This is a genomic window from Paenibacillus sp. GCM10027626, from assembly GCF_042676285.1.
Lineage (GTDB): Bacteria > Bacillota > Bacilli > Paenibacillales > Paenibacillaceae > Paenibacillus_Z.
In genome coordinates this window covers 1-112,604 of the sequence record NZ_JBHTHC010000002.1, presented here as the reverse complement: position 1 = coordinate 112,604, position 112,604 = coordinate 1, and the positions used below count along the sequence as shown (strand labels likewise).

Genomic DNA, 112,604 nt, shown 5'->3' with positions numbered 1-112,604 from the left:
TAAAAAACAACCATATATAATTTACCATTATGCCGTCTCCTCTCCTCCAAACAAGGTGGTCAGCACAAGTTTCATTACTGTAACAAAAGGCAGGCTTTCCGGCTGCTGCCCGCTGCTTTCATGGCGAACAATCGCTGCCTGCGCCTTTGTCTGCGCTTTTGCCTGTGGCTTGGCGGGGGCCGCTTTTTCGTTTACAGGCGTAACCCCTATTTTATTATCTCCGATATACCACTCAATCGTGCCGCGCTCGCCAAGTTTGTAATCCATTGAACGAGTCTTCGTTAAAATAAGCTTGGAACGAAGCTGTTCCTTTTCACCTTTTGCCAGCGGATATCGCAGCGTGCGGGAAATTTCCAGCGGATGGCCGTTAATTGCTTGACCTTTTTGAGCCACCTCTTGCAGCGGGAAATTTTCAAAGCCCCAGTCGAGCATCCGCTTATGATCGGCCCAGTCATCGCCGTCATTGATCGTTACCGCAGCCAGCTGCTGTCCGTCACGGGTAGCGGAGCTAACGAGGCAGCGCAAGGCCAGTTTTGTATAGCCGGTCTTTACTCCATCCGCGCCATCGTACATTTGCAGCATTCTATTTTTGTTTGTCCATTCATAATCCCACGGCTCGTGAGGATTAGGCGCTTTTTTCACTTTTGTTTTGACAATTTCCTTAAAAGTGGGATTGTGCAGAGCATACGCCGTCATCTTTGCCAAGTCGTTAGCTGAAGAATAATGACCTTTTGCATCCAAGCCGTGCGGATTCATAAAATGGCTGTTCGTCAAGCCCAGTTCTTTTGCCTTTTCATTCATCAAGTAGACGAATCCTTCCTCCGAGCCCCCTACATGCTCCGCAATAGCAGTAGCTGCATCGTTGCCTGAACGCAGCATCAGCCCGTACAGCATCGTCTCCAATTCCATCTCTTCTCCAAGCTTTAAAAAAATTGATGAACCTTCTTTGGCGAATGCCCGTTTGCTCGTTTTCACTTTATCTGTCAGCTTGCCGTGCTCAATTGCGACGATCGCCGTCATAATTTTCGTTAAGCTGGCAATGCGCATTGGCGTGTCTCCTTCCTTACTATAGAGCAACCTACCCGATTCGACATCGATCAATGCTGCCGCTTTTGCATGATTGGGCACATCATTCGGCACTTCAGCCGCTACATGCGCGTTTGGCAATAAAAGTGCGATTACTATGCCCAGGAGCCAACTGTTTTTCCGGATTACTCTCATTGCTGCATTTCCTCCTTATAAAATCGGGCGCCCGCGGAGTGCGCCGGGTCTTGTACATTATATGAAAACAAATTAAAGTTATGTCCGGGGCAGTTCCGAACTACTCACATACCTGGAAAACGCCCGAAAATGTCCGAGTTTTTTGAGAAGAAACGGCTGACGCCGTCCTTGGCGCGAGGCAAGTTCTTCCCCTGAAATTTTATACAATTTATCGAGTGAAACTTATAAATTACAATCAAGAAAAAGAAAAACCGCTCTTTAAGCGAGCAGTTTCTCTTTGCTTCTTAGGTTAGCTGATTACTAGAATGATAATCTTAATGATTCTGACCCAACTACACTGAAGTTTGCCCTGATGTCTGAGTCTGTTGTTGGCTTGGTCTGCATGCTTCCTGAATCATATCCATTGCTCTAGGCATATAATCAATCACACGGTCAATGAGATGTGTTTGATTATCTAATGGAACGACTTTAGTCCCATGGGAGCCAACCACAAGGAATGCGATAGGTGTAATTGTAACACCGCCGCCAGAACCTCCACCAAATGGGAGAGATACTGTAGCATTTTCTTTTTTTTGATTGTCCATTCCATAATCACTGCCACCAGCAGCAAAACCAAAAGAAACTTTTGATATTGGCATAATCACGTCACCATCAGGGGTTTGGACAGGATCGCCAATAATCGTATTAACGTCAATCATTTCTTTAAGGTTTTCCATTGATGTTTTCATGAGTCCTTGAATCGGATGATCTGCCATCGGTACTTTTTCCTCCTTTAATTGCTCGCAATGTATGGCCTTCTGTATCATTCCCCTGCATCCTAAGCATTATGTAGCCAGCGATTTCAAGGTGCGGCGAACACTTTCTAAGGAAAATAGCGCGCGAACGCCGCTTGTCCGCACAATGCGGTACAGCAGAAAAATAATGGCAGCTGTCGCAATGCCAAATCGCATCGTCGCTTTTGTATGCAGCTCGGATTCAAAATGATTTTGATTATAAACAGGATGAACTGCGATCTGCGGCTCCGCCTGTAAACGAACCAATTGCGACAGCACGCCGAGGAAGGCCCCTTTAATTGACCACGCAGCTCCTGTAAGCATCGCTGTCCATACAGCGTCGCCTGACCCGATCGCCGATCGCCAGCGCCACTCGGTAAGCTTTATATGCGACACAGTAAATTTGGCCCACCGCAGTAAATCCTCCGTCATGTCTGCCAACTGCTTCATCTCATCAATCGCGTGCAGCACCGTATCCTTGTCGATATGCTTTACGATGGACTGCTCATCGCCATGAAAGGGAGACTTTGTTCCCGATTCCCGCTTTAGTTCAACGCCTAGCCCTTTTAGCCGGATCACAGGAAGCTTCCAATTGTAATTGATGAAGCCGTATAAGCCGCGAATATGCATTTCCGCATGATCATTGTGATTTATTCGGCTCGCCGTCCATTCGACATTAAGCGGGGACAGCATTACGATCATGAGCAGCACAAAAAAAAGACCTGCCGCGAAGATCAACCAACCGTACAGATAACCCATGGGTGCATTCCCCCTTGCAGAATCCATTTTCAGTGAAAAAAGGGTGAAAAGGATTCGGTTATTCACGGATTTAGTATGACCTTGCAGGCAAGTCTCCATGCATACTATGCTTCGTCAATTGTCATTTGGCGGCCTTCGAGCTTTTCGAACAAGAGCTGTGTCCGTTCTTCAAGCGATTCATCCTCAACCATATTCGGTTCAGGCAAGGCAGCCAGGCTTGATAAATTAAAATAGTCCAAAAAAGATTTCGTCGTGCCATATAAAATTGGCCTGCCGATCGCTTCGGCCCGCCCCACTTCTTCGATTAAATCCTTCACAATCAGTGAATGCAGTGCCCGGTCGCTCTTTACGCCGCGTATTTCTTCAATGTCAATGCGCGTAATAGGCTGGCGGTAAGCGATAATCGATAAGGTCTCAAGCGCCGCTTGCGAAAGACTGGAACGCGTTGGCGTATAGGCCATCCGTTCAAAATAAGGCGCATGATCCGGATTTGTCGTCAGACGGTAGGAACCGGCTACATGCGACATTTGAATGCCGCGTTTTTTTCGTTTCAGCTCCTTCATTAAATCTCGCGCCAGTTCATCGGCAAGGGGGGCATCAAGCAGCAATATGTCGGCCAACTGCTTGGCGCTCAATCCTTCGTCTCCCGCCATAAACAGCAAGCTTTCAATAACTGTCTTCAATTTCGAGTAATCCACTTTCTGCCGCTTCCCCTCTCCAATGAATCACGATATCGTCAAATAACTGATTTTGAAAACAACGGATATGTTTAATTTTCATTAACTCCAGGAGGGCAAGGAAAGTCACGACAATCTCATGGCGGCCCATTTCCTCGCGAATTAACTTGGAGAACCGCACCGTCTCATATTCACGCAGCACATCGACGATATCGCGAATCCGATCTTTCACTGATATTTCATCCCGATGGATAGTTGCCACAATATTGCGCCGCGACACCTTGCGCATCGCCTTCTGAAAAGCTTTGATCAAATCATCAAGATGAAGGCCCCGCACCGGATTGTCCGGAATGACCGGCATATAAGGCGTAAGATCCTCCGCTTCCTTCGTAAAGACCAAGCTTCGTTCCTGCTCCCAATCTCGCAGCTGTTCAGCAATTTGTTTGTATTTGCGGTATTCGACCAGCTTGGCAATCAGCTCATCATGCGGATCAAGGCCTTCTTCCTCCCACATCTCATCGAACTCATCCTCGATGATCGGCGGCTTTGGCAGCAATTGCTTGCTCTTAATAAACAGCAGCGTTGCTGCCATGACCAAAAATTCACTGGTTACCTCAAGCTCCAATTGCTGCATGGCATCCAGATAGTCCATGTATTGATCGGTAATCTCGCTGATGGACACTTCATGAATGTCAATCTCCGCCTTGTCGATCAGGTGAAGAAGCAAGTCAAGCGGGCCTTCGAATGCTTCCAGTTTATATGTCACCGCCATAAGGGTACTGCTCACGCCTCTCTCTTAATAGTTCCCGCTATCTCGCCGCCAGCCGTCCGCTGGACTTATTGAGACAACACTTTTGTCAAATTCGCCATTTCAATCGCAGTAACTGCGGCCTCCCAGCCTTTATTGCCGGCCTTTGTACCCGCACGTTCAATCGCTTGTTCGATTGTATCCACAGTGAGCACGCCGAAGATGGTAGGGACGCCTGTCTTTAGCGCTGTGGCGGCTACTCCCTTGGCAGCTTCATTACACACATAATCAAAATGCGGCGTTGAACCGCGAATGACGGCGCCAAGCGTTATGACGGCGTCATATTTGCCGCTTTCCGCCATCTTTTGGGCGATTAACGGAATTTCAAAGGCGCCTGGCACCCAGGCAATTTCGATTTCGCTATCCTCAGCTCCGTGGCGCTTGAATGCATCCAATGCGCCGCTGAGCAGCTTGCTCGAAATAAACTCGTTAAATCTTCCAACAACAACACCGTAGCGCAAGCCTTCTGAAACTAAATGTCCTTCATAAATATGTGGCATAGTGATTCTCTCCTCCGAATTGTAAATGAATTTGTACCCGTTTGTCATTACTCAAAATGAAGCATATGGCCGAGCTTGGCCTTTTTCGTCCGCAAATATGCAGCATTATCCTCGCGTTCGGGCATCTGGATGGGCACCCGTTCAATCACTTCGATCCCATAGCCCTCCAGGCCGCGAATCTTTCGCGGATTGTTCGTCATGAGCCGCATCTTGCGGATGCCGATATCCTTCAAAATTTGAGCGCCTATCCCGTATTCACGTAAATCAGGAGGAAATCCTAATTTAATATTCGCGTCAACGGTGTCGAATCCCTGCTCCTGCAGCTGATAGGCTTTCAATTTGTTAATCAGACCGATTCCGCGGCCTTCCTGGCGCATATAAAGCAGCACCCCATTGCCTTCCCGCTCAATTTGCTGCAGCGCTGCTGCAAACTGCGGGCCGCAATCACAGCGGCGGGAATGGAAAACGTCGCCGGTCAAGCATTCCGAATGCACCCGCACGAGCGTCGGTTTCTCCGGATCGATCTTTCCTTTTACCAGCGCGACGTGCTCCTTGTCATCCACTTTATTCGTATAAGCAACCGCCTGGAACTGCCCGAAATCTGTCGGCATATTGACCTCTACAACCCGCTCTACCAAACGTTCCTTCTGGTTGCGGTAATGAATCAGATCACGAATGGCAATGAGCTTCAGCCGGTGCCGTTTTTTAAATTCCAGCAAATCGGGCAAGCGGGCCATCGTGCCGTCCTCTTTAATGATTTCACAAATAACCGCGCCCGGCCGGGCCCCGCACAGCTTGGCCAAATCGACTGCCGCTTCCGTATGACCAGCACGCCGCAGCACTCCGCCTTCTTTGGCGATCAAAGGGAAAATATGCCCCGGCTTGCGGAAGCTCGCCGCATCGGCGGCAGCATCGATGAGCGCCTTGACCGTTAATGAGCGCTCGCCTGCAGAAATGCCTGTTGTGGTCGAGATATGGTCGACCGAGACCGTAAAGGCCGTCCCGTGATAGTCGGTGTTGTGCGCTACCATCGGCGGCAGCTCCAGCTGCTCGGCACGCTCCTGCGGAATCGGAACGCAGACGAGCCCTTTTGCCTCCGTAATCATGAAATTGATCATTTCCGGAGTAGCAAAATCAGCCAGCGCTATCAAGTCGCCCTCATTTTCCCGATCCTCGTCATCGACAACGATAACGGCTTTTCCTTGAGAAAGATCCGTCAAGGCGTCCTCAATTGTATCAAAAACCCACTTTTCCTCTGTCATCACTTGCTATCCCTCCGTTTCACAAAAATCCGTGCTCTGCCAAAAATGACGCCGACAATCGGTCCTTGTCCGTTCCCCCTGTCGAAGACTGGCTGGGACCGAAACGCGTTTGCAGTAAATGGTCGACATATTTGCCCAGAACATCGCACTCCACATTCACCCGGCTGCCTGCGTCTTTGAAAAAGAGAGCAGTCGCCTTCCATGTATGAGGAATAATCGCTACGGAGAAGGTTTGTTCGCCGCAGCCGCTTACTGTCAAGCTAACGCCGTCTATCGTTATAGAGCCTTGCGGTACGATATAGCGCATTAAGGAGGAATGATCCGCTTCGAAAGTAAAGACCACCATATTGCCCTCCGGCCCACGTTTCAAAATTCGGGCTGTACCGTCTCCATGTCCCTGAACGATATGGCCGCCAAACCGCCCGCCCGCCGCCATAGCGCGCTCCAGATTTAAAGGGTCTCCCGGGCGAAGCGCGTGCAGATTGGAAAAGCGGTATGTCTGCGGTGTAACGTCTGCTGCAAACAGCCCCCGCTCAAAGTTCGTAACCGTCAAACAAATGCCATTAACCGCAATGCTGTCGCCAACTCTCATATCGTCCATAATCGCTTTTGCTTCAATCACCAGCCGCATTGATTCTCCCTGCTTGCTTACATGCTGCAAACGCCCCACTTCTTCAATCAGTCCGGTAAACATCGCTTTATTGCTCCTTCCGCTTTGGCAAATAACCGGTCACACATATATCTCCGCCGAGCAGTTCCACCTGCATCCGCTCAAGCGGCACTGCGTCCGCCATCCGCTCGAAGCCCTGAAATACAAAGGCGCCTGGCGCATTCTCTCCGCCGATTAGCTTTGGGGCAATGAACAATACGAGCTTATCCACCAAACCCAGCTCAATCATCGCTCCACTCAGCTTGCCGCCCCCCTCGAGCAAAATTGAGGATATTTCCAGCTGGCCCAGCTGCCTCATTGCCGCATCAAGATCAACATGCGGCCCCGCTCCGCACACCAGGACGCGCGCACCTTGCTGTTCGAGCTGCCGTCTGGCATGCTCCGAAGCTTGCGCAGTCGTCAATACTATGACGGGGGCGGCCTTATCCTTCAGCAGTCTGGCATCAAGCGGCAGCCTGAGCCGCGAATCTGCAATAATGCGGGCCGGGTTCAGGCCGGGTACGGGCAGCCTTGTCGTAAGCTCGGGATCATCGGCGATGGCTGTATCGACGCCGATCATAATTGCGCTGTGCCGATGCCGCATCGCGTGCACTTTTTCCCTCGCCGCAGCGCCGCTTACGTAACGGCTGTCTCCCGTATATGAAGCAATCTTCCCGTCGAGCGTCATCGCCGTCTTCAACGTAACAAAAGGATAGCCCGTAACAATGTACTTGTTGAACGCTTCATTCAAGGCCTGCGCTTGCTGCTCAAGCACTCCGGCCTTAACCTCGATCCCTGCCGCGCGCAATTGAGCCAGGCCTCTGCCGGCAACCTGCGGATTTGGATCCTGACAAGCTACCACTACTCTTGCTACCTTGGCGGCAACCAGCCGATTGCTGCAGGGCGGCGTCCGCCCGAAATGGCTGCAGGGCTCAAGCGTCACATAGACGGTTGCCCCTTCCGCCTCATCTCCGGCCATTTGCAGCGCATGCACCTCCGCATGGCCTTCACCGCGGCGCAAATGCGCTCCCAGCCCTACAATGCGCCCTGACTTGACGACAACACAGCCGACAACCGGATTAATATCCGTCTGTCCCGATGCTCCAGCCGCAAGCTGCAGGGCGTACTGCATGTAAAACTCGTCACTTAAAACTGCCGCAGAAATAAAAAATCACCCCTTGTCGCATACAGCCGACGGAGTGATGGTAAAAGTGAATGAAGCATGCCAAAAAATATCCAAATAAGCCTGCGTTCCTTGTGAAAAAAAGAACAAGAATCGCAGTACTGGCAGATTGATATTAGCATGCTATCCTTCCTTCTCCCATCCAGACTATAACTGTCGGTCCCGGATTTGCACCAGGTCCACCGTCTCGCCGATCTATACGGCCGCGATCGTTTGGACGATTGCGGCAGCGAGCCGGGTCACGGACTGACAAAAGCAGCTGCTCTTGATCACCGCCGGTAGGGATTTACACCCTGCCCCGAAGAAAGTTGCATTATTTTATTGGAAAGTAACTAACGTTGACTGCAATCTTATCACTCGAAATCAAAAAAAGCAAGAATTTTCATCTCAGCGGATCTACGGTCCGGCAAACTGCCCAGAAGTGCTAGATCAATGCCCAATTTAATACGGGCAAGCATCCCTAATTGCCCGTTTCGAATACATTAGCATGAACACAACTTTAAGGAGTGATTATCATTGGCTTTAACACCTCAAGCTCAACCGCAGCGTCCTGACGGAATGCATCATCATGAGATGCATCATCATGAGATGCACACTCATGAGATGCATCATCATCATGTACACCATCACCATCATCACCATTACCATCATATGCACCCTATGCACCATATGTCTCAAGGCAGCTGGCATAGCGGACAATGGCAAAGTTCTGAAAGCGAGTCTCGTATGCGGAAAAGATAAATCTTACTTGAGGAGAAGGGCGCATATCCCTTCTCCTTTGTTTTTCGGCTGAGCTTGGAAACTTGTAATGAAATCAAAAAAGACGCCCCCGAAGGACGTCCCTCTGAATCTTACACAACTTCCACTGTTTCCATTTTGTCGCGGCCCTGGAATGCATCGATATGCTCCATGCCTTTGGTTACTTTGCCAAATACAGTGTGCCCGCCGTCCAGATGCGGCTGCGGCTGATAGCAGATATAGAACTGGCTGCCGCCTGTATTGCGGCCGGCATGCGCCATCGCAAGAGTTCCGCGCTCATGCTTATTAGGGTTGATTTCGCAATTAATCGTATATCCAGGTCCGCCTGTACCGGTGCCATGCGGGCAGCCCCCTTGAGCTACAAAGCCGGGAATGACGCGATGAAAAGTCAGGCCGTTGTAAAAGCCCTCATTGGCCAGCTTCTCGAAGTTAGCTACCGTATTAGGCGCGTCCTTGTCAAACAGCTCCAGTTCGATCTCCGCTCCATTTGCCATTTTAATTTTTGCTGTTTTTGCCATTTGTAGATCCATCCCTTCACAAAATAATTATCGATACAGAGTATCGTTTCCATTCACAGTACAAGAAGCAAACATTGCCATTATAGCACGAACAATCCGCCAAATAAAAGAGCTGTGCCTCTGTCGGTGCAATACACCGAAAGCCACGAGGCACAGCAATCTGTTTATTTACGTTGCTTTACTTGACAGCAGTCGTCGCTTGCTGCTTCATCCGCGCAGGGATAACATCATTGACGATAATATCCTGCAAAGATTCCCGCTGCACAACAATATCCGCTTCGCCATCTTTAACAAAAACAACAGCCGGTCGGCGAATCCGATTGTAGTTGCTGGCCATAGCGTAGTTATAGGCTCCTGTGCTGAATACAGCGAGCAGATCACCGATTTCTGCTTTTGGCAGCTGGCAATCGATAATGAGCTTATCGCCGCTCTCGCAGCATTTGCCGGCTACCGTAACCGTCTCCTCAAGCGGAGCATTGGCGCGATTGGCGATCATCGCTTCATATTTGGACTCATAAAGCGCCGGACGCGGATTATCGGTCATGCCGCCGTCAACGGCGATATACTTGCGTACGCCTGGAATAGTCTTGCTTGTCCCGATCGTATACAGCGTAGTGCCCGCTTCCCCTACCATGCTGCGGCCAGGCTCAACCCAAATTTCCGGAAGCGGATAGCCCGCTTTGCCAAAGTTCGACTTGATCGCTCCTGTTATTGCTGCAATATATTCACCTACAGGCAATGGCTTATCTTCAGAGGTATAGCGGATGCCAAAGCCCCCGCCCAAGTTAATGACCTTGAACGTAATGTCCAGTTCAGCGCGCACTTTAATCGCAAATTCGGCTACTTTAGCTGCAGCGATCTCGAAGCCGTCGACCTCAAAAATTTGTGAGCCGATATGGGAATGCACGCCCAATAATTGAAGATGCGGCAGCTCTTCCGCTTCCTGAATCGCTTGATAAGCGGCGCCGTCCGCCAGATTGAACCCGAATTTGGAGTCTTCTTGCCCGGTCGAAATATAGTCATGGGTATGAGCCTCAACTCCAGGCGTAATCCGCAGCAGCACGTTCACTTTTTTCCCTTTATCGCCAGCCAGCGTGTTCAAAAGCTGCAGCTCGACGAAGTTGTCGACAACAAAGCAGCCGATGCCGGCGTCGAGCGCCATATTAATTTCATCCGGCGTCTTATTGTTGCCGTGGAAATGAATGCGTTGAGCGGGAAAGCCAGCCTGCAGCGCCGTATAGAGCTCGCCATCCGACACCACATCCAGCGATAGATTTTCTTGTTCGGCTATGACGCACATAGCCATGACGCTGAATGCTTTGCTTGCGTAGGCGACCTGAAACTTCAAGCCCGACGCCTGAAAGGCCTCGACATATTCCCGTGCGCGCTGACGAATGAGCGCTTCATCGACTACATAAAGAGGCGTTCCGAATTTTTGTGCTAATTCCACTGTATCGCAGCCGCCGATCTCTAAATGTCCGCGAGCGTTAATTGTACTTGTTCCATGTAAATGCTGCATGATTTACCCCTTCCCTTATCTTTCAACCTTTTACTGTATGCTAAAATACGGTTGAATGCCAATTAGCTTTAGTATACAACAAATAAGGGATGGCGCGAAATGGATAAATCAGCATTTCCTTTGTATTATTTGTATACAATTATTTGGGGTTATCGTTGTTAGGCATCTTGTCCATCTGCTTCGGCTTGAGCAAATTCGGGCGTGTACGGTTTTGCAGTACAGGCGGACGGATGAACAAGTTTTGCATTCCTTTCAGATCAAACGGGATAAGCGGCCAAAAGTAGGGACGATTGAATGAACGTTCCGTCGCCAGCATTACGATTACCCCCATCGTGACGAGCATAAAGCCCGGCACCTTGAAAATTGCTACCGCAATAAGGAGGAGCAGGCGTACAATCCGGTTTGCAAGACCGAGTTCATAGCTTGGCGTTGCATACATGCCGATGGCAGCCACCGCCATATACAAAATGACCTCATTGACAAACAAGCCCGTCTTGACCGCAACGTCGCCGATCAGAATGGCTGATATAATCGACATCGCCGCAACGAGCGGCGCCGGTGTATGCACCGCGGCAAGCCGCATCAAGTCTACACCGACCTCCGCCGTTAAAAACTGGGCGATGAGCGGGAGCTTGCTTGCTTTTTCCGCGCCGATAAAAGAGAGCATGGCCGGCTTCAGCTCCGGCTTCAGTGTAAATAAAAACCAAAGCGGCAGCAAAAAAAGGGAAGCAAATACACCCAGAAATCTAACCCATCGCAAATAAGTCCCGATAAACGGCGTCTGTCTATTTTCCTCCGCGTGCTGAACGTGGTCAAAAAAGGTCGTTGGCAAAATCATGACACTTGGCGTTGTATCGACGAAAACGGCGACATGACCTTCCAGCAGATGAGCAGCCACTACATCGGGGCGTTCCGAATAACGCACAAGCGGAAACGGGCTCCAGCCTCGCTTTACAGTCGCCTCTTCCAGCTGCTTGTCGGCAAGCGGCAAACCGTCGAGCTCCACCAGGGAGATTTTGTGTCGAATCGCTTCGAGCAGCTGACTGTCAACGATATCGTCTATGTACGCAATACACAGATCCGTCTGTGTTCTTTCACCAACGCGGACAATTTCGTAACGCAAATGCTTGTCGCGCAGCCGTCTGCGTACAAGCGTAATATTGACCAGCAGCGTTTCTACAAAGCCGTCGCGGCTGCCGCGCACCACCCGTTCCAATGAAGGCTCTTCAGGCCCGCGTGCCGGAAAATTTTTAGCGTCAATAAGTAGAACTGTCGGCTCGCCATCTACATATAAGGCACTTCCTCCAGCCAGCACATTGGTCACCATATTGTTCCAATCCGATTCCTGTGTCACTTGGATGGCCGGTACATAGTGATGCAAAAAAGCTAGAAAAGCATCCGCATTCAAATCCCCGGGCTCCAAATACGTTAGTCTAGTCAGCACCTCCGTCAATATTTCATCCTTAGCAAAGCCATTCATAAAGAACAATGCCGTTTTTTTATTGCAGAACGTCATCTCCCGCACAACGACGTCAAAGCTGACCATATAGCCAACATCTGACTCCAGCTTGGCAATATAGCCCTCAATCGTATCTGGAATCGGAACATGCTCCGGCTTCGGCTCCTGAGATGATGCTTTTTTTCGTGCGGCGATCAGCAGCGGCTCATAGCGATCATGCAATACTTCCGGCGCTTCTTCCTCTAATTGCTGCAAATGATCAAGCTTGATCGGCTGCCGGAAAACAGAAGACGGCACATCGCTGCCGGTCTCTTTAATGCCGCCTTCATCCTTGCCGGAACCGTTGTTCATCGTTGCCATCGTTAAGTTCTCCTTTCATGTCGTTAAACGTTCCATTGGAATACAAGCCAATCAAACAGCGATCCCGCCACCTTCCCAAGCATCATCGCCGTCACTAACGCCAGCAGGTAAGGTTCGATTCGTAGCCGCCGGGCCAGAATCGGCAGCACATTCATCACTTCCGTCAATGCCGCGGCGAGCATGCCGACAAATACGCCGTCAAGCAGGCCCACCGGTGCAAGCACAGCCTGCGGCAAGTGAAGGACGCGCCAATCCAGAAAATCGGCAATCGACCAAAAAAACGCGCCCGAGATGACAGCCGTCTCAAACCATACTGCTTTGCGAAATGCGCACGCCAGCTGTGCGAGCCTGGGAATCAAATCAAATACGATCAACAGCGATACTAGCCCCCCGCCAACCGCAATGCCTCCGGCAAGCCCCAGGAAGATGAGGAACAAGTATTGAAGGATATCTGCTATCATCTGCTCTGCCCCTGCTCTTCGCGCTCGCTGGTCTTGCTCATTTCCTCGGCTATGACATACTCATTGACATTTTCCTCATACATATACAGCTCTACTTCCAGCGGGCTGGGCTCTTCATTGAACCGTTTGCGGAAAAGATGATTGAAAAAAACAACCATGCCAATCCCAATACCGAAGGAGTAAGGTATCTGGAGCCATAACGGATGCTCGTTTTTGTCGCCGGTTATCATCTCTGTAATCCGCTGATGCACTTCCTTCATACTGACATCTGTATGGAAGTTCATAATGGCCAGTCCGGCCCCAAAAAATAACAGCAGCCAAGCAATAATCAGTACAAGCATTCGCGGCTTCGGCGGCGTATCGGACACTATGACCAGAACTTGCGGATCGCCAAACGTTTCCACTTCGATTTGCGGTGTTGCGCCTCGAATTTTTTGCACAATTTGCAGCAAATCAATGACGACCCGATTTCCATCCTTCTGGCGATGCTTATACAGCACAAGCTGCTGCAGCCGGCGCTCTAAAACGGGATTGCCGGCAAACAGCCGCGCTGCTAAGCCTAATGTAACGGTCTGACCCGGCTTGATGTTGATCCGTTTGCGCAAACGCAAGTAAAGGGTTGGCGACGTTTCTGTTGTCAAGGCGCATCCCCCCTTTTTATATGTTGGGCCCTCTCCCTCATGCTTCCTGCTTAGTATGAGAAAAGATGGGGATGTATAATCATGTCAGATTATTAATAAATGAAATGAGAAAAGACCAAACCGCCTATTGGGCGATTTGGTCCCGGATGGACTGCAATATTTTTTTCTCTAACCGCGAAACTTGGACCTGCGAAATGCCTAGCCTTGCAGCAACCTCGGACTGTGTCTGATCCCGGTAATAACGCAAAAAGACTATGAGCCGCTCGCGCTCGGACAGACCGCCAATCGCTTCCGTCAACGCCATTTTATCAAACCAGCGTTCCTGCGAATCATCTGCAATTTGATCGATCAGCGTAATCGGATCGCCATCGTTTTCAAACACAGTTTCATGTATAGAACTTGGCGGCTTATTCGCTTCCTGCGCGAACACGACATCCTCCGGGGTTATCCCGAGATGCTCCGCCACCTCTTTAATCGTCGGCAATCTGCCGAGCACCTTCGATAATTCATCCTTTGTCTTGCGAACTTTATTCGCTGTCTCTTTCAGCGAACGGCTTACCTTCAATGTCCCGTCATCGCGGAGAAAACGTTGAATCTCGCCAATAATCATTGGAACGGCATAGGTAGAAAATTTCACATCATACGATAGATCAAACTTGTCGACCGATTTCAGCAATCCGATACAACCGATTTGAAACAGATCTTCCGGCTCGTAGCCTCTGCCCATAAACCGTTGTACGACCGACCAGACCAACCGTATATTGCACTGCACCAACGTATCGCGAGCTACCGAATCTCCGGACTGACTGAGCGCAATGAGCCGTTTCACTTCCGCATCGTCCAAGAACGGCTGCGCCGTTTGTTTCATATCGACTTCCATGAGGTTCAGCCCCTCGCGCTTAATTGTAGAGCGCTTTTTTCGATTCGATACGCTTTGTCATCGCAATAGATGTCCCTTTACCCGGTGTACTCGAGACGTCAAAGCCGTCCATGAAATTTTCCATAATTGTAAAGCCCATACCGGATCGCTCCATCTCCGGCCGGGAGGTGAACAGCGGCTGTCTGGCCAAATCCAGATCTTCGATCCCTTTGCCTTCATCTTTAATCACTAACGTAACATGCTCGCCTTCGATAAGCGCTTCAATGGTTACCATTCCGCTTGGGTCGCTGTCATAGCCATGAATGATGGCGTTGGTCACGCCTTCCGAGACCACCGTCTTCAAATCATTCAATTCATCCATTGTCGGGTCTAGCTGGGATACGAAAGCAGCGACGGCAATGCGTGCAAAAGCTTCATTCTCCGAGCGGGCGGAAAACGACAGCTTCATCTCATTCGTTCCATTCATGAGACGACCTCCAGACTTGTGAGCGCCAGACGCTCATTTTCGTGAATTGGCAATATTTTGAACAGCCCGGAAAGTTCAAATAGGCGATAGACGCTGGGATTAACATCGCAGACGACCATCTTTCCGTCTCTGGCCTTTAATTGCTTATAACGGCCAAGAATAACTCCCAAACCTGAGCTGTCCATAAACAGGAGATCCTTCAAGCTAAGAATGACATGATCGCTGCCACCGCGCAGAATGGCCTCCTCCATCTTGAAGCGGACACTGTCCGCTGTGTGATGATCCAACTCGCCACGCAGCCTTACAATTAGAACATTACGGTAGTGCTCCAGTTCAACCTGCAAACTCATAAGCATGTTCACTCCTAAACGTTAAGTAGCGCTGTGACTCCTTTACGTGCGGCTCTGAACAAGCATTTCTACGGACGCCTTGCCGTTTCCTCCCTCGCGACAAAACTAGAAGAAGGTCGATAGAAGTTGACAAATTACGCCCCTAATTATTGAAAGAGATTCCTGCTTACACGCTTGAGCAAGGTCCACCAGCCCGCTTTTTCAATTGACATTGGCGCGTCAACGGAAAATTCCGTAATCACCTGGTTATTTTGATAGACGATTAGTTTTCCTATAGGCTGATTGACTTTAATCGGCGCTTTCAGCGGCTCAATGTGCAATTCATGTCGAATATCGTTTACAGCGCCGCCCTTTTTCAGCAGCACATTGTAAGGATGCTTGGCCGTCAGCTGCATTTCAGGCAGTTCTCCTTTTTCAACCTTCACAGTACCCATCGTATCGCCCTCTTTGAAAATCGGGTAATTCATATATTGGGCAAAGGAATAATCGAACATTTGCGTAACTTCCGCATTGCGCGTTTTTGTGTTCGGCTCTCCCATCACGACGGCAATGACGCGCAAGCCATCCCGCTGCGCTGTAGCTGTCAGACAAAACTTCGCCTCGCTGGTAAATCCGGTCTTAAGTCCATCCGCTCCAGTATAGAAACGCACCAGCTTATTCGTGTTGACGAGCCAGAAGGGCTTTTCACTCGACTTACGTAAGTAATCCTGATACAGTCCGGTATACTTCGTAATTTCGCTATGCTTCAAAAGCTCCATCGACATGATCGCAATATCCCGTGCAGATGTATAGTGATTCTCTGCAGGCAAACCGTTGCAGTTTACAAAATTTGTATTTTTCATACCAAGCTCGGCCGCCCGCTTGTTCATTAGCTTGACAAATTCCGCTTCTGTTCCGGCGATTTTTTCGGCTAAAGCAACCGATGCATCATTACCGGAGGCAAGTGCAATCCCTTTTAGCATCTCATCGACAGTCATCTCCTCGCCCGGCTCGAGAAAGATTTGCGAGCCTCCCATCGATGCGGCGTACTCGCTAGTCTTTACTTTATCTGTCAGCTTGATAACACCTTCATCAAGCGCCTCCATAACGAGCAGCATCGTCATCACTTTTGTAATGCTTGCCGGCGGCAATTTATCGTTGCTGTTTTTTTCATAAATAATTGTACCGGTGCCTTGATCCATCAAGATCGCCGAACGCGCCGACGGCGCCAAATTGAGCTGGCTTGCAGGTGCCGGCGCCGCTGATTTCGTTTTTGCCTCTTCCTTTGCCAATACTGCCGACGGCATGATGGCTGTCAGCACCATCAGCATCGCGACAGCGATAATGTTACGTTTACATCGCTTAATCATAGGTATAGTCCCCTCCTAATTGGCCACTAGCGGCTTGCAAAAGCCGTATTTCGGCTATAATCTCATCCTTAGTGTCGACCGATACTGTATAAATTATTCCAATTTGGGAGGAACAAACTTCCTGCATGTTGTTAATGTTATCCACAAAAAAGCTGTAAACCGGTCTTCTATGGACCGATTTACAGCTATATATCGAATTTTATAATAAAGACTCTTTGCGTGGCACGGCCTGGATGTTGATAATTGTCGTCCACAGTTCAGCGGGCCGCTGAAGCGCCGGTCCCTTTTTCTCTTCGTCGGCAAGCCTGCCTGCAACCTGCTGCCAAAAGCCGAGAAAATGCTCATGAACCTGCTGCTGAAACAGCTCCAAAGGGTCAATCCCGCCGATGCTTTCCAAAAAAATACTGTCTCTGCGCCCTGCTATATATTCCAGATGCTCGCTCCAGCTCTGATCAATGGCTTGCAATACGATCCTGCGGTCCAGCGCCGCCCACTTTTCAATTTCTGACGCCAGCTCGTTGTCTTGCAGCAGAGCGGCCGGCTGCCAATTCCCTTTGAGCACCTGCTCGCGCTCGCACATCACTGCACGGCGCTGCTGTTCCTGCAGGTCTGAATAACAAAACAGCGTATCCCGCATCGCCGCATGCCAGCCATAAGCGACCCGCTGCAAATGCGCAAGCTGTCTGCGACTTGCCAAACCTCCAGCAGCGAAGCGCTTGAACAGCTCATCGTCAGTACTGACCATCAACATTGATGCCCCCGGCTCTCCATGCCGTCCTGCCCGGCCGCGCAATTGGGCTGTATGCCGTTCACTTCCGCTCAATTCTGTGCCAATAACGAGCAGACCTCCAGCTTTTTCGGCATGTTCAGCCTCACTTGAACTATTACCGCCAAGGCGGATATCAATTCCCCGCCCCGCCATCTTGGCCGACACAGTAACCGCCCCAAATCTTCCCGCTTGCTCCATTGCAGCCGCTTCAGCCTCTTCAGCTGCTGCAGTGATTATAGTACAGGCGATATTGCTGGCTTGCAGCTGCCCGGACAATCGTTTTGCTTCCTGCACAGTTGCGGTGCAGAGCAGTACCGGCTGACCGCACGCATGCGCTGCAGCCGTCTGCTTTATCACTTCCTGCTCTTGTTTTTGACGCCCCTCAAATATCTGGACAGGGCGATCTACTCTCCGGCACGGCTTCGCAGACGGCAAAGCGACGACATTCATTCCGTACCATGTGCGAAATTCGTCCGCGGCGCTGCGAGCCGTTGCCGTCATTCCGCTTCTGTACGGATATAAGCTGAGCAGGTCGCGAATCGTCATCATTCCCCAAATACGCCCGCGCCCGCTGACTGGCACTCCTTCACGCCGCTCTATTTCAGCTTGTAATGGATACGGCCATTTTCGCCGCGCAGAAGGACGGCCGGTCAGTGGATCGATAATATGGATCTTATCTTCGCGCACAATATAGTGCACATCCCGCTCAACCAACGCCAAAGCGTGCAAGCTGTTCATCAAGCCATTGAATATGGCTGCGTTGGCCTCATCGAACAACGAGCCGCAGCCAAGCTGCCGCTCGGCCTTCGCAATGCCTGCTTCCAGCAAGTAAACACGCTTCTCTCTAGCATCAATCCGATAATGCTGCCCGATCTGGAGCTGCTTAGCCAACTCTGTATAAACTTGCGGATCCTCCTCTGCTGCTTCAGGGCAAGGGGCGGACAGAACCAGCGATGAAGCAGCATCATCGAGCAGCACCGCGTCAATTTCGTCAATTAACACACTATAAAGCGGCCGCTGCAGCCGTTCTTCTTCCGTCACGCGAATTGCATCTTTTAAATAATCAAATCCGGCTTCATGCACAGAGACATACGTAATATCCGCAGCATATGCGGCCCGTTTGTCCTCCGTCGTCATATCAGCTTGAACATAAGCAGCGGACAGCCCGAGAAATTCGTACACAGGAGCTAAATTTGTCGCGTCCCTTCGCGCCAAATAGTCATTGCATGTCCATACATGCACGCCTTTGCCGCTCAAAGCATGGGCATAAACCGGCAGCACAGCCGCAAAAGTTTTGCCCTCGCCGGCTCCCATTTCAATCAGCAGCCCTTCGCCCATAGCCATGCCGGCGACGATCTGCATTTCATACAGCTCTATGCCTTTAACAATTTTCAGCGCCGCGATTGCCAGTGCATAAGCTTCATCCGGATCCTCCATGAGCTGCAGCTCTCCCTGCCTAACCTGCTCCTTCAATTGCTCTGCACGCAGAGCAATCTGCTGGGCTGTCAGCTCACTAGTCCTATACTGCTCCAACGTTGCCAAACGCGTCTTATATTTACGAAGCTTGTAAAGCTGTACTTTTGTTGCCAACCATCGCTTCCAGTGCAATATTTGCCGCATCGTAATCCTCCTTGACTCCAAATGCTCCTATACAACATTCTGTCAAGGCAGGCATGAGGCTCCTTCAGCCTCAGATAAACGATTGGAATTAAGCGTTGGCGCCAGCTTATATAGGACAGAGCCAGCACAATAAAAATAAGAAAAGCTATATATTTTCTCAGTAATAATAACATTGTCGGCAAAGCAAGCAGATGAAGCCAATGGAATCGTACCGTGCCATTCAACAACAACTGCCAGCATATACGCAGTTCGCCCATGCAATTAGCGCGCCTTTGGCTATGCAGCGTCGGCAAGGCTTTATAAAGGCATGCGGCCAGCCGCGGCCACTGACTGAGCAGTATAAGCATACAGAAAATCACGTCCATTGTCTCCTCTCCATCCACTATGCCATTATACTACAGTTAAGAGCCGTTTCCATATCCGGAAAACGGCTCCCTTCCTGCTACAATTTAAAGTTTTCTGCGGCCCGCCGTAATTCTGCCGACATTTGATCGAGCGCATTGGCTGACGACTCAATCTCCTCCATAGCCGCCAGCTGCTCTTCGGATGAGGCGCTGACCGCTTGCGCGCTTTCAGAGGCCTGCAAGGACATTTGCTCCATCTGCTGCAGCGTTGCTGTAATCTGCTGGGTACCTGCAGACATTTGCTCGGCAGAGGCAGACGCCTCCTCCATCTGCGCAACTATATGGCGGGTTGAAGCCAAAATGCGTTCAAAGGCTTCGCCTGTTGATTGAATATAATTGACGCCTTCGGCCACTTCACTTTCACCCTGCTGCATGGACAGCACCGCTTCAGCGATTTCCGTCTGAATAGTGCCGACCAGCGCGGCCACCTCAGCAGCCGATTCATCCGAGCGCACCGCCAGCTTGCGCACTTCACCGGCAACGACAGCGAACCCGCGTCCGCTTTCGCCCGCACGCGCAGCTTCAATCGAAGCATTGAGCGCAAGCAAATTCGTCTGTGCCGAGATTTCCTGAATCGTCTGAACAATGCTGCCAATCTGTCTGGAGCCCTCATCCAGTCGGGCAACTGATCGCGCAAGCTGCTCGACCGTGTTATGAATTGCCGTCATTTGCTGCTCGGATTGTTTGATCAGCTCGCCTCCCTGCTCAGCGAAATCCAGGGTTTGCACGGAAGCTTCATACGCTTGGTTGGATGAGTCCGATACTTTCTGAACGCCGACGGTCATTTCCTCCATCGCACGGGACGTATCCTGTATGCTGCGCGCTTGTCCTTCGCTGCCGGCTGCTACCTCTGAAATCGCTGCGGTCGTCTGGCTAACCGCTTCCCTTGTGTCGTGGATAACATGAGAAAGCCGCTGAGATGCGCTTGTCACCGTTTTCGAGCTGAGCATCATATTGCCGACCAGATCCCGCATATTGTCCAGCATTACATTAAACGCATCGGCGAGCCTGCCGACTTCATCCTTATTTTTTACCTGGATCGGCTCTCCATGCAAATCACCTTGGGCAATATGGTTGGCGCGTTTTGCCATCCGAATAATCGGCGAGGTCATATGACGGGCAAACAAAGCGGTAACGACAGTACCGGCAACGATACATATAATAAGCGTGACCAAAATCGAATTCAAAATCTCTTTTTGACCGCTATTGTAATCCTGATAATAGGAGCCGGCTGCAACGATCCAGCCCCAGTCTTTATCCAGTTTGGAATATGTAATTTTTAATGCTTCCTTATGTTCATTCGGAGCTGCTAAAGGCCAGCTATACTCCGTTATGCCGCCGCCCTCCTGTGCGACCTTAATGACATCCTGAATATAAAATTGGCCCTCGGAGGATTGCTTGTTCCAAATGTTGTCGCCTTCGGACAGCGGATGCGCCAACAGTTCGCCTTTCGAATCGAGAATAAAGAAATATCCGTTTTCCCCCAAATCAAAGTTTTTATTGATCGGCCGCGTATTGTCGTCCCGCTTTTTGCCAAGCAGCATATCTTTTATTTCGTCCTGCGCCTCGGCTTTTGTCATCAGCCCGTTATTGACATTGTTATTTAAGGTGTGGATCATTTCAATCGCCATATTCACACTTGTTCCCAGTTTACTGTAAATTAGTCCGTTAGACTCAGAAACAGCAGCGGTATAGCTGCGAATGCCAAGAGCCACAACAGGTATAATCAGCAGCACTAAACTAACAAATAACAGTTTTTTTCGGACATTGATTGCAAGTTTCTCTTTTATTTGCGTCTTCATTTCTCTCCTTACTCCCCTCAACGTCTCAGCTACTTTTTATCTATTATATTAACATATTAGGTCCAATTCACTATAGTAAAACGGTAATTTTCGACAATTTTATGGATATTTGAAGAAAAAAAAGCCTGCCATCCTAATGACGGCAGACTTTTTTCATTGGTTTTCGGCCTGTTTCTCTTGTAAAGTCACATCATCTTTACGAGCAAAATAAGCCTCGATCCGCTTGCTTATTATTAAAGAAATCGCAACAAACAGCAGTACATACAAAATTTCCAGCGGACGCTCGACGAAGCGGGACAAGTCATGGCCAATATAGGATACGGAAAATACCATTACCGCCTTACCCATCGTTACCGCTATAAAAAACGACCGCACCCGCATCTTTGCCACGCCGGCCGCAATGTTAATAATGACGAACGGCCCCACCGGGAACAAGCTAAGCAAAAAAACGTAGCTAAATGCATTGCGGCGAATCCATACCAAACGTTTGGCTACCTTCGGCTTTTGCGCCCAACGCTCCAGCAGCCGGTGCCCGACAATTGCCCGGGCAATTAAAAAGGTAACCATACAGCCGCTTACAATTCCGATCCAGGAGTAAAAAAAGCCGGGCCACAGGCCATAAATCGCGGCGTTGACGCCAACGATGCCAATGGTCGGAAGCGGTGGAATAAATGATTTGAGAAAAGTAAGCAAAATACCTGGAAGCGGACCGAAGGAACGATATTGCTCGATGAAATGAGCGATGTTCTCTTCGGTAAAATAGTCGGTTATTTCCGAAATATTCATGTTGTCCCCTTATTTCTTGACACAATCGCTAATCAGCATAGCGGGCAATGCCGTCCGAAGTTACGGCAGACAGCAGCAACGGGCGCAATCGGGGCGCCTCTGCTCCAATAATGAAGGCATTTCTTGCCCGGTCAACAAGCTGCCTGCCGCCATCATCGGCTGCATGCAGCAGTGCGAGTACATCGCCTGCCGTAACAGCTTCACCAACTTTTCGCTGCATAGTAATGCCGACAGCGTAATCAATCGGCTCATCCTTCGCGGCCCGCCCTGCCCCCAGCAGCATAGCGCAAATGCCCAGTTCCTCCGCTTCAATACGCTGCACGTATCCGGAGCGTCCTGCCTTAACCTCTATAACAACTGCCGCCTGCGGCAGCAGTGACAAATGATCTGCAACAGCCGGGTCTGCACCCTGAGCCGCAATCATGGCGCGAAAACGTTCTAACGCTTTGCCCGATTTCAGCTGTTCCCGCACCAGCGCTTCCGCAGCGGCCAGATCAGCAGCTGCCCCGCCCAAGAGCACCATCTGCGCACTGAGCGCAATACATAGCGCCGTCAAATCCTCGGGGCCCTCGCCGCGAAGCGTTCTGATCGCTTCAGCCACTTCAAGCGCATTGCCGATGGCAAATCCGAGCGGCTGGTCCATATCGCTTATGATGGCCGAAGTTTGCCGTCCTACAGCAGTGCCGATATCCACCATCGCTTTAGCCAGCGCTTCGGCGTCTTCAATTGTTTTCATAAAAGCGCCGCTGCCGGTTTTGACATCAAGCACGATGGCGTCGGCGCCTGCGGCGATCTTTTTGCTCATGACCGAGCTGGCAATTAGCGGAATGGATTCTACAGTTGCCGTTACATCGCGCAACGCGTACAGCTTTTTGTCGGCGGGAGTGATGTTTCCGCTTTGCCCGATGACCGCCAGACCGATTTCATTGACTTGCGAGACAAATTGCTGCTGGGTCAGCTCGATTTGAAAGCCTGCCATCGACTCTAATTTATCGATCGTCCCGCCTGTATGTCCCAGCCCCCGTCCCGACATTTTTGCTACATGAACACCGCATGCAGCGACTAGCGGGGCAACAATTAAGGTCGTTTTGTCGCCTACCCCGCCAGTGCTGTGCTTGTCTACTTTAATGCCGTGTATAGAGGCGAGATTCACTTGATCGCCTGAGCGTGCCATCGCAAGCGTCAATTCAGCAGTTTCTTCCACACTCATACCTTGAAAAAATACGGCCATTGCCCATGCCGACATTTGATAGTCGGGTATTTGATCCCGGCAATAGCCGTCAACCAGAAAATCAATCTCTGCGGCAGACAATTGCCCGCCATTTCTTTTTTTCTGTATCAGATCTACAGCTCGCATTCAAGAAGACCTCCCTTACCTGTGGTGTCTATAATTGGCCCAATAGCTTGTATCCTCTTGAAAGTGTTAATTCGTGTGAAAAGCCGGCATGTCGATCTGACTGGAAGCAGTGGCCGCCATCAATCAATTATTTGCTTTCTTGAAGTGCCCGCAGCTTCTCGCGCTGGGCGATCACAATTAATTGATCAAGCGACTGGCTTAGCAATAAAACCTCGCGATGCAGCATATTTTTTTTGTGCATCGCCACTGCGACCAACTGACAACGCAGTCGTTCAAGCCGCCAATTCATTTGATTGTCCATTTCTGTCCGATCCTCACTTTTTCCGTCTAATTATAACATGGACATTATACGACGGTGCGCGAACAAAAAATGTCACAATCAGTCGAGGCGAAAGTTACATTTATGTTACAAAGAAGCGAATTGAGGACATATTGCTCTCATTTTATAAAAGCGGCACGACTGCGTTTACGAGTCCGAGGAAGCGAGATTTCACACGTTCTGTCGTTTCCATTACTTCTTCATGCGACAAAGGCTGATCAAGAATGCCCGATGCCATGTTGCTGATGCAGGAAATGCCCAGCACCTCAATGCCGCAATGCCGCGCGGCAATAACCTCGGCAACAGTGGACATCCCCACCGCGTCAGCGCCCATCGTCCGCATCATCCGGATTTCGGCAGGCGTTTCATAGGAAGGCCCAAGCACGCCGACGTATACCCCTTCGCTGAGCGAAAAGCCCTGGGCTTCGGCTGTTTCAGCTGCAAGCTGCCGCATTCTTCGGCTGTAGCCTTCCGACATATCCGGGAACCGCGGTCCCCACTCCTCCAAGTTCGGGCCAATGAGCGGATTGCGGCCGGTCAAATTAATATGATCGCTAATAAGCATCAAATCTCCGGGCTCATAGGACGTGTTGATCCCCCCGGCAGCATTCGTTACGAGCAGCTTATTCACACCGATCGCCTTCATGACGCGGACCGGAAAAGCCGTCAGTTCCGGACCGTAGCCTTCGTACATATGAAATCTGCCGCGCATCAGCACGACCGGGCGGCTGGCCAGTTTGCCGATCATGAGCTCGCCGGCGTGTCCTTCGACAGTCGATAACGGAAAATGCGGAATATCCGCATAATCAATCGTTACAGCATCCGTAATATAATCGCCCAGTATGCCGAGCCCTGACCCCATAATTAAGCCTACTTCCGGTTGCACCGTTGTCCGGGCAGCAATATAAGCTGCCGCTTCTTTAATTTGCTCCGACTGCAGCATTCATGTTTCCCCCTATTCGTTAGTTCGCGGTCATCTGCAATCAACTCATCGTTGCCCGCGGATGAGCCTTTGTATAGACATCCTTTATCCTCGATTTGTTCACCTGCATATAAATTTGCGTGGAGGAAATATCGGCATGCCCCAGCATCTCCTGCACAGACCGCAAATCCGCGCCATTTTCCAGCAAATGAGCAGCGAATGAATGCCGCAGCGTATGCGGAGTAATCTCGCAAGCGATGCCGGCCTCCTGCGCATACTTTTTGATCATTTTCCAAAAGCCTTGCCGGGACATGCGGGAACCGAGCTGATTCAAAAATAAGGCCTGCTCGTCCCGCCGCTGCTTCAGCAGCTTTTCTCTCTTGCCGTGCAAATAACCGCTTAATGCCTGCTGCGCCACTTGGCCAAGCGGAATAATTCTTTCTTTGCCTCCCGATCCGATACAGCGAATGAAGCCAAGCGGCAAATTAACATGCTCCAGCTCCAGCGAAATAAGCTCCGACACCCGTATGCCGGTAGCATAGAGCACCTCAAGCATCGCTTTATCGCGCATCCCTGCCGGAGCGGCGGCGTCGGGAGCATGAAGCAGCCGCTCAACCTGCGCAATCGTCAAAACAAGCGGGAGACGCTTCTCCTGCTTGGGCGTTTCTACATCTGAAGCCGGATCTGCAGCAATGATCCGCTCTTTGCGCAAATAATGAAAAAAAGCACGAATCGACACGATGTGCCGCGACACAGTCGCTACCGCTCGCCCCTGCTGCTTTAAGCGATGCAAATAAAGAGCGATATGATGCTTATGTACATCTTGAACTGTCATTGCACCTTGCTCGCTAACATAATCAAGAAAGGCGTGTAAGTCCCGTTCATACGATTCTACTGTGTTGCGGGAGAGCCTCCGTTCTGCACCCAGGTAATCGATAAATGGCTGTAATTGTGATTTCATGGACTGATCCCTCCCGGTAGTCGAACCACCTTCCACACTATTCCACAAAGCAGCCGCTTTTTCCTGCATTGCTGACTTAATAACTGTCGAATGATCGGATATCGTTCGCTTTTTTGGCAAAATTTCGCCATGAATAAACCGTCACTCCCCGTACCAATAAAACAGGCGCAAGCGATCCGCTACGGACTCCTTGATAGGCTGCTCACCCTCAAGATCGAAAACTTTGAGCGCCTTCCCTTGCGGAATCCGGTACGGATCATTAGGCGCCAGCCACGCATTCACAAGGCGCAGACCGTCATAAACGATCGTTGTAAGCAATATTAGCAGTACGATGAAAACCGCGCATTTCAACCATTTGCGTATGGACAAGACCATGTCATGACCACCTCCTGACAAACGAGCGTTGAATTGGGAACCATTACAACACTTTATGTCGCGGAAGGCGTGATCATGACCGCTTGTACATCGTTCTAGGCATTGGTCACCAGTTGCTCTAACGGCATATAAGGCAGCCCCAGTGCTTCCGCCACCCGTTCATGCGTCACATGTCCGTCCATCGTATTGACGCCTTTCCAGAGCGGCTTGCTGCGCTGCAGCGCCTTTAACAACCCGTTGCCGGCCAGCTCCAGCGCATAATCGATCGTAGCATTCGTCAGCGCCAGCGTTGCTGTGCGCGGGACAGCTCCGGGCATATTCGCCACCGCATAATGCAGTACGCCGTGTTTTTCATAGACAGGGCTGCTGTGCGTAGTTGCCCGGTCAATCGTTGCGATGATACCGCCCTGGTCGACAGCGACATCTACAATGACCGCTCCCTTCTTCATCGACTTCACCATTTCTTCCGTCACGAGCCGCGGCGCTTTGGCGCCGGGAATAAGTACAGCGCCAATCAGCAGATCTGCCCGCTTGACCATTGCCGCTATATTGTAGCTGTTGGACATCAGCGTATGGATGCGTCCGCCTAATACATCGTCGATATAGCGCATCCTGTCCGCGCTCCGCTCAAGAATCGTAACATTGGCGCCAAGTCCGAGCGCCATCTTTGCCGCATTAAGTCCGACGATGCCTCCGCCGATAATGACGACCTCTGCAGCGGATACACCGGTCACGCCTCCGAGCAAAATGCCTTGGCCGCCATAGAAAGCTTCCAAAAACTGCGCGCCGGTCTGCACGGCCATCCTTCCTGCAACCTCGCTCATCGGCGTCAGCAGCGGCAATGCCCCATCTGCCGTCTGTATCGTCTCATAGGCGATGCTGGTTACTTTTTTCTCCACCAAAGCAGCCGCCAGATCAGGCGCTGCCGCCAAATGCAAATACGTAAACAGCAATAAGCCCGAACGGAAATAGTCATATTCCTCAGGCAGCGGCTCCTTTACTTTCATAATCATATCTGCTTGCAGCCATACGTCCGCCGCCTGCCTGACGATCGTCGCCCCTTCTTCCTCGTACGTCGCATCTGCGAATCCGCTGCCTTCTCCCGCCCCCGCCTGAACGACGACCTTATGGCCTGCATTGCTGAGCATATGGATACCGGCAGGAGTTAACGCCACCCGGTATTCGCTCACTTTGATTTCTTTTGGCACGCCGATAATCATCTGCATCTCCTCCTCGTACTTTCATATGCAAACATCGGACGGGATGACAGTCCTTATGCGATACGATTTCCTCCGAGAAGTTAAAATATGTATTTCCGGTCTTTTCCCATTCACAAGAAGAAACGGCTGACGCCGTCCTTGGCGCGAGGCAAGTTTCTTCCCCTGAAATTTTATAGCATTTATCAGGTAAATCATATAAATTCTATAAAATCGAAAAAACTCCCTCCGTGCAGATGCGCTCATCGTAAAGGATGTTACGCGCTGCACGCGGGAGTTACTGTTGTTGGTCATTCTTTTGTCGGCATCGCCGGCAAATGCCTTGGAAATCCAGTCTATGGTCGATTACGGTAAACCCGTATTCCTTCTCCAGCTTTTCTTCCAAAGGTCCAAGCCAGTCTTCCAAAATTTCGTCCATTGCGCCGCATTGTACGCAGATCAGATGATGGTGATGATGCTTGTTATTATCAGTACGCAGATCGTACCGGGCTACACCGTCGCCAAAATTCATCTTCTCAACAACATGCAGCTCGCTTAACAATTCAAGCGTCCGATATACGGTAGCCAGACCGATCTCCGGCGCGATATCCTTAACGAGCATAAACACATCCTCAGCACTGAGGTGGTCCTCCTCGTTCTCCAATAACACCCGTACAGTCGCTTCACGCTGCGGGGTAAGCTTGTACCCTTGAGACTGCAGCTGTTGTTTAATTTTATCAATCCGGGATTCCATGGTTTCCCCCCTCGCACATGGCTTATGCCCATCGCCGGAAACGCTTGATTTCATTATAGGGTCACATTGCGAGGAAAGTCAACTTTTTTAGAATGATTACAATCCACTGCCCTCTGCAACTAACAATGGAGCAGCCCATTTCAGCAAAAATGGCGAAAGATACATCTCTACAGCGGCGGCAGCCAGCACGACGATCAGCATCACCGCCGCTGTCGACACATAGGTCACAAAGGGCGGCCGCAGGCTGCCCATCCTGCCAAGAAGGCGATTGCGTATTACATATAATGAAAAAGAAATCGCTGCGGCGCTCGTAATGAGCACCATCGGGACGACTAACAGATTTGGCGGAGCTACCGATACAAGCGAGAACAGCAGCCCCTTCCATTCATATTGATAGACAATCGTGCCCACCGCAAAGCCCACAAGGACGCCCTTTAAAAAATCAAGCGCCAGCACCAGCGGCATTCCAACTACTGTCAGCCCGAGCAGCCAGATGAGCATCATCCATTTGAAATGAAAAAAGAAGCGCTCGCTAAACATGTACTCTGTATCATTACCGGCGAGAAGCCGCTGGACGAATTGATAAATATCGCCAGCGAGATTCTGCTGCTGATCGAGCGTTAATGCGCTGACCAGCAATACCCCGAACACAATGCCGACAACAAATAACACAAAAACAAACACATAGAGGGCGAGTTGATCCCTGACCGTCGATTGACGCAATAAAAAACGCATAGCTCGACATACACCTCCCGCGACTTCTCAATGGTTATGTGTATGTCCAAGCCATCGGGGCTATGACGCTCTTGCCATCTTAAATTTCAAATTGCCGTAAGCGCTCGGCCTAGCCGCGAGCGGCAGCGGCCCGCCTGACATGCCCGTACCTTCCGCCGCCTCCGGCCTGCAGCTCGATCGTGCCTGCGCGTACAGCCATAATGGCTTCGGCTACCGCCACGCCTGCCGTATCGGCAATTGCAGCGAAGCCGGCATCATGCAAAATCGCCATTTCTGTACCGAAGCGCTGCAGCAGCTTCTCTAACGTTTTGCGGCCGACACCAGGCAAAAATTCAAGCGGCACTTGATAATGGTAAGGAGGCCGCGCAGCCTGCCGCTGTTCATCGCGCCGCTTATCGGCCACACTGTAACTGCCTGCCAGCTGCTCAATCCTATCCATAACCCCGCGCACAAGCTTGCTGCTGCCGCATTTGCGGCATACGGCTACTTCCGGGCCCTCCTCCGCAAGCGCATCGCATGCCAGGCAGCGCGTGCGGTGATACTTGCCGAGCAGCGGATTCAATCCGTAGTTGGCGACAATGCCGCGGCCGCCGCTGCTGCGCAGTACAAGCTCCAGCTCGGCAAAGGAAGGCTCCTTCATCGCAAATTCATTATATTCCCGGCCGATCTTGGAAAGTGAATGCGCATCTGAATTGCTCAAATAAGGATAACGTGCAAGATCGCCCAGCCGACATGCCATAGCAGTATCTGCACTCAAGCCAAGCTCAACGGCATGAACCCGCTCCGGATCGAGCGTATCGGCCAGCCTGTCCGAACAGCTGCCGAACAGGCTTTTATGCGGGGTAAAGATATGAGCCGGAATAAACAAGCCTCCGCGCCCGCATACTTCCTGCTGCAGCTCGCGCGCCGGCACATAAATCCGCTGGGAGCTAAGCTGCACATTGCGCATATAACGGGATATCCATTTTGTAAAATCGCAAATTGCCGCAAAGGTAGGCAAGTAAACAAGATGATGCGCCAGGCCGAAGCCGGCATCCTTCACTTCAATCTCCGCGCCGAGCAGAATCGTCGTCTCCCGATAGCGAATGCCGCCGCCCTGGGTCTCCTCCATTTCTCCGCAATCGAGCAGCTCCGCGATATCGCGCTGCACGCCCGGCGAATGGCAGTCAATGACCCCAAGCAAGGAAATGCCCTTGCGATGTGCGGCCTCATGAGCGATGTTGCGGAAAGTCAAATTTCGGCTTGCACTGATTTTGACAGAGTCCCCGCTGGACGTGCTGCCAATATGCAGGTGTAAATCGGCAAAAATACGGCGAAGCTGAGCTGGCATCGTTAAATTTCACCGGTCAGCCGGTAGAGCTGCCATGCATATACGGCCAACAAAGTTTTGGCATCGCTAATACGCTCTTCACGAATATACTGCTGCGCCTGCTCGAAGGTGATCGCCTCTACATTTAAAAACTCATCGTCATCCGGTCTGCTTTCGCCCTTAACCAGTTGTTCCGCAATATAGACATAAAGCTTCTCGTCTGCAAAGCCCGGGGAAGTGTAGAAGGCGGAAAGCGGCTTCAAGCTGCCGGCCCGATAGCCTGTTTCCTCCTCCAGCTCGCGGGCCGCTGCCACGATCGGATCCTCGCCCGGATCAAGCTTCCCTGCCGGAATTTCCACCTGAAACTTTTCTAGCGGCTTGCGATATTGTTCTACAACCAGCATTTTGTCATCGATCAGCGCCAGCACTGCCGCTGCGCCAGGATGCTTTACAATTTCCCTCGTAGCTGTTCCGCCATCAGGCAGTTGCACTGTATCCACCTGGAGCGAAATCACTTTCCCCGCAAAGATTGGTTTCGATTCAATTGTCCGCTCTTCATATTGCTCTGTTTTTTTCAGCATCTGCACTCAACATCCTTTAATAAAAATGATCATAACTTGTCCATCCGCTACATAAGCTTCATTATATCAAATCCAAAGCGGAGGGGCGCTACAATGAAACAATATTTAAATTGCACAAATATGACATTAGTCGGAAAGTCATGGGAGATCCGCCATCAGCTTCGTACAATAGCCAAACATCAGCAGCGTAAAGACGCGAACCCGTTCGCCCCTCCTATGCTGAAAGATTACTTGCAGCCTTCATCCGCAGGGCAGCATGCTGCCGGCGGCAAATAGCTTCAATGAGAAGAAACGGCTGACGCCGTCCTTGGGGCGAGGCAAGTTTCTTGCCCTGAAATTTTATTGCATTTATCAGGTTAAACATATAAATTCTATAAAATCAAAAAAAACCGTCTCCGTATGCAAGGATGCTGTCGCCGGCATAAGCAGCACCTTCAGATGAGAGACGGTTTTTTAATGTCATTTCGCCTCAGCCGCAGCCTGACGAATCAGTTCAACGACCAGTTGGGCTGTCTTTACAAGATCGCCGGCCTTAATTTGCTCTTTGGTCGTATGAATATGCTCATAGCCGATTGCCAAATTAACTGTCGGCACGCCCAGGCCATTAAATATATTGGCATCGCTGCCGCCGCCCGAGTGAAAGGTGACCGGCTCTGCCCCAATTGCGCGGATCGCTTTTTTCGCCAATTCGACGACCGGGTCGCCATCCTGATAACGGTAAGCCGGGTACACCAGCACATCCTCAAACTCTGCACGAGCCCCGAATTCGGCTACGGCCGAATCCACGGCCGCCCTCATCGCTTCGACCTGCTTGTTCAGCTTCTCCGCGTCAACACTGCGCGCCTCTGCCTCCAGCTTGGCAAAATCAGTGACAATATTCGTTGCGCCCCCGCCTTCAAACCGCCCGATATTCGCCGTCGTTTCATAATCAATGCGCCCCAGCGGCATACGGGCGATCGCCTTGGCCGCCACCTGAATCGCGCTAATGCCCTTTTCCGGGTTTACCCCAGCATGTGCCGATTTGCCATGGATTTTAATGATGATTTTCGCTTGCGCCGGTGCGGCTACCGCAATCTCTCCAACCTCGCCGTTCGAATCGAGCGCATAACCGAATTTCGCTTCCAGTTTTGCCGGATCCAGCGCTCTTGCCCCGACAAGCCCCGATTCCTCACCTGCTGTAATGATAAAATGCACCTCGCCATGCGGAATCTGCTGCTCCTTAAGCACTCTTACGGCCTCGAAAATCGCAGCAAGCCCGGCCTTATCATCACTTCCGAGGATGGTCGTGCCGTCGCTGCGGATGTAGCCGTCCTCATCTAGCTGCGGCTTGATGCCCTTGCCGGGCGTCACCGTATCCATATGACAGGTGAAAAAAATCGTATCCGCTTGTTGTGCGCCGTTGGCCGGCAGCTTAACGATAAGATTGCCTGCGCCATGCCCCGTAACCGCTGCAGAGGCATCCTCTTCCACTGACAAGCCCAATTCTGCGAAGGACGCCTTCAAGACATCGCAAATTTCTCTCTCCTGCTTCGTTTCACTATCGATCTGCACGAGCGACATAAAATGGTTGATCAAACGCTCTTCTTGAATCATCGGCTTTCCTCCATCCTGCATTATCGTATACAATAGTGGATATGAATCGATTTTCTATCGTTTTATTGAAAGGAGCCTTATCCTATGCGTCGTAACCGAGTAATGAAATTTGTCGTTTGGCTGCTTATAATATCGCTCTTATTATCCACTCTGCTCATCGGAGTCGGCTGGATGCTCGAGTAATTCCGTCATCTCGACGTTCTTGTAGCCAAAGCTCCGGCAAAAATGCGGGACAAGCTCCTCTGCTGCTTGCCGGATGCTGAGGTTGATGCCTGTCACATCAGCGAAGGATGTCACAGCAAACTGCTCAATGCCGCAAGGTATAATGCCGCGAAAGCCTTCTTGGCCGATTCCCGCCCGCAAATTTAGCGCAAAGCCGTGGCTCGTCACGAAACCGCGGCGATTGCGGCTTTTATTAAATTTCACGCCAATTGCGGCAATCTTCGCATCGCCAACCCAGACACCGGTATATTCCGGCTTCCGTCCGCCTTCAACCCCATATCCGGCAAGCCAATCGATTATGACTTGCTCCAGCTGGCGCAAATAAGCGTGCAAATCGAGCCCCGCCGCATCCAAATATAATAGCGGATACCCTACCAATTGTCCCGGACCATGGTAAGTAATATCCCCGCCGCGATCAATCTCAAACACTTTAATCCCCTGCTCAGCCAGCTCCTCTTCGGAAAAAAGCAAATGCTCGGGATGGCGCTGCGAGCCTATCGTATAGGTCGGCGGATGCTGAAGCAGGAGCAGCGTATCACGCCGCTCCTGCTTATCGATTTGCCGGACAATTGTTTTCTGCAGTTCCCATGCTTCAGCATACCCATACATTGGAGAAAAACGGATATCAATGGGCTTAAAAGATTCTGTCATTCAAGCTCAACCTCGTTTCAATACAGCTTAGTGTCCTGATCGAAGCCTTCCAGCGTATCCTTGACGCGCTGTAAAAACCGGCCGCATATAACGCCATCCAAAATACGATGGTCCAGCGACAGGCAAACATTCGCCATAGAACGAACAGCTAGCATGTCATTGATAACAACCGGGCGTTTGACGATCGATTCAAACGTAATAATTGCCGCTTGCGGATAGTTAATGATCGGATGCGTCAAGATCGAGCCGAATGAGCCCGTATTGTTGACCGTAAATGTACCGCCCTGCACATCATCCAGCTTCAGCTTGCCCTCGCGCGTCTTTCGGGCAAGCACATCGATTTCCCGTGCTATGCCGGCAATATTTTTTTGATCAGCATTTTTAATAACCGGTGTAATAACGGAATCCTCCGTGCCGACCGACAACGAAATATTAATATCCCGCTTCATAATAATTTTATCGACAGCCCATACCGAGTTGATGATCGGAAAATCTTTAATCGCATTGACCACAGCTTTTATGAAGAAGGCCAAGTATGTCAAATTGACGCCTTCCCGCTTTATAAACTCATCCTTCAGCTTGTTGCGCAGCACGACGAGATTCGTTACATCAACCTCGATCATCATCCAGCCATGGGGAATTTCAGTAACGCTCTGGCGCATCTTTTGCGCGATCGAGTTGCGCACCGGCGTAACATCAATAAAGGTTTCGCCCCGTCCCGGTATCGCTTGGCCCTCTACCGGCGCTATGCGCGGCGTCTCCGACAAATGGAGGCCGGTTGAGCGCACCGGCACATTCGCCTCATCGATCACCGGCTCGACCGGAGCTTGCGGCACCGCTCCCCGGGTTGCAGATGATGCTTGCTTGCCTGCATCACCGGCAGCGATGTAAGCAAGTACATCCTTCCGCGTAATCCTTCCGCCCATGCCGGTGCCAGGCACTTTCGTCAAATCGACGCCATGCTCGGCCGCGAGTTGCTGCACCGCTGGGGAATAGCGATTGCGCATACTTCCATCGCCATTAGCACTTTCAACCGCCGCTTCGGCATTGCCCGCTGCCTGCATTTCTCCTGTCGGGGCTGCACTCGCATGATCAGCCGCTTCAGTCTCAATGAGACAAATTGGCGATCCTACAGGAACAGTCTCTCCATCGCCTATCAATATTTTCGCAATCGTTCCCTTAATGGTAGAAGGAAGCTCGGCTGATACTTTATCTGTAATAATTTCTGCAATCGGCTCATACAAGTCAACAGAGTCGCCCGGTTTTTTCAACCATTTGGAAATCGTAGCCGATACCAGCGATTCTGCGAGCTGCGGCATAATGACTTCTACTACAGATTTCAATAATATCCACTCCTAACGGCTGCAAGAATTGACACTGCTTAGTCCGTTGTGTTTAATATTGCGCAAGCTCACGCATACGCTCTTTCACTTTTTCCTTATTGAGCATAAAGAATTTTTCGCCCGGCGGGTTAATTGGCATCGCAGGCACGTCTGGTCCGCACAGGCGCATAATTGGCGCATCCAGCTCGTACAGCAGTTCCTCGGCAATGATAGCCGCCACTTCTCCGCCAACGCCGCCAAATTTGTTATCCTCATGGATGATAAGCACTTTGCCAGTACGGCGAACCGCTTCCAGGATCGCATCTTTATCCAGCGGCTGCAATGAGCGCAAATCGAGAATATGAGCCGTTATGCCTTCCTTCTCCAGCTCCTCGGCAGCCTCCATAGCAAAATGCAGCGGCAGGCTGTAGCTGATTACCGTAATATCATCGCCTTCACGAAGTACGTTTGCCTTGCCGATTGGCACGACATAATCAGTTTCCGGCACATCGCCCACAACCAGCTTATAGCATTTTTTATGCTCAAAAAATAATACCGGATCCGGATCGCGCACGGCCGCCTTCAGCAGCCCTTTTGCATCGTAGGCTGTATATGGCGCTACAATTTTAAGCCCCGGCGTTCCGAAAAACACCGATTCCGGACATTGGGAATGATACAACCCTCCGAAAATGCCGCCGCCAATCGGCGCCCGAATGACAAGCGGGCAGTCCCAGTCATTATTGGAGCGGTAGCGAATTTTGGCCGCCTCACTAATAATTTGGTTCGTAGCCGGAAACATGAAATCCGAATACTGCATCTCGGCAATCGGCTTCATGCCGTACATCGCCGCCCCAATCGCCACACCGGCAATGGCCGATTCAGACAGCGGCGTATCCATCGACCGCAGCTCCCCGAACTGCTCCTGCAGTCCCTTTGTAGTCGTGAAGACTCCGCCTTTGCGGCCTACATCCTCACCCAGCACGAATACATTCTCATCGCGCTCCATTTCTTCCTTCATCGCTAGCCGCAGTGCATCGATATACTCCATTACTGCCATATGTTATCGCCCTCCCCCGTCTGCATCATCCGCATAGACATGTTGAAGAATATCTTCCGGTGCCGGGAACGGCGCTTTGTCTCCATATTCAGTCGCATCGTCGACCAAAGCCCGCAATTTGCGTTGCAGCTCTTCATCCCTCTCCTCGTTCCAAATGCCGCAATCGATCAAATACTGCTTGAACTTTGGAAGCCCGTCTTTGCCGCGGTGTTCTTCCACTTCTTCCTTCGAGCGATAAGCAAGATCGTTATCGGATGTGGAATGCGGTGATAAGCGATACGTCATTGTTTCAATTAGGGTCGGCCCCTCGCCGTTGGCCGCACGGGCGCGTGCTTCCTTCACCACCCGGTACACTTCGAGCGGATCGTTGCCATCGACGCGCACTCCAGGGAAGCCGTACCCGGCTGCGCGCTCATATACTGGACCGCCAAGCTGACGATGTGTTGGCGTTGATATTGCATATTGATTGTTTTCACACATAAAAATAACCGGCAGCTTATGGACGCCTGCAAAATTGCAGCCCTCGTGGAAATCCCCTTGATTGCTGGAGCCTTCTCCAAACGTAACAAATGACACAAATGACTGCTGCTTCATCTTCGCAGCAAGCGCAAAACCTACAGCATGCGGAACTTGCGTCGTTACAGGGCTTGAGCCTGTCACAATCCGCAGCCTTTTGCAGCCAAAATGCCCTGGCATCTGTCGTCCGCCGCTATTCGGGTCCTCGGCTTTGGCAAACACAGACAGCATTAATTCGCGCAAAGTCATACCGACACTCAGCACAAAGCCATAATCGCGGTAATACGGCAGATAATAATCGATATCCCTGTTAAGCGCAAAGGCTGCCGCGACCTGCGCCGGCTCCTGACCGATTCCGGAAACATGGAAATTCACCTTGCCCGCTCGCTGCAACAGCAGCACCCGCTCATCAAAGCGCCGCGCCATAAGCATTGTCGTATACATCTCAATCGCCTGATCATTAGTCAGTCCGAGTTCCTCATGTTTCGCCATTTGGCGGACAGATCCGGTTTGTGTCATGGAATTCCCTCCTTTAGCTACTCTTAAAACCTGGTACTAAGACTTGATTCTATTATAACGAAAGCCTTGAAAAAAGAAAAGCAACGATTATTTTAATATGCGATCGCCTTGCCGTCCGCTGCCAGCATCGCCTCAGCCATAATCTCTGACAGTGTAGGATGCGCGTGGATCGTTTGCCCCACTTCCCACGGCGTAGCGTCCAGAAGCATGGCGAGCGAAGCCTCCGCGATCAGATCGGTAGCATGTGCCCCTACAAGATGAACACCGATAATATCATTCGTTTCTTTATCGGCGATTACTTTCGCGAAGCCTTCTTGCTGACCGAGGACGACTGCTTTGCCGATCGCACTGAAAGGGATTTTGCCAATCTTCACCTTTTTCCCTTGAGCCCGTGCCGCCTCTTCTGTCAAGCCAATTGCGGCTACCTCGGGATGAGAATAAATACAGCGCGGCATCCGCATCCCTTCCGCTGTCTGGGCTTTTCCGCCCGTCAAATGCTCGATGGCGATCGTGGCCTCATGAGCAGCCGCATGCGCCAGCTGCATGCCGCCAACCACATCGCCAACAGCGTAAATATGCGGCTCTGTCGTCTGGCCGTACCGATTGACCTTAATGACGCCATCGCTTACCGTAATATCGGTATTTTCCAGCCCGATCCCTTCAATGTTAGCTTGTCTGCCGATCGATACAAGCATGCATGCTGCCTGCAGCTCCAGCTTTTCCTCGCCCTTCTGGACAGTAATCCGGGCTTGTCCATCCTCATATGTATACGTATCAGTCAAAAGCTGCATTCCGGTATATATTTTCACTTTGCGCTTCTGCAGCTGCTTCGCCAATTCATTGACGATCTCTTTATCCTCAGCCGGGAGGATGCGATCCGCGGACTCCACAATAGTAACCTCTACGCCAAAATCGGCAAGCAGCGACGCCCATTCAACCCCGATCACACCGCCGCCGACAATAATAATCGAGCTTGGCAGCTGTTCCATCGCCAATACCTCATCGCTCGTCAAAATACCTTTGCCGTCCGCAGGCAGCGCGGAAAGCTGCCGCGGTCTGGAGCCTGTTGCAATAATCAAGTTAGTCGGCACTACCGTTTCCATTTCCCCGTTGTCAAGCTCAACAGCTATGCTGCCGCTGCGCGGCGAAAAAATGGACGGCCCGATAACGCGTCCATTCCCCTTCATGATCGTAATCCCGTTTTTGCGCATTAAATATTGCAGACCTTTATACAGTTGTTCCACCGTTTGCTCCTGGCGCTCCTTAACGCCAGCATAATTGACTTTGACAGCGGCCGCATCCACCTCGATCCCGTAGGAGGCGGCATCCATTAGCGTTGCATATACTTCCGCGCTGCGCAGCAAAGCCTTGGTAGGAATGCAGCCGCGATGCAGACATGTGCCGCCCAGTTTCTCTCTCTCAATCAAAATGACCTTTTTGCCTGCCTGCGCTGCACGTATGGCAGCCGTATATCCTGCTATGCCGCCGCCAAGGACAGCAGTATCGCATGTTATTGTCGTCATTGTTATTTACACCTCCAAAAGTCGTTCCCCTTGGTCTTATTGTACCTGTTTTCTTCGCCCGCGAAAACAGCCCTGCATAGAAATGGACAGCCCAGCCGGAAAAGAGTATGATAAATAGCATATGAAAGTGTCGTTAACAGGAGGATCTATCCAGATGAAACAAGTGATATCCCGTTTCATTGCGATCATGCTTTTGGTCGTTCCAGGGATCGGGGCTATGTACGGTTTTTTGCTGATGAAAGACGCTGTATTCCATTACTTTGCCTCCTTCGGCGATGAAGAAGCGGTCTCCGTCTCCAGTTCATTTGAGTGGGGCATGTTTTTAATCGGCTTTATTCTCTTTGCAATCGGAGTCGGCTTTATTGGCGGCTGGACATTTTTCCGCGACCGCAAACGCAACTATTTGGCGCCGCGCTTCCGTGAAAAGCGTCCGCGGCCTCCTCGCCCTGTTCGTCCGGGAGCGGCTGCAGGAACAAACCCGTCTGCTTCAGGATCTGAGCCAGAATCCGGTACGAGCCGGTAAATAAGAAAAACGGCTGACGGCGTCCTTGGTACTACCTCAAGTTTTTTCTTCTAACACTGGAGTTCAGGGGGCAAAAGCTCTGAAGGAGGATCGCCTGCAAAGCGAGTTCATCTTACGGAAGCCACGGACCTTATTTCGTCAATTCCCTTCCTTTTTGAAATCTAACGGAATTGAGTGATCTTAATGGGACGTTTTTGGGCGAAATCGGGCTCATCCTCAGCAAATAGGGGCTCACAGTTCCGTTACAATTTCAAATCTGTCGAATTTTGACAAATAGCGGCTGTGGCATCCGTTAGCATTCGTTCATCACGAACGAAGCGGACCCAAGCGGACCGTGGATCCGTTATCTGTGAATAAACCTGCCAAAACGGCTTCCTCGCGGACCGTAGATCCGTTATTGGTCTCAAAACGCCGCGAAAACCCGGCAAAACCAGCAAATAACGGAACCTGTGTCTGCGTAACCTCTGAATTGTCGGTATTCCACAAAATAGCGGATCGTGTGATCGTGTGTCCACTTGGCTAAGAAAACACTTTACGTTAAGGCCACATCAGCCGAAATTTTATAAATTCTATACAATTAAGAAAGTATAAGGTGAAACTTATACTTTCTTATATTTTAAAAAAGGCAATCCCTTCACAGCCATAACCCCGTAGGCTGTGATGGAATTGCCTTTTTGGCTGCACATTATTAATGAACAGTTTCCAAAATGTGGTCGATCAGACCGTATTGAAGCGCATCTTCCGCACTCATATAATGATCCCGATCAGAATCGCGTTCAATTGTCGCTACATCCTGGCCGGTATGCTGCGATAAGATCCGATTCACCTTTTCCCGCGTTTTCAAAATCCATTTCGCTTGAATTTCAATATCGCTCGCCTGCCCGCGCGCTCCGCCAAGCGGCTGATGAATCAGCACCTCGCTATTAGGCAGCGCCATCCGCTTCCCTTTTGCTCCGCCTGTCAGCAGCAGCGCTCCGAAACTCGCGGCCATTCCCGTACATATCGTTGCAACATCCGGCTTGATATACTGCATCGTGTCGTAAATTGAAAAACCGGCAGTAATGACTCCGCCTGGACTGTTGATATACATCGAAATATCCTTATCCGGGTCATCCGCAGCCAAAAACAGCAGCTGCGCTACAATCGAATTGGCCATTGTATCTTCGATTTCGCCATGGACCATAATGATCCGATCTTTTAACAGCCGGGAATAGATGTCATAGCTTCGCTCACCTCGGCTTGTTTGCTCCACAACATATGGCGTCAGATTCATCGTCTGTACCTCCTCGTTTTCACTATAGAAGTTAAGCGGCATACACTGCCTGCATCCGGAAGGAGGAGGTTGCTGTACGATTGGCTGCCATTTGATTATTCATCATACCGATCGCCTCAACAGATGTAACGAGCTGATTCTGTACCATGGTCAAATATACGAGCGCCGCAGGATCACTTTCCCTGAAAGCTGCAAGATAAGCTTGCGCCCATGCCCCATCATCCGCTTCTTTTGCAGCCCGCTCCCCCTGCCTAAAACGGCAGATAGCTCTCCGCGCACGATGGAGCGCCGATTTAACCGCACCTTCCGTCATCTCCAGCCAGTGCGACGTTTCCGGCGCGCTGAACCCGAAGACTTCGCGCAGCAGAAACACCGTTAATTGCAGCGGGGACAGATGCTGCATCAGTTCCTTCAAAACAGAGTCGGCTTCAAAGTAATGCTCATCGTGATGAACGCCGCGGTCGCTCATTTGTTCAAACAGCGCCGCCGCTCGCGACTGCCGCCGCGCTTCATCAGTCCATATATTTTTCGCAGTGCGAATTAGGAATGCAACCGGATTGTTATGCTTTCGCTCCCCTACAATGATCGGCATCGCACGCAAGCAGGTTTCCTGAACAAGATCTTCGGCCTCCCACACTGAGTGCGTTAAAGCCAAGCAATAACGAAATAGGACATTCACATAACGCTCTGCCACTTCATTATAATCGGACATGCTCCCCACCTCCTTCCATACTTCATATAAGGAAAACGAATAATCGGCGCCAAAAGATACGGCCTAAAAAAATAAAAGCCCTCTGCAAACATATTCAGAATACAGAGGACTTTTGCATATCGTTTATTTTAAGCAAGCATCAATTTCTCCAGCTCCAGCGGCTCGATATATTGACCATCTTTATAAGCGCGCATATTGCCGCCCGAAATTTCATCTATCAACATAATTTGATTATTGTCCGCAATACGGCCGAACTCAAATTTAATATCGTACAGGTCGATGCCTTTTTTCGCCAGCTCATCGCGAACTACACCGGCAATCTGCTGTGTCAGCTGCTTCAGCACAGCATACTCCTGCTTGCTCAAAATGCCAAGCATGTCGAGCCCATCCTCAGAGATCGGCGGATCTTGGCGGGCGTCATCTTTAAGCGTGACTTCAACAAATGCATCCAAAGCTTGCCCTTCTTCAACATATTTGCCGTAACGGCGCAAAAAGCTCCCTACAGCACGATAGCGGCAAATAACTTCCAGCCCTTGTCCAAACACAGTAGCCGGTTTCACTGTCATTGTCGCCTCATCGATATTCGCGTCAATATAGTGAGTCGGGATTCCCTCTTCCTTCAAGCGTTCAAAAAAGAACTTTGTAAGCTTGAGGCCTGCTCTACCTGCACCTTCAAGCGTCAATCCAACCGTATTGGCTCCTGGATCAAAGACACCATTCTCACCTGTTACATCATCTTTAAATTTAAGCAAATAATTACCGTCTTCTAATACGTAAACATCTTTTGTCTTGCCAGTATATTGCAGTTTCATGAGGAAAGTCCTTTCTCCAATAGATTAACAAATTCTATTATACATCAAATGATGGTATTAACCGCAAGCCCAGATCGAATAAAAAGTGAATTTTGTCTACTCACTCACTAGTTACCCCCTGCTTTCTTTATCATACGAACATCTTCACCATCCGCAAGATAGACCTCATCTGCCAGATCAATGAACAATCCATTCTCAACAACCCCCGGAATGTTGTTAATGGTCTTTGATAAAAACGCAGGTTCTTCAATACAGTTGAGATATAAGTCGAGAATATAGTTCCCACCGTCTGTTTCATACAGCTTGCCGTTATTTTCGCGAATTTTCGGAGTAAAGCCTTCTTTAATAAATCTCTTTAGCGTATGTTTGTAGGCGTAAGGAACAATTTCCACAGGTAACGGAAATGCGCCCAACCGTTTAACATATTTTGTTGAATCGATAATTAAAACCACTTTCTTGGAATGAGATGCTACAATCTTCTCCCGAAGTAATGCACCTCCTCCGCCTTTTATTGCACAAAGATCTTTATCAACTTCATCCGCTCCATCAATGCAAATATCGATTTCTTCTACTTCATTGATATCGACCACATTTATACCAAGGGATAAAGCCAGTTCAGTTGTACTGCGCGATGTGGAAACTCCCGTGACGGCCAACCCTTCTTTGACCCTTTCTGCAAGTTTTTTTATCATATAATAAACAGTCGACCCCGTTCCAAGACCAACAGTCATATTATGTTCAATCAGTTCTGCCGCTTTACTTCCGACCAGTTCTTTCTCAAGCAATTGCTTCTGGTTCATACTTTCCTCCTTGATTACAGTATACCTACAAAAAATACCACTCCTTATTGGTTTCGAATAACCAATAAATAAGCGGTATTAGTTGGATTGTTATTCCTTCGGATCTATCTTTATTATTCCCTTGTTCAGCTCACCTTATGCTCAATCCTGAGCTTGTCTGCGACCATCGCGATGAACTCACTGTTGGTCGGTTTTGACTTGCTGATATTGATCGTATAGCCAAACAGGTGGCTGATGCTGTCGATGTTGCCGCGCGTCCAGGCGACTTCGATCGCGTGGCGGATAGCACGTTCGACGCGTGAAGGCGTCGTTTTGAATTTCTCGGCAATAGCTGGATACAATGTTTTGGTGATCGCGCCCAAAATTTCAATATTGTTGTACACCATCGTAATGGCTTCCCGCAAATATTGATAACCTTTAATATGCGCTGGCACACCCATTTCGTGGATGATGCTCGTAATATTCGCATCCAGATTTTTACCTTTGGACATTGGCACAACATTCGATTTGGAAAGGTTGGCCGAATTGACAAATGAACTCGATCCGCTGTTCGACATCACTGTCTGATTGCCAACAAGTTGGCGAATCCGGTTTGCTAACATCTCCATGTCAAATGGTTTCAATATGTAATAAGAGGCGCCAAGCTGTACTGCTTTTTGCGTAATATTTTCTTGTCCGAATGCTGTCAGCATAATAATTTTCGGCATTGGGGAAAGATTCAGCTCACGAAGCCGCTCCAGCACACCCAATCCGTCCAGGTGCGGCATAATAATGTCCAAAATGAGAATATCAGGTGATTTCCTCGATCCCTCCAGCATACTCAGCACTTCTTCACCATTATAGGCGATGCCAGTCACTGTCATATCGCTTTGCTCTGAGATATACTCCGACAACAAATTAATAAATTCACGATTGTCGTCCGCTAACAAAACTTCAATTCTTTGCAAAGTAATATCCTCCTTAGACTATAATCCGAGTATGATTGCCGCAGCTAGTTCTAGACGTTTACCATACCTGTCGTATATAAACTTTTCGACACTTCAAATGAAATTCCTTCTGTCGAATAATATTTTTTCTTTATTTTTTATTCACTATGATTTATAATAGATATTTTGCAACATCATCCATCATCGTTCGAACATTTTCGACAAAATCATTTAAATTTAGAATCAAAATTCTATAAAAGCAAAAGAAACGGCTGGTGCCGTTCTATAAACATTTGCAACAAAAATCCTAAGGGGCCATTAAGCCGCCTTAAGATTTTTGTGAGCTGTTTTGAGCAGTATACCTGCATCCTGCAGCATCCACTCAATAAAACAACCATATCCAGATGTCGGATCATTCACGAATACATGCGTCACAGCACCAATTAGCTTGCCATTTTGTATAATTGGGCTCCCTGACATTCCTTGTACAATGCCACCGGTTCGCTCTACTAAGCGCGGATCGGTAATTTTGATCACCATGCCTTTGGTTGCCGCTGATGTTTGCTTGGAAACATGTACAACTTCTATATTGAATCGCTCAACCTTCTGGCCGTTTACTACCGTCAATATTTGTGCCGGTCCTTCTTTTATTTCTTCTGCGAATGCAACAGGCAATGCTTGCTGATTATAGCTGTGATCAGGCAGTTCAGTCATCTTGCCAAAAATACCAAATGGCGTATTGCGTTCGATATTACCGAGTACTTTACTTTCCTTCACAAATTGCGCCCGCTTTTCTCCAGGCTCACCGTGGTGGCTTTTATTAATCGAAGTAACATGAGACTGTAGAATAGTACCTTCTCCGACTTCAATCGGGGTCTGTGTATCCATATCCGTGATGACATGTCCCAATGCGCCGTATACCCCTTGATCAGGAGCATAAAAAGTTAGTGTGCCTACACCGGCAGCAGAGTCCCGAATGTATAGTCCGAGTCTCCAAGCCTGATCTTCAACATCAAATATTGGCTTCAACTTCGCATGGAATATTTCATTCCCGCGCTTTACCGATAATTGAAGAGGCTTATTCTTGCTTCCTGCTCTCATCGCTAATTCCGCCACTTTGTGCACTTCATTAATGGCAACTCCGTCAATCTTGACAATCAAATCGCCTAACTGCAAATTTGCCTCTTCACCGGGTGATACTTTCCCATTTTTAGTAACGACTTGATGATGTCCCACAACCATAATGCCAGCCGATCTTACCTTTACTCCGATCGTCTGCCCGCCGGGAATAACTTTCAGATCAGGGACCACATTAACCTTGACAGTTTTGAATGGGATTTTTCCGAATAATTTCAATTTCATCGTCGTGCTGCCGCTCTGCTGAGATTCAATGGACAATGGCTTGTTTAAATCTACAGACAACGACTGGTCATTCGAACCGTTAACGCGAATCATTTGAGGGTCCACAGTAACTTGCGCATGGACGGGCATGCTGAAATCCAACTTTGTCAACTGGCCGGAAAACAAACGTAATTCGTTTGGAAAAGCGGCAAAATGTTGAACAGGTGAAGAAAGACCTAGCATGCACATAAGGATAACGAGGGCAAGACCCAACCAACGCAAACGCCAATTGGCATTCAATGACTTCACGCTCCCTGTGCTTAACTCCGCTTGACGAGAAGTGTTCGCCATTTGCGTACCTTTAAGGTATCCTTGCCCTGTCTCTTTTATGTTGGCAAAATCATTCCTCAAATGTTTTACATTTCAGTGAACATCCCTTTCCCCATTAATAAGCGTTATTTGCCCAATTATGCCCCTTTCTGTCTGAAGGCCAAATCAAGCATTTCTTGTGCATGGTGCCTTGTTTTTTCCGTAACTTCTACACCGCCAAGCATGCGTGCCAGTTCTTCAATTCGTCTGCCGGGCTCCAGCTCGGCAACATTAGTTGAAGTACGCTCAGCAATAATGGACTTGCAAATTTCATAATGATGATCCGCCATACAAGCAACTTGAGGCAAATGAGTAATGGAGAACACCTGGCACTGCGCCGACAAGCGTGACATTTTTTCTGCTATCGCCTGCGCCGCGCGGCCGCTGACTCCGGTATCCACCTCATCGAAAACAAGGGTAGGAACTTGATCGATGGAAGCGAAGATTGTTTTGAGGGCAAGCATGACACGAGACATTTCACCGCCTGAAGCTATTCTGCTCAGCGGCTTAAGCGGTTCTCCAGGGTTCGGCGCAATCATAAATGCAGCCTCGTCTATTCCGCTTGCTGTTAAACGATATGAGCCATCCTCATTAAGCGTCGGCTGCAGCTCAACCCGGAAGGTAGTGCGTTCCATTTGCAGCTGGCGCAGCTCTGCCTCAATGGCGGAGGAAATGCGCCCCGCCGCAGCTTGTCTAAGCTCCGATAGATTTTGGGCAGATTGCAATGCTTCAGCATAAAGATGCTCTTGTTCATGTTGAAGCCGCAAAATATGGTCATCGCGATTTTCAATTTTGTCTACTTCTTGTTCAATTTGCTGCAAATACGCTAAAATTTCCGGAATGCTTTCACCATACTTCCGTTTTAGTCCATTGATCATGTCGATCCGGTCTTCAATAAAAGCAAGCTGTTCCGGGTCAGATTCGATGTCATCCCGATAATCGCGCAATTGAAATGCTGCGTCCTCCAGTTGATAAAAAGCTGATTGCAGCTGTTCCAGCAACGGCTCCAACGTAGCTGTATCAAACTCCTTTATATCCTCCATACGGGATATCGCGCGGCTAATGGCGTCAAGCCCCCTATCTCCATTCAACAGCTCGTATGCTTCCGATGTGGAATGACGTCTTTTAACGGCATACATTAGCTTTTGCCTTTCTTCCAATAAAGATTCATCCTCGCCAGGCACAAGTTTGGCTGAACGGATTTCGTCGATTTGAAACCGATACAGATCAAGCATTTGTATATTTTGCCGGGATGATTGCTCTACTTCTTTTAATTGCTGCCGAATCTGCTCGTAATGCTTGAATGTAAATTTATATTGTGCCAACAATTTGGCCACCCGTTCGCCTGCATATAAATCTAGCCATTCCAAATGCTTCTCTGTCTTGAATAGAGACTGATGCTCATGCTGACCGTGTATGTTAACAAGAAATTCACCAGCTTCGCGCAACATAGACATATTAACGATATGTCCGTTAATCCGGCTCACACTCTTGCCTTGTGCCGATAACTCCCGCCTAATGACAAGCGCTTCCTCGCATGACGCTTCAATTCCGAAAGAAGCAAGCTTCTCCCAAACCGGATGGTTGGCAGATAACTCGAACAACGCTTCTATCTCAGCTTTGTCACACCCATATCTGACCATATCAGAGGAGCCTCTGCCGCCTGCAATTAAGCTAAGCGCATCAATGAGAATTGATTTCCCGGCTCCTGTCTCACCTGTCAGTACATGAAAGCCATTATAAAAGCGAACGTTAACCGACTCAATAACAGCAAAATTGCGTATGGACAATTCGCGAAGCATCTCTATTCTCCTCTCTAGGTCCAATCAGTTCATATAGCCAAGCAGCCGATCTATAACTTCGGTACTTTGCGGTTTTGTTCGGCAAATGATCAAAATTGTATCATCGCCGCAAATCGTGCCCATTACCTCTGGCCATTCCATATTATCGAGTAAGGCGCAGATTGTATTGGCTGTCCCCGGCAAGCACTTCATAACAACCAAATTGTCAGTGTAGTCGATATGGACAAAATGATCGACAAGCGCCCGCTTTAATTTATGGAGCGGATTCATGCGCTGCTCTTGCGGCAATGAATAACGGTAGCGGCCGTCCTCGGCGGGCACCTTGATCAATTGCAATTCTTTAATATCTCTGGAGACCGTTGCCTGAGTCACCTGCAATCCTGCATCTCCCAAGGCTTCAACCAGTTCCTCCTGCGTCTCGATAATCTGTCCGGTAATCAATTCCCTAATTTTCATATGTCTGACACTCTTCATCGTGAGCGTTCCTCCAATAGTTCATTAATCCGAAAAATGAAAGGTTACCGTCTTAATCAGGTTCGACTTCTGATCAACAAACAGCACGCCTTCACATTCCGGCATCAGCAATGCATATATTAACAATCGATCCCGCAAACCGCTGCCTGTCCATTCGATCGGCATCCGTTCACGGGCCGTCTTGACAACATAATACTTGCCATCACGTTCAGCAATCATATCAATAAATAAGCGGCTGTATAGCTGCTCGCCATCCAAATCGATCGTGATGGGTATACGGTACTTGCCGTAATTAACCTCATAGCCGTTGCGTTCAAGGAACCGGACATTGTCATCCCGCTCGTCAACATCCTCTGCACGGCTTAAAAGCAGCTTGGAGTTGACACCGGGCGGTTCATGCAGCCAGCGATAAAACAAACGGTAGAGCCAGTATACAATAATGCTGCCAGCTACTAACATAATTAGCCAGTCACCATATTTGCCCATTGCATTCCCTCCTTCGGCGATGTACAATAAACATTCGCGCTAAGGAAAGATTATCCTTGTCCGTCCGAATCATTTTCGCAAATCAATGCAACATCAGAATCTGCACAAGAGACAAACCCTTGATTTCAAACCCCGCGTTATTATAAAATGGACTCTATCCTGTTATATTTTATGCCTTTTTGTTTCACCCCACATACGCGAACGCTTGTTTGGTTTTCTTCAGTTTACCAAATATTCTTCAATCTGCAAAGAGTTTTTTTGTAAAAATTAAAAAGTCTTTCGCTCCAGTATCATCGGAACGAAAGACTTTTTTATTATAAAGGCAGGCAATGCTGAGGCTCACTGCTCCTGCTCAACGGAATGTACCCGCCGCTTCCTCAACAAGCTGCTGCAGCTCTGCCTCCGCCGGTACAACCGCCTGCGCTTCTTCGGCCGAGGTCAGCGTCCAATTCGCCAAAAACTCAATATTGCCTTCGCCCCCTGTAATCGGGGAATACGTAAGATGCTTCAGCGTGAGCCCGAGCCCGGCCGCAAATTGCAGTACGGTGTGCAGCACTTCTTTATGCACGGCCGGATCGCGCACTACTCCGGATTTCCCTACTTTCTCCCTGCCTGCCTCAAATTGCGGCTTGATCAGCGCAACGACTTGAGCTCCCTGCGGGATTAACGTCACCAAAGTCGTTAAAATAATCCGCAAAGAGATAAACGAAACATCGATTGTCGCAAAGGTTGGCTGCGCCCCTGTAAGATCCTCAGGCACCATGTAGCGAAAGTTCGTTCTCTCCATGACATGAACTCGGTTGTCGCTGCGCAGCGACCAATCAAGCTGGTTATAGCCGACATCAATTGCATAGACATATGCCGCGCCGTTTTGCAGCGCGCAGTCCGTAAAGCCTCCGGTAGATGCGCCAATATCGAGCATCACCACATCCGTTAAGTCGAGGTGAAATTCACGGATCGCCTTTTCCAGCTTTAGACCGCCGCGGCTGACGTAGGGATGCAAGGCTCCCTTCACTTGAATGGCCGCCGTGCGCGGAACCTTCGTGCCGCTTTTTTCTATTCTTTCCCCGTCTACGACTACCAGCCCGGCCATAAGAGCGGCCTTCGCCTTTTCCCGGCTTTCATAAAACCCCTGCTCTACCAATAATACATCTATTCGTTCTTTCACGTGTTTTTGTCAGCTCCCGATTGGTTAAGCCGGACCGCTGGCGCTTTTCCGAACGCGGGGGCGCATTGCCATCACTTCATTGACCACCCGCTCTACTGTCAATCCCGCCTCTTGGCGCTGCTCCTTTATTGAACCATGCTCAATGAACAGATCCGGAATACCGATAATGCGCACTGAGGCGCTTATGCCATGCAAAGAATAAAACTCCAGTATAGAGCTGCCAAGCCCGCCTAGCTCCGCCGTTTCTTCCAAAACGATCATTCGCAGCCCTTCCTGCGCCAGCTGCCGCAGCATCGTCTCATCCAACGGCTTAATAAAACGGGCGTTGATGATCCGTACATTGATACCTTCGCGCTTAAGCTGCTCGGCAGCCTCCTCGGCTACTTCAAGCATCGGTCCAAGCGCAAGGATCGCCGCGGAATCGCCGTCGCGAACGGTCTCCCAGCTGCCGATCGGGATCGGAAGCGGCTCCGGATCGATTTCGACGCCCAGACCGTTAATTCGCGGATAGCGAATTCCGATTGGCCCCGATTCATAATCAAGCGCAGTTCTCATCATTCTGCGCAATTCGTTTTCATCCTTCGGCATCATCAGCACCATATTCGGAATATGACGCAAATAGGCGATATCATATACTCCTTGATGGGTTTCACCGTCAGGACCGACAAAGCCCGCGCGATCAATGGCAAATACGACATTCAGATTTTGGCGGCAAATATCATGCACTACCTGATCATAAGCGCGCTGCAAAAATGTCGAATATACCGCGTATACAGGCTTCAAGCCTTCCATAGCCAGTGCAGCGCACATCGTAGCGGCATGCTGCTCGGCAATCCCAACATCGATCATCCGGTCAGGAAATCGCTCTGCGAATTTTACAAGCCCGGAGCCGCTCGGCATCGCCGGCGTAACTGCGACAATGCGCTTATCACGCTCCGCCATTTCAATTAAAGTATTGCCGAAAACTTCGGTATACATCGGCGGCCCGACAGCTTTTAACATCTGACCGGATTCGATTTTATAAGGTGATGATACGCCGTGCCATTTATGCGAATCCGCTTCTGCCGGAGAATAGCCTTTTCCTTTGACTGTTATGACATGAATAAGCACAGGCCCTGTCGCGTTGCGCGCCTGTTCCATCACATCGATAAGCTGACCCAAATCATGGCCGTCAACAGGACCAAAATAGGTCAATCCAAACTGTTCGAATAAAATGCCGCTGACGAGCAAATATTTGATGCTGTCCTTCAGCCGCTCAGCAGTCTTGGCTAATTTGCCGCCGATGGCCGGTATTTTATTGAGCAGTTGGTTAAGCTCTTCTTTTGCTTTTTGATAATGGCGGTCAGTTCTGATTTTGCCCAAATAGTGATGCATCGCACCGACATTTGGCGCAATCGACATTTCGTTATCGTTCAAAATGACCATCATTTTTTTCTTCTCATGTCCGATATGATTCAATGCTTCAAGCGCCATGCCGCCTGTTAGCGCGCCGTCGCCGATTACAGCGATCACTTCATTGGATTCACCCTTCAAATCGCGGGCCAGCGCCATTCCCATCGCCGCTGACAACGATGTGCTGCTATGCCCGGCTTCCCATACATCATGCTCGCTCTCGGCGCGCTTGACGAATCCGCACATCCCTTTATATTTGCGCAGCGTATCAAACCGGTCTTTGCGTCCGGTCAAAATTTTGTGCACGTATGACTGATGGCCGACATCAAAAATAAATTTATCTTTCGGGCTGTCAAATAAATAATGCATAGCTAGCGTCAGCTCTACTACGCCAAGATTCGGCGCAAGATGTCCGCCTGTAACGGAAAGCTTTTCAATTAGAAACCTGCGGATCTCTTCAGCCAACTGTTCCAGTTCTGGAATCGTTAATGTTTTCAAATCCTTCGGTCCGTCAATTTGCTCGAGCAACACGATGAATTCCTCGCTTTCGCGGCAACTAAACTAAAATTGCCCAGTGAACGTCTAACGTTTTGACTCATTATAACATAGATCGCCTTTTCTGCCTAAATCATTCGTGATCTATGCTATGTTTTTAGTGATCCCGGCTAACCAAATAATCAGCAATTGCCAGCAGCCGCTCCGGGTTTGCCAGATCTGCGCGCGCAAGCGCCGCTTTGGCCTCTTCCGTCAGCTTCGCTACTAAAGCGCGGCTCTCCTCAAGTCCGATCAAATACGGATAGGTTACCTTGTTTTGCTCAACATCACTCTGAACCGGCTTGCCTAGCTTGGCGGTATCTCCGGTTAAATCCAAAATATCGTCCTGTACCTGAAATGCATGGCCAAGCTTGCAGGCAAATTCGTTCAAAGCCTCCAACTGTCCGCTATTCGCCCCGCCGATTCGCGCCCCGGCCGTCACCGCAAATGTAATCAGGTCGCTTGTTTTGCGCAGATGAATGTATTCAAGCTGCTCAATCGAAGTAATTCCCTGTTCGCCCATCAGATCGGCAGCCTGCCCGCCTACCATGCCAGAAATGCCGGCCAAACGGGCTAAATCAGCTGTAATTGCCAGCGCAGTTTCCGGCGATGCACCCAGCAAGGCAGATTGTGTCACGGCATAAAAAGCATGCGTAAGCAGCCCGTCACCAGCCAGAATAGCCATACCTTCGCCGTATACCTTATGATTGGTCGGCTTGCCGCGTCTGAAATCATCATTGTCCATCGCCGGCAAATCATCGTGGATGAGTGAATACGTATGGATCATTTCTACTGCGCAGGCAACCGGGATTGCAGTTTTCCACGCCTCATGCTCTCCACGCACGGCCTCTGCTGCAACTAAAACAAGGATCGGACGAAGCCGCTTTCCACCGGCTTCCAGCGAATACATCATCGCTTCGCGCAGCTTTTGCGGCACATCCCATCCGACAGGCAATGCTTCCTTCAGCTCTCTCTCTACTTCAGCGGCAGATTGAGCGATAAACTGTTTGATATCATTTTGCGCGTTCAAAAGATCGATTCTCCTCTATCATCGTTTGACGGGGCAAACGGTTTTTTCTGAAAGCCATTTTCCGCTTCAATGAGTATTTCGATTTTCCGTTCCACCTGCTCCAGTTTTGCTCCGCAAAGCTGCGACAGCTTCATTCCTTCCTGAAAAAGCTCGATCGCCGTCTCCAGCGGCACGTCGCCATTCTCAAGCTGGCCTACAATGCTCTCCAGCTTTTCCATCGCTTCCTCAAAGCTCAGTTCCTGCTGCTCCATCTCCCGTTATTGCTCCCCTTTCATCGCCCATACTTGACATTCCAGCTGGCCATCCGCCACTTTTACCTTGATGAGATCTCCCGGCTGGACCTGATCGATCGATTTGATCAGCCGCTTTTCACTTTCGTCATACACCAGGCTGTAGCCGCGCGCCATCACTTTCAATGGGCTTAATGCATCCAGTTGCCGCACAGCAGCATGCAGCTTCATCGTTCTATCCTTCATCCCTGAGGAAATAACAGCTTCCAGCCGCTCTCTAGTAATCTGCAGCTGCTTTCTGGCCGCCGCCAGCTGCTGGGTCGGCTGAACTGCAGTCAGAGCAGCTTTTAACCTTAATAGTCTTTCCTGCTCTCTTTCACTTTTACGCACAATCCGGTTATTTAATCTTTCGTTCAAGCGGTCAAGACGCTCGGCTTGCTGCAGTAAAAATTTGCGCGGATTGGTTAGCACCGGCGAGCGTTTAATGCGGCTTAGCTGCTGCTGCCTGCTTTCTACCATCCTTGTTATCGATTGTTGCAGTCTAGTTTCCAGATGGACCAGGCCCGCCTTTAGCTCCCGTATATTCGGCACTGCCAGCTCAGCCGCAGCCGTCGGCGTAGCTGCCCGCAAATCGGCGACGAAATCGGCAATGGTAAAATCCGTCTCATGCCCGACTGCAGAAATGACCGGAATAACCGAGTCAGCTATCGCTCTTGCCACAGTCTCCTCATTGAATGCCCATAGTTCTTCCAGTGAGCCGCCGCCGCGGCCTACGATCAACACATCTGCACCGCCATGCCGGTTCATCGATTCAATCGCTTTCACAATTGCCGGAGCCGCTCCTTTGCCTTGCACAAGCACCGGCAGCAGCAGAATTGGAACAGCCGGGAAGCGCCGCTGCAATGTAATCATAATATCGCGCACGGCAGCCCCGGTCTGCGAAGTAATAACTCCGACAGCTTGAGGAAATTTAGGAATCGGGCGTTTGCGGCTCTCGGCAAACAAGCCTTCCTGCTCCAGCTTCCGCTTCAGCTGCTCATAAGCCATATATAAGCTGCCTATCCCGTCCGGCTGCATTTGCATCACATAAAACTGATAATTGCCGTCCCGCTCATAGACGGAAAAATTGCCTCGTGCCAGCACCTTCATCCCTTCCTTTGGCAGAAAGGGAAGGCGCTGATTATGAGAAGCAAACATGATGGATTTCAAACGGCTGTCGGCATCCTTCAACGTGAAATACATATGTCCGCTTGAGTGATGGGTGAAATTCGAGATTTCTCCGCGAAGCCAGACATCGCCCAGCACTTTGTCTGATTCAAGCTTCATTTTTATATATCGCGTAATTTCTTTAATTGAATATATTCTTGCATCCTGTGCCATAATCGGGTTACACCCCGATTGCGTGAGTTTGCTTGGCCGCCTTTAACGTATTGAGCATCAGCATCGTAATCGTCATCGGGCCGACACCGCCCGGAACAGGTGTAATATAGCCTGCAGTTTCCAGCACAGCGTCATAATCAACATCGCCTGCCAGCTTGCCGTCCTCCAGCCGGTTGATGCCTACATCGATTACGACAGCGCCCGGCTTCACATAGCTGGCGCCGATCGCCTTCGCTTTGCCGATGGCGACGACTAAAATATCAGCCGTGCGGGCTATCTCTTCCATATTAGGCGTTTTCGAATGGCAAACCGTCACTGTAGCGTGCTCGCGCAGCAGCAGCATGGCCACTGGCTTGCCTACAATGTTGCTGCGGCCAATTACTACAGCATGCTTGCCCGCAATTTCAATGCCTGTCCGCTTGATCATTTCAATGACGCCTGCAGGCGTACAAGGCAGCAAGCTAACGTCGCCAATGACAAGGTTGCCGACGCTTACAGGATGAAAGCCGTCTACATCCTTATGGACGCTGATCGCATCGATTACCGCTTTTTCATCGATATGCTTTGGCAGCGGAAGCTGTACCAATATACCGTGAATTGAATCCTGTTTATTGAGCTTCTCGATTAAAGCCAGCAAGTCTGATTGGGAGGTGTTTTCGGCCAAGCGATGAACCTCGGAATAAAAGCCGAGCTGTTCACAGGCTTTTGCCTTGCTGCCCACATAGACTTTGGAAGCCGGGTCTTCCCCAACCAATACAACTGCAAGGCCTGGAACAATTCCTTTCTTTTTTAGTTCAGCTGTCTCCTGAACGATCTCCGCGCGAATCGCGTCTGAAATTTGCTTGCCTTCAATTCGTTGCGCACTCATCAATTGTTCCTCCTCAATATTACTCATTTCTTGATTCGCATTGAATCAAGCCTGCGGCTTCAATTCATCCAACGTTTTGTAAAGCTTGCCAAGTACACCGTTGACAAACTTGCCCGACTCATCCGTGCCAAAATGTTTGGCCAGCTCGATCGCCTCATTAATAACCGCTTTCGGCGGTACATCGCTGCAATAGACCATCTCATAGCATGCAAGACGAAGGATTTGCCGGTCAACGCGCGACAAACGATCCACCTGCCAGCCTGTCAAATATTGCTGCAGCATATCGTCGATTGCCGCCTTATGCCCGATCACACCGTGAACAAGACCGCGCACATACTCCTCAATACGGCGCACATCAGCCGCAGTTGCATCTAATTCGTTTTCTTCCTCTCTGGTTTCACTTACTAACATATTGACTGCGTCTTCCGCCGTCACTTCATTCATCTCAAGCTGGTACAAGCTCTGTACCGCCATTTCCCGTGCTAGCCTTCGTTTCATGGGGCCTCCCTGACAAAAAATCGTTTTGCTTACTATAGCCTTGATTACATTAAAATCGAAAAAATACGCTCTCCTCCCTGCCCCGCAAGAAACACTGTCTTTCGGGGTACGGAGGAGAGCATAGTACTATCTAAAAGGACGCCAGCGCTGCTGCAGCCACTCCATTAACCGATTCCACGGAATGATTGGCCCGCTTCCCTCGTCCTTCATGCGTCCGATTGTATAGCCGATCCAGAGCAACAGACCGAAAAACAACATGTCCCAGAAGCCTACGACAAAATACAAAATACCGAGAACAATGCCAGTGACGACACCGGCAATCCGTCCTCCATAGGTTCCCCATACTTCTTTCCACATCGGCAAGCGCTCCTATTCCACACGACTCTTGAAGCTGGTCGTCTGGATAATATTGGCGACGTAAACGGAAACGATCGCGACAGGAATTCCCGTAATTTCCTCTACATGATCTTTGACGGACTTTTGGATCTCCTCCGTTAATGCCGGAATCGAGGTTTCGCCGTCAACGACCGCACGCAAGGCGATATCGATTCCTGCATCCGTCAGGCGGATGCGGGCGCGCAAATCCTTAACCTCACGCTGACGTCCGGCCACTTTAAGCGCCAAATTTTCAACGGTTTCCATCGAAATCCGTATATCGCCAAATTCTGTACGCTGATCAATCGAAGGCACTGCAACATTGCTCCGGCGCACGGAAACATAGAAGAAACGCAAGCTAATTAAAAACAACGCTGCTGATACTGCGATTAATGTAATTTTCAGCCAATTCGCTCCACTGTATACATTGTAGGAGAAGTTCTCGACCCACTGCTCCGGCACCCAATTGAAGCCGAGGCAAAATACAAAAACAGCTGCGATACCGATAGCGAGACTGTATACAAACAGTAAAAGCTTGTCCATCATTCTGATCAATGTATCTTCCTCCCCGGACGGACTGAACAAACCACAAACCCCCAAGCGCCGAGCGGCAAGCCCATTGACAAGGGGGTTTATGCATCATTGGCACCACTATTTCACTCTTTGGGTAACTTCTTCTTCCTCAGCCTTTTCCGGCGTTTTAAAATGCACATCATGAATATGGACGTTCACTTCAACGACGTGCAATCCCGTCATCGTCTCGATTGAACGCTTTACATTGCGCTGAATATCGGCGGCAACTTCCGGGATATGATTGCCGTATTCCACAATGATCGAGACATCGACAGCCGCTTCGCGCTGTCCCACTTCGACTTTAACGCCTTTGGACAAGTTTTTGCGGCCCAGGAGCTCAGCGATGCCTCCGGCAAAGCCCCCGCTCATGCCAGCCACGCCTTCCACCTCAACTGTGGCTAATCCTGCAATAATCTCGATTACCTCGGGTGCGATTTGAATGACACCCATGTCCGTTTTCTCATAATCCGCCGCTAGTGTGCTCATAACCATCTACACCTCCATAAAGTAGCTGCTCCAGCCAGTGCCGGGCTTATCCGCTTCTTATTCCTATACTATAGCATTCGGGACGAAATATGACAAACCATATTCACCTTTTTGGACAACGATCCTCCTGGGCCAAAAGGCGCTATGATTAGCCTTCAATACCCGCTATTCGCCGCCTCATTCAATTTCCTGCACATTAATATCATGCTCTTCCAGAAACTTAATATCAAAGTCGCCTTCGATAAATTTTGGATGACTGAGCAGCTTCATATGGAACGGAATGGTTGTTTTAATTCCATCGATCGCAAATTCAGCTAAAGCGCGCTTCATGCGTGCAATAGCCGCTTCGCGCGTCTCCCCCCAAACGATCAGCTTGGCAATCATCGAGTCGTAGTGAGGCGAGATGGTGTAGCCCGGATAGACCGCGCTATCGACCCGCACCCCCAGCCCTCCCGGAGGCAAGTAAAATTGAATATTGCCTGGCGAAGGCATAAAGTTGCGGTCCGGGTCCTCTGCATTGATCCGGCATTCGATGGACCAGCCATTAATTTTCATATCCGCTTGCGAGAAGGACAACGGGTTGCCCTCGGCAACCGAAATCATTTCTTTGATCAAATCGACGCCCGTGATCGCTTCGGTAACCGGATGCTCCACTTGAATACGCGTGTTCATTTCCATGAAATAAAACTTGCCGTCCAGTCCAAGCAAAAACTCCAGCGTGCCTGCGCCTGCATAGTTAACTGCGAGCGCTGCCCGCACAGCCGCTTGTCCCATCTGCTGCCGCAACCCTTCGTCAAGGATCGGGCACGGCGCTTCCTCTACAAGCTTCTGGCGCCGGCGCTGTACAGAGCAGTCGCGCTCGAACAAATGAACGGCGTTGCCGTGCTTGTCAGCTATAATTTGAATTTCGACGTGCTTCATGCCCGTCAAATATTTTTCCAAATAAACACCGGCATTGCCGAAGGCCTTTTGCGCCTCCTGCTGCGCAGTCGTGATTTGCGTAATTAGGGCCGCCTCGTCTTCAGCGATCCGAATGCCCTTGCCGCCGCCGCCGGCAGTAGCCTTGATAATGACCGGATAGCCGATCTCCCTTGCAATGCGCACCGCCTCGTCCAGATCCTCCACAAGGCCGTCAGACCCCGGGATTACCGGCACGTTAGCATCTTTCATCGTTTGCTTTGCAACGGCTTTGTCACCCATGCGGCTAATCGCCTGCGGCGAAGGACCGATAAATACGATATTGCATGATTCGCAGATTTCTGCGAAATCCGCATTTTCCGCCAAAAAGCCGTATCCGGGATGAATGGCGTCGCATTCGGTCAAGGTTGCAACGCTCATTATGTTTGTCAGGTTTAAATAACTGTCTTTCGAAGCTACTGGCCCGATGCAATAGGCCTCATCAGCAAGACGAACATGAAGCGAGTCCCGGTCAGCTTCGGAATAAACAGCTACTGTCTGTATACCAAGCTCGCGGCAAGCGCGAATAATCCGAACGGCTATCTCGCCGCGGTTAGCTATCAATATTTTGTTGAATTTCACGGTTAAAGCTCCTTTCGTGCGCACCGATCCTGGGTTAGCCCGCAACAGTTTGCGGTTTGATTACTCTGGCTTTACCAAGAACAAAGGCTGCCCGAATTCAACAAGCTGGCCATTGTCAACCAATATTTCAACGATTTCGCCGCGTACTTCCGCTTCCAGCTCGTTCATCAATTTCATTGCTTCCAAAATGCATACGACTGTCTTCTCGTTAACCCGGTCGCCCACATTGACATATGGCGCCGCATCCGGTGAGGAAGCCTGATAGAATGTACCGACCATCGGTGATACGATCTGATGCAGGTTGTCCGATTTCGCTGCTGGCTGAGGCGCAGGAGCAGCCTCGGCAGCTGTTGGCGCCGCTTGTGGTGCCTGTTGTGGTGCAGCGGGTGTATATGTAGGGACAACTGGAGCCGTATGCATGTTCACCACTTCCGTTTTGCCCGGTTTACGGATGAGCAAGCGCTCGCCTTCATTTTCAATTTCCAACTCGTGGACAGAGGTTTGGTCGACCAGCTTAATAAGCTCTTTTATCTCGCTCAACTTGAACATGATTTCACTCCTAAAAGGGTTTCTGTGCTGCATAATTATTGGCTCCGCCGCAGAAGCGATGCCAAAACTTGCACATAACAGGCCTATTATAGCATAAACAAGGCTGAACACGAACCCTATTTTTTAAGTTCTTGCAACAGACAAATCCATCCCGGAATGAAGAGCTGATGGCTCCGGGACGGATTTATGGTTGCCGCTATATTACGGCACAAACTGTACAGAGACCTGATCGGCCGTCAAGTCCAGCTTATTCATAACAATATGAACGATGCTTTCTGCCTCTGCTTTTTCCATCTTGTCGCTTTGTACGACCACTTTATATTTGTCGTTCGCCTCGGCAGAAATAACCGCTTGATTGTACTGCTTTTCAAGCTCTTGCTCTACAGTGGCAATCTTGTCTGTCTTCGCTTCCAGCTTGTCGAGCTGCGCCACTGCATCCGTTGCCGTCTGGGGATCCTGCTTCGTGTCAGCCATAACACTGTACAGTTTGTTTTGCTCGTCTACCAATTGCTGGGTGCGCTTGTATTGAATGTCGCTAAACACATCTCCGGCAACTCCCTGCGACTCTACCTGCTTCAAAATTTCCTGATCCTCTTTGCCCAGCGCCGCTGCGCTTTCTGCCGCATTGCCTGCCCCTTCCGCGTTGTTGCCCACAACCTCGTCTACGACGACGCCGGACTTATCAGTTCCGTTATCGGCAGCGGTCTTGGATGTTCCGTCCGGCTCCGCCCCGTTGGTTGCCTTGCTTTCCGACAGCATGTCCGGAGTTGTACCGATATCTTCTGTAAACAGATAGTATGCTGACAGGATAACCATCAAACTAAGCATTGATACAAGCCAAATCGTTTGTCTTTTCGTATTCATGAAAAAAGCCTCCTTTTTTTATTCATCGTGGTGAATGCTTGCTGGGCACAATCGAAATGCGGCTAGCCGGAACGTTAAGCCCTTTCTCGACCGCTTCAAGCACAATCCGCCGCACCGTCGCATTCTCAGCGCCTTTAGCGACAACGAGCACACCGCGGATTTTCGGCTTAATCCGCTTGGTTAACAGCGGCGCCTGTCCTCCTGAAGATTCCATAAGGACGATTTGCCCTTCTTTCGTCACTGAAGTCGAGTGCCGTTTACCTCCGCTTTTATCATTCTCATCTGTAATTTGCTGGCTTTCCTTCTCGTTTTGCTCATACACGCTTTCCTCGGTCGAATCCACTGTTATCATGACATGAACCGAGCCGACCCCCACGATTTTTTCTAAAATATCCTTCAGTCTGTTTTCAAGCGGACGTTCTATGGCGTCAAACTCCGATTGCCCCGCTTCCTTCCGTTCCAAGAAAGCGGCCTGCTCTGCAGGATCAGTTGCCGCTGGCTCAGGATCCGGCTCAATGGTTGGCAGAGACAGGAAAGAATTCAGCAAGATAAGCGCAATTCCGAGCGCTCCGAGGAGCATCAGCCAGCGCATTGTTTTCACTCGCTTCGCCCCCCCTTGCCCTCCGCCCACCAGCTTCTCCAGCCCATCCAGCCACTTAGCCACCTTTGTCCCTCCTCTCTAATGTTTTCGTCCTTGCAGCTTCAACCGGAGGACCAATGAATGGAGACCATGTGCGGCGCAACCGACCACCCGCGCTGCAAAATGGTTGTTATTTGCTCCGCAAGCTGGCGGTCGATCTCAGATGGCGGCTGTTGCTCCTGTGCGGCCCCTTCTTCTTCAGCCTGGATGGAGATGATGACAGGCTGTACAGGCTCAATCTCAATGTCCGTCTGAGCGCTCTCCTTCTCCGGGCTGTCATGCCCTTCCGCGTTCCGCGGCTTCGCCAGCGCTATTTGAACTTCGCGAATTACAAGCTCGCTTCCCGCCCGGGCTTGCTCGAGCCGTACAGCGAGCCGGTCCACCTGCATGCCCGTCTGCTTGATCAGCTCCTCCTTCATTTGCGCGGCGAGCTGATTTTCGGTGAGCGCTGCCGCCGCCCGCTCCTGCTGCTGCCGCATCTTGTCTGCATTGCGGCTGATCTCCTCCAGCGTTGGCATCTTATACTCCTTTCCTGCCGTGCCATTAAGCCACGGATCGATACTAGCTTTCAGCTTAGTATCAAAATCGCCCTGCAGCAGTCTGATGATCGGCGTCAATATCGTCAATAAAATGATCAAGCCTGCAACAAGCCGCACATAGCGCTGCATCGATTTATTAGGAAGCAGCAGGTCAATAAGGCCAGCCAGCAGCACAACAGCAATAATTTGTTTTAGCCAGGCGGCCAGCCAGGCCAGCATGCCCATCTCCTCCTAACGAATCATGACGGCGGCGTTGCCGGCGGTCAAAATGATGGTCACTGCCAAAAAGAACATAAGACTGACTGCCGCCAAAGCGGCAAACACATAGATCAAAGTTTTGCCGATTGTTTGCAGACAGCGGGTAATCGGACTGTCTCCCAGCGGCTGCATAACGGCAGCTGCGATATTATAAATAAGCGCCATCGTCAATATTTTGATCGCCGGGAAAGCGCAAAGAAAAATCAAGATGACGACGCCGGCCAGACCTATCGCATTTTTGACCAGCAATGAAGCCGACATCACTGTATCGGCCGCATCGGAAAAGGTTCTGCCGATAACCGGCACAAAGTTGCCGGTTATAAACTTGGCGGTTCGCATCGTAACGCCATCAGCAACCGAGCTGGTAGCTCCCTGAACCGAGATGACGCCCAGAAAAATTGTCAGCATGATTCCCATCAGGCCGACCCCAAAATTGCGCAAAACGTTGGCCAGTTGTGTTACTTTAAACTTTTCCGTAAGCGCGCTCGCTATATGAAGTACGGCCGAGAAAAACAAAAGCGGAAATACGAATGTATGGATGACCGTCCCCACCGCATGAATCATAAATATGATGATCGGGTGCAGCACCGTTACTGTCACCACATTGCCCATCGATGCCAGCAGGCTTAGCAGCAGCGGCACCATCGCCATCATAAATTGAATCATGCTGTTAATCGCTTCCTTCGCATAGCCAATTGCGACATTGAAGCTGTTGACCGCAAGAATAATCATGACCATATATGAAATCGTATAAGCAACTTTACTGACAGCGCTGCGTTCAAATGCCGACTGCAAAGTTTCCAGAATCATACTGAACACGGTCAGCATGACGATTGTCACCAGCAGCTTGCTATTATAAAGCACTTCATGGAACATATAACGGAGCAAGCCGCCCAGTACTGCACTCAGCTTGAAGCCCTCGCCGCCCGGTGCAATCATCTCGATAAAGCTCGGGTGTTTCCCGCCGGGAAACACCCCGCCGTATTCCTTCATCAAATTGTTCCAGTACGATTCAATATCCCCGGTATCCATGCTTTTCAATTGCTCGTCGGCAAGCCCGTCCGTAATTTCGGCAGCGGCGCCGTAATCCGCGGAGGGCAGCTCACGCTCCGCCTGTCCCGATTGTCCGCCAGGCAGCTGCTTGTCCGGCGCTTTCCCCGCCGATGCCGCGGCAATGTCGGCACCCCCTCCCCACACGATTGCCGCGAGCGTGATGAACAGCCATACGATACGCATAAGCCGGAGCAGCATCGGCTTCAACTCCCCGCCGGCAACAATCCGATCACCGTCTCGATTACGACGCCGATGATCGGAACTGCCATAACTAAAATGAGCACTTTGCCGGCAAATTCTATTTTGGAAGCGACGCTCTCTTGTCCGGCATCCCTGACGATCTGCGCTCCGAATTCAGCGATGTACGCAATGCCGATTATTTTTAGCACAGTTTTTAAGTAGATCGAAGGAATACCGGAGCGTTCAGCCAGCTGCTGCAATACGGAGATGACCGCTTCAATCTTGCCGATCATGAAAAGGAAAATAACTATACCTGTAAATGCGGCAAGTAAAAAGGCGAACATCGGCTTTTGTTCCCGAATGACGAGAATGAGAACCGTCGCTACTAACCCAAGACCGACAATTTGTATGATTTCCATCCGGGTTCACCTGCTTGTCGGAGATCTTACTGAAACAGGAAAATCGCCTTAATTTCCTGAAATAGATCATTTAACAAACGGACTACCATAAACAACACGACAACAAAACCGATTAATGTTACCCAGTGCGCCATATCTTCTTTGCCCATCTGCTTCAATACCGTATGAATCATTGCGATAATGATGCCGATACCGGCAATTTGGAAAATTGCGCTCACATCAATATTCATGTCACCGGCACCCCACTAAACGATCAATATGACAACCAGCACAGCGACAAGGACCCCCAAACTTCTGCTCATCTTCTCATAACGGGCCTGTTCTTCCCGCGCGGCATCTTCTTCCGCTCTCAACTGTTGTACCGCCAGCTGCAAATGCTTGACCTGATCCTCCCGATCGCTAATGCCAAGTGTCGAGCCCAGCCGCAGCAGCGCTGACTGTTCATTGTTTTTCATTGCCGTTGCGGGCCAATTGCTCTTAACCGCCTGTTCCCAGCATTCAGCAAACGGCCGGCCTTCGGCGCTGCTGCTCAGATCACTTGCATCGCGCAGTATCGCACACACCGGCTCCGGAAGCTGGATGCCGGAACGCCCAATTGCCTCCGGGAGCAGTGTATAGCCATAGTTGATTTCAGTTTCAAGCCGCTGCAGCGCTTGGATTAGTTGACGAATTTGTCTTGGTCTGGCGGAATACCCCGCTGCCTGCTGCCAGCCGATCATCGTACCGGCGAACAATATGAGTACAGCCCCGATGAGCTTAATCATCGGTTATCCCGCCTGCCGCCGTGGGCTCGCGCGCTCCGCGCAATCGGCTGTCCAGCCGGCTTCTTACGGGCGTAACGAAGCCGCTTAAGCCCGCTGCGCCTCGACGCAGCTCCACGCACTGCGCGAAAGCTCCTTCATCAAGCAAGCGCCGCAGCACCGGCCTTGCACTGGCATCCTTCAAATTGTTGGCATGTGCTGTAGCAATTACGGCAATCCCGGCATGACTGGCATCCAGAATCGCTTCTGCATCCTCGGTCTTGCCGATCTCATCGACGATCAGCACTTCAGGCGACATTGAGCGAATCATCATCATCATCCCTTCCGCCTTTGGGCATGCATCCAGTACATCTGTGCGCGGGCCGATGTCGAAGGTCGGCACCCCTTGCACGCAAGCCGCGATTTCTGATCGTTCATCTACAATGCCTACTTTGCGACTCGTCCAGCCTGCAGCAGTATGTCCCCACTCACCGGAGCTGATCAGCCTCGCCATATCTCGGATCAAGGTCGTTTTCCCTTGCTGGGGAGGGGCGACAATCAATGTAGAATGGACGGATCGCCTGCTGTAGTCCAGCAGCTTGGGCAGCAGCTTGACTGCCGCGCCCGGCACTTCCCTGGCAATCCGGACATTAAAGGCCGCTACGTCACGTATGGCTCGCACGCGGCTATCGTCAAGCACGGTCCGGCCGGCCAGTCCAATCCGGTGTCCGCCGGCTACGGTTATATAGCCGCGCCGCAGCTCCTCCTCCATAGCATAAAGGGAATGATTAGTTACCCGTTCAAGCAAGGAACGGCAAAGCGCCCTGGACGGCCTGTACGCCCCTGCTGCATCGAAATGCAGCGAACCGTCCGGATGAACAAAACGAAACCCGTCGCAAAAGCCGATTTCAAGCGGCCTGCCTTCGCGGATGCGAATTTCCTCCATCGAGTCTTTCACTCTAGCAGGCATTCTCTCCAACATGGCGGCCAGCTCTTGCGGCAACAATTGCATGATGCGGGAAAGCATCCCCATCCACTCCCAAATCGATCATGTTCTGCTTGTCTAAATGCCTTGCTTGTTTCCGATTTTATGCAGACAACCTGTCAGTTATGACAGCTCTACTGCCTTTTCTCTCAAAAGTTCTCTACTTTTTCAAAATACCGATTAACAGACAGCCTACGCCCGCTACGATCCATGCCAGCTTGCCCAGCGACAATTTATCGGCCATCCCTATTAAGCCGATCGTCGTTGTCGTAATCAAAATGAGCGGCCCCACTAGCGCAAGAGAAGCATTTACCGCCAGGGCGCGATCAATTTGGTTTAGACGGAGCATAAGCAGCGCTGCGCTAATTTCGATAAGACCGGAAAGCACGCGAAGCGACGACATCATCAGCACTATTTTGTTAAACATATCCCTCTCTCCCTTTTGAGCAGCTTTTCTACTACAGCGTATGCAAGCTTGTCTCCAATTCATGCCACGATCGTCCGGGCACCCGCCTGAATAATGCTGCATATATTAAAGGAACTTCTTTGATAAGTGAGGCGAGCAACTGAAATGAGTGGGAACTTACAACAGGTATGGCCGCTTGAGCTGATTGATCCGAGCGGAGAGCGAGCAAACCGGCGTACATCCTCAACATTCGGGCAAACGATGGTAATCGACAAATTTTTGGGGCGTAATGGTTTTACAGATTTATTAGAGACAGCGGCCCCTTATATTAGCTGTATTAAAATCGGATTCGGCACAGCGCCTCTATATCCAACCGAGCTGCTGCTGTTCAAAATCAATCTGGCAAAGCAATATGGAACTACAGTCATGGCAGGAGGCACTCTGCTCGAAGCTGCCGTCCAGCAAAATAAAGTGACAGCTTTTTTTGATGCGATTTGCCAGTTGGGCTTCAACGGCGTGGAAGTATCGGATGGAACGATCCAGCTCAAGGAGCAATTGCGGGATGAATTAATTCGTGAAGGAGTGAGGCGCGGTCTTAAAGTGGTTTCCGAGTATGGCAAAAAACTTTCGAATTCGCTGCTTGACGCCACAGATTTTGCGCTCAGAGCAGAAGCAGATCTTGAAGCCGGCTCTTCTCTCGTAACGGTCGAGGCCCGGGAATCCGGCTGCGGCGGAGGCTTATTTAACGAGCGGGGAGAGTGCAATGAAGGAATTCTCGATAGCATTAGTCACGTTGTGGAAGATCAATCGAAAATTATGTGGGAGGCGCCGTTAAAGCATCAGCAGGTACTGCTGCTGCAGCGGTTTGGCTCAAATGTAAATTTGGGGAATATCGCGCCGGCCGATATACTTTCGCTTGAGACTTTGCGCCGCGGGCTGCGCTCGGACACCTTTAGCTTCGGCCTTCAGCAAGGCCGCACACAGGAGCAGGAGGACTCCGGTGAGGAAAGCGCCTTCCTTTATATGATTTAACCGACATATTAGCAGGGCTTGTTCCATAGACTGTGATAGATACAGTCGGAGGTGGCGAATATGAACGGGCAAATAATACTGGTTGCATTGATCATTATCGGGTTGATTGGGCGATCGCCAATCATCTCCACAGCTGCCTGTATATTGCTCGTTATTAAACTGGTAGCGCTTGACCGCTACTTGCCTGCTATTGAACGGCGCGGCTTGGAGCTGGGCTTGCTCTTTCTCACCTTTAGCGTCCTTGTCCCTTTCGCTTCCGGAAGAATTGAGACCAAGCATATTGTGCAGGCCTTAACTTCATGGCCGGGCATTTTAGCGCTGGCAGGAGGAGCAATTGCCACTTATGTGAATGGCAAAGGCCTCGAAATGTTAAAATTCGATCCCCAGCTAATTGTCGGACTCGTTGTCGGTTCCATTATCGGTATCGTTTTTTTTCGCGGCATCCCTGTCGGCCCGCTAATGGCAGCGGGCTTGACCGCAATCTTATTCAAAATCTTCAGCTTCATTGCCGGCCGCTTTTGAGCGCTTACTTCGTTTGCCGGACAGGGCAGTTGGCGGCGAGTGATCAGAGATGAGCGATGAGGGTTGAGGTATGAGATTAAGGATGCGATGAGCGATGAGGGATGCGGGATGGGGGATGCGGGATGAGGGATAATTGTTGCACACAATACAACATTCCACTTAGAATGCAGCTGTATAGAGTCAAAATGTTGCACGTTCTGCAACAATCATCGCCATTTCGGCTACTTGAAGAAGCAGATTGTTGCATTTCGTACAACAATTCGCTGCCATGTGTGCTTCCCGCCATAGGTTTGTTGCACAAACTACAACATTTGAGCGCTTACTCCGGTTGCCGGACCGTCAAAGACAAGTTCGGTAAGCGGACGAGCGAAGCTGAGCGAAACTGAACGGACCTGAACGGACCTGAACGAGCCTAAGCGAATCTGAGCGTACCTGACCGAGCCTGAGCGGACTGTCGTTCCGTTATCTGTGAACAAGCGTTCCAAAACGCCGGAGCGTCGGACCATGGTTCCGTTATTTGCTTCGAATCGCCGCGAAAATCAGGCAATTGGCACAAATAACGGATTCTCTGTCCGCGAAAGCCTAAATCGCCCGTTTTTCGCACACATAACGGATCATATTTCCGCATGTCTCAAGGCCCCCCGTCTAGCTGAGCGCAAAAGCCCTCTCCTTGAGGTAGTTCCTCCTTAATCGATTGCGCTGTCTAGCGCACAAAAGGCCGCTCTAGGCCGTCACCTCGCGATGACAGCCTAAAGCGGCCTTTTTTCTTGTTAGCGGCGGTCTTTCGGCCCGCCGATAAACGCTTGCTCTTCCACATCCAAGCCGTATGCCGTATGCAGCGCGCGAACGACATCGTGAATACGGTCAGCAGCGATGACACAAGATACTCTGATTTCCGATGTGCTAACCAGCTTAATGCTAATGCCAAGCCCGGAAATCACTTCGAACATTTTGGCTGCCACGCCTGGATTGCTAACCATGCCGGCGCCGACGATCGATACTTTTACGAGATCTTCCTCCGAGGTTACTTCATCGAAGGAAACCTCGCCGCGGATGCCTTCAACCACGGAGATCGCTTTATCTTTGTCGCTAAGCGATACGGTAAACGAGAAGTCAGCCTTGCCGTTCAATACACCGCTTTGTACGATAATGTCAACATTTACTTCGCCTGCTGCGAGCGCACCGAATACAGTCGCCAGTACGCCCGGCACATCCTCAACGCCCAAGATGCTAATTCTTGCTACATCCTTGTCATAAGCGATGCCGCGAACGGCTACGCCTTGTTCCATGACCGCTTCCTCCTTCACACTCGTGCCTTCATTTTGCGTAAAGCTTGAACGGACTACTAACCGTACGTTGTTATGCTTCGCATATTCAACAGCACGCGGATGAAGCACAGCCGCGCCCAAATTAGCCAGTTCCAGCATTTCATCATATGAAATTTCATTAAGCTTGCGCGCACATTTCACGACGCGCGGATCGGTCGAATATACGCCGTCCACATCTGTATAAATCTCGCACACATCAGCATTAATCGCTGCAGCCAGCGCAACTGCTGTCGTGTCCGAGCCGCCGCGGCCAAGTGTCGTAATTTCTCCGTCATCTGTCATTCCTTGGAATCCGGCTACGATAACCGTATACCCTTGTTCGAATGCCTTGAAAATCCGCTCCGGCGCAATATCTGTAATCCGCGCTTTGCCGTGAACGGCATCTGTGCGGAAACCTGCTTGCCAGCCTGTAAGCGACATCGCCTTATGACCGATCTGATGGATAGCCATCGATAATAATGCAACTGAAATTTGCTCCCCTGTCGTGAGCAGCATATCCATCTCGCGCGCCGGCGGATTCGGATTAAGCTGCTTGGACTGATCAATCAAGTCATCAGTTGTATCGCCCATAGCAGAAACGACAACCGCTACCTGGTGACCGGCTTCATGGTAATCGGCAATCCGTCTGGCCACGCGCTGCATGCGCTCTGTTGTGCCGACGGAACTGCCGCCGAATTTCATAACAATCAACGACAACGCTGATCCACTCCCCACATTCAATTCCATCACAAAAAATGATTATACCACAAAAGTAACTCTTTGAATATGAAAGAAGAACTTCTATTGAAGTCCTTCATGGAGGAGCGACCGTATTTTAGCGGTTTCAGCTAACGGTTGCTACAGACGTTATTTCGCCATTAATCCTCCCTTTTTAAATCTAACGGAAGTGTGCGATCTTAATGACACATTTTTGGCCGAAATCGTGCTCCTGATTATCAAATAGCAGCGCACAGTTCCGTTACAATTTCAGATCGGTCGAATTTTCGAAAATAGCGGCCGTGAGATCCGTTAGGATTCGTTCATCACGAACGAGCGGACCCGAGCGAACCGTAGATCCGTTATTGGTCGTTAAAATCCGGCAAAACCAGCAAATAACGGATCCTGTGTCCGCGGAACCTTCGAATAGACCGGGTTTCGACAAAATAGCGGATCGTGTCCACTAGGCTCGTTGTCCTTGGCTCGAGGCAGTTTCTTCCCCTAAAAGTCCCTGGAATTTATCGGGTGAAACTTATTAATTCCAGAAAACAAGAAACCGTCCAGACCTTTGTCTGGACGGCTCAACCGTTCAATTATGCGCGCGAGATATATTTGCCTTCACGCGTATCGATCAGCAAAACATCATCTTCATTGATAAAGAGCGGCACTTGTACATTGAGGCCAGTCTCTACCTTGGCATTCTTCGTTGCGCCCTGAGCCGTGTTGCCTTTCACGCCCGGCTCAGTCTCGATCACTTTCAAATCTACGCTGTTCGGCAGCGTAATCCCCAAAATTTCGCCTTGATAACTGGTAATGTTCACAGTCATGTTTTCTTTAAGGAAATTGATTTCCCACTCCAGCTGATCCTGATCCAGCGTGAATTGGTCGAATGTTTCGTTATCCATGAATGTATATTCATTGCCTGCATTGTACAAGTATTGTACTGCACGGTTCTCTACATGGGCACGGCCGATATTCTCACCGGCGCGGAACGTTTTCTCAACGGTGTTGCCGTTGCGCAGATTTTTCAGCTTGGAACGCACGAAGGCAGCGCCTTTACCTGGTTTAACGTGTTGAAACTCAAGTACGGTAAAGATATCTCCGTCTACTTCTACGGTCAAGCCTGTTTTAAAATCGTTAACTGAAATCACTGCAAATTCCCTCCTAAGTAATTACGCAAAATATCGACCAACCTCACTAGAGCTGTACAAGCTCTTTGGCTGAGGTGGTCAAGCGAGTGTTGCCGGTGGCAGTAATGACGATATCATCCTCAATCCGCACACCGCCGAAACCAGGAATGTAGATCCCCGGTTCTACAGTTACTGTCATCCCAGGCTCGAGCACATCGTCCGCAAGCTTGGACAAACGCGGCATCTCATGCACTTCCATCCCCAAACCATGCCCGGTGCTGTGCCCGAATTGCTCTCCAAAGCCGTAACGCGCGATGATGTCGCGCGCAATGGCGTCCGCTTCTCTGCCTGTCATGCCGGGCTTGATGCCGTCCAGTGCCGCTTGCTGGGCTTCAAGCACAATCGAGTAAATTTCCCGATGACGCTCCTGTGCCCGACCGACAACGACCGTTCTTGTCAAATCCGAACAATAACCGCCAAAGAGCGCTCCAAAGTCCATCGTTACGAACTCATTAACGCCGATCTGCCGCTCGCTGGCCACGCCATGCGGCAAGGCCGACCGTTCGCCCGAGGCAACGATCGTCTCGAAGGAAGTAGCTGTCGCGCCTCTGCTGCGCATGTACATCTCCAGTTCAAGCGCAACGTCGCCTTCGCGCACACCTGGCTTGATAAAGCCGAGAACATGCTCATACGCCTCATCTGCCAGCCTGGCAGCGGCGCGCATAATTTCCAGCTCATCTTCGTCCTTGTACATTCGCCGCTTCTCAACGATACCGCTGGTCGGAGCCAGTTCCACATCTTTCAGGACGGAAGCCCACAACGCATGCTCGCTAAAAGTGACCAGACTTTGCTCAAAGCCAATCCGTTTTAATCCTGCTTTCTTTACCAGCTCGGCTACCGTATCGATCGCTCTGGCTTGCTGCTGTACCACTTGAAATCCGGCAGCCTGCTCAGCCGCTTGTACATTGTAGCGAAAATCAGTTACCAGCCATTCGTCTGTTGGCGTGAGAAGCACAATACCGGCAGATCCGGTAAATCCGCTCACGTATCGCCGATTAACGGCGCTAGCAATCAGCAAGCCGTCCAGTTTCAGCTCGTTCAACTGGGCTCTGATCGCAGTTACCCGTCTATTCGTCATACGTCCTCCTCCAATTATACAACTATCGCACTAGCCGGACTGATCTTCAGACTTGTTAAAAATATAAGAAAACATAAGTTTGACCCTACATCGCTTATATTTCTAAGAGGAAGAACCTTGCTTCGCGCCAAGGTCAGCCGTTTCTTCCTGCTGTAATCGAAGATGCTCTGCAAGAGCGGACAAACCTAGTATGTAGCTTTGCACGCCGAAGCCGGCAATCTGTCCAACCGCAACCGGAGCAACAACCGACACATGGCGGAACGGCTCGCGTTTGTGAATATTGGACATGTGAACCTCGACGACAGGCAAAGCGACTGTACTTAATGCATCGCGCAGCGCATAACTGTAGTGCGTCAATGCGCCCGGATTAATAACAATACCGTCCACTTTTCCGTAAGCTTCATGAATCCGGTCAATCAGGTAGCCTTCATGATTCGATTGGTAAAATGAAATATCGACGCCAAGCTTTGCCGCATGCTCTGTCAGAAGCGACTCAATATCCGCCAGCGTAGCCGTGCCGTACACACCTGGTTCGCGGACGCCGAGCATGTTCAAATTGGGGCCGTTCAACACTAATATTGATCGCATAACTACCCTCCCGGAGCATAAGTCAATTGACATTTTACCACATACACCCGCCCTTTGAGAAGTAATCAATTCGGCCTGGCCGGCTCCCTTGACGCTTCGTCATGAAACTCGAAAGCAATCGTGTACCCAATGAATAATCCCCAGACGACAAACACGGAAAACTCGGTTGAAATTGTATCGTAGCCAATTCTGTTAAACGGCTCCATAGTCCCCCATAGCGGCCCTGCGGCCACCATCAGAACCGCCCACCAGGCGATGCCGTAGATGATCCCCCACCACGGCCCTTTAAGCCGTCCGAATACAACGATATATAAAAAGGTCGCAGCGATCGAAAACAGGATAAAAAAACCAAGCCCCAGCGCGTGCCCCCAGCCTGAAACTAAAAACTGATGCCGAAAAAAGGGCTCTGCCAAAAAAGCGGGAATCACTTTTGTAAACTTAATACTGTACAGCATCCAGCGCACTAATCCCCAGATCAGACCGGCAAAAAAGCCAAGCCTGATGCCAAAATAAAAAGAATTTGTTTGATGCTTGCTCCGCGCCCCTTCCGCGACAGCTCCATGAGCTTGCTGTCCAGACCATAATCCGCTCATTCCAGTCCACCTCCTTGCACACTGCATACAGATTTTCATAATTCCGCTCCGTTCTACGTTCTAGTATGTACAAAATGTTAATTTGAAAATCCTCTGCAGGCGTATGCACTGCAAACGCCCCCTCTCGCTTTCAGCGCAATAATAAAGTACAATAGAAGCAGACGAATTTCATTCCCTACACGCTATTCAGCTGAATTTCAAAAGGAAGGTGACATGACCTTGTCGCAGAACGCACAAAATATTTATGGGGGGCAAGCTGTCATAGAAGGCGTTATGTTTGCAGGAAAGCACGTAAATGTAACCGCAGTACGGCGCAAAAATAACGAAATTATCTTCTATGAAGTGCCTCGGACTACAAAACCATGGATTCAAAAGCTCAAAAAAATTCCGCTAATTCGCGGCATTGTAGGCATTCTGGAATCAAGCGCCAAAGGATCGCAGCATTTGAACTTCTCAATGGAAACCTATGCGGAGGATGAAACTGCAGGAGATAAGCCGGAGGATAAACCGCAGGATCAGCCGGCTGAATCCGAGAAAAAAGAAAAAAGCGGCTGGAGCCTGACGATGATCGTCGGGGTTGCGGTAGCCGGCATCATCTCTTTTATTGTCGGAAAGCTTGCTTTCACTGTTGTACCGGCAGCCGTTACCGAGTTGATATTCGGACATACCAAGCTGAATATAGTAGTTAATAACCTGATTGAAGGCTTGATTAAAATTACGTTTCTGCTCTTCTACCTTTACATTATTTCGCTAACTCCGCTGATCAAGAGACTGTTCCAGTATCACGGAGCCGAGCATAAAGTAATTAGTGCCTATGAGGGCGGCGTAGACTTGACGGTAAGTAATGTACAGCGCTATACGCGGCTGCATTATCGCTGCGGCAGCAGCTTTATTGTTTTTTCCGTCATTGTCGGTGTCATCATTTACTCGCTGCCGATTTTCACATGGGACTCTATGTGGGAAAGAATTTATTTACGGGTGCTGCTGCTGCCGGTCGTACTGGGATTGTCCTATGAAACATTACGCGTCACCAATGCAGTGCGCGATATTCCCGTGCTGCGCGTGCTTGGCTATCCGGGACTGTGGCTGCAGAAGCTGACGACAAAAGAGCCGACCGACGAGCAAGTCGCCGTATCGATCGCCTCTTTCAACCGCATGCTCGAGATCGACCAGAAGATGGCCAAATCCGCTTAGAGTCTTGATGAAGAGATGTAAGAAAGGGTGAGCACCATACTGCGCAAACTTAGTCCGTTGACGATTTTCATTCTGTTGCTTGCCGGGATTGGACTGGTATACGGTCTGCTGACTGAACCGGCGCGGCTCCTTATTCCCGTTCTTGTCCTTGGCGGTATTTTCATGCTGTACATGCTGCAAATGCGGGGGCTCCGCAAAAAGGCAGCTGCCAAATCGGTCGCAAGGCGCGATGCCGCCGCGGTGAATAAAGCCAAAGCGCGGAAATCGATGCCCTTCAGAGTTATTGAAGGCGGCAAAGATGACGACAACATACCGAAGTATCACTAAATCGCAGGCAGACCTAAGAAGAAACGGCTGATGCCATCCTTGGCGAAGCAAGTTTCTTCCCTTACAAATATAAGCTGTGTATAAGGTGAAACTTATACTTTCTTATATTTTGAGCAAAAAAACCGCTGGTACATATTGTACCAGCGGTTTTTTTGCTGCAGGATGCGGCCTTAACCGCGCCTGCCCTTATTCCGTATCAAGCTCTTGACGAATCGCTCTCAGCTCCGCCAGGCGGCTCTCGTCACGCTGAAAATATTGAACCAAAGTTTCGATGCAAGTAATAGAATCCCAGCTCAGATGATGCTCGATTCCCTCGACATCCGTGTAAATATTTTCTTCTCTTACTCCGATCACGGTCAAAAAGGATTCCAGCAATTCGTGCCTGTCCACAAGGCGCTTGCCCATCTTTTTCCCCTTGCTGGTCAGCACGAGACCGCGGTATTTCTCATAGACCAGATAATTGTCCTTGTCCAATTTCTGGATCATCTTTGTTACCGATGAAGGGTGAACTTCGAGTCCTTCTGCAATGTCGGATACGCGTGCGTAACCTTTTTCATCAATAAGCTTGTAAATCCGTTCCAAATAGTCTTCCATGCTCGGCGTCGGCATCGAAAGAACCTCCATTCCCACCATCATCCAGCTCCATACCTTTGAAATCGATGTATTTAATTACCACGTCGGTTCAATATTCATTTCACCGCGAGTCACTTCTTGTATCATACACTGATTGCATAGCTTGCCGCAACCTGTTGAATGTCACGATTAGCACCATTTTAGTTAAAAATCATCCATTCGGGCGTAATCGAGTTCAGCCAAATCGTAATTTTGGTCATCTGATTCGTAAACAGCAAAATCCCCATTAAAATCATAATGCTGCCGCCAATTTTCATCATAAGAGCCGAATAGCGCACAATCCAGCGCGCAGAGCCAATGAAGAACGCCAGTACAAAAAACGGAATAGCAAATCCTAATGCATAGGCCGTAGTCAGTTGAAACCAGGTTCCCGGCTCAGATGCCGCCAAGGCCAGAATCGCCGCCAGTATCGGTCCCGTACATGGTGACCACCCTGCAGAAAAGCCGATCCCAAATACGAACGAAGCGAGATAGCCCGACTTTTCCAGCTTGAGCGGAAGCTTGCGCTCCTTGAGCAGCAGCTTAGGCTGAATCAGCCCTGTCAGAATTAGACCCATCAAAATAATAAGTACAGCCGACAGCTGCCGGATACGTTCCTGATATTCCGAAAAAAAGTCGGCGAATGCGCTCGTCCCATAACCAAGCGTATAGTAGATAACCGAAAAACCCAGTATAAAAAACAAGGTGTGCGACATCGTCCGAATGCGCACTGCCTTGCCGGGCTTTTCACTTTTCAGATCCGTTACAGATATGCCTGTAATATACGATAAGTACGAAGGATAAAGAGGAAGACAACACGGCGAAATGAACGAAGCAATGCCCGCTCCGAACGCAATCCATACATTTACATCCGTCATAAGGAGCCTCCTAAAAACTAAACTGAATTACATTATCGTCTTTTTACAAGTAGCAGCAGCAAAAGCACGCCGATAAGCAGCAGTACTATTGTACCGCCGGGAGCCAAGTTCCAAATGCCGGCCATCATCAGCCCGCCAATAATCGCCGCCTCGGCAATCAGCACGACGGCGATGACGGATTGCCGGAAGCTTTTGGCAACTACAAGCGCGCACGCTGTCGGTATCGTCAATAGAGCAGAAACGAGCAGCGCCCCTACAATTTTGATGGAGACACTGATGACTAATGCAGTCATAACGCTTATCAGCAGATTGAAATACCGGGTTGGCAGCCCGCTTACAGCGGCTGCATCTTCATCGAAAGTAAGCAAAAACAGTTCCTTCATATGCGTCCCGATCACAAGCACTACAATAACCGTCACGATCGCGATGACAAGCAAATCAAAATTATCGAGTGTATAGATGCTGCCAAACAAATAGTCGTTTACACTTACACTAAAGCCCTTGCCCAGCGTAAATAACAAGGAAGCTAGCGCGACGCCGCCAGACATAATGATAGCGCTGGACAGCTCGGCATAGCTTTTGTACGCTTTGCGCAGTTTCTCAATCGCCAGCGTAGCAGCTAATGCGAACAGCAGTCCAACGCCTATCGGATAAATGCCGATCAGGAAGCCCAGCGCAACCCCGGCAATCGAAACATGAGCCAGCGTGTCGCCGATCATAGACAATCGGCGCAGTACGAGGAACAGCCCCATAAGCGGCGCTGTAATACCGATTAATACGCCCCCGATCAGCGCTTTTTGAAAAAACTCGCTCGTTAGGATTTCCAACTTGCTACGCCCACCTTCTCATTGTCCATCGACCGGCGCAAGTCCCGCAAGCCGTGTGTTAAATTCGTTTCCGTACAATCCTCAAGCTCATGCGAATGCTTCACATAAAAGTTGATCTTGCCATACTCCCGCTTGGGCTTTTCGCCAAGATAGGAGCGGATCATCTCCATATCATGCGACACCATCAAAAAAGTCATATTATGATGTTGATGCATATGCTTGATCAAGTGAAAAAATCCTTCCTGCGTCTCCACATCAATGCCGACCGTCGGCTCATCGAGAATTAACAGCGCCGGATTGTTTATGAGCGCTCTAGCCAAAAAAGCGCGCTGCTGCTGCCCTCCGGACAGCTGACCGATTCGTTTGTCCGCCAGGTCCTCAATGGCCATCGCATGCAGCGCTTCATCGCACTTCAACTGATCAGCCTTCGTAATCCGGCGGAACAATTTGTTTCTCCCGTATAAGCCTGACAGCACCACTTCGCGGACTGTCGCTGGAAACAGCGGGTTGAAATTGTTTTTCTGCGGAACATACCCGATGCGACCCCAGTCGCGAAATTGCGCAATCGGCGTCCCAAACAGCTTGATCGCACCGCTGTCCGGCTTAAGCAGCCCGACAATCATCCGCAGCAGCGTCGTCTTCCCGGCCCCGTTCGAGCCGATCAGCCCGACGAAGTCTCGCTCCTGAACACCAAAGCTAATATGCTCGACTACCTTTTTGCTTTGGTAAGAAAACGATACGTCAATCAGTTCAATGACGTGATCATGACAAATTGGCGGAGCCGCAAGCTTAGTCTCGCTATTCATATTTCTTGCCTCCCTCTTACTCCGCGCTTCTTCCTGATCCTTCTATTGTAATGCTTGCAGCAAATTTTGCAAATTCGCTTCCATAATTGAAAAATAATCTTCGCCCTTGCTTTCCTGCTCAGGTGTCAGTCCTTCAACAGGATTTAGCACTAATGTCTCAACCTTCGCCTCGCGCGCCAGCGTATTCGCCAGCTTATCGGACACCAGCTCTTCAAAGAAAATGTATTTGATGCCGTTCTCTTTGACGAACTTGGCAATTTGCAGCAAATCCTGCGCTTTTGGCTCGGCATCAGGCGATAGCCCCATTATTGACACTTGCTCCAGCCCATAATCACGCGCCAAGTAACCAAAAGCATGATGCGAGGTCACGATTGCTTTCAGCTTTGCCGCTCCCAGCTTCTCCGTATATTGCTCATCCAGCTGCTTGAGTTTCACTTGCAGCGCTTCGTAATTAACCTCATACTGCTCACGGTGATCCGCATCGACCTCGATAAGCGCATTGCGTACATTTTCAGCCATAATGAGCATCGACTTCGGGCTTACCCACGTATGCGGATCATGATGATGGCCGTCCGCATCCGCTTCATGACCATGATCGTGCTCCTCCTCTTCGCCCTCGCTGTCAATCAGAGCGATTCCTTCGCTGGCAACCTTCGTCACTACCTTGCTGTCTTTGGACAGCCCCTTAAGGAAGTTATCCACCCAGCCCTCAAAGCCTGCGCCATTATACAAAAACAGCTGGGCCTTGGAGGCGATATCCAGATCGAGACTTTTCGGGCTCCATTCATGCGGCTCGACCCCTGCCGGAATTAAATTGACCGCATTAACTTGCTCGCCGCCGATCTGCTTAGCCAAAAAATAAAGCGGATAAAAGCTTGTCACCACATTGGTCTTGCCGTCCACCAATTTATTGTCACTGCTGCTGGTACAACCGGATAAAATAAGCAGCATGCCAAGCAGCAGCAAAATTGCCGCTGTCATATTAACACGAAATAATTTCATCTGATTCAAGCTCCTTATAATCTATTTATTCGTAACAATTACGTTTTAAATTATATAAGCTCGACTTTTAACTTGTCAATAGACAAAAAGTGAAGGCCGAGCCCGGAGCTTTACAGCCCCTATTGCTTAGCCTTCACTCTTTACTTGCTTCTTACTTCACGATCGCGCCGTTCGGCATGCTGTCAGGCACAGTAGCCAGTGTCAGCTGCTCTCCGACAGAAGCTGCCAAAATCATGCCTTGCGAAACCTCGCCGCGCAGCTTGACCGGCTTCAAATTCGTCACACAAATCACTTTGCGGCCTACAAGCTCCTCAGGCGTATAATACTTCGCGATGCCGGATACAACTTGCCGCTGCTCGTAGCCGAGATTAAGCTGCAGCTTCAGCAGCTTATCCGCCTTTTTCACCGGTTCTGCCGCGATAACTTGCGCGACGCGCAGCTCCACTTTGGCAAACTCGTCAATCGTGATTTCGTCCTTCAGCTCAGGAACCTCCTGAACGTCAGCAGCGGAAGCCGAATCCTCAGCCTGTTGTCCTTCCTGCGCTCCAGCAGCGGCTATCCCCTTATTCATGGAAGCGGCAATGTAAGCCGTCTCCACCTCTGCATCGAGGCGCGGGAAGATCGGTTCGGCTTTGGTTACCTTGGTGCCGGCAGGCAGCAAACCGAATGTCTTCGCGCTATCCCAGGAGGCCAGCTCACCTTCTTCGATCCCCAACTGACGGCGGATTTCCCGCGGCGCATTCGTCAGGAACGGCTGCAGCAAAATCGACATAATCCGCAACGCTTCCGCCAAATGATGCATGACGGATTCCAGCTCGCCGCGTTTTGCTTCATCCTTGGCCAGTGCCCAAGGCTGTGTTTCGTCAATGTACTTGTTCGTCCGGCCTACCAGCTGCCACAAGCCATTCAGCGCAACAGAAAATTCCATATTATCCATCGCTGCTTCCACTTGCGTTGCCGTGCCGGCTGCAAGTCCCGCCAACGCTTCGTCAAACGCCGTTACATTGCCGGCATAGGCTGGAATTTGTCCGCCGCAATATTTGTCCACCATCGCAATGGTACGGTTGAGCAGGTTGCCCAAATCATTAGCCAGATCAAAATTGATACGCTCAATAAAGCCCTCTGGCGTAAATACGCCGTCAGAGCCGAAAGGCACCTCGCGCAGCAAGAAGTAGCGCAATGCATCAAGACCGTACCGTTCAATCAAGACGACCGGATCGACGACATTCCCTTTCGATTTGGACATTTTGCCGTCCTTGGAGAGGAACCAGCCATGGGCAAACACTTGCTTCGGCAGCGGCAGATCAAGCGCCATCAGCATAATCGGCCAGTAAATGGTATGGAAGCGGACAATTTCTTTACCCACGAGATGCACATCGGCCGGCCAGAACGTTTTGAAAGGCTGGTCATTGTCCGTGCCATAGCCCAGCGCTGTAATATAGTTCGATAAGGCATCGATCCATACATAGACGACATGCTTCGGATCACCCTTAACCTTGATGCCCCACTCAAACGTCGTACGGGATACCGCCAAGTCCTCAAGCCCGGGCTTAATAAAGTTGTTGATCATCTCATTTTTGCGGGATTCCGGCTGGATGAAGCTCGGATTATCCTCGTAATATTTCAGCAGCCGATCGGCATATTTGCTCATCCGGAAGAAGTAGCTTTCTTCCTTCACCAGCTCCACCGGCCTGCCACAGTCGGGACAGTTGCCGTCATTCAATTGCCGCTCCAAAAAGAACGATTCGCAAGGGGTGCAGTACCAGCCCTCGTAAGTCCCTTTGTAAATATCGCCCTGCTGCAGCAAACGGTCAAAAATCTCCACAACGACTTCCTTATGGCGCGGTTCTGTTGTGCGAATAAAATCGTCATTGGAAATATCGAGCTTCTTCCACAGCTCTTTAATCGTCGCCACGATACCGTCGACAAACTGCTGCGGCGATTGTCCCTTTTCCGCCGCTTTGCGTTCAATCTTTTGCCCATGCTCGTCCGTACCGGTCAAATACCAGACATCATAGCCGCGCAGCCTTTTGTAGCGAGCCATTACGTCGCCGGCCACCGTCGTATAAGCATGACCGATATGAAGTTTATCGCTCGGATAATAAATCGGTGTCGTTATATAGAACGTTTTTTTTGCTTCGCTCATTATTGGAGCCTCCTTATGTGTGTTAGAAAATCAAAAAAGCTTCCGCCCGTATGGGGCGAAAGCCTAGCTTACGCGATACCACCCAAATTCCTCTTGCACGCCATCATCCATACAGACGGCTGCAAAAGCTCATTAAGTGTCATCTGCTGCAGATGACATCATGCCAGTAACGCGGCCTACGCCGCTCCCTTGCTGCAGCCTGCCGCTGCCAGCTCGAAAGCAGATTCTCCAGGACCATCTTCCGATATCGTCTCCTTGCCGGCTCCCACCTGTCCCGGCTCTCTGTAAAGGGCGCAATGATCGTACTTATCCATTCATTGAAGTGAATTATTGAATTGTACGTTTATTGTTAAATATAACTAATCTGCAGCTGCAATGTCAAGAGACGCCGGCATCCTGCTGCGCTAACTCGCGCTTCTCACGCTCTGTGAGCGGCACATAATCGATCCCGCCGGGATGAAAGGGGTGACAGCGGGCAATGCGCCTTGCGGCAAGCCAGCTTCCGCGCAGCGCGCCATGCTTTTCAATCGCCTCCAGCGCATAGGCGGAGCAGGTTGGATAGAAGCGACAGGTCGGCGGCTTCAAAGGCGAGATGAAGCGCCGGTAGGCTACAATCGGCAGACGGAGCAATGTTCGCATCAAATAAAATCGCCACTTCCTTAAAATAAAGCTTTCAGATTCATTTTCTCTCATCATGCCTGAAAATATAAGCAGCGTCAACAGCAGTATAATGAACTTTTCCTCCCGCTCCTGTTTTAGTGCAACATTGTGACAAAAACAAATGTCGCAAATTTACAGAGCGAATGTCATATTAATCGATTATAGCTTGCGCATATTTGTGTTACCTTATCGTTGTGTCGCATAATTAGAGTATCTATTATAGGAGGTAACTACAGATGATTCGAGTTGCTATGCTTAGCTATTGGCATGTTCATGCATGGGATTACACGAAACAAGTACAAGGAAATTCACAGACTGAGGTTGTTGCGGTATGGGATGAAATCCCAGCACGCGGCCAAGAAAACGCTGAGAAGCTAGGCGTACCTTTTGTCGCAGATTTAGATGAACTATTGGCACGTGAGGACGTCGACGCTGTAGTTGTCGACACGCCGACCAATATCCATCGTGACGTCATGATTAAAGCAGCTCGGGCAGGAAAGCATATTTTCACTGAAAAGGTTATTGCTCCTACTTTGCAAGAAGTGAATGAAATTATGGCCGCGATCCGCGAAGCAGGGGTAAAATTCACTGTCTCCCTGCCAAGATTGAACGATGCTTATACACTGGCTGCCCAGCAAGTTATCGAGCAAGGCTTGCTCGGCGAGCTGACTCAGGCGCGCGCCCGTCTGTCGCATAACGGCGCCATTGCCGGCTGGCTGCCCGATCATTTCTTCAGCCTTGAGCAATGCGGCGGCGGCGCGCTTATTGATCTGGGCTGCCATCCGATGTATTTGACCCGCCTGTTCCTTGGCGTGCCGCAAAGCGTGAGCACAACGTTCGGCTATGTAAGCGGCAAAGAGGTAGAAGATAACGCGGTATCGATTCTTCGTTACGAGAATGGCGCAATCGGGATTGTCGAAGCCGGCTTCGTCAACTCCCACTCCCCGTTCTGCATCGAAATTCACGGTACGGAAGGCACGCTCCTTTACGGTCTGCCTGACGAAATCGTACGTGTACGCAGCAATAAGCTGAAAGCGGACGAATGGGTGGCGATCGAAATGCCGAAGAACCGCATTTCCGCTTTTGATCAATGGGTAGATCATATTTTGAACGATACGACGGCCGATGAAAATATTGAGCTGGCAATCGATTTGACGAAATTGATGGAAGCTTCCAACCTATCGGAAAAAGAGCAGCGGGAAATTCGTCTTTCCGATCTGAAGGCTTAATTGCAGCTATAAAAATCCGGCAGGAAAGGACGCGCTAATATGGGCAAACCGTTCGCATATACATTAATGGCCGACAAGCAGGATGCCATTGATCGGCTGGACATTCGTTTTCGTTGGGGCGGGTATGGAATCCGTGTAATCCGGTGCCATTTAACGTCTTTTCCGCCGGGCAAAATCATTCGCTTTCACAAACATTCCGAATACGAGTTTCATTTTATCCCGCGCGGCAAAGGAATTATCCGCTTCGAGGAAACCAGCTACAACGTGCAGGAAGGGCAATTTTATTTGACCGGCCCGGGCGTTTTGCATCAGCAGGAAGCAGATGACAGCGAGGCGATGGATGAGCTGTGCCTGCATGTGGACATCACTCCGCTGCCGGCCGCAGCACCTTCCGGCGACTGGGGAGAATCGTGGGAGCTGCAGGAGGCCGAAGCCTGCATTCAAGCGATCAATGCCCTTCCCCGGCGGCCGGTCGCCGATCAGTACAATGCCATGGCCTGGTTTTTGACCGCGTATCGCGCCTGGCTCAATGGCCATAGCGGCGCTTATTCGACGATCAAGCAGGCCGTGATCCAAATTCTGCTCCGCGCCTCCCGCATGTCAGCCTTGCCCGCGCTATCCATCGAGCCGCCAACCCGCAATATCAATGAGCATCGCTTCCAAATGGCGACGCAGTTCATTCATGACAACTACGCATCGCCTTTGTCGCTGCAGGAAGTGGCGGAACGGATTCGAATCAGCGGACGGCAGCTGCAGCGGATTTTCCAGGAGCAAAGCTCCGGTTCATTCAGCGCCTATTTGGAAAATTACCGTCTTTCCCAAATATGCAATGCGATCTTAGAGGGACAGGGCTCGATCGAACAGATTGCGCTCGAGCACGGCTTTGCCAGCGGCAGTTACTTGTATCATGTATTTAAAAAGCGCTTCGGCATGACACCGAAGCAGTTCAAAGCCAGTCATGCCGCCGGCGCTTCCGGCGAGACACCTTTACAACAAGCAAAGGAGATTGACTCCCATGACTAAAACGATGCGGATCGGCATCATTGGCAGCGGCGGTATTGCCGGCGCTCATGTAGCGCAATATAAACAGCTGGAAAATGTAGAAATTGTCGGCATAGCTGACGTAGTCCCGGGCAAGGCGAAACAATTTACAGACCAGCATGGTTTGGGCGGTGCGCAATCCTTCGAGGATCACCGCAAGCTGCTCGAGCTTGAGCTGGATGGCGTCAGCATTTGTACGCCTAATGTATCCCATCATCAGACGACCGTAGATGCGCTCCGCGCCGGCAAAAATGTACTGCTCGAAAAGCCGATGTCGGTCACGCTGGCTGAAGCTGTCGATATGGTCCAAGTGCAGCGCGAGACGGGGCGCATGCTTACAATCGGCTTTCAGCCCCGCTACGACCCGAATATGAAGCTGGTACAGGAGATTGTGCAATCCGGCAAGCTTGGCAAGGTCTATTATGTCGAGACAGGCGGCGGACGGCGGCGCGGCATGCCCGGCGGCACCTTCATCCGCAAGGAGCTGGCGGGAGCCGGCGCGATGGCCGATATCGGATGTTACTCTCTGGATATGGCGCTCAACGCGCTCGGCTATCCGAAGCCGCTTACCGTATCCGCCTATACGTCCAATTACTTTGGCACGAATCCGCTCTATCATCCGGAAGCGGACCGTTTTGAAGTCGAGGACTTCGGCGTAGCTATGGTGCGTTTCGAGGGCGATCTCGTGCTGCAATTCAAAATTTCCTGGGCGATGCATATGGACACGCTCGGCGCTACGATGTTTCTCGGTACGGACGGAGGCCTAAAGGTCACGCCGCACGGCTCCGGCAACTGGTCCGGCGTCTGGGACGGCAAAGTGGGCGCGATGACGCTCTACCACGACTTTATGGGGCAGCAAACGGCAACTCCGGTACCTGTCATTGAGCATGACCGCCAGCTCTTCTTCGAAAAAGTTCGCGATTTTGTCGACGCTGTGCGCGAAGGCCGCCCGGCTCCAATTCCAGGCGAGCAAATCTTAATTCAGCAAGCCATTATCGATGGCGTTCAGCGCTCGGCGGAAGCGAAGTGCGAGGTCGCAATCGAGCTGCCTTAAACAACAACGACCGGCTTGAGCGTAAAAAAACAGCCCTTCGCAAATGGAGGCCATCCATTCGCGAGGGGCTGTTTGCTGTTTTTCTCAATATCGTTCTTCCGGCATCGGCATTAAGAGCATCGCAACTGCCAAATTGCTGCCTGTAGCCAAGGTGAACACCATTTCTACAGATTCTTCCTGGTTACCGGTTCGATACAAAACGCCGGCATCTCCAAGGTTTAAAATGCTGTCATTCGTTAGAGTCACCAATTCCCCATTGACGATGAAACCGCCTGTGTAATGGCCGGCGCGCGGATTAAGCACGATCAATGTATTCGGCGCTACGCGGTTCAGCTTCAATTTGTAGACGACGCCGAAGTTGCCGACATTGACTTCATTTTGTCCGCTGGTCGCATCATAACCGACCAGATAGGAGTCGTAGTTATAGTCGCCAAGCACGATGCGGTCGCCGTCATAACCCAGCGGCTCATTCACTTCAATTGTGCGGTTGGCGCTGCTGAAGGTGCCGCGGACATGGACGTCGCGCTCCAAAATCGACAGATCAGGCAAAGATTTAATCGGATCGCGGTCTTCCTTGACGACGACGACACGGTATTGCAATTCTTTTTCCGAGAACACGTCGCCGTAAGCGGAAATAACTTGCTTCGGTTTAATCGGGAATTGGGACAATTCCGGCATTAAACTGATCGATTCGCCCGGCTTCAACGTGAACCATTTCGGCGCCGGTTTTTCCATAAGTGATTTCAAATAACGCACCGTCGACAGTTTGCCTGTATTCCCGACAAACTGATTTGGCCCGCCAAGGCCGAAGGCGCCGGTGCTGACAGTAGCTGTCGTCGAGTTCGGATTCGTTACAATCAAATACATTTTTAGCGAATAGCCGGAATTATTCAAATTGTGGAACAGGAAGCGGACATCTCCCGAAAGCACGTCCTCATAAACGATTCCTTCCTTCGTCAGCGTCTCGGGGCTGTTGCTGCGCACGAACTTCGCCCGGTCCGATTCAATGGAGTACTTGAGCGCCGGAAAACTTAAAGCCTTGCTTGAAGCCATTGCAAACTTGTCGCCAACCGCCGTATACAGCATATCGTACTCTGCGCGCGTATACAGCACTTCATCGGTAACGAAAATCGTCTTCGTTATTTTATCTTTCAAGCCTTGCTTATCTTCTACTTCCAATGTGACCTGATGTTCGCCCGGCTCGAAAAACACTTGGACATCTTTAAGCTTAGGCGTCCATGTTCTTTTTACAATTGCATTGCCGTCGTCGGTGCTCAAATCGGTATATTCAATCCGCTCACCGATGCGATATTGCAGCTTGTCTGTTGTGAAATCGGCAACTGGTGGCAAGTTAGGCGCCAGCACGTCGATCGTTACACTGTACGGCTCGCTCCATGTTCCATTCGCGTCCTGAACCTGTCTCGTAATGGTATACTGGCCCGCTTCCGGGAACACGCTCAATTTGCCTTCCCAAGCTTCGTTAATAATTCTTGCTCCGCTTGGGCTCTTGGAGCGATCCGTGTAAGTCACCATCGTTTCACCTGCGTAAATTTTGCTAGGCGATACTGTAAATTCGGCAGTCGGCGCAGGAGGAAGCGAGTTCCAGGAAAGTGAAATCGTTTTGCCCTTTATGCTGAGCTTGCTGTCGGTAACATTAGCCCAGGTGCGTACCGGAACCATTAAAGTTCCCTTAACGGCAAACGGCGCTGCCGGCGCTTTAACGATATTACTTCCCTGCTTTACTAGCGTGCTGTCCAGCTTAAAACGAATTTCCCGTTTATTGCCAGTTAGCTGTTCATTAATCGCAATCGACTCCTTGGACTTGGAGTCATAGGTTACTTTATAGCCATAACGCGTAGCCAAGCTTGCAAATGGTACAAACGTCGTACCTTTTTTCACCGTCGCCGGCTGTGGCGTTTGGAATCCCCACCCATTGTGAACCATTGCCGTACTGTCGAGCTGCAGTTCCAACTTATCGGTAATGATCTCTTCAGCAAACGCGGTCGGAGAGAACGAGCCCCCCAGCGGTAAAATCAATAATGATAACATCAACAACCATTTCAAAGATTTCATGTCCTGTCTCCTTTTCTACTTCTACAACTATCTGGTTGAATCTGCAACCTCCAAGAAGTTAAACGCCGAGCTAGCTGGAAAAGTTGCGAAATTACTCACCCAAGACATAAAATCGACACAATTTACCGCTGCGCTGGCTGGCCCCCCTTTTTTATTCGACACCATTCAACCGCATATTCGTCAAAAAGCTGCCAATCATTGCAGCAAACAGGACGATTGTCACTACTCCGACAACGATCCGCAGCCGCTTCGCCTTCTGCAGACGCGCATCATCCTTCTCCTCACGGGCTAACGTAACCGTGCGCTGTACAAACAAATAAACGACCAGTGAAATTACAAACAGAATATTAATGATAAACCATATAACCTGCCACATTAATATTAAATCCCCCCAATGTTCTTGGCTCCCCGGACGTTACTCGACAAACCCGAACTGTTGAACTAGACTAGACTTTGACAGTAATCGATAATGCGGCGAAAAGCAACCGACATCTCTGTGAACTCTAACGAAAGGACAAGATTCTGATGCCACTAACAAAAGCAGATAAAAGCAAGCAGCCGGCGCAGCATTCATTTTCCGGTTTTTCGCAAACGGATTTCGACGTGTTCGCTATTCCGGGACTGGAAGCCCGCATGGAGAAATTAATCGAACATATCCGCCCCAAGCTGCATGAGCTGGGCGAGCTGCTGTCGCCTGTCTTGAGCGAGCTGTGCGGAGAAGAGATTTATCCGCATGTGGCCAAGCATGCAAGACGAACGATCAATCCTCCGAACGACACATGGGTCGCTTTTGCTCCTAATAAACGCGGGTATAAGGCGCATCCCCATTTTCAAATCGGCTTGTTCGGCTCCCACCTGTTTGTGCAGTTCGCGATTATTTATGAAGCTGCGAATAAAGCCGTGTTTGCCGAGCACGCCCTTCAGCAGCTTTCCGACATTATGACGCATATCCCGCCGCATTTTATATGGTCGGGCAATCATATGGTCCCGGAAGGCACGCCGCAGGGACAGCTTGGAGAGGACGGGCTGCGCAGCTTGCTCGCCCGCCTGAAGTCAGTAAAAGCCTCCGAAGCGCTTTGCGGCATCCATATCGATCGGCACGATCCGCTGCTGAAGGATGGCAGCGCTTTTCTTGAAACGGCAGTTGCGACCTTCCGGCAAGTGCTGCCGCTCTATCGGATGGCCTTTTGATGACACTGGCCCATCAGTCGTGCTCCCATCGGGCGCATGCCCGTTTGCAGCAGAAAACGCATAGCCTGGCCCATTAAATGGGGCTAAGCTATGCGTTCTTTATTTTAAACTTCTGCCATTATCGCGGCTGCTGCTGCCTGACGCTGCTTTTTCGATTTGCGGAAAAACAACAGCTCATACATGCACGGCACAATAACCAAAGTTAAGATTGTCGCGGCAGCCAGCCCGCCGACAACGACAATCGCCAAGCTTTGCGAGACGATGCTGCCATTCTCAGCAGTGCCGAACAATAACGGCAGCATCGCGCAAATCGTTGCTACAGCCGTCATCAGAATCGGCCGCATCCTTGTCGCCGCCGCCTCGATTACAGCGTCCCGGATCGGCATATGCTGTTCATTTTGCTTCACCCGGTCAATCAATACGATCGCATTCGTCACCACGACGCCGATGAGCATCAATGCGCCGAACATCGCGGTGAAGTCAGGCGAGATTCCCGATACAATCAGTCCCCCGATCGCCCCGATGGCTGCAAGCGGCAGCGAGAACATAATCGCTAATGGAGCGCGGATCGTTTTGAACGCAATAACCATAATTAAATATACGATGCCGATCGAGATGAGTGCGGTCAAGCCCAAGTCGGCGAAATCTCCCGCTTGCTCCGCCGATGCCCCGCCCACTGTGTAGGCAACGCCGCCGGCAGGCTTCAATTCGTTTATTTTGTCCGCGATTTCCTTGCCCGCTACCGACAAGCGGGAAGGCTCTACCGTAGCGGTAATGCGAATATACAGTTTGCCGTCCTTATGATAGAACAAGCTGGCCTCTTCGCTTTGTTTCAGCTTGGCGATTTGATCCAGGCGCACCGGCCCTTGCTCGGTCATGACGGTTAATGCTTTGAGATCGTCTGCAGTCCGAGGATCGAATGCAGGCTGCAGCATGACCATCGTCTCCGCATTGTTCAGCGTGATGGAACCGAGCGGCAGCGGGTTCAGCAGGCCTTGCAGCTGCCGGGCGACCTCCTCGCCCTTCGCCTTCATCGGATCGAGCTCGAAGGTATATACCGGCTTTTTCTGCTCCTGATTTGTAGTTACTTTAAGAACATCGCTAATCTTCTCAATGGCGGCTGCCGCCTGCTCCGCCCCAGCGGCGATCGCTTCCGGACTATCGCCCGTAACGTCGACAGTAATCTCGGCAGCCCCGCCCCCCATCATCAAATCAGCGGCTGAGGCAGTCAGCTCCGCTCCTTTGTAATGCTCCTTTTGAGCTTTGACAGCTTCAATCAGCAGCTCGGCATCTGCGCCCTCCTTCATCCCGATCATGTAACTGACTTGTGTAGGCGAGGAGACATTTCCGTATTTGGCGCTGTCTGCGCTATTGCCATTTTGCATCAGCAGCCAATCGATATCCGTACGCTCCAGCAGCCATTGCTCCAGCTGCTTGCCGGCAGCAATCACGTCCTCGCGCGGCTTGTTATTTTCATACTCCAACGAAATGTTGACATTCGAAGCGCTGGAAGAATCAAGCGCCGCCTTCGGCATGAACATATAGGCGCCAATTGCGCCAAAGAACAATACGCCCGATACAAGCAGCGGCACCCACTTATGCTGAAGGTTCCACTTCAGGAAGCGGGAAAAACGCGGAGCTCCCTGATGTTCGGCAAGCCTTGTCCCACGCAGCAAAACCGCGCTCAGCAGCGGAACTACCGTTAAGGCAACCAGCAAGGAGGCCAGCAGCGAATAAGCTACTGTCAGGGCGAAAGGCAGTAAAAATGACTGCAAGGTCCCGCGCAGCAGTCCCATAGGCAAAAATACGGCGACCGTTACTAATGTGGATGACGTAATGGCCGAGGCAACTTCTTTCGTTGAATCGATAATTAACGAGGTGGAGAAAGACTCCTTTTGCAAACGGCGATATATATTTTCAATGACAACGATGCTGTCATCGACAAGCCGCCCGACAGCGACCGCTACACCGCCCAATGTAATAATGTTCAAGGTCACTCCCGATAAATCCAGCAAATAAAGCGTAAGCGCCAGCGACAGCGGAATGGAAATAATCGTGATCAGCGTTGCACGCACATTGCGCATAAAGAGGAGAATGACAATCGTGGCGAACAGCGCGCCCATCAGCACTTCCTTTAACATCGAATGCACAGCATTAGTAACTTGCTCTGACGTGCTCAGCATTACTTTCGCGGATGCGCCCTTCACTTCTTTATTGACCTGGCCGACCGTTTCCGCCACTGCCTCGCCTACTGCAACGGCATTGGCATTGCCGGCCTTCGTAATCGTCAAAATCAGCACATCCTCGCCGTTTACTCGGCTGATCGTTTCTTGCTGCTTCTCAAGCTCTACTGTCGCTACGTCTCCAAGTACAGTATCTGCTGTCAATGGCAGCTTGCGCAATGTGCCGATATCGGAAATCCGCGAGCTGATCTGAATATTGCCTGCCGATCCGTCGATCGTCTTCTCTCCCACAGCCGCTCCCGCTTCCCGTCCCTGCACGATGCCCATCAGCGCTTGCAGCGGAATCCCTTTCGCGGCCAGCTTATGTTCCCCGATGTCGACAGCATGCTCTTCTTTCCTTTTGTAAATTGCAGCGTTTCCTCCAGCTTGTTCGTCACCTGCTGCTCCATCGATTTCGCATCATAGCCCGGCGCGATAGTCGCTACAGTCACCATCGGATTGTCGGCCTCCGGCAAAAACTCCATCGGCAGCTTCCAATAACTAATCGCTCCTACTAAGAGCGCCATAATAACCACGATTTTCATCGCTGCCTTATTATCGAAGGCCCATTGTGTAAATTTGTACATGACCGCTTTTACTCCCTTCAAACTCTTTTCGCAAAATCTCTTGCTAAAGCTTACCTTTTTTCGGGTTGGCTCAAAAACGGCTGCAGACTAATCTTTCTCCCCGTCTCAAGACTGAGCGGAAGTAAGCCACCAGATGTACGCGTAATAATGAGTGATTACTCACTTTACAAAATTGGCATCAAACTGTATTATAAGAGTGAGTAATCACTCATTTTCACTATAAAGGAGAGGATTGTAATGTCTTCAGCGCCCTCCGTACTGCAGCTGACCTCGGTATGCCGAACCTTTAGCAGCACTGGTGCGGTTGTACTAAGTGACATTAATCTAACGATTGGGCAAGGGGAAATATTCGGCCTGCTCGGCCCGTCCGGATCCGGCAAAACCACTTTAATTAAACTAATGACCGGCATCGATCAGGCCAGTGCAGGCACTGTCGAAATGCTGCATACGCCCCTTCCCAATCGGGCAATGATGCAGCAATTTGGCTATATGGCTCAAGCAGATGCTCTGTACAGCGAGCTGACCGCAAAAGAGAATATGCGCTTCTTCGCCTCCCTTTACGGCCTAAAGGGCAAACAGCGTATGCGCAGAATCGAAGAGACGCTTGCTATTGTCGACCTGCTCGATCATTTGCATAAGCCGATCGCCGCTTATTCCGGCGGAATGAAACGCCGCCTGTCGCTGGCGATTGCCTTACTGCATGAACCGAGCCTGCTCATTTTGGATGAACCGACTGTCGGCATAGATCCCGTACTCAGACAATCCATCTGGCAAGAGCTACTTGCGCTGCGAAACAGCGGCGTTACGATCGTCGTCACTACCCATGTCATGGATGAAGCCGCTCATTGCGATCGGCTCGGCCTGATCCGGCAAGGCAAGCTGATCGCCGTCGATTCGCCTGCCGCAATTATTGCGGCAACGAACAGCACAACGATTGAAGAAGCATTTATTACACTTGGCAAGGGGGATCGGGAGTAATGCGCATACAAGCAGTTGCAGCCCGCATTATCCGTCAATTCATTCGCGATAAACGTACGCTCGCTCTTTTATTTGCAGCTCCGCTGCTCGTTCTAACGCTCGTGAAACTAGTATTTAGCGGCACGGCGGCAGATCCCCATATCGGCGTGTCTTCCGCTTTGCCCAAGGAGATTGCCGTTCAACTCACGCAGGCCGGCGCCGCGGTAACGGCTTATGAGCAGACAGAGCAAGCGCTGGATGCCCTGCAAGCAAAAAAACTTGATGCCGTTGTCGCAGTAACCGGAGGGCAGCCGGCAGTAACGCTGGAAGGCAGCGATCCGGCAGCAAGCAAGGCGGTCATCATGGTGCTGCAAAAGGCGCTGCAGCGCAGCTCTTCCGCCCCGCAGCCGCAAATCTCCTATTTGCACGGGAGCCCCGACATGTCTGCTTTTGATTCCTTCGGTCCTGTACTGATCGGCTTCTTTTCCTTTTTCTTCGTCTTTATGCTGGCCGGGGTCTCCTTTCTGCGCGAACGGACAGGAGGTACACTCGAGCGGCTGCTCGCTACCCCCATCCGCCGCTCAGAAGTAGTCGCAGGCTATATAAGCGGCTTTGGGTTGTTCACCCTGCTGCAAGCTGTCCTAATCGCCTGGTATGCGATCGATATTTTGGGCATCTATATGGACGGCTCGCTGGCGCTCGTGCTGCTGATCAACTTGCTGCTGTCGCTCACCGCATTGACGCTCGGAATATTGCTGTCTTCATTCGCGGGCAATGAATTTCAGATCATCCAGTTCATCCCGCTCGTCATCGTGCCGCAGGTGTTTTTCTCCGGATTGTTTTCACTGGATACGATGGCGCCATGGCTGCAAAAATTAAGCTATATCATGCCGCTCTATTATGGGGCTGATGCGATGAGGAATATTATGATTCGCGGTGAGGGGTGGAACGGAATTCAAGGAGACGTTTATATATTGCTGGGCTTCTCTGCCTTGTTTGCCCTGCTTAATATCGTTGCCTTGCGGCGGCACCGTGCCATATGACAAAAGCGGGAAGGTCCTCAATTATGGTATGATCTATTTTGACTATGAAATAACTGCCTGGATTTAAAAAGGAGCTGCTAATCTTGACAGAGACAATGGAGCAATGGATGGAGGAACTGCTGCTTGCCGACGGTGATGAGACGAAGATGACGGAGAAGCAGGCCAAAATTTTGGAAGCGGCAATCGCCGTATTTGCCGAGAAAGGCTTCGCCTCCTCCTCTACAAATGAAATAGCCCAGCGGGCCGGTGTCGCTGAAGGAACAATCTTCCGCCACTATAAAACAAAAAAGGATTTGCTGCTGTCGATCGTAGCGCCGACGCTGGCCAAATTTATCGCCCCATTCGTATTGCGCGATTTCAATCAAATTTTCGATGCCGAGTACAATTCTTATGAGGAACTGCTGCGGGCCATCATTGTGAATCGCATTGAATTTTTGAATAAGCACAAACGTGTTCTCAAAATACTCGTGCAGGAAATTCCCTTCCATCCCGATCTGCAGGAGCAAATGAAAAAATTCGTGCTGGCTAAAGTGCTGGAGAGGTTCGGGGTTATTATCGCTAAATTTAAGGCCTCCGGACAATTAGCCGATCTCCCGGTTGCTACAATTGTCCGTTTGACAGCCTCCGGGATAGTCAGCTACGTGCTGCTGTATGTGTACAATCAATCGCTCGATAAGCGGCAGAAGAGCGTCCAATGGGATGAAGACGGTGAGCGGGAAGCGACCATTCGTTTTATTATGAAGGGGCTTGCGCCATAATACGCTTTTTGGGTAACAAAAACAGACCTGTGCATCATTTCTTCATACAGAGGTCTGTTTTTTGTTACGAAAAAAGTAGGCCGGCATCTAGTACGTACAACATTTGCGTCCAAAACGGTGGAATGCGGGTGCGAATATTGTATTTTCTGCAACAATTTTACCGCGGCCAACCTTGCTTGATTCCCCTCACATTTGCCGAACAATATATGCTAAGTTTAACTCTGCTCTTGTACAGCCTGAGCCTGCCGGTCCAAAACTGTAAATCTCAAGAGAAGGAACAAGGCAGCGAGCGAGAGCAGACCGCCAATGATGAAGGGCAGCTGAAGCTGCAGCTTGAACAGCATCGTACCGAGCAGCGGCCCAATGATCCGCCCCAAGCTGTCCATTGAGGAGCTGAGACCGGAAGCCACACCTTGGCCGACCGTTGTCTTTTGCGTAATCAGCGAGGTCACGCACGGCCGGATTAATGAGTTGCCAATGCCGAACACGGCCAAATAAACCGTAGCCGTCCACAGCTCATGCGATGTAATCATCAATATAAAACCGACTGCAGAAATAATCAGGCCAAGCGCGATAAACTTCGGTTCATCGCCTTTGCGGATCAACCTTCTTACGACACCGCCTTGAATCAACGCCCCTACGATACCGCTTACGAGAAACATAATGCCGATCTGGAGCGGCGTGACGTTAAAGCGTGCCATCCCGAACAACTGCAGCGTCGCTTCAAGACCAGCGAGCGACAAGGAAACAAATAGAGCAAGCATATACAAATATTTCAGTGAGCCGGTAAAGGCAGTCCAGCGGGAAGGCCGGCGCTCATGAGAGGCGCGCCGCTGATCAGGCGTCAAAGATTCCGACAACTTCGTAACTGCGAGTGCGAATGTGATAATCGCCAACGCGGCCGCAGCGTAGAAAGGGGTATTTTGCGAAACTAAACTGAGCAATCCGCCGAAACCCGGCCCAATCGTAAAGCCAAGCCCAATGGACATGCCGACAAGCCCCATTCCTTTCGTCCGCTGCTCGGGAGGTGTAATATCGGCTACATAAGCTACGATCACTGATGTTACCGCCCCCGAAAACAGTCCGCCCAAAATGCGGGATAGGTACATTAATGTCAGACTGCCGTCAGCAACGCCAAATACTAGAAAGCTTGCCGCAAATCCTAATATACCAGTCAAAATTACTGGTCGTCTGCCGATCCGATCCGATAATCCGCCCCAAATTGGCGACAGCACAAACGAAATCGCGGAATAAAGCGATAACATTAATCCCAAGTGCAGCTCAACCGAGCCAGGACTAGCTTCTTTAATCAGCTCAGGCAGGACAGGAATAATTATGCCAAAGCCGATAAAAGTCGTAATCAGCATCAGCATAACGATACCTAGTCGCTTATCTCTCATAATAACAATCCCTCCACTATCATCGTACCACAACTGCGGAGCGTCTGGTTATGAACAAATGAAGAACAAACAGCAGCAGCAGTACAGAGCCGCTCAAAATAAACGGCATATGCGGGCCCAGCAAATCATACAGCTTGCCGGAGATAATGCTCCCCAGCACCATGCCGGATCCTTCAATCGTCAGAAAAAATCCCCACACGGCGCCGCGCTCCTCTTTGGGAATGGCGGTGGCAATAAGCGCATTCCAGGCCGGAATAATCATCGCATATCCGATGCCGATCAAGGCGACGACAGGAAGAACAAGCGTAAGCGAGCGTGTAAAGCCAAGCAGCGGCAAAGCAACTGCAGCCACCAAAAAACCGACATGCAAAAACCATTTCGTCCCGTAGCGGTCGACCCATTTGCCAACCGGAATAAGTCCCAGCACGGTAACGGCGCCGCCGGCTATCAGATACAAGCTGTATTGCTGCGGCGTAAGATGAAGCACCGTCCGGGCATATAACGTAAGCACCGGCGTCAGCAGCCCCAGCGCAAAGTTTTGCGTGAACATGGCGGGATATAGAAGCCAGCTTGCATGCATCGATTGGCGAACCTTGTGAAAATAGGCGGAGATGCGCTCCATTACCGGACGGCGCTGCATGGCCTTGGCGGGCTCCTTGTCCAGACGCCCCTCGATTGCAAGCGACTTTTCCCTTCCCGGCAAAAATAGCGCAACGACGACTACGAGAATCATTAAACCGGTCAGTATTTGAAAAGCTAACGTAAAATTGCTGTTAATAAAAAAGTTAATGACAATCGGTCCAGCGCCCACGCCTATGAGCCAGGACATATAAACGACACTCATAATCGTCCCGCCCGCTTCTTTTCCGGCAACCGCAGTTGATCCGGTAATAACACAAGGCCACAGCGGCGATGTCCCGACGCCAAGCAAAATGCAGGCCAGAACAAGCCAGCCGAAGGCAGACGTCAGCGCTACAATTCCGACTGCTGCAAAGGTTAAGATGACGCCGAAAAGCATAACATAGCGGTAGCCGATCCGGTCAATAATCCAACCTAGCAAGCTGCGGAAGGCATTATCGCCAATATATTGCAGCGCGAGCGCCCAGCCGATTGCATAAGCCGACAGCCCCAGCACAGTTCCCATATATACAGGCAGGATAGAGATCAGCAATGCTCCCTTCACAAATTCCACACAAAACATAATGATCAGCAATTGAATGACAAAAGGAGATTTCAGCACTTTTTTCCCTGCCCAGCCTGTTCCCTTACTCATCATCTTGCTCCCTTTCCTAGGCATTGATTGCGACAGAAATAATATACCACTGTCAACCGCCGTTCCACTATCATTAGTTTCTACAAAAATGTCGCTTGCAATCCCCCCTGTTTTTGCTATACTCAAGCTTGTTTCACTATTATCTACAACGAAAGGCTGGGATGAAGACAATGGATCATACCCGTGCCCCGCTGTTCAATGCTCTGCGCGAACATGCGGCTCATAATCCAGTTCAATTCCATATCCCCGGACATAAAAAAGGACGGGGCAGCGATCCTGAATTCAGATCGTTCATTGGCGAGAACGCCCTATCAATTGACTTAATCAATATTGCGCCTCTTGATGACCTCCATCAGCCGACAGGTGTCATCGAGGAAGCCCAAAAATTGGCAGCTGATGCTTTCGGAGCTGATTATACCTTTTTTTCGGTACAAGGAACAAGCGGAGCCATCATGACGATGATTTTATCGGTGTGCTCCCCCGGCGAGAAAATCATTGTACCGCGAAATGTGCATAAATCGATTATGTCTGCCATCATTTTTGCTGGAGCGCGTCCGGTATTCATCTCACCGGCCCGGGATGGAAATCTTGGCATCGATCACGGCATTACGACCCGCGCTGTAAAACGCGCGCTTGAGCGTCATCCGGATGCCAAGGCGGTGCTGGTCATTAATCCGACCTATTACGGCATATGCGCCAATTTGCAAGAGATTGTCGAGCTGGTGCACAGCTACGATGTTCCGGTGCTAGTCGACGAGGCGCATGGCGTGCTGATTCACTTCCATGACAAGCTGCCTATGTCCGCCATGCAAGCCGGCGCCGATATGGCTGCGACGAGCGTTCACAAGCTTGGCGGCTCCATGACGCAAAGCTCGGTGCTTAATGTCCGCAAAGGGCGCGTCAACCCGCAGCGGGTACAGACGATTATTAGCATGCTGACCACGACGTCCACTTCTTATCTGCTGCTCGGATCGCTTGATACTTCCCGCCGTCAGCTTGCTTTGCACGGCCACGAAATCGCTGAGCGCACGCTGGCGCTTGCCGGAGAGGCGCGCAAGGCGATTAACGAAATGCCCGGCCTGTATTGCTTTGGCGAGGAAATTCTGGGCGGTGAAGCGACTTTCGATTACGATGCAACGAAGCTGACGATTCATGTCCGCCATCTCGGCATAACCGGCTACGATGCGGAAAATTGGCTGCGCGAACATTATAATATCGAAGTTGAATTAAGCGATATGTACAATATTTTATGCCTGATTACATCCGGCGACGCCGAGGACTCTGTTGATACGCTGCTGACAGCGCTGCGCGAGATGGCTAGAGTGAATTACGAGGTCAACGAGGCCAAGGAGCTTATAGTCAAAATACCGGAAATTCCGCAGCTGTCGCTTACTCCCCGCGACGCCTTTTACGCCGAAACGGAAATTGTTCCGTTCAAACAATCGGCAGGACGGATCATTGCAGAATTTATCTATGTATACCCGCCGGGCATTCCGATTTTGCTGCCGGGTGAAGTTATTTCCCAATCGAATATCGACTATATCGTCGATCATATCGAGGTGGGACTGCCTGTTAAAGGCCCTGAGGACCGCAGCATTGAGTTTGTTAAAGTTATTGTGGAAGAGACGGCTATCTCGTAGACGTTATTGCACCCCTCCATTGGTCTTGCCATGGAGGTTTTCTTTTTCATTGTAAACCAAATAAAGGAATGCTATGATGTTGGTGGAGGTGGCGAAGTTGAGTCAAAGCGCTTACATCACATTTGTCGACGGATCCGTTGTAGATCGTCTGGAGCTGGCAGAAGTTAAGGAACAGCTGAATCGTTATTGTGAGCAGACTGCGTTGACAGGACAGCAGCTTGGATGGAACTACACCGAGGCAGCCTTCCCATATACGATTGAGACAAAACCAGGCGAAGAAGACCGCTGGTTTTATTTGCAAGGTACAGAAGCAAGGTACAAGCACATCGTCTTCGGTGTCGGCACGACAATTGAGGAAGGCGCAGAACGCGCTTATGTCCAAATCGTGCTTCCCGATACATCTACGCACGGCGATAAATCAAAAGGCAATGAATTGTGCAAATATATGGCTAAGCAGCTGCAAGCAAGGCTAACCTTATTCAACGGACGCACGATCTATTATAATCCGCGTAAGTAAGATTCAAACAAAAACGCCGCTCCCAGCCGGGTGCGGCGTTTTTGCGAGCTTTTCCGGCATAAGAAAGGCAGGCAGCCATTCTCACCGTCAAACCGCTTATAAAACTAAGCTTCGTTTTCGCTTTGCGCAATTTCTTCGTAAATTTTTGTGACGCGCTCCCACTCAGCATCGTCCTCAATGCCTACCAGGTACGCTTCGTCATCCTCTTCCTCGATGCGGAAAATAACACCGTCCGATTCCAGATCATTGCGATCCAGCAGCACAGCGTATACTTGCTCTTCCGATTCAAAGGTGTAGACCATTACCATTTCGCGCTCTTGGCCTTCTTCATCTGTCACCAAAAACACATGTTCTTCATGTTCATGGTCGTGACCGCACCCGCAATTGTCACCATGTTCGTGATTATGCTCACTCATTGTTCGTAACCTCGTTTCCAATTAAACGTAACTTTCCTCCGTATCGTATCATGAAGAAAACCTCGGGTCAAACAAGACACGGGGGCGTTCAGATCAAAATAAAGAAGCTATCCTTTCGTCCACCGATTTAGGATAGCTCCGCCGTCATTTTATTGAGCCGTAATTATTTTTTCAGATACAAGCTTCCATTCGTCATTTGCGGTTAATTTGATAAAGAAACGAACGGCATATTTGCCGGATGCATCAAAATTATATTTGATATCCTCTGTCCGGAACCAGAAGTTGTCTTTCTCTACTGTTACATTCTGGGATTGAATCACTTTCTCGTCACCGGAAGGATCAAAGATTGATACTTTAACAGCTGCTACACTGGTCAACAAATTGTCGATCTGGGCGAAAACTTTGAAAGTATAACGGTTACCCTTCTTTACATTGCCGAAAATATTGTTGTCCTGAAACAGAAACATATGAACATTCGGCTTGTAGACGATTGCCCTCTTCGCTGAATCGTCCCAGACAACCAGCGCTTGCAGCGTATCTGCCAGCTGCCGGACAGCCAGAAACGTCCTGCCCTCAGACGATAACCCGGCATCATCCAGCTCTTCCCCATTGACAATGACTCTCACCTTCTGCGCAGCTGCATCAGCGAATATCATTGTACCGCCCCACATGCATACGACCAGCAGCAAGATGAGAAGCTTTCTAAACCTCATGATGTCACCACCCTCCATCCTGTATCTGCATATAAGGTTATACTCCACTGTCAATACGAAGTTGCGCTTGTCCGAAAAAATTTCTCTCCCAAAAAGCGTCAAGCAAAAAGCGGCCGCACGGTCTTGAATTTTTAGCTCTTTTCATTCCTTATTGGACATGATAAATTGGTAAATACAAACTATTTTGAACAAGCTTGTCTAGGAGGGACCCGCTTGAACTTTCAAATTCAAATGCTTGGAACAGGCAGCGCTTTTGCAAAAAAATATTTTAACAACAATGCCCTGTTTTTTAAGAATGAAAAAATAGCCATGCTCGATTGCGGCATTACGGCGCCATGGGCGCTGCACCAGCTCGGGTATACCTTTAACGATATAGACGCTCTATTCATTAGCCATATTCATGCCGATCATATCGGCGGGGTGGAGGAATTTGCTTTTCAGCGCAAATTTGTGTATAACCGGCTGCCGGCTCTGTTCATTCCCGAGCCGCTTATTGAGCCATTATGGGAGCATTCGCTCAAAGGCGGGCTATGGCAGGAGGATACGCCGGCATTAGAGGATTACTTCAGGATTACACCTCTATATGAGCGCCAAGAGATCGAAATCGTGCCGGGTCTTACGGTTGAAGCAATTCGTACCAAGCATATCAATGGCAAAGCCAGTTTCTCTTATTTGATCAACAAGCATTTTTTTTATTCAGCCGATATAAGATTTACGCCTGAGCTGCTGCAAAGCTTATGCGACCGCGGCTGTCAGACGATTTTTCACGACTGTCAGCTAACTTCGCCAGCAGCTGTGCATACTTCACTCGACGAGCTGCTGACCTTGCCCACTGAAATACAACAACGCATTTGGCTCATGCATTACGGCGATGCTATGCCCGAATTTGAGGGACGCACAGGTCCCATGCGCTTTGTCAAACAGCATATCAAATACGATTTTTAAGTAAAAAAAGCGCCGCTTGGGAGCATTCACTCCAGCGGCGCTTCTCATTCACTCAAATCTTGGCAATTGATCCAGATTGTTGTCCGGGTTGCCATCCGCGTCACCGCGGATATACGTTTCGCCATCCCGTCCCTTAAAGGCATTAACGCCAGCAATACGGCCAGCTTGCACCTCCGCGAGCGCCTCATCATATTGCAGCACCCGGCCAGTCGAGGTTTTAAAGGCTGTCAAATCGCCGTCGCCGTTTTTTTGCACAGCTACAATGGATTCTCTGGTGTCTTGATTCGCATTTACTCCGGATTGCTCTGAGAAATTCATACTTTCGCCCTCCTTTCCTCGCTTCTCTAGCATAGATTTCCCTTGCCCGCCTTCTCTTATTCAGCAATATCGGTTATCATTAGGTCAGTATTGTTGTTGAAAGGAGCTGGACGCCGCTATGACCTCTGTCTACGTCATTTCTATCATTATATGTATCGTTCTGACGGCGCTTTATTTATGGGTGACGAAAAAAGCGTATTCACGCAAATGGGAAGATGATTAAAGCCATTACGGCGTTGCCCTCAGGGCAACGCCTTTTTTCGCTGCTAAGAGTCACTGATCGGCGCACTGTACGGCGGCCTTACAGAATCCGGAAGCTTCGGAGGCAGCGTTTCGCTTTTTGGCGTTTCGTAGACCGCACTAAAAACCGATTTGCTGTTGCCGTATACAGTGTTCATAACAGACTGCTCGCCACCCTCCAGTTCACCTCCGGCTTCATTTACCGCCTTAGTTGTTCCACACCCGGCACATAGTACAAATGTAACTGCTATCGCAAGCAGCATCCCTATTGTTTTCAACAAACATCAACCTCTGCTTCATATCAAGATGAGATTAGTATGCGCCAGGTATAAATCCTCTAAACATTTTTGCTTGAATCGGTTATTTCACTTTCCGTTGCCATATGAACTCTTCATCGTAAGACATCGAATCCGTTTTCACCGCTAACGTCAAATAGTAGGATACGATACCGATTAACCCAAACATGCCGGCCAGCCAGATGACCAAATAAGCTCCTTCATTCATCATCATCACGCCTTTCTGCATCAATCGTTTGTTATCAATTTATGTATATGTAAGCTAGACCGTATTAGTCGAACCGATTAATTTCCTAGCTGCAGAAATTTTTTCTAAAAAACAGTTGACTTCTCTCTTTAATCTTGATATATTAATACTTGTCACTACGACAACATGATCTGTTAGCTCAGCTGGGAGAGCACTATCTTGACAGGGTAGGGGTCAGTGGTTCGAGCCCACTACAGATCACCATACTTAAAAGCCCAAGAAGCCTTGATTTATAAGGCTTCTTTTCTTTTTGTCTATTTTTATGCGAACACTAAAAAATCTGGTGCCGGGATCAAGCTCAATCCATCTGCTAGGTGCAAGCTTGGGGCGCAGTCTTTATCATATACATATGCAGCACACATAGTTTCACTTGCTATCCCTCCCTTGTATTTCCGCATGCAGACGGCATTGGTTCGAAATCTATTTCTCTTAAATGAGGCTTACTTCCCTACTATAAACACACAGTCATAGATAAATAGTAGCGCATAACTTATCTTGTACCAAAACATAGGAGGTGCTTAGAAATGTCTGACATCCTTGGAGAAGAGTTTCGTCCTCGCCGCAACATGGGCCAAACCCTGGTGCTTTTTATTTTGTTGGTCATTATCCTCAGAACCTGCTTCTTCTAAGTTCCGTAAAGGCCCGCTTGATCAGCGGGTCTTTGCTTTCTTCTCCCCTCCCATGATTGAAATCTATTTCTTTTAAATAGGGCATACTTCCCTACTATAAACACACAGTCACAAATAAATAGTAGCGCATAACTTATCTTGTATCAAAACATAGGAGGTGCTTAGAAAATGTCTGAGATCCGTGAAGAGTTTCGTGAACGCCGCCACTTCTCCATGACCCTGGTACTTTTTATTTTGTTGGTCATTATCCTTTGTAGCTGCTTCGGAGGTTTCTTCTAAGTCCCGTAAAGGCCCGCCTAATCAGCGGGTCTTTGCTTTACTTCCACCCTGCCATGATCCTGAATGCGCTTCCTTCTCAGCACCACCGCAGGGTAGGCGAATAACACGTTTTAAAATCCAGCATAACAAACACCCAATCACACTGCCATTACCATGCATAATTTATCTTGTATCACATCAAAGGAGGAGAAAAAAACATGTCTGAACCTGTTCGTGGAGGATTCTTTGGTAACAATATGGGCCAAATCTTAGTCCTGTTTATTTTGCTGGTGATTATCCTTTGTAGCTGCTTTGGTTTCGGCTTTATCTAATTGACATCATTTCCACGCTATACTTTGTATTTCCCTCCCTTAAGACCCGCCATCTAGGCGGGTCTTTTAAGCATTCTTTTATCGACAAGCAGGAAAGCGGCTCCTGCCTGCTAATAGGTATCCGCTACAGATTAAATATAATAGTAACAAACACCCAATCATCCAACTCCCTTTTCTCATACATTAATGTGTACCCAAACAAAGGAGGTGCAGGAAAGAATGTCTGAAGTTCGCGGCGAGTTTGGCTTTCGCAACAATATGGCCCAAGTCTTAGTACTCTTTATTTTGTTGGTGATTATCCTTTGCGGCTGCTTTGGATTCGGCTTTTTCTAATAGCCCGATTGAGCGAAAATCCTCTCTTAAAGACCCGCTGGCAATGCGGGTCTTTAGCATTTTCAAACCTCTGCATAGTAGCGATCATTTCCGATGTATAAAATGATTGGTTTTATCGCAACATATTTCCATCAACAGGAGGTGATCGAATGGCTCGCAATAACCGACTAGTTATTCCTGAGGCACGTTGGGCTCTTGATCAAATGAAATTTGAGGTAGCTGCACAGCTCGGCATCGACCTGCCTGCGGACGGCTATTATGGAAATATGGCTACGCGCGATATGGGATTGATTGGCGGCAACATTACCCGCAGACTCATCCAAATCGCCGAGCAACAGCTACATAAATAAAATTAAAAGGGAACCGCAGACTGCCGCTCATTAGCAGACGCTGTATGGTTCCCTTTTTATTAACATTATTGATGAGTAGTTGCCGTTTCTAAATCAGCCAGCGGCGGAATCGACCAATCAATTTCCGGACTGCCGATACTTTTCAAAAATTGATTCGTACGCGAAAACGGCTTGCTGCCGAAAAAGCCACGATGCGCGGCAAAAGGGCTCGGATGCGCCGAAGAAATAATAAAATGGCGATCGGTATTAATGTTGGCAGCCTTTTCCTGAGCATGTCTGCCCCATAGAATGAATACGATCGGTTTTTCCCGTTCATTCAATCTGGCTACAATGGCATCGGTGAATTTTTCCCAGCCTATCCCTTGATGCGAGGCGGCTTGCCCAGCTTCGACGGTTAACACATTGTTAAGCAGCAGCACTCCCTGCTTCGTCCAGGGGAGCAAATAGCCATGATCAGGTATCGCACAGCCAAGATCGTCTTTCAATTCTTTAAAAATGTTTTGCAGCGATGGCGGCGGCTTCACACCAGGCTGTACCGAAAAGCTTAATCCATGCGCCTGACGCGGCCCATGATAAGGATCTTGTCCCAAAATAACAACCCTCGTGTCGGCATATGAAGTGTAATGAAGCGCATTGAAAATATGATGCATATCGGGATAAATCGTCTTGGTGCGATACTGCTCTGCTAATAACAATCGCAGCTCGCGATAATAATCCTGCTCCATCTCTTCATGTAACCATTCAGACCAATCATTATTAAATATTTGTGCCATGCTAATGATCTACCTCCCTGTTCACTAACAAATGATACCGGAAATAGAACGAGCATACCACCCTTTTTGTACTGCTTTCAAAAAAATTACGATCAATATCGCCGATTCACTTGCTCTCACCTTATTGAACAGGGTAAACTTAAAGATACGGGTTGTTTCGAAACTAAGTCTATGCTTCCGAGACAAGCTTGGTTGCGATGTAAATGTGGAAGTATAGCTACACAAAACATTTAGGAGATCTGAGTATGGCCAAACGACAACGCAAGTTTTCTTGGACGAATTTTCTGCAACGCATTTTGTTTATTACCCTTGGCGCCATTTTAATGGGGGTTGCGCTCGAAGTATTTCTTGTTCCTAACGAAGTCATTGATGGCGGCATTACCGGAATATCGATTGTGATTTCCAAAGTTACCTCCCTCCCGCTGGGTTTATTCATTTTCCTGCTCAATGTGCCTTTCCTGTTTATCGGCTACAAGCAAATCGGCAAAACCTTTGCCTTTTCCACTCTTTACGGGATCGCAATAATGTCTGCGACTACGGCCTACTTACATCATGTAGAGCCATTTACGAATGAAAAAATATTAGCCGTCTTATTTGGCGGACTTATACTTGGTCTTGGTGTCGGTCTTGTACTCCGCTATGGCGGCTCTCTCGACGGATCGGAAATTGTCGCTATTTTGCTATCCAAAAAAACACGACTGCCCGTCGGTCAACTTATACTCATTTTTAACGTGTTTATTTTCAGTATTGCTGGCTTTGTTTTTGGCTGGGACTCGGCCATGTATTCCATCTTCACCTTCTATATCGCTTCTAAAGTGATGGATATCGTGGTGGAGGGCTTGAACGAATCCAAATCAGTCACGATTATTTCCAGCGAGTATGAAGAAATCTCCGAAACGATCATGAAACGTCTCGGCCGCAGTACAACCTTCCTCTATGCCCGCGGCGGTTACAGCAAGGAAAATACACAAATGATTTACTGTGTCGTCACACGCCTTGAGGTCGCTAAGCTGAAAGCGATCGTGCAAGAAATCGACGCCACGGCGTTTATCGCGATTGAGCATGTGTCCGATGTGATGGGCGGCAATTTCGAGAAATCTGCCATTCATTAAAGGTTATCTCCTCCAGTCCTTCTGTTGCATGATGTTACAATACATTATGTAGCAGAAGGTTTTTTTATTTCAAACAGAATAAACATGATTTCGAAATTGTATATCTCGACATAGATGTACCTAATTGCCGCTTCAGCACGCGTCAAATGACCGCTAGACTCAAAGGAATAGTCTGGGATAGAGAAATAAACCTATCCAACAGCGCGGCTTCTATATAGGGCCGAGACGCTGCAGAAAGAAATTACGGATCGATTATCGTGTAATAGACGAATTTTACTGTGGAGGAATCGATTAATGCCCGCTATAATATAAGTAACACCGCACCAAAATAATAAAAAACGCGGTTACAATCGAAATTCGTTATGCGGTATTATATAAATTAGCTTGTAAGGATTTTTACGTGAAAGGACGAAGTATAATGGAGGAAGTTAAAGCAATGCTGCGGGCGATTATCGAAAATCAAGCGATAACGAACGCGAAACTAGACGCTCTTGAAATGAAAGCCGCTAAGTTCGAAGGCGAGGTTCGCAGCAATTTTCGAGAGTTACAATCGCAAATGGACTACTTGGCTGGGAAACTCGGCCAGCACGACAAGGACTTATACATACTGCGGCACAATCTTCAGGCAGATACAGAAAAATCGTACTAGGCTGAAAAAGGACGCCCTAAAAAGAAGCGTCCTTTTCAGTGAGTCGCCTGTGTCCCGTAAATTGTATCGATCAACGGGGCCGGTCGTCTCCATTTTATTTGCGCTCTGCCCCCATCTTTCCTCGCAAAAAAATACAGCTTTTAACCGCATATTCTTCGTACGCGGTTAAAAGCTGTATTTTACGCGGCCATTTTACCGAGGTGGACACGTCAGGATTCATATTTTACGGTGCGTAATATTCGTATTTATTAACGGTTGCTTTCGCTTGGGTGTAGCCTCGGCAAACCGCATATTTTCGCTGATTTTTGTAATGGTGCCGAGGACGGGAATCGAACCCGTACGGTAGTCACCTACCGCAGGATTTTAAGTCCTGAAACGGTTTCCGTAGCCCTTATTCTACACCATAGAAAGCTCGAACACAAATCCTTTAACCGAGCGGGTTAAAAGCACTTTTTAAGTACCGTGCCCTCTACGTTCAGAAAATTGCACACGGAGCCATGTTAGCGAAAATGTTAGCAAAATGATGGAGCAGAAGCTATGTGCTTCTGCTCCTTTTTTCTACAAAAATGTATCTCATCGCAGCTTGATGAGCAAAGGTGCTTTGTAAATTAGAAAAACAACAGAGGTAGGCATTCAGATTCAATAACAATAATCCCATGAGATCTTGTTTCTACAACCGATTGCACCGATGATATGTGTGAATTCATGAATGTAAAAGTAGCCAGTCAACGTGGCGTAGGTCCCGAGATTTTACGAATTTTTCAGGAGCAGAGTGATAAGGAAATCTATGGCGTAAAGTCTTGTGTAGCCTGGGTTAAAGCTATTTTATAAAATTGGTGATGTTTCACGTTCAATACGCCGAGGAAAGCCGAATTGCTCAAATCATTTCAAAAAATCTAAACTATCCTTCCTCTTTCTTAAGAGGCCATTTCTCTATTTCATTCTTCTGCGATAGCTCCTCATTTTCTGAAAGAGCGACGCTCTGTATTTTTTCTTCGACTTGCTCACCAGATGCATCTTCTGCATGTATCTGCAGTAATCCGTTTTGATCAATATTAAGTGTTATTTTGATACTATCACCTGTATATAAGATTGGGTGATAAAACTCAACTTCTTTTATCTGCTCGTATTCTTCTTCACCGTTTCTACTGCTCACACCCTGGGCTATTTTTAATCTTGTACTTGGACTCAACACAAATGATACACTATGATTCAAGTGTGCTTTAGCAGGTGGGTATGGAGTCCCTCTGTTAATAATCGGGTTAAATGAATTTCCGCTCAATAATCCATAACTATGGACAGTCTTTCTTTGGAATTTCCCTTTAATATCAAACCCAGCTAAAATACCTGCATAAATCGCTGCACCTCTAGCGACTGTATGATCTTCTCTACCATCTAGAGCAGGTGCCTTCCCGAACAACTTAGATACCAAGTCACGCACTAAAGGAATTCTTGTAGAACCACCAACCATAATGACTCTGTCCAATTTATCCCATGAGTCCAAATCGCCATTAGTGTTACCCTTTGCAGTCATTAATGCCCTATTAGCTCTATCTTCCATTTCCTGCAGTTTCGGTTCTAAAGTCTTTTCTACATCGTTTCTAGTAAGATCTATGCTCATTAGTGTTGTAAAAAGGCTACTATATGGGATATAGACTTTCCGTGAACTCATATTACTTAACATAATCTTTGCATTCTCTACGGTGTCAATGATGTCAATTAATATAGCCCAAAGTTCAAAATCTTTGACCTGTCCGGTATCTCTTAATTCTTTTAAGCCCGATAAAACCTTATCCAAGTCAGTTCTCTGTTGTGGATATTTATCAATTAGTTTTAAGAGTGTTACTTCGGTCAAATCTAGATCGAAATCAAATCCACCTAATTTTCGATGTCCCTCCGTTGCAATAATTCGAATAATTGGATTTTGATCCTCCCATGTTAATTGGGCTACAGAGATATCAAAAGTACCTCCACCGAGATCAAAAACTGAGTAATATTTATTACCCTGACTGCTATTAATGTTATTCTCGTTTATTTTTTCATGTAAATAGTCCAAGATCGCAGCAGTAGGTTCCTCAATTAAAACTACATCTAAGTTTAACAGCCTTGCAGCATCTATAGTAGCTTGACGTTCATTATCTCCAAAAAAAGCTGGAATCGTTATTACAACACTCTTTAATTCAAGCTCAGGTGCCCTCTGTTTAGCGTATCTTATCAAATAATTAAGAATAAAAGAGGAAATCTGCTGGGGACTAAAATGCTCAGCACCTCTCGACTCATTGATAATGTATCGATATTGTGAGTCTCCCATCTTCCGTTTGACCCACCTAATCACATTATTAGGTTCTTCTTTCCATATTTGAAGGGCGTCATTACCCACTACAGAACTCCTGTCATTTGAATCAAAGAACACAACGGAAGGCGTCAAATCTTTACCACCAGGGTTTGATAACACCTTCGGATACCAATTATTTCTTGAGTCCAAAACCATTGTAGAAGCAACTGAATACGTAGTTCCCAAATCAATTCCCAGTGCAATTAAACCTGTCATTTATTTCTCACCTCTTATTCTGCCAACCAAGTTCATCTAAAACCTGGATTAGCAACTTCAAGGTATAAATTTGATGCATGTATTGATCAATTATTGGATTAATTATTGTTAAAAAACCTTCCTTGTCTGAGTCATTAAGCTTTTCCAAAAACGGAGACATCTGCTTATATAAGGTCTCTTCAGAAAAAATTAATCTTTCACCATTAAGGTATCCTTGCAATTGTAAAATTACTTGAGTAAATTTACTTTTCAATTGATCATTGATTCTGATTTCTGATTTGAGCAACCTGTTCTGTGTATCATTTACAGAAATCTCAAGACTATTAATTTTGTATCTTGATTCCTCAAGTTCTTTCAAAAGCTTATCGTAATTCTCGGTGTTAATGACGTTTGTGTTAAGTTGTGTTGGTGGAATAATTGAGTTCGATACATTACGAATTCGCATCTCCATTTTTTGCAAAGTATCTCTGATACTTAAAATATCGTTTACTTTACGCTCAATTCTATCCAACGTTTCCTTCAAAGGTTCCACAGGCTTTTCAAAAAGATTGACAAGAGCCTTTTCTAATGAATCTGAACTTGTTTGAGTTCCAACCTTTGTTTTATTTCTTGGAAACTCATTTGTGGTTTTAATACTAGCTGTAGTTAAGTCAGTATTAGATTTACTTTTAGACGATTCATATTTAGTTTTTATATTTTGATTTATCGTAAATAGATCTGAACCTCCATTTACATTTGGTTTAAAAAAAGTCCTAATTATCCAAGGATCTGTAGGACTCGTATTGTCTGTAATAATCAACCCACCATCTCGAGCAATATTTTTCAAACGCTCGCTTTCCCTAATATTCGGTGAGTTGGGTAAAATACCAATATACCGATTATTAATTAATACTTCCCACTTGTTCCCTTGTATAACTGCATATTTAGAACGAGCATTAATTGTATGAACTTTTATCGACGAGAAACTGATATTTCTATTTCTCCAAAAGAATTCTTCCAAGTTCTCAGTCTTTGCATTGACATCAAGAAGTTCAGTATAATCGTCAGCATATACTTGATCAACCCTTATATTAACTGGCGGTATAATCCACTCAACTGTGTTATCTTTAGAGAATGCAACTAAAATCCTTTTGGGATCGATTGGATGTTTTGCTATAGTAAATATGGACATCTTAGCCCTCCTATCTCGGTTTGCCAGCATAAATCATTTGATACTCTTCATTTGTACGGGAGCGAATGAACACCTGCAATTACATAATTTCTGTGATTATTATAATACTCAACGACGAAAAATGTCTTATTTTTCGACAAAAATTTCAACCATTTATTTCTTGCCGCTAAAAAGTAGGTTGGACGATTTAAAGCAATTTCATGCCAGAATGTCTTCCATCTTAGATCTTTACAAGCGACACCAACTTTACTCATCGCAGGTTCCCAAGTAACTCCATTCAATTGAAATTCAATTCTATTTTCCCAAAAGAATGGTCTGCGTAATTCGGCTACATTTTCCTTAGGTGTCATAATAATATCAGTAATATTATCTGGTTCCACCATTGTAACATATGTAGTTGTTCCAATAGGTGTATCGACCGATTTATTAAGTGAGAGTTTGTGGAGCCATTTCAAACGATCATCACCAGTGATTATATCAACTGGCTTAGGCGGGATCGTATAATCTATTCGATGGACATTTGATCTCGCTTCCGTATAATCTCTAGCTATATTTGCTGAAGTTACTTGAAACAAATCCCACACAGGTTTGTTATCAATTGTCGCTGAATTAAGCGGCAACTTCGGTAACAGTACCCATTTATTCTCGTCCAAGTCCCACGCAACAACTTCATATTGTGTCTGAGTTGTTTCTGTTAAAGCAAGGGTCAATAAATTAGCCATATTAGATACCTCTTGTCTTTATTATCTATTTTCCATAAGCGCTAACGAAGAATACATATAGATTAATTTAGAAAGCTCAACATTTAAGCCATAAGAACTTCTTAAATCTGGATATTTGGAAATTGTTTCAGCCAAACACAGCAAAATTGGAAGCCAGTAACCATTTTCAATATCGATAAACTTTGCCTGATCAAATAACGTAATAATCTCCTGCAGTTCTCTGACATCTAGATTTTGCTCTTGTAGAAGACTTCTCATAAGCAACCATAGAGTGTCTCGAAAATGCTTTGAAACACTAGTCGGATCTGTTCTATATAACTCACATAGACTAAGTATCCATTTAAATCTATCTACATTTCTAAACTGAGCACTCTTTATCAAAGGCCACATTATTTCACGACTTATTTTAGCCTTAGGAAATAGACTCACGGGACTTAACAAATTATGATCTAAAGCTGTCCATTCACCTAATAAGAGTAGTCTTGATCCTTTTACTAGTGACTCTCCCTTAGCACTTCTTGAAAGCCCAGAACCTATGATGAAACGTTGAGTTGAACTTTCGCTAACCACTTCGTCTTCTAATTCAAGTGTCCCTTCACTTATTGCGCCTCTCAAGAAAAGTGATCTATATTTATATTGATCACCGTAGTAGTGCTGGAAAAACTGACCATTAGAGTCGTATACTTCTGCAAAAAGTTGTGAGCAGCCATCAATAGCTGAATCAATATTTTCCCAAACCAGAATTAATGAGTCACTAAAAACAACAGACTGTTTTAATCCACTTGGAGAATTACTTACGAATTTACGAACATGATCATGGAATAAACTCAACTTATCTCTAGCGATTGGCAAGTTTCTTTCAATCAGATCGCTTATGCCTAGAATATCAATAAATGCTGTATAGCATTGACTTTCTGATAAATTCATTAATGGCACCATCCGTCACTATATATTCACAAGCATTATTATATTAAAAAACGAAGAACTTCCAATATTCCCTCTCGTTATTTAACTATTCTGAAATAATCACAAGCACCAAATAGTACTGTTTTTTCTTAAAAAGTGATTAGATCCACTGTAATGAAACTCGCATCAATATCCTTAAAACAGCACAGCCATTATAGCGTGATTAGAACGACAAAGGAAAACGGACTGCATCCGTTCCAGTACATTATAAAAGCGCTTCATGCCGTGTCACCTTTATTACCGGACACTCGCCGCAATTATTGAGTTATAAACATCATACTCTAGCTCCCATCTGAATACTAGGTGGAGCCTATCTGACATTCACATCCTTCGATTTCCAAAGTACAAGCAATGCGTAGAGTGGCTGAGAACTCTAGCACAACATCAAAGCTTGTACTGAATGAATGATTATTGAAAACAATTTACGCAATCTTTATACAAAGTAATACCTTTTGAACTACACCTTTTTACACAATTCGCCACCCTGATATAGACTTCAACTTGCTGAATATTGATCCTTAATGCATCACTAGCTCACGATTGAGAAACAACTGACAAACGCAAGTTCTTCTGTTTCCCTCAAGTGCAGTATACTTACCATCCTCGATGTAAACTACTATACGCTCCACTGGCATCAAGCCTTCATTTTCAACTATGCCTCGCGCTAATGATAATGCTCCTTCTTGATCGAGCAGGTAGTTCGAATATTAGCTTGACTATCTCCTGTATCAGGAATTATAAATCTTGGGTTTTTAGGATTCAGTATGAGATCGAGTGGAGACACTATTATTTGTCATCTAGTGGTCACCTTCCTTAAGCTACTCTGGGTTCTTTCCCGCCCATTATTCAGCACTTATTTATCTCTAGTACATTGATTCGATACAATACGACATTCTTCCTGCTTTTGGGTATAAGAAAAAGCGCTCTTCTGAGCGCTTTAGCCTAGTTTTCTCTTTTCATCTTTTCATTTGTAGAGGCGGACTCATATGTGAGGGTGTTCCTATCCTTGCTCAAGCTAAGGGAAGTCAGCTTTAAAAATGTCGATTGTCGATATGGCAATCTTTAGGCTTTTGATGACAACAGCCAAGCGGCGGCATGATGGGAGAGTTATGTCAGCGTTCCCCCTATGGCCGATTTGGCTGTCGTAACGCCAAGAACTAATGATAATCAAAGGTATTAGCTCATCGAAAGCACAGCAAAATATTACCGATTCTGTTGAGTAATCTGCCACATTTCAATTCTATATTATATTACAGATACCTATACCGATAGGTAGTCCTCACGAGAGATTCGCGTACAAGAGCCGAACACAGCAATCCGTGTTCGGCTCTTCATTTTGTCTGAGGGAGGTGCTTCTTTGTTTTCCAGCAATAGAGTGTCTCGCCGCGAGTAGCGAATAAGATTCCTCTGCGGCTGCAAAATCTGCGATGCTATCTGGTCGAGACAATGAATGTTGGGGTTAAGGACTTATTTGAACTGAGCAAGGTGCTTGAGAACGACACGATCAAGCAGAAAATCGTCCATTTTCAGCAGCCGGACTACTATAAGGAGTATATTCTTTCTGCTAAAACGATGATTGAGGTCGTTATTGTACCCATTGTTGCGGGCAGATACTGTCTGCTCATCATGATCTAATCCTACTTCGAATAAACTGGAGGGAATAAAATGAATAAATACGATAACGATACAACGACGTTTAAATCTTTGGTAGCAGCATCCCTTTGCGAAAAACAAGGGAGCTACCTCATTGAAGAACTGTTTCAGCGATTTCCCGACAAAAATGCATTTATGGATGCAACGGAACAAGAATTGATCCAGATTAAAGGCATCGGCGTGGGGAAAGCACAGCAGATTATTTCCCTGATCCAATTGACCCAAATCTTATCCAAGCCTAAACGTATCATCAAGATCATTAAAAGTCCAAATGATGTATATGAGTTGCTGGCTCCAGAAGTTCAGCACTTGAACAAAGAGCATTTTGTTGCTTTGCTGCTAAACACAAAGAACCATTTGATTGCCAAAGAAATCATATCGATTGGCTCATTAAACGCCACAATTGCCCATCCTCGCGAAGTTTTTCATAAGGCAATAAGGCATAGCAGCGCCTCGGTTATTGCTGTTCATAATCATCCGTCTGGAGACCCACAGCCGAGTTATGAGGACATTGAAATAACTCGGCGACTAGCTGAAGCGGGTGAGATTATCGGCATTGAATTACTCGATCATGTTGTAATTGGAGAGGATAGATATGTTAGCTTGAAAGAAAAAGGACATATGTAAGGGATTCTTACTTCTGGTCCCGAAACGATAAGATTTGCTTAACTAAATGGTAAATCGCCTCTTGTTCCGCTATAGTGCGACCGTGTAGTTGAAAGGCGATCTTTTGGGGAATGGAGAAATCATCATTTTCTGTAGTATCGCCGTCTTCAAAGCGAAATAATTCTTCCAACGTGATATCTAAAGAAACGGCTACTTTTTCAAGTGTATCAATGGTAGCTCCCCGCTCCCCCCGTTCCACTTGACCCATATAGGATGGAGTGATGTCAGCTTTAAATGCCAGCTTTTCTTGACTTAATCCTCGTTGATGGCGCAAGGTTCTGATTCTCTCGCCAACGATTATGGAAATTTTACTCATAGGTCTCATCACCTCAATACTAACCCTACTTCTCTATAAAACATAGATCGTAAGTTGAGCAGTGACAACGCAATATAGTAACTATTAAAATTAATCATTATAATAATTGACACCCTTCAACACCAACAGTTATAATCAGCATGGAAGAATCTAGGCAAAAAGGAGGATGACTTGTCCAATTCATCGCAAAACATTATAGGGGGTCTTGAGACTCAATCTGACCGATTTGTTAAAGTAAGAGCTCTTAAATAGCCTCTCGGAATTAAAGGGTAGCTGAAGGGGTGAAAACCGAGAGCAAAGACAGTTGTAGCTGGAAAACGTGGAAAATGAAAACCAGTTTCAAAAAAGGGCAGACTGCACCAATTTTTAAATG

123 protein-coding genes, 1 tRNA gene and 1 riboswitch (1 of these 125 running past the window's edge) are annotated in these 112,604 nt (G+C 49.1%); of the genes, 26 read left to right on the top strand and 98 right to left on the bottom strand.

What is annotated here, in order from left to right:
* The 33 genes from ACFQ0N_RS04225 to ACFQ0N_RS04065 all read right to left on the bottom strand — a co-directional run.
* Positions 1–28, bottom strand: the beginning of a protein-coding gene (locus ACFQ0N_RS04225) for a nucleoside recognition domain-containing protein (protein ID WP_379323158.1). The gene continues 653 nt to the left of window position 1, outside the view; 28 of the gene's 681 nt are visible here — the first part of the coding sequence; it begins with the start codon at positions 26–28; its stop codon lies beyond the left edge, outside the window.
* On the bottom strand, positions 28–1,221 hold the full coding sequence (locus tag ACFQ0N_RS04220; RefSeq protein ID WP_379323156.1) for a D-alanyl-D-alanine carboxypeptidase family protein: 1,194 nt from the start codon (positions 1,219–1,221) through the stop codon (positions 28–30). The genes ACFQ0N_RS04225 and ACFQ0N_RS04220 overlap by 1 nt, the downstream gene beginning before the upstream one ends.
* A gap of 332 nt (positions 1,222–1,553) precedes the next feature.
* A complete protein-coding gene (gene ytfJ, locus ACFQ0N_RS04215; protein ID WP_379323154.1) occupies positions 1,554–1,976 on the bottom strand; it encodes a GerW family sporulation protein in 423 nt (140 codons plus the stop codon).
* Between the two features lie 69 nt (positions 1,977–2,045).
* Entirely contained in the window at positions 2,046–2,753 is a 708-nt protein-coding gene (locus ACFQ0N_RS04210) for a DUF2953 domain-containing protein (RefSeq protein WP_379323152.1), read from the bottom strand.
* 104 nt (positions 2,754–2,857) lie between these two features.
* Positions 2,858–3,451: an SMC-Scp complex subunit ScpB gene (gene scpB, locus ACFQ0N_RS04205; protein WP_379323150.1), complete on the bottom strand. Its 594-nt coding sequence runs from the start codon at positions 3,449–3,451 to the stop codon at positions 2,858–2,860.
* Complete coding sequence (locus ACFQ0N_RS04200) at positions 3,420–4,202, bottom strand: segregation and condensation protein A (protein ID WP_379323148.1); 783 nt, start codon at positions 4,200–4,202, stop codon at positions 3,420–3,422. The genes scpB and ACFQ0N_RS04200 overlap by 32 nt, the downstream gene beginning before the upstream one ends.
* A gap of 65 nt (positions 4,203–4,267) precedes the next feature.
* Positions 4,268–4,738: a 6,7-dimethyl-8-ribityllumazine synthase gene (ribH, locus tag ACFQ0N_RS04195; RefSeq protein WP_379323146.1), complete on the bottom strand. Its 471-nt coding sequence runs from the start codon at positions 4,736–4,738 to the stop codon at positions 4,268–4,270.
* A gap of 47 nt (positions 4,739–4,785) precedes the next feature.
* The gene (locus tag ACFQ0N_RS04190; protein WP_379324245.1) at positions 4,786–6,000 is read right to left on the bottom strand and encodes a bifunctional 3,4-dihydroxy-2-butanone-4-phosphate synthase/GTP cyclohydrolase II; all 1,215 of its coding nucleotides are present in this window, start codon (positions 5,998–6,000) and stop codon (positions 4,786–4,788) included.
* A gap of 19 nt (positions 6,001–6,019) precedes the next feature.
* Positions 6,020–6,694, bottom strand: a complete 675-nt coding sequence (gene ribE / locus ACFQ0N_RS04185; protein ID WP_379323144.1) for a riboflavin synthase — start codon at positions 6,692–6,694, stop codon at positions 6,020–6,022.
* A gap of 4 nt (positions 6,695–6,698) precedes the next feature.
* A complete protein-coding gene (ribD, locus tag ACFQ0N_RS04180) occupies positions 6,699–7,781 on the bottom strand; it encodes a bifunctional diaminohydroxyphosphoribosylaminopyrimidine deaminase/5-amino-6-(5-phosphoribosylamino)uracil reductase RibD (RefSeq protein WP_379323142.1) in 1,083 nt (360 codons plus the stop codon).
* A gap of 177 nt (positions 7,782–7,958) precedes the next feature.
* Positions 7,959–8,142, bottom strand: a riboswitch (FMN riboswitch).
* 541 nt (positions 8,143–8,683) lie between these two features.
* Positions 8,684–9,109, bottom strand: coding sequence for a peptidylprolyl isomerase (locus tag ACFQ0N_RS04175; protein WP_379323140.1), 426 nt, complete (start codon positions 9,107–9,109; stop codon positions 8,684–8,686).
* Positions 9,110–9,287: 178 nt separating this feature from the next.
* The gene (lysA, locus tag ACFQ0N_RS04170; RefSeq protein ID WP_379323138.1) at positions 9,288–10,628 is read right to left on the bottom strand and encodes a diaminopimelate decarboxylase; all 1,341 of its coding nucleotides are present in this window, start codon (positions 10,626–10,628) and stop codon (positions 9,288–9,290) included.
* 139 nt (positions 10,629–10,767) lie between these two features.
* Positions 10,768–12,447 carry a spore germination protein gene (locus ACFQ0N_RS04165; RefSeq protein WP_379323136.1) on the bottom strand — a complete coding sequence of 560 codons (1,680 nt, stop codon included), beginning with the start codon at positions 12,445–12,447 and terminating at the stop codon, positions 10,768–10,770.
* 23 nt (positions 12,448–12,470) lie between these two features.
* Positions 12,471–12,908: a stage V sporulation protein AB gene (locus ACFQ0N_RS04160; RefSeq protein ID WP_379323134.1), complete on the bottom strand. Its 438-nt coding sequence runs from the start codon at positions 12,906–12,908 to the stop codon at positions 12,471–12,473.
* A complete protein-coding gene (locus tag ACFQ0N_RS04155; RefSeq protein ID WP_379323132.1) occupies positions 12,905–13,549 on the bottom strand; it encodes a stage V sporulation protein AA in 645 nt (214 codons plus the stop codon). Before ACFQ0N_RS04155 ends, ACFQ0N_RS04160 begins: the two co-directional genes overlap by 4 nt.
* A gap of 124 nt (positions 13,550–13,673) precedes the next feature.
* Complete coding sequence (gene sigF, locus ACFQ0N_RS04150) at positions 13,674–14,429, bottom strand: RNA polymerase sporulation sigma factor SigF (protein ID WP_379323130.1); 756 nt, start codon at positions 14,427–14,429, stop codon at positions 13,674–13,676.
* A gap of 19 nt (positions 14,430–14,448) precedes the next feature.
* Entirely contained in the window at positions 14,449–14,895 is a 447-nt protein-coding gene (gene spoIIAB, locus ACFQ0N_RS04145; protein WP_379323128.1) for an anti-sigma F factor, read from the bottom strand.
* Entirely contained in the window at positions 14,892–15,245 is a 354-nt protein-coding gene (gene spoIIAA / locus ACFQ0N_RS04140) for an anti-sigma F factor antagonist (protein WP_379323126.1), read from the bottom strand. The genes spoIIAB and spoIIAA overlap by 4 nt, the downstream gene beginning before the upstream one ends.
* Before the next feature lie 146 nt (positions 15,246–15,391).
* Complete coding sequence (locus tag ACFQ0N_RS04135; RefSeq protein ID WP_379323124.1) at positions 15,392–16,594, bottom strand: D-alanyl-D-alanine carboxypeptidase family protein; 1,203 nt, start codon at positions 16,592–16,594, stop codon at positions 15,392–15,394.
* Positions 16,595–16,793: 199 nt separating this feature from the next.
* Positions 16,794–18,983 carry a preprotein translocase subunit SecA gene (locus tag ACFQ0N_RS04130; protein ID WP_379323122.1) on the bottom strand — a complete coding sequence of 730 codons (2,190 nt, stop codon included), beginning with the start codon at positions 18,981–18,983 and terminating at the stop codon, positions 16,794–16,796.
* A gap of 42 nt (positions 18,984–19,025) precedes the next feature.
* Complete coding sequence (locus ACFQ0N_RS04125) at positions 19,026–19,223, bottom strand: hypothetical protein (protein WP_379323120.1); 198 nt, start codon at positions 19,221–19,223, stop codon at positions 19,026–19,028.
* Positions 19,224–19,425: 202 nt separating this feature from the next.
* The gene (locus ACFQ0N_RS04120) at positions 19,426–21,189 is read right to left on the bottom strand and encodes a methyl-accepting chemotaxis protein (RefSeq protein ID WP_379323118.1); all 1,764 of its coding nucleotides are present in this window, start codon (positions 21,187–21,189) and stop codon (positions 19,426–19,428) included.
* Between the two features lie 153 nt (positions 21,190–21,342).
* Positions 21,343–21,975, bottom strand: a complete 633-nt coding sequence (locus ACFQ0N_RS04115) for a TVP38/TMEM64 family protein (protein ID WP_379323116.1) — start codon at positions 21,973–21,975, stop codon at positions 21,343–21,345.
* Between the two features lie 28 nt (positions 21,976–22,003).
* The gene (locus ACFQ0N_RS04110; RefSeq protein ID WP_379323114.1) at positions 22,004–23,332 is read right to left on the bottom strand and encodes a pyrimidine-nucleoside phosphorylase; all 1,329 of its coding nucleotides are present in this window, start codon (positions 23,330–23,332) and stop codon (positions 22,004–22,006) included.
* 127 nt (positions 23,333–23,459) lie between these two features.
* Positions 23,460–23,633 (bottom strand): Spo0E family sporulation regulatory protein-aspartic acid phosphatase, encoded by a 174-nt coding sequence (locus tag ACFQ0N_RS04105; RefSeq protein ID WP_379323112.1) that lies wholly within the window; start codon positions 23,631–23,633, stop codon positions 23,460–23,462.
* Positions 23,634–23,775: 142 nt separating this feature from the next.
* On the bottom strand, positions 23,776–24,594 hold the full coding sequence (locus ACFQ0N_RS04100; protein WP_379323110.1) for a purine-nucleoside phosphorylase: 819 nt from the start codon (positions 24,592–24,594) through the stop codon (positions 23,776–23,778).
* Between the two features lie 40 nt (positions 24,595–24,634).
* Entirely contained in the window at positions 24,635–25,534 is a 900-nt protein-coding gene (gene xerD / locus ACFQ0N_RS04095) for a site-specific tyrosine recombinase XerD (protein ID WP_379323108.1), read from the bottom strand.
* 141 nt (positions 25,535–25,675) lie between these two features.
* Entirely contained in the window at positions 25,676–25,909 is a 234-nt protein-coding gene (locus ACFQ0N_RS04090) for a DUF4227 family protein (RefSeq protein ID WP_379323106.1), read from the bottom strand.
* 95 nt (positions 25,910–26,004) lie between these two features.
* A complete protein-coding gene (gene ald / locus ACFQ0N_RS04085) occupies positions 26,005–27,129 on the bottom strand; it encodes an alanine dehydrogenase (RefSeq protein ID WP_379323104.1) in 1,125 nt (374 codons plus the stop codon).
* A 274-nt stretch (positions 27,130–27,403) separates the two neighbouring features.
* A complete protein-coding gene (gene fur, locus ACFQ0N_RS04080; RefSeq protein ID WP_379323102.1) occupies positions 27,404–27,859 on the bottom strand; it encodes a ferric iron uptake transcriptional regulator in 456 nt (151 codons plus the stop codon).
* A 96-nt stretch (positions 27,860–27,955) separates the two neighbouring features.
* Entirely contained in the window at positions 27,956–28,594 is a 639-nt protein-coding gene (gene spoIIM / locus ACFQ0N_RS04075) for a stage II sporulation protein M (RefSeq protein ID WP_379323100.1), read from the bottom strand.
* Positions 28,595–28,703: 109 nt separating this feature from the next.
* Positions 28,704–29,924, bottom strand: a complete 1,221-nt coding sequence (locus tag ACFQ0N_RS04070) for an endonuclease Q family protein (protein WP_379323098.1) — start codon at positions 29,922–29,924, stop codon at positions 28,704–28,706.
* 2 nt (positions 29,925–29,926) lie between these two features.
* Complete coding sequence (locus tag ACFQ0N_RS04065) at positions 29,927–30,484, bottom strand: NUDIX hydrolase (RefSeq protein WP_379323096.1); 558 nt, start codon at positions 30,482–30,484, stop codon at positions 29,927–29,929.
* 93 nt (positions 30,485–30,577) lie between these two features.
* Here ACFQ0N_RS04065 and mciZ point away from each other — a divergent pair, with 93 nt between their 5' ends.
* Entirely contained in the window at positions 30,578–30,760 is a 183-nt protein-coding gene (mciZ, locus tag ACFQ0N_RS04060) for a Z-ring formation inhibitor MciZ (RefSeq protein ID WP_379323094.1), read from the top strand.
* A gap of 183 nt (positions 30,761–30,943) precedes the next feature.
* On the opposite strand, the gene ACFQ0N_RS04055 is transcribed toward mciZ, so the two are convergent.
* The gene (locus tag ACFQ0N_RS04055) at positions 30,944–32,077 is read right to left on the bottom strand and encodes a M20/M25/M40 family metallo-hydrolase (RefSeq protein WP_379323092.1); all 1,134 of its coding nucleotides are present in this window, start codon (positions 32,075–32,077) and stop codon (positions 30,944–30,946) included.
* Positions 32,078–32,161: 84 nt separating this feature from the next.
* Here ACFQ0N_RS04055 and prli42 point away from each other — a divergent pair, with 84 nt between their 5' ends.
* Complete coding sequence (gene prli42 / locus ACFQ0N_RS04050; protein WP_379323090.1) at positions 32,162–32,260, top strand: stressosome-associated protein Prli42; 99 nt, start codon at positions 32,162–32,164, stop codon at positions 32,258–32,260.
* On the opposite strand, the gene lipB is transcribed toward prli42, so the two are convergent.
* The 5 genes from lipB to lpdA form a co-directional block, all read right to left on the bottom strand.
* Entirely contained in the window at positions 32,219–32,950 is a 732-nt protein-coding gene (gene lipB / locus ACFQ0N_RS04045) for a lipoyl(octanoyl) transferase LipB (protein ID WP_379323088.1), read from the bottom strand. The genes prli42 and lipB overlap by 42 nt on opposite strands.
* A gap of 17 nt (positions 32,951–32,967) precedes the next feature.
* Positions 32,968–34,269 (bottom strand): dihydrolipoamide acetyltransferase family protein, encoded by a 1,302-nt coding sequence (locus ACFQ0N_RS04040; RefSeq protein WP_379324243.1) that lies wholly within the window; start codon positions 34,267–34,269, stop codon positions 32,968–32,970.
* 76 nt (positions 34,270–34,345) lie between these two features.
* Positions 34,346–35,329, bottom strand: a complete 984-nt coding sequence (locus tag ACFQ0N_RS04035; protein WP_379323086.1) for an alpha-ketoacid dehydrogenase subunit beta — start codon at positions 35,327–35,329, stop codon at positions 34,346–34,348.
* A gap of 3 nt (positions 35,330–35,332) precedes the next feature.
* Positions 35,333–36,364: a thiamine pyrophosphate-dependent dehydrogenase E1 component subunit alpha gene (locus ACFQ0N_RS04030; protein ID WP_379323084.1), complete on the bottom strand. Its 1,032-nt coding sequence runs from the start codon at positions 36,362–36,364 to the stop codon at positions 35,333–35,335.
* A 92-nt stretch (positions 36,365–36,456) separates the two neighbouring features.
* A complete protein-coding gene (lpdA, locus tag ACFQ0N_RS04025) occupies positions 36,457–37,887 on the bottom strand; it encodes a dihydrolipoyl dehydrogenase (RefSeq protein WP_379323082.1) in 1,431 nt (476 codons plus the stop codon).
* A gap of 154 nt (positions 37,888–38,041) precedes the next feature.
* On the opposite strand from lpdA, the gene ACFQ0N_RS04020 reads away from it, so the two are divergent.
* Entirely contained in the window at positions 38,042–38,410 is a 369-nt protein-coding gene (locus ACFQ0N_RS04020; protein WP_379323080.1) for a DUF2627 domain-containing protein, read from the top strand.
* Between the two features lie 688 nt (positions 38,411–39,098).
* On the opposite strand, the gene clpP is transcribed toward ACFQ0N_RS04020, so the two are convergent.
* The 30 genes from clpP to ACFQ0N_RS03870 all read right to left on the bottom strand — a co-directional run bounded on the left by clpP (position 39,099) and on the right by ACFQ0N_RS03870 (position 64,132).
* On the bottom strand, positions 39,099–39,725 hold the full coding sequence (clpP, locus tag ACFQ0N_RS04015; RefSeq protein ID WP_379323079.1) for an ATP-dependent Clp endopeptidase proteolytic subunit ClpP: 627 nt from the start codon (positions 39,723–39,725) through the stop codon (positions 39,099–39,101).
* Positions 39,715–40,395, bottom strand: coding sequence for an RNA polymerase sigma factor (locus ACFQ0N_RS04010; RefSeq protein ID WP_379323078.1), 681 nt, complete (start codon positions 40,393–40,395; stop codon positions 39,715–39,717). Before ACFQ0N_RS04010 ends, clpP begins: the two co-directional genes overlap by 11 nt.
* 128 nt (positions 40,396–40,523) lie before the next feature.
* Positions 40,524–41,207 carry a phosphoribosylaminoimidazolesuccinocarboxamide synthase gene (locus ACFQ0N_RS04005; RefSeq protein ID WP_379323077.1) on the bottom strand — a complete coding sequence of 228 codons (684 nt, stop codon included), beginning with the start codon at positions 41,205–41,207 and terminating at the stop codon, positions 40,524–40,526.
* Positions 41,208–41,314: 107 nt separating this feature from the next.
* The gene (gene rpiA / locus ACFQ0N_RS04000) at positions 41,315–42,007 is read right to left on the bottom strand and encodes a ribose-5-phosphate isomerase RpiA (RefSeq protein WP_379323076.1); all 693 of its coding nucleotides are present in this window, start codon (positions 42,005–42,007) and stop codon (positions 41,315–41,317) included.
* A 125-nt stretch (positions 42,008–42,132) separates the two neighbouring features.
* Positions 42,133–42,954: a sporulation transcription factor Spo0A gene (gene spo0A, locus ACFQ0N_RS03995; RefSeq protein ID WP_379323075.1), complete on the bottom strand. Its 822-nt coding sequence runs from the start codon at positions 42,952–42,954 to the stop codon at positions 42,133–42,135.
* Between the two features lie 297 nt (positions 42,955–43,251).
* The gene (spoIVB, locus tag ACFQ0N_RS03990) at positions 43,252–44,574 is read right to left on the bottom strand and encodes a SpoIVB peptidase (protein ID WP_379323074.1); all 1,323 of its coding nucleotides are present in this window, start codon (positions 44,572–44,574) and stop codon (positions 43,252–43,254) included.
* Between the two features lie 167 nt (positions 44,575–44,741).
* Positions 44,742–46,445 (bottom strand): DNA repair protein RecN, encoded by a 1,704-nt coding sequence (gene recN / locus ACFQ0N_RS03985; RefSeq protein ID WP_379323073.1) that lies wholly within the window; start codon positions 46,443–46,445, stop codon positions 44,742–44,744.
* A 24-nt stretch (positions 46,446–46,469) separates the two neighbouring features.
* Positions 46,470–46,919, bottom strand: coding sequence for a transcriptional regulator AhrC/ArgR (gene ahrC / locus ACFQ0N_RS03980; protein WP_379323072.1), 450 nt, complete (start codon positions 46,917–46,919; stop codon positions 46,470–46,472).
* Positions 46,920–46,943: 24 nt separating this feature from the next.
* Positions 46,944–47,405 (bottom strand): hypothetical protein, encoded by a 462-nt coding sequence (locus tag ACFQ0N_RS03975; protein WP_379323071.1) that lies wholly within the window; start codon positions 47,403–47,405, stop codon positions 46,944–46,946.
* 352 nt (positions 47,406–47,757) lie between these two features.
* On the bottom strand, positions 47,758–48,573 hold the full coding sequence (locus tag ACFQ0N_RS03970; RefSeq protein WP_379323070.1) for a TlyA family RNA methyltransferase: 816 nt from the start codon (positions 48,571–48,573) through the stop codon (positions 47,758–47,760).
* A gap of 24 nt (positions 48,574–48,597) precedes the next feature.
* On the bottom strand, positions 48,598–50,496 hold the full coding sequence (gene dxs, locus ACFQ0N_RS03965) for a 1-deoxy-D-xylulose-5-phosphate synthase (RefSeq protein WP_379323069.1): 1,899 nt from the start codon (positions 50,494–50,496) through the stop codon (positions 48,598–48,600).
* Between the two features lie 121 nt (positions 50,497–50,617).
* Entirely contained in the window at positions 50,618–51,529 is a 912-nt protein-coding gene (locus ACFQ0N_RS03960) for a polyprenyl synthetase family protein (protein WP_379323068.1), read from the bottom strand.
* Positions 51,526–51,780 carry an exodeoxyribonuclease VII small subunit gene (gene xseB, locus ACFQ0N_RS03955; RefSeq protein ID WP_379323067.1) on the bottom strand — a complete coding sequence of 85 codons (255 nt, stop codon included), beginning with the start codon at positions 51,778–51,780 and terminating at the stop codon, positions 51,526–51,528. The genes ACFQ0N_RS03960 and xseB overlap by 4 nt, the downstream gene beginning before the upstream one ends.
* Positions 51,781–51,786: 6 nt before the next feature.
* Positions 51,787–53,139, bottom strand: a complete 1,353-nt coding sequence (xseA, locus tag ACFQ0N_RS03950; protein ID WP_379323066.1) for an exodeoxyribonuclease VII large subunit — start codon at positions 53,137–53,139, stop codon at positions 51,787–51,789.
* 7 nt (positions 53,140–53,146) lie between these two features.
* Positions 53,147–54,007, bottom strand: a complete 861-nt coding sequence (gene folD / locus ACFQ0N_RS03945) for a bifunctional methylenetetrahydrofolate dehydrogenase/methenyltetrahydrofolate cyclohydrolase FolD (protein ID WP_379323065.1) — start codon at positions 54,005–54,007, stop codon at positions 53,147–53,149.
* Between the two features lie 45 nt (positions 54,008–54,052).
* Entirely contained in the window at positions 54,053–54,505 is a 453-nt protein-coding gene (gene nusB / locus ACFQ0N_RS03940) for a transcription antitermination factor NusB (protein WP_379323064.1), read from the bottom strand.
* A 126-nt stretch (positions 54,506–54,631) separates the two neighbouring features.
* Positions 54,632–54,862, bottom strand: a complete 231-nt coding sequence (locus tag ACFQ0N_RS03935) for a DUF2273 domain-containing protein (protein ID WP_379323063.1) — start codon at positions 54,860–54,862, stop codon at positions 54,632–54,634.
* 12 nt (positions 54,863–54,874) lie between these two features.
* Entirely contained in the window at positions 54,875–55,435 is a 561-nt protein-coding gene (gene amaP, locus ACFQ0N_RS03930; protein WP_379323062.1) for an alkaline shock response membrane anchor protein AmaP, read from the bottom strand.
* Between the two features lie 96 nt (positions 55,436–55,531).
* Positions 55,532–55,939: an Asp23/Gls24 family envelope stress response protein gene (locus ACFQ0N_RS03925; RefSeq protein WP_379323061.1), complete on the bottom strand. Its 408-nt coding sequence runs from the start codon at positions 55,937–55,939 to the stop codon at positions 55,532–55,534.
* A 177-nt stretch (positions 55,940–56,116) separates the two neighbouring features.
* Entirely contained in the window at positions 56,117–57,478 is a 1,362-nt protein-coding gene (gene accC / locus ACFQ0N_RS03920; protein ID WP_379323060.1) for an acetyl-CoA carboxylase biotin carboxylase subunit, read from the bottom strand.
* Positions 57,479–57,538: 60 nt separating this feature from the next.
* Positions 57,539–58,027, bottom strand: a complete 489-nt coding sequence (gene accB / locus ACFQ0N_RS03915; RefSeq protein WP_379323059.1) for an acetyl-CoA carboxylase biotin carboxyl carrier protein — start codon at positions 58,025–58,027, stop codon at positions 57,539–57,541.
* Positions 58,028–58,228: 201 nt separating this feature from the next.
* Positions 58,229–58,891: a SpoIIIAH-like family protein gene (locus tag ACFQ0N_RS03910; protein ID WP_379323058.1), complete on the bottom strand. Its 663-nt coding sequence runs from the start codon at positions 58,889–58,891 to the stop codon at positions 58,229–58,231.
* A gap of 22 nt (positions 58,892–58,913) precedes the next feature.
* A complete protein-coding gene (gene spoIIIAG, locus ACFQ0N_RS03905; protein ID WP_379323057.1) occupies positions 58,914–59,555 on the bottom strand; it encodes a stage III sporulation protein AG in 642 nt (213 codons plus the stop codon).
* Positions 59,556–59,593: 38 nt separating this feature from the next.
* Positions 59,594–60,289 carry a stage III sporulation protein AF gene (spoIIIAF, locus tag ACFQ0N_RS03900; RefSeq protein ID WP_379323056.1) on the bottom strand — a complete coding sequence of 232 codons (696 nt, stop codon included), beginning with the start codon at positions 60,287–60,289 and terminating at the stop codon, positions 59,594–59,596.
* A 12-nt stretch (positions 60,290–60,301) separates the two neighbouring features.
* Positions 60,302–61,579 (bottom strand): stage III sporulation protein AE, encoded by a 1,278-nt coding sequence (gene spoIIIAE / locus ACFQ0N_RS03895; protein ID WP_379323055.1) that lies wholly within the window; start codon positions 61,577–61,579, stop codon positions 60,302–60,304.
* Positions 61,580–61,584: 5 nt separating this feature from the next.
* Positions 61,585–61,980 carry a stage III sporulation protein AD gene (gene spoIIIAD, locus ACFQ0N_RS03890; RefSeq protein WP_379323054.1) on the bottom strand — a complete coding sequence of 132 codons (396 nt, stop codon included), beginning with the start codon at positions 61,978–61,980 and terminating at the stop codon, positions 61,585–61,587.
* A 26-nt stretch (positions 61,981–62,006) separates the two neighbouring features.
* A complete protein-coding gene (gene spoIIIAC, locus ACFQ0N_RS03885; RefSeq protein ID WP_183597994.1) occupies positions 62,007–62,210 on the bottom strand; it encodes a stage III sporulation protein AC in 204 nt (67 codons plus the stop codon).
* Positions 62,211–62,225: 15 nt separating this feature from the next.
* On the bottom strand, positions 62,226–62,744 hold the full coding sequence (gene spoIIIAB / locus ACFQ0N_RS03880) for a stage III sporulation protein SpoIIIAB (protein WP_379323053.1): 519 nt from the start codon (positions 62,742–62,744) through the stop codon (positions 62,226–62,228).
* Positions 62,737–63,747 carry a stage III sporulation protein AA gene (spoIIIAA, locus tag ACFQ0N_RS03875; protein ID WP_379323052.1) on the bottom strand — a complete coding sequence of 337 codons (1,011 nt, stop codon included), beginning with the start codon at positions 63,745–63,747 and terminating at the stop codon, positions 62,737–62,739. The genes spoIIIAB and spoIIIAA overlap by 8 nt, the downstream gene beginning before the upstream one ends.
* A gap of 118 nt (positions 63,748–63,865) precedes the next feature.
* A complete protein-coding gene (locus ACFQ0N_RS03870; protein ID WP_379323051.1) occupies positions 63,866–64,132 on the bottom strand; it encodes a YqhV family protein in 267 nt (88 codons plus the stop codon).
* A gap of 144 nt (positions 64,133–64,276) precedes the next feature.
* Between ACFQ0N_RS03870 and comA the strand changes: the two genes are divergently transcribed.
* Complete coding sequence (gene comA / locus ACFQ0N_RS03865; protein ID WP_379323050.1) at positions 64,277–65,143, top strand: phosphosulfolactate synthase; 867 nt, start codon at positions 64,277–64,279, stop codon at positions 65,141–65,143.
* 60 nt (positions 65,144–65,203) lie between these two features.
* Positions 65,204–65,665 (top strand): DUF441 domain-containing protein, encoded by a 462-nt coding sequence (locus ACFQ0N_RS03860; RefSeq protein WP_379323049.1) that lies wholly within the window; start codon positions 65,204–65,206, stop codon positions 65,663–65,665.
* Positions 65,666–66,435: 770 nt separating this feature from the next.
* On the opposite strand, the gene ACFQ0N_RS03855 is transcribed toward ACFQ0N_RS03860, so the two are convergent.
* The 5 genes from ACFQ0N_RS03855 to ACFQ0N_RS03835 all read right to left on the bottom strand — a co-directional run bounded on the left by ACFQ0N_RS03855 (position 66,436) and on the right by ACFQ0N_RS03835 (position 71,138).
* Positions 66,436–67,689: an aspartate kinase gene (locus ACFQ0N_RS03855; protein ID WP_379323048.1), complete on the bottom strand. Its 1,254-nt coding sequence runs from the start codon at positions 67,687–67,689 to the stop codon at positions 66,436–66,438.
* A 593-nt stretch (positions 67,690–68,282) separates the two neighbouring features.
* The gene (gene efp, locus ACFQ0N_RS03850; protein ID WP_379323047.1) at positions 68,283–68,840 is read right to left on the bottom strand and encodes an elongation factor P; all 558 of its coding nucleotides are present in this window, start codon (positions 68,838–68,840) and stop codon (positions 68,283–68,285) included.
* Positions 68,841–68,886: 46 nt separating this feature from the next.
* A complete protein-coding gene (locus ACFQ0N_RS03845; RefSeq protein WP_379323046.1) occupies positions 68,887–69,957 on the bottom strand; it encodes a M24 family metallopeptidase in 1,071 nt (356 codons plus the stop codon).
* Positions 69,958–70,059: 102 nt separating this feature from the next.
* The gene (gene aroQ / locus ACFQ0N_RS03840) at positions 70,060–70,545 is read right to left on the bottom strand and encodes a type II 3-dehydroquinate dehydratase (protein WP_379323045.1); all 486 of its coding nucleotides are present in this window, start codon (positions 70,543–70,545) and stop codon (positions 70,060–70,062) included.
* A gap of 65 nt (positions 70,546–70,610) precedes the next feature.
* Positions 70,611–71,138 (bottom strand): YqhR family membrane protein, encoded by a 528-nt coding sequence (locus tag ACFQ0N_RS03835; protein WP_379323044.1) that lies wholly within the window; start codon positions 71,136–71,138, stop codon positions 70,611–70,613.
* 213 nt (positions 71,139–71,351) lie between these two features.
* Between ACFQ0N_RS03835 and ACFQ0N_RS03830 the strand changes: the two genes are divergently transcribed.
* Positions 71,352–72,332 carry a DUF1385 domain-containing protein gene (locus ACFQ0N_RS03830; protein WP_379323043.1) on the top strand — a complete coding sequence of 327 codons (981 nt, stop codon included), beginning with the start codon at positions 71,352–71,354 and terminating at the stop codon, positions 72,330–72,332.
* A 27-nt stretch (positions 72,333–72,359) separates the two neighbouring features.
* On the top strand, positions 72,360–72,659 hold the full coding sequence (locus ACFQ0N_RS03825; RefSeq protein WP_379323042.1) for a hypothetical protein: 300 nt from the start codon (positions 72,360–72,362) through the stop codon (positions 72,657–72,659).
* A 186-nt stretch (positions 72,660–72,845) separates the two neighbouring features.
* Here ACFQ0N_RS03825 and mntR read toward each other — a convergent pair whose 3' ends face one another.
* From mntR to yidD, 7 genes are all read right to left on the bottom strand, one after another.
* Positions 72,846–73,268, bottom strand: a complete 423-nt coding sequence (gene mntR / locus ACFQ0N_RS03820) for a transcriptional regulator MntR (protein WP_379323041.1) — start codon at positions 73,266–73,268, stop codon at positions 72,846–72,848.
* A 164-nt stretch (positions 73,269–73,432) separates the two neighbouring features.
* Entirely contained in the window at positions 73,433–74,149 is a 717-nt protein-coding gene (locus tag ACFQ0N_RS03815) for a cytochrome c biogenesis CcdA family protein (protein WP_379323040.1), read from the bottom strand.
* 32 nt (positions 74,150–74,181) lie between these two features.
* Positions 74,182–74,976 (bottom strand): metal ABC transporter permease, encoded by a 795-nt coding sequence (locus ACFQ0N_RS03810; protein WP_379323039.1) that lies wholly within the window; start codon positions 74,974–74,976, stop codon positions 74,182–74,184.
* On the bottom strand, positions 74,964–75,782 hold the full coding sequence (locus ACFQ0N_RS03805) for a metal ABC transporter ATP-binding protein (protein ID WP_379323038.1): 819 nt from the start codon (positions 75,780–75,782) through the stop codon (positions 74,964–74,966). Before ACFQ0N_RS03805 ends, ACFQ0N_RS03810 begins: the two co-directional genes overlap by 13 nt.
* A 42-nt stretch (positions 75,783–75,824) precedes the next feature.
* Complete coding sequence (locus ACFQ0N_RS03800) at positions 75,825–76,784, bottom strand: metal ABC transporter solute-binding protein, Zn/Mn family (protein ID WP_379323037.1); 960 nt, start codon at positions 76,782–76,784, stop codon at positions 75,825–75,827.
* Positions 76,785–76,935: 151 nt separating this feature from the next.
* Positions 76,936–78,930 carry a methionine--tRNA ligase gene (metG, locus tag ACFQ0N_RS03795; RefSeq protein ID WP_379323036.1) on the bottom strand — a complete coding sequence of 665 codons (1,995 nt, stop codon included), beginning with the start codon at positions 78,928–78,930 and terminating at the stop codon, positions 76,936–76,938.
* Between the two features lie 378 nt (positions 78,931–79,308).
* Positions 79,309–79,569, bottom strand: a complete 261-nt coding sequence (gene yidD / locus ACFQ0N_RS03790) for a membrane protein insertion efficiency factor YidD (protein WP_379323035.1) — start codon at positions 79,567–79,569, stop codon at positions 79,309–79,311.
* A 257-nt stretch (positions 79,570–79,826) separates the two neighbouring features.
* Here yidD and ACFQ0N_RS03785 point away from each other — a divergent pair, with 257 nt between their 5' ends.
* The 3 genes from ACFQ0N_RS03785 to ACFQ0N_RS03775 are packed head-to-tail and all read left to right on the top strand — an operon-like array spanning position 79,827 to position 82,914.
* Positions 79,827–80,819, top strand: a complete 993-nt coding sequence (locus ACFQ0N_RS03785; protein ID WP_379323034.1) for a Gfo/Idh/MocA family protein — start codon at positions 79,827–79,829, stop codon at positions 80,817–80,819.
* Positions 80,820–80,858: 39 nt separating this feature from the next.
* The gene (locus tag ACFQ0N_RS03780; RefSeq protein WP_379323033.1) at positions 80,859–81,842 is read left to right on the top strand and encodes an AraC family transcriptional regulator; all 984 of its coding nucleotides are present in this window, start codon (positions 80,859–80,861) and stop codon (positions 81,840–81,842) included.
* A complete protein-coding gene (locus ACFQ0N_RS03775; RefSeq protein WP_379323032.1) occupies positions 81,835–82,914 on the top strand; it encodes a Gfo/Idh/MocA family protein in 1,080 nt (359 codons plus the stop codon). The genes ACFQ0N_RS03780 and ACFQ0N_RS03775 overlap by 8 nt, the downstream gene beginning before the upstream one ends.
* Positions 82,915–82,998: 84 nt before the next feature.
* On the opposite strand, the gene ACFQ0N_RS03770 is transcribed toward ACFQ0N_RS03775, so the two are convergent.
* Positions 82,999–84,987, bottom strand: coding sequence for a copper amine oxidase N-terminal domain-containing protein (locus ACFQ0N_RS03770; protein ID WP_379323031.1), 1,989 nt, complete (start codon positions 84,985–84,987; stop codon positions 82,999–83,001).
* 151 nt (positions 84,988–85,138) lie between these two features.
* On the bottom strand, positions 85,139–85,363 hold the full coding sequence (locus ACFQ0N_RS03765) for a hypothetical protein (protein WP_379323030.1): 225 nt from the start codon (positions 85,361–85,363) through the stop codon (positions 85,139–85,141).
* A 149-nt stretch (positions 85,364–85,512) separates the two neighbouring features.
* On the opposite strand from ACFQ0N_RS03765, the gene ACFQ0N_RS03760 reads away from it, so the two are divergent.
* Complete coding sequence (locus tag ACFQ0N_RS03760) at positions 85,513–86,178, top strand: YktB family protein (protein WP_379323029.1); 666 nt, start codon at positions 85,513–85,515, stop codon at positions 86,176–86,178.
* 104 nt (positions 86,179–86,282) lie between these two features.
* Here the strand turns inward: ACFQ0N_RS03760 and ACFQ0N_RS03755 are convergent, their stop codons facing one another.
* Both ACFQ0N_RS03755 and ACFQ0N_RS03750 read right to left on the bottom strand, forming a co-directional pair.
* Positions 86,283–88,700 (bottom strand): efflux RND transporter permease subunit, encoded by a 2,418-nt coding sequence (locus tag ACFQ0N_RS03755; protein WP_379324242.1) that lies wholly within the window; start codon positions 88,698–88,700, stop codon positions 86,283–86,285.
* Complete coding sequence (locus ACFQ0N_RS03750) at positions 88,688–88,987, bottom strand: efflux RND transporter permease subunit (protein WP_379323028.1); 300 nt, start codon at positions 88,985–88,987, stop codon at positions 88,688–88,690. The genes ACFQ0N_RS03755 and ACFQ0N_RS03750 overlap by 13 nt, the downstream gene beginning before the upstream one ends.
* A gap of 237 nt (positions 88,988–89,224) precedes the next feature.
* On the opposite strand from ACFQ0N_RS03750, the gene ACFQ0N_RS03745 reads away from it, so the two are divergent.
* The 3 genes from ACFQ0N_RS03745 to ACFQ0N_RS03735 all read left to right on the top strand — a co-directional run bounded on the left by ACFQ0N_RS03745 (position 89,225) and on the right by ACFQ0N_RS03735 (position 91,745).
* Positions 89,225–89,965, top strand: a complete 741-nt coding sequence (locus ACFQ0N_RS03745) for an ABC transporter ATP-binding protein (protein ID WP_379323027.1) — start codon at positions 89,225–89,227, stop codon at positions 89,963–89,965.
* Positions 89,965–90,987 carry an ABC transporter permease gene (locus ACFQ0N_RS03740; protein ID WP_379323026.1) on the top strand — a complete coding sequence of 341 codons (1,023 nt, stop codon included), beginning with the start codon at positions 89,965–89,967 and terminating at the stop codon, positions 90,985–90,987. The genes ACFQ0N_RS03745 and ACFQ0N_RS03740 overlap by 1 nt, the downstream gene beginning before the upstream one ends.
* Positions 90,988–91,082: 95 nt before the next feature.
* The gene (locus ACFQ0N_RS03735) at positions 91,083–91,745 is read left to right on the top strand and encodes a TetR/AcrR family transcriptional regulator (RefSeq protein WP_379324241.1); all 663 of its coding nucleotides are present in this window, start codon (positions 91,083–91,085) and stop codon (positions 91,743–91,745) included.
* A gap of 215 nt (positions 91,746–91,960) precedes the next feature.
* Here ACFQ0N_RS03735 and ACFQ0N_RS03730 read toward each other — a convergent pair whose 3' ends face one another.
* Positions 91,961–93,145, bottom strand: coding sequence for an MFS transporter (locus ACFQ0N_RS03730; protein WP_379323025.1), 1,185 nt, complete (start codon positions 93,143–93,145; stop codon positions 91,961–91,963).
* Positions 93,146–93,164: 19 nt separating this feature from the next.
* Entirely contained in the window at positions 93,165–94,418 is a 1,254-nt protein-coding gene (locus tag ACFQ0N_RS03725) for an MFS transporter (RefSeq protein ID WP_379323024.1), read from the bottom strand.
* Between the two features lie 170 nt (positions 94,419–94,588).
* Here ACFQ0N_RS03725 and ACFQ0N_RS03720 point away from each other — a divergent pair, with 170 nt between their 5' ends.
* Both ACFQ0N_RS03720 and ACFQ0N_RS03715 read left to right on the top strand, forming a co-directional pair.
* Positions 94,589–96,058: an aminotransferase class I/II-fold pyridoxal phosphate-dependent enzyme gene (locus ACFQ0N_RS03720; RefSeq protein ID WP_379323023.1), complete on the top strand. Its 1,470-nt coding sequence runs from the start codon at positions 94,589–94,591 to the stop codon at positions 96,056–96,058.
* A gap of 97 nt (positions 96,059–96,155) precedes the next feature.
* Complete coding sequence (locus ACFQ0N_RS03715; protein ID WP_379323022.1) at positions 96,156–96,575, top strand: DUF1885 family protein; 420 nt, start codon at positions 96,156–96,158, stop codon at positions 96,573–96,575.
* Positions 96,576–96,679: 104 nt separating this feature from the next.
* Here the strand turns inward: ACFQ0N_RS03715 and ACFQ0N_RS03710 are convergent, their stop codons facing one another.
* Together ACFQ0N_RS03710 and ACFQ0N_RS03705 are read right to left on the bottom strand one after the other, a co-directional pair.
* The gene (locus ACFQ0N_RS03710; RefSeq protein WP_379323021.1) at positions 96,680–96,991 is read right to left on the bottom strand and encodes a DUF1292 domain-containing protein; all 312 of its coding nucleotides are present in this window, start codon (positions 96,989–96,991) and stop codon (positions 96,680–96,682) included.
* A gap of 149 nt (positions 96,992–97,140) precedes the next feature.
* On the bottom strand, positions 97,141–97,704 hold the full coding sequence (locus tag ACFQ0N_RS03705; RefSeq protein ID WP_379323020.1) for a stalk domain-containing protein: 564 nt from the start codon (positions 97,702–97,704) through the stop codon (positions 97,141–97,143).
* 213 nt (positions 97,705–97,917) lie between these two features.
* On the opposite strand from ACFQ0N_RS03705, the gene ACFQ0N_RS03700 reads away from it, so the two are divergent.
* Positions 97,918–98,649, top strand: coding sequence for an MBL fold metallo-hydrolase (locus ACFQ0N_RS03700; protein ID WP_379323019.1), 732 nt, complete (start codon positions 97,918–97,920; stop codon positions 98,647–98,649).
* A gap of 48 nt (positions 98,650–98,697) precedes the next feature.
* On the opposite strand, the gene ACFQ0N_RS03695 is transcribed toward ACFQ0N_RS03700, so the two are convergent.
* From ACFQ0N_RS03695 to ACFQ0N_RS03685, 3 genes are all read right to left on the bottom strand, one after another.
* The gene (locus ACFQ0N_RS03695; protein ID WP_379323018.1) at positions 98,698–98,967 is read right to left on the bottom strand and encodes a DUF3892 domain-containing protein; all 270 of its coding nucleotides are present in this window, start codon (positions 98,965–98,967) and stop codon (positions 98,698–98,700) included.
* A gap of 266 nt (positions 98,968–99,233) precedes the next feature.
* A complete protein-coding gene (locus ACFQ0N_RS03690) occupies positions 99,234–99,488 on the bottom strand; it encodes a hypothetical protein (protein ID WP_379323017.1) in 255 nt (84 codons plus the stop codon).
* 79 nt (positions 99,489–99,567) lie between these two features.
* The gene (locus tag ACFQ0N_RS03685) at positions 99,568–99,717 is read right to left on the bottom strand and encodes a hypothetical protein (protein ID WP_379323016.1); all 150 of its coding nucleotides are present in this window, start codon (positions 99,715–99,717) and stop codon (positions 99,568–99,570) included.
* 161 nt (positions 99,718–99,878) lie between these two features.
* Here ACFQ0N_RS03685 and ACFQ0N_RS03680 point away from each other — a divergent pair.
* The 5 genes from ACFQ0N_RS03680 (at position 99,879) to ACFQ0N_RS03660 (ending at position 101,652) form a co-directional block, all read left to right on the top strand.
* Positions 99,879–99,954, top strand: a tRNA-Val gene (locus ACFQ0N_RS03680).
* Between the two features lie 593 nt (positions 99,955–100,547).
* Positions 100,548–100,658 carry a sporulation protein YjcZ gene (gene yjcZ / locus ACFQ0N_RS03675; RefSeq protein WP_379323015.1) on the top strand — a complete coding sequence of 37 codons (111 nt, stop codon included), beginning with the start codon at positions 100,548–100,550 and terminating at the stop codon, positions 100,656–100,658.
* Between the two features lie 197 nt (positions 100,659–100,855).
* Positions 100,856–100,969 carry a sporulation protein YjcZ gene (locus ACFQ0N_RS03670; RefSeq protein WP_379323014.1) on the top strand — a complete coding sequence of 38 codons (114 nt, stop codon included), beginning with the start codon at positions 100,856–100,858 and terminating at the stop codon, positions 100,967–100,969.
* A 219-nt stretch (positions 100,970–101,188) separates the two neighbouring features.
* On the top strand, positions 101,189–101,302 hold the full coding sequence (locus ACFQ0N_RS03665; protein WP_379323013.1) for a sporulation protein YjcZ: 114 nt from the start codon (positions 101,189–101,191) through the stop codon (positions 101,300–101,302).
* 149 nt (positions 101,303–101,451) lie between these two features.
* Positions 101,452–101,652, top strand: coding sequence for an alpha/beta-type small acid-soluble spore protein (locus ACFQ0N_RS03660; protein WP_379323012.1), 201 nt, complete (start codon positions 101,452–101,454; stop codon positions 101,650–101,652).
* A 65-nt stretch (positions 101,653–101,717) separates the two neighbouring features.
* On the opposite strand, the gene ACFQ0N_RS03655 is transcribed toward ACFQ0N_RS03660, so the two are convergent.
* Positions 101,718–102,425, bottom strand: a complete 708-nt coding sequence (locus ACFQ0N_RS03655) for a uracil-DNA glycosylase (protein ID WP_379323011.1) — start codon at positions 102,423–102,425, stop codon at positions 101,718–101,720.
* 245 nt (positions 102,426–102,670) lie between these two features.
* Between ACFQ0N_RS03655 and ACFQ0N_RS03650 the strand changes: the two genes are divergently transcribed.
* Together ACFQ0N_RS03650 and ACFQ0N_RS03645 are read left to right on the top strand one after the other, a co-directional pair.
* Positions 102,671–103,537, top strand: a complete 867-nt coding sequence (locus tag ACFQ0N_RS03650) for a YitT family protein (RefSeq protein WP_379323010.1) — start codon at positions 102,671–102,673, stop codon at positions 103,535–103,537.
* 418 nt (positions 103,538–103,955) lie between these two features.
* Complete coding sequence (locus ACFQ0N_RS03645; RefSeq protein ID WP_379323009.1) at positions 103,956–104,186, top strand: hypothetical protein; 231 nt, start codon at positions 103,956–103,958, stop codon at positions 104,184–104,186.
* Positions 104,187–105,087: 901 nt separating this feature from the next.
* On the opposite strand, the gene ACFQ0N_RS03640 is transcribed toward ACFQ0N_RS03645, so the two are convergent.
* From ACFQ0N_RS03640 to ACFQ0N_RS03625, 4 genes are read right to left on the bottom strand one after another with little or no spacing between them, the layout of a single operon-like run.
* Positions 105,088–106,737 (bottom strand): Hsp70 family protein, encoded by a 1,650-nt coding sequence (locus ACFQ0N_RS03640; RefSeq protein ID WP_379323008.1) that lies wholly within the window; start codon positions 106,735–106,737, stop codon positions 105,088–105,090.
* A gap of 7 nt (positions 106,738–106,744) precedes the next feature.
* A complete protein-coding gene (locus tag ACFQ0N_RS03635) occupies positions 106,745–107,908 on the bottom strand; it encodes a hypothetical protein (protein ID WP_379323007.1) in 1,164 nt (387 codons plus the stop codon).
* Positions 107,909–107,955: 47 nt separating this feature from the next.
* Positions 107,956–108,630 carry a hypothetical protein gene (locus ACFQ0N_RS03630; RefSeq protein ID WP_379323006.1) on the bottom strand — a complete coding sequence of 225 codons (675 nt, stop codon included), beginning with the start codon at positions 108,628–108,630 and terminating at the stop codon, positions 107,956–107,958.
* A 21-nt stretch (positions 108,631–108,651) separates the two neighbouring features.
* The gene (locus ACFQ0N_RS03625; RefSeq protein ID WP_379323005.1) at positions 108,652–109,557 is read right to left on the bottom strand and encodes a hypothetical protein; all 906 of its coding nucleotides are present in this window, start codon (positions 109,555–109,557) and stop codon (positions 108,652–108,654) included.
* Positions 109,558–111,042: 1,485 nt separating this feature from the next.
* Here ACFQ0N_RS03625 and ACFQ0N_RS03620 point away from each other — a divergent pair.
* Positions 111,043–111,231, top strand: coding sequence for a hypothetical protein (locus tag ACFQ0N_RS03620; protein WP_379323004.1), 189 nt, complete (start codon positions 111,043–111,045; stop codon positions 111,229–111,231).
* A gap of 30 nt (positions 111,232–111,261) precedes the next feature.
* Positions 111,262–111,876: a RadC family protein gene (radC, locus tag ACFQ0N_RS03615; RefSeq protein ID WP_379323003.1), complete on the top strand. Its 615-nt coding sequence runs from the start codon at positions 111,262–111,264 to the stop codon at positions 111,874–111,876.
* A 7-nt stretch (positions 111,877–111,883) separates the two neighbouring features.
* On the opposite strand, the gene ACFQ0N_RS03610 is transcribed toward radC, so the two are convergent.
* On the bottom strand, positions 111,884–112,231 hold the full coding sequence (locus ACFQ0N_RS03610; RefSeq protein ID WP_379323002.1) for a helix-turn-helix domain-containing protein: 348 nt from the start codon (positions 112,229–112,231) through the stop codon (positions 111,884–111,886).
* Positions 112,232–112,604 lie beyond the last annotated feature (373 nt).

Excerpts from the sequence above, each read along its gene's own strand:
- ACFQ0N_RS04220 (WP_379323156.1), bottom strand. The coding sequence starts at position 1,221 with ATGAGAGTAATCCGGAAAAACAGTTGGCTCCTGGGCATAGTAATCGCA.
- ytfJ (WP_379323154.1), bottom strand. The coding sequence starts at position 1,976 with ATGGCAGATCATCCGATTCAAGGACTCATGAAAACATCAATGGAAAAC.
- ACFQ0N_RS04210 (WP_379323152.1), bottom strand. The coding sequence starts at position 2,753 with ATGGGTTATCTGTACGGTTGGTTGATCTTCGCGGCAGGTCTTTTTTTT.
- ACFQ0N_RS04200 (WP_379323148.1), bottom strand. The coding sequence starts at position 4,202 with ATGGCGGTGACATATAAACTGGAAGCATTCGAAGGCCCGCTTGACTTG.
- ribH (WP_379323146.1), bottom strand. The coding sequence starts at position 4,738 with ATGCCACATATTTATGAAGGACATTTAGTTTCAGAAGGCTTGCGCTAC.
- ACFQ0N_RS04190 (WP_379324245.1), bottom strand. The coding sequence starts at position 6,000 with ATGACAGAGGAAAAGTGGGTTTTTGATACAATTGAGGACGCCTTGACG.
- ribE (WP_379323144.1), bottom strand. The coding sequence starts at position 6,694 with ATGTTTACCGGACTGATTGAAGAAGTGGGGCGTTTGCAGCATGTAAGC.
- ribD (WP_379323142.1), bottom strand. The coding sequence starts at position 7,781 with ATGCAGTACGCCCTGCAGCTTGCGGCTGGAGCATCGGGACAGACGGAT.
- ACFQ0N_RS04175 (WP_379323140.1), bottom strand. The coding sequence starts at position 9,109 with ATGGCAAAAACAGCAAAAATTAAAATGGCAAATGGAGCGGAGATCGAA.
- lysA (WP_379323138.1), bottom strand. The coding sequence starts at position 10,628 with ATGCAGCATTTACATGGAACAAGTACAATTAACGCTCGCGGACATTTA.
- ACFQ0N_RS04165 (WP_379323136.1), bottom strand. The coding sequence starts at position 12,447 with ATGGCAACGATGAACAACGGTTCCGGCAAGGATGAAGGCGGCATTAAA.
- ACFQ0N_RS04160 (WP_379323134.1), bottom strand. The coding sequence starts at position 12,908 with ATGATAGCAGATATCCTTCAATACTTGTTCCTCATCTTCCTGGGGCTT.
- sigF (WP_379323130.1), bottom strand. The coding sequence starts at position 14,429 with ATGGAAGTCGATATGAAACAAACGGCGCAGCCGTTCTTGGACGATGCG.
- spoIIAB (WP_379323128.1), bottom strand. The coding sequence starts at position 14,895 with ATGAATGGAACGAATGAGATGAAGCTGTCGTTTTCCGCCCGCTCGGAG.
- spoIIAA (WP_379323126.1), bottom strand. The coding sequence starts at position 15,245 with ATGAGTTTGCAGGTTGAACTGGAGCACTACCGTAATGTTCTAATTGTA.
- ACFQ0N_RS04135 (WP_379323124.1), bottom strand. The coding sequence starts at position 16,594 with ATGATTAAGCGATGTAAACGTAACATTATCGCTGTCGCGATGCTGATG.
- ACFQ0N_RS04130 (WP_379323122.1), bottom strand. The coding sequence starts at position 18,983 with ATGCGGCAAATATTGCACTGGAAGCGATGGTTGGCAACAAAAGTACAG.
- ACFQ0N_RS04125 (WP_379323120.1), bottom strand. The coding sequence starts at position 19,223 with ATGCTGGCAGTTGTTGTTGAATGGCACGGTACGATTCCATTGGCTTCA.
- ACFQ0N_RS04120 (WP_379323118.1), bottom strand. The coding sequence starts at position 21,189 with ATGAAGACGCAAATAAAAGAGAAACTTGCAATCAATGTCCGAAAAAAA.
- ACFQ0N_RS04115 (WP_379323116.1), bottom strand. The coding sequence starts at position 21,975 with ATGAATATTTCGGAAATAACCGACTATTTTACCGAAGAGAACATCGCT.
- ACFQ0N_RS04110 (WP_379323114.1), bottom strand. The coding sequence starts at position 23,332 with ATGCGAGCTGTAGATCTGATACAGAAAAAAAGAAATGGCGGGCAATTG.
- ACFQ0N_RS04105 (WP_379323112.1), bottom strand. The coding sequence starts at position 23,633 with ATGGACAATCAAATGAATTGGCGGCTTGAACGACTGCGTTGTCAGTTG.
- ACFQ0N_RS04100 (WP_379323110.1), bottom strand. The coding sequence starts at position 24,594 with ATGCTGCAGTCGGAGCAAATTAAAGAAGCGGCAGCTTATATTGCTGCC.
- xerD (WP_379323108.1), bottom strand. The coding sequence starts at position 25,534 with ATGAAATCACAATTACAGCCATTTATCGATTACCTGGGTGCAGAACGG.
- ACFQ0N_RS04090 (WP_379323106.1), bottom strand. The coding sequence starts at position 25,909 with ATGGTCTTGTCCATACGCAAATGGTTGAAATGCGCGGTTTTCATCGTA.
- ald (WP_379323104.1), bottom strand. The coding sequence starts at position 27,129 with ATGATTATCGGCGTGCCAAAAGAAATCAAAGTGAGCGAATACCGGGTG.
- fur (WP_379323102.1), bottom strand. The coding sequence starts at position 27,859 with ATGGAATCCCGGATTGATAAAATTAAACAACAGCTGCAGTCTCAAGGG.
- spoIIM (WP_379323100.1), bottom strand. The coding sequence starts at position 28,594 with ATGCGTTTTTTATTGCGTCAATCGACGGTCAGGGATCAACTCGCCCTC.
- ACFQ0N_RS04070 (WP_379323098.1), bottom strand. The coding sequence starts at position 29,924 with ATGCCAGCTCAGCTTCGCCGTATTTTTGCCGATTTACACCTGCATATT.
- ACFQ0N_RS04065 (WP_379323096.1), bottom strand. The coding sequence starts at position 30,484 with ATGCTGAAAAAAACAGAGCAATATGAAGAGCGGACAATTGAATCGAAA.
- mciZ (WP_379323094.1), top strand. The coding sequence starts at position 30,578 with ATGAAACAATATTTAAATTGCACAAATATGACATTAGTCGGAAAGTCA.
- ACFQ0N_RS04055 (WP_379323092.1), bottom strand. The coding sequence starts at position 32,077 with ATGATTCAAGAAGAGCGTTTGATCAACCATTTTATGTCGCTCGTGCAG.
- prli42 (WP_379323090.1), top strand. The coding sequence starts at position 32,162 with ATGCGTCGTAACCGAGTAATGAAATTTGTCGTTTGGCTGCTTATAATA.
- lipB (WP_379323088.1), bottom strand. The coding sequence starts at position 32,950 with ATGACAGAATCTTTTAAGCCCATTGATATCCGTTTTTCTCCAATGTAT.
- ACFQ0N_RS04040 (WP_379324243.1), bottom strand. The coding sequence starts at position 34,269 with ATGCCGCAGCTCGCAGAATCGCTGGTATCGGCTACGATTTCCAAATGG.
- ACFQ0N_RS04035 (WP_379323086.1), bottom strand. The coding sequence starts at position 35,329 with ATGGCAGTAATGGAGTATATCGATGCACTGCGGCTAGCGATGAAGGAA.
- ACFQ0N_RS04030 (WP_379323084.1), bottom strand. The coding sequence starts at position 36,364 with ATGACACAAACCGGATCTGTCCGCCAAATGGCGAAACATGAGGAACTC.
- lpdA (WP_379323082.1), bottom strand. The coding sequence starts at position 37,887 with ATGACGACAATAACATGCGATACTGCTGTCCTTGGCGGCGGCATAGCA.
- ACFQ0N_RS04020 (WP_379323080.1), top strand. The coding sequence starts at position 38,042 with ATGAAACAAGTGATATCCCGTTTCATTGCGATCATGCTTTTGGTCGTT.
- clpP (WP_379323079.1), bottom strand. The coding sequence starts at position 39,725 with ATGCCGCTTAACTTCTATAGTGAAAACGAGGAGGTACAGACGATGAAT.
- ACFQ0N_RS04010 (WP_379323078.1), bottom strand. The coding sequence starts at position 40,395 with ATGTCCGATTATAATGAAGTGGCAGAGCGTTATGTGAATGTCCTATTT.
- ACFQ0N_RS04005 (WP_379323077.1), bottom strand. The coding sequence starts at position 41,207 with ATGAAACTGCAATATACTGGCAAGACAAAAGATGTTTACGTATTAGAA.
- rpiA (WP_379323076.1), bottom strand. The coding sequence starts at position 42,007 with ATGAACCAGAAGCAATTGCTTGAGAAAGAACTGGTCGGAAGTAAAGCG.
- recN (WP_379323073.1), bottom strand. The coding sequence starts at position 46,445 with ATGCTTCGCGAATTGTCCATACGCAATTTTGCTGTTATTGAGTCGGTT.
- ahrC (WP_379323072.1), bottom strand. The coding sequence starts at position 46,919 with ATGAAGAGTGTCAGACATATGAAAATTAGGGAATTGATTACCGGACAG.
- ACFQ0N_RS03975 (WP_379323071.1), bottom strand. The coding sequence starts at position 47,405 with ATGGGCAAATATGGTGACTGGCTAATTATGTTAGTAGCTGGCAGCATT.
- xseB (WP_379323067.1), bottom strand. The coding sequence starts at position 51,780 with ATGGAGCAGCAGGAACTGAGCTTTGAGGAAGCGATGGAAAAGCTGGAG.
- xseA (WP_379323066.1), bottom strand. The coding sequence starts at position 53,139 with ATGGCACAGGATGCAAGAATATATTCAATTAAAGAAATTACGCGATAT.
- folD (WP_379323065.1), bottom strand. The coding sequence starts at position 54,007 with ATGAGTGCGCAACGAATTGAAGGCAAGCAAATTTCAGACGCGATTCGC.
- nusB (WP_379323064.1), bottom strand. The coding sequence starts at position 54,505 with ATGAAACGAAGGCTAGCACGGGAAATGGCGGTACAGAGCTTGTACCAG.
- ACFQ0N_RS03935 (WP_379323063.1), bottom strand. The coding sequence starts at position 54,862 with ATGTGGAAAGAAGTATGGGGAACCTATGGAGGACGGATTGCCGGTGTC.
- ACFQ0N_RS03925 (WP_379323061.1), bottom strand. The coding sequence starts at position 55,939 with ATGAGCACACTAGCGGCGGATTATGAGAAAACGGACATGGGTGTCATT.
- accB (WP_379323059.1), bottom strand. The coding sequence starts at position 58,027 with ATGTTCAAGTTGAGCGAGATAAAAGAGCTTATTAAGCTGGTCGACCAA.
- ACFQ0N_RS03910 (WP_379323058.1), bottom strand. The coding sequence starts at position 58,891 with ATGAATACGAAAAGACAAACGATTTGGCTTGTATCAATGCTTAGTTTG.
- spoIIIAF (WP_379323056.1), bottom strand. The coding sequence starts at position 60,289 with ATGCTGGCCTGGCTGGCCGCCTGGCTAAAACAAATTATTGCTGTTGTG.
- spoIIIAE (WP_379323055.1), bottom strand. The coding sequence starts at position 61,579 with ATGCTGCTCCGGCTTATGCGTATCGTATGGCTGTTCATCACGCTCGCG.
- spoIIIAD (WP_379323054.1), bottom strand. The coding sequence starts at position 61,980 with ATGGAAATCATACAAATTGTCGGTCTTGGGTTAGTAGCGACGGTTCTC.
- spoIIIAC (WP_183597994.1), bottom strand. The coding sequence starts at position 62,210 with ATGAATATTGATGTGAGCGCAATTTTCCAAATTGCCGGTATCGGCATC.
- spoIIIAB (WP_379323053.1), bottom strand. The coding sequence starts at position 62,744 with ATGATTAAGCTCATCGGGGCTGTACTCATATTGTTCGCCGGTACGATG.
- spoIIIAA (WP_379323052.1), bottom strand. The coding sequence starts at position 63,747 with ATGCTTTCCCGCATCATGCAATTGTTGCCGCAAGAGCTGGCCGCCATG.
- ACFQ0N_RS03870 (WP_379323051.1), bottom strand. The coding sequence starts at position 64,132 with ATGTTTAACAAAATAGTGCTGATGATGTCGTCGCTTCGCGTGCTTTCC.
- comA (WP_379323050.1), top strand. The coding sequence starts at position 64,277 with ATGAGTGGGAACTTACAACAGGTATGGCCGCTTGAGCTGATTGATCCG.
- ACFQ0N_RS03860 (WP_379323049.1), top strand. The coding sequence starts at position 65,204 with ATGAACGGGCAAATAATACTGGTTGCATTGATCATTATCGGGTTGATT.
- ACFQ0N_RS03845 (WP_379323046.1), bottom strand. The coding sequence starts at position 69,957 with ATGACGAATAGACGGGTAACTGCGATCAGAGCCCAGTTGAACGAGCTG.
- aroQ (WP_379323045.1), bottom strand. The coding sequence starts at position 70,545 with ATGCGATCAATATTAGTGTTGAACGGCCCCAATTTGAACATGCTCGGC.
- ACFQ0N_RS03835 (WP_379323044.1), bottom strand. The coding sequence starts at position 71,138 with ATGAGCGGATTATGGTCTGGACAGCAAGCTCATGGAGCTGTCGCGGAA.
- ACFQ0N_RS03830 (WP_379323043.1), top strand. The coding sequence starts at position 71,352 with ATGACCTTGTCGCAGAACGCACAAAATATTTATGGGGGGCAAGCTGTC.
- mntR (WP_379323041.1), bottom strand. The coding sequence starts at position 73,268 with ATGCCGACGCCGAGCATGGAAGACTATTTGGAACGGATTTACAAGCTT.
- ACFQ0N_RS03815 (WP_379323040.1), bottom strand. The coding sequence starts at position 74,149 with ATGACGGATGTAAATGTATGGATTGCGTTCGGAGCGGGCATTGCTTCG.
- ACFQ0N_RS03805 (WP_379323038.1), bottom strand. The coding sequence starts at position 75,782 with ATGAATAGCGAGACTAAGCTTGCGGCTCCGCCAATTTGTCATGATCAC.
- ACFQ0N_RS03800 (WP_379323037.1), bottom strand. The coding sequence starts at position 76,784 with ATGAAATTATTTCGTGTTAATATGACAGCGGCAATTTTGCTGCTGCTT.
- metG (WP_379323036.1), bottom strand. The coding sequence starts at position 78,930 with ATGAGCGAAGCAAAAAAAACGTTCTATATAACGACACCGATTTATTAT.
- yidD (WP_379323035.1), bottom strand. The coding sequence starts at position 79,569 with ATGCGAACATTGCTCCGTCTGCCGATTGTAGCCTACCGGCGCTTCATC.
- ACFQ0N_RS03785 (WP_379323034.1), top strand. The coding sequence starts at position 79,827 with ATGATTCGAGTTGCTATGCTTAGCTATTGGCATGTTCATGCATGGGAT.
- ACFQ0N_RS03780 (WP_379323033.1), top strand. The coding sequence starts at position 80,859 with ATGGGCAAACCGTTCGCATATACATTAATGGCCGACAAGCAGGATGCC.
- ACFQ0N_RS03775 (WP_379323032.1), top strand. The coding sequence starts at position 81,835 with ATGACTAAAACGATGCGGATCGGCATCATTGGCAGCGGCGGTATTGCC.
- ACFQ0N_RS03770 (WP_379323031.1), bottom strand. The coding sequence starts at position 84,987 with ATGAAATCTTTGAAATGGTTGTTGATGTTATCATTATTGATTTTACCG.
- ACFQ0N_RS03765 (WP_379323030.1), bottom strand. The coding sequence starts at position 85,363 with ATGTGGCAGGTTATATGGTTTATCATTAATATTCTGTTTGTAATTTCA.
- ACFQ0N_RS03760 (WP_379323029.1), top strand. The coding sequence starts at position 85,513 with ATGCCACTAACAAAAGCAGATAAAAGCAAGCAGCCGGCGCAGCATTCA.
- ACFQ0N_RS03750 (WP_379323028.1), bottom strand. The coding sequence starts at position 88,987 with ATGTACAAATTTACACAATGGGCCTTCGATAATAAGGCAGCGATGAAA.
- ACFQ0N_RS03745 (WP_379323027.1), top strand. The coding sequence starts at position 89,225 with ATGTCTTCAGCGCCCTCCGTACTGCAGCTGACCTCGGTATGCCGAACC.
- ACFQ0N_RS03740 (WP_379323026.1), top strand. The coding sequence starts at position 89,965 with ATGCGCATACAAGCAGTTGCAGCCCGCATTATCCGTCAATTCATTCGC.
- ACFQ0N_RS03735 (WP_379324241.1), top strand. The coding sequence starts at position 91,083 with ATGGAGCAATGGATGGAGGAACTGCTGCTTGCCGACGGTGATGAGACG.
- ACFQ0N_RS03730 (WP_379323025.1), bottom strand. The coding sequence starts at position 93,145 with ATGAGAGATAAGCGACTAGGTATCGTTATGCTGATGCTGATTACGACT.
- ACFQ0N_RS03725 (WP_379323024.1), bottom strand. The coding sequence starts at position 94,418 with ATGAGTAAGGGAACAGGCTGGGCAGGGAAAAAAGTGCTGAAATCTCCT.
- ACFQ0N_RS03720 (WP_379323023.1), top strand. The coding sequence starts at position 94,589 with ATGGATCATACCCGTGCCCCGCTGTTCAATGCTCTGCGCGAACATGCG.
- ACFQ0N_RS03710 (WP_379323021.1), bottom strand. The coding sequence starts at position 96,991 with ATGAGTGAGCATAATCACGAACATGGTGACAATTGCGGGTGCGGTCAC.
- ACFQ0N_RS03705 (WP_379323020.1), bottom strand. The coding sequence starts at position 97,704 with ATGAGGTTTAGAAAGCTTCTCATCTTGCTGCTGGTCGTATGCATGTGG.
- ACFQ0N_RS03695 (WP_379323018.1), bottom strand. The coding sequence starts at position 98,967 with ATGAATTTCTCAGAGCAATCCGGAGTAAATGCGAATCAAGACACCAGA.
- ACFQ0N_RS03685 (WP_379323016.1), bottom strand. The coding sequence starts at position 99,717 with ATGATGATGAATGAAGGAGCTTATTTGGTCATCTGGCTGGCCGGCATG.
- yjcZ (WP_379323015.1), top strand. The coding sequence starts at position 100,548 with ATGTCTGAGATCCGTGAAGAGTTTCGTGAACGCCGCCACTTCTCCATG.
- ACFQ0N_RS03670 (WP_379323014.1), top strand. The coding sequence starts at position 100,856 with ATGTCTGAACCTGTTCGTGGAGGATTCTTTGGTAACAATATGGGCCAA.
- ACFQ0N_RS03665 (WP_379323013.1), top strand. The coding sequence starts at position 101,189 with ATGTCTGAAGTTCGCGGCGAGTTTGGCTTTCGCAACAATATGGCCCAA.
- ACFQ0N_RS03660 (WP_379323012.1), top strand. The coding sequence starts at position 101,452 with ATGGCTCGCAATAACCGACTAGTTATTCCTGAGGCACGTTGGGCTCTT.
- ACFQ0N_RS03655 (WP_379323011.1), bottom strand. The coding sequence starts at position 102,425 with ATGGCACAAATATTTAATAATGATTGGTCTGAATGGTTACATGAAGAG.
- ACFQ0N_RS03650 (WP_379323010.1), top strand. The coding sequence starts at position 102,671 with ATGGCCAAACGACAACGCAAGTTTTCTTGGACGAATTTTCTGCAACGC.
- ACFQ0N_RS03645 (WP_379323009.1), top strand. The coding sequence starts at position 103,956 with ATGGAGGAAGTTAAAGCAATGCTGCGGGCGATTATCGAAAATCAAGCG.
- ACFQ0N_RS03640 (WP_379323008.1), bottom strand. The coding sequence starts at position 106,737 with ATGACAGGTTTAATTGCACTGGGAATTGATTTGGGAACTACGTATTCA.
- ACFQ0N_RS03635 (WP_379323007.1), bottom strand. The coding sequence starts at position 107,908 with ATGTCCATATTTACTATAGCAAAACATCCAATCGATCCCAAAAGGATT.
- ACFQ0N_RS03630 (WP_379323006.1), bottom strand. The coding sequence starts at position 108,630 with ATGGCTAATTTATTGACCCTTGCTTTAACAGAAACAACTCAGACACAA.
- ACFQ0N_RS03625 (WP_379323005.1), bottom strand. The coding sequence starts at position 109,557 with ATGAATTTATCAGAAAGTCAATGCTATACAGCATTTATTGATATTCTA.
- ACFQ0N_RS03620 (WP_379323004.1), top strand. The coding sequence starts at position 111,043 with ATGAATGTTGGGGTTAAGGACTTATTTGAACTGAGCAAGGTGCTTGAG.
- radC (WP_379323003.1), top strand. The coding sequence starts at position 111,262 with ATGAATAAATACGATAACGATACAACGACGTTTAAATCTTTGGTAGCA.
- ACFQ0N_RS03610 (WP_379323002.1), bottom strand. The coding sequence starts at position 112,231 with ATGAGTAAAATTTCCATAATCGTTGGCGAGAGAATCAGAACCTTGCGC.